This window comes from Pseudomonas sp. S3_B08 (genome assembly GCF_054667725.1).
Map to the genome: position 1 here is coordinate 3,990,346 of NZ_CP162750.1, position 114,296 is coordinate 4,104,641.

Below are 114,296 nucleotides of genomic sequence, written 5' to 3' on the forward strand. Positions count from 1 at the left end.
TTCGACCTGCCGATGTCGGACTTCGCTCGCGGCCCGTCTGATCAGGCACTGCTACAGGCCAAGGGGTACCAGATCGCACCGTTTATCTGCTACGAAGTGGTCTATCCGGAATTCGCCGCCGGCCTGTCGGCACGCAGCGACCTGCTGCTGACGATCAGCAACGACACCTGGTTCGGCACGTCGATCGGCCCGCTGCAGCATTTACAGATGGCGCAGATGCGCGCGCTGGAAGCCGGACGCTGGATGATCCGCGCGACCAACAATGGCGTCACCGGCCTGATCAACCCGTTCGGGCAGATCACCGAACAGATTCCGCAGTTCGAACAAGGCGTGCTGTACGGCGAAGTGGTACCGATGCACGACCTGACACCGTATCTGCAATGGCGCTCGTGGCCGTTGATCGCGTTGTGCCTGCTGCTGTTTGGCTGGGCGCTGATGGCGAGCCGGATGTCGAAGACCCTCTGAGAAATGTGACGAGGGGATTTATCCCCGCTGGAGTGCGCAGCAGTCCCCTCTTCTGAAGGTAAGAGAGGGATCGCTACGCGCCCCGTCGGGGATAAATCCCCTCGCCACAATGATCTTCAGCGGTAAAACAACGAGTACCCCACCTGCCCCACCGCTTCATTGAGCAATTGCCCGCTCTGCCAGATCGACTTGAATTCCGGCAACCAGCCGCCAAACGGCCGGGCGTTATCCGTACCGAGGAAACCCACCGGCGCCGGCACCACCTCGAAACCCGCCTGCTCAAAGCTCCACACTGCACGCGGCATGTGCCACGCCTGCGTCACCACGACGACCCGCTTGATCCCTTGCGGCAAGAGGATATCTGCCGTCATCTTCGCGTTCTCCCATGTGGTGCGACTTTCGCCTTCCTGCCAGCGTACCGTTACGTCGAAATCATCACGCAACGAATCTGCCATCAATTTCGCTTCGGTCGGCGGCGTGCCGTAGTGCAGGCCGCCGCTGGTCAGAATCGGCAGGCCCGAGGCCTTGGCCAGGCGCGCCGCGTAACGCTGCCGCTCGAGCCCGATGCCGGTCGGCTGGTCTTCGCCCCAGGCCAGATCACCGCGCTCGCGCCCCGAGCCCAACACCACAATCGCATCGGCGCGTTGCGCCAGCGTCGTCCACTCTGACCGCGCCAGCGGCGGCTCACGTTCCAGCGCCTTGGCGCTCCACTGCACGACCACCGGCAGGCTCATCAGCAGCAGGCCACCAAAACCGACGGCAAAACACACGCCAGCCAGGCGTGGCCGCGAACGGCGCAGCCACCAGGCGACCAGCAACAGCAGCAAAAGAATGCCGGGCGGCAATAAAAGTTGTTTGATGAAATAGCGAAAGGGCATTGGGCATCTCCAAAGATGCCCGAAGCCTAAAAGTGTTGATTACGCGTTACAACCATTAGGCGGGATCCTGTTGCAAAAGATCCGTTTCCTGACCTGCCATGCGCTTACTTGGCCTGCACAGAACGCACCTTGCCGGTGTCTCTGCGCGGCGCCTTGTCCTTGAGCCAGATGACCTTGGCCGAATGTGCTGCATCGAGTTGCTTCACTGCTTGAGACAGGCATCCCTGCGTTTCACGTTCACTGCGATCCAGATAGGCCTTGACCAGTTTGAACTCGGCGGGGCTCAAGCCACGCAATTCCAGTTCCAGGGGGCGCTCGTCGCGCAGCCGGTCAGCGGTTTTCACGGCGTCCAGCGCCATGCCCAGACGATCGATCAACCTTTCATACAACTCGGGTTTCGTTACGTTCTTTTTCCGTTGCTCCACCATCCCTCACCTCATTGAAGATAAGACTCACTCCCCAATTAGAGCTTAGCTTCGCTGCACGAACCGGCTACACGCCGCGACCAACGGCCCTCGTCGTCCAAAAGGTCGGGCAAACAGCTGTAATCAGGGTTTCCCTCGGCCAAGCGCGGTCATGTATGCTACGGCGCTTCCTGTCATTCCACTTCCAGCGCACCCGGGCCATCCCGGATGCTGCCGTCGAAGAGGATTAGGCCACCCCTATCCAGTACAAAAGTAGCCATGCACGAACAATATCAGCCACGTGAGATCGAAGCCGCCGCCCAGTCGTTCTGGGATGAGCAAAAGTCCTTTGAAGTCAGTGAACAGCCAGGCAAGGAAACCTACTACTGCCTGTCGATGTTCCCTTACCCCAGCGGCAAGCTGCACATGGGCCACGTGCGCAACTACACCATTGGCGATGTGATCTCGCGCTACCAGCGCATGCAGGGCAAGAATGTTCTGCAGCCAATGGGTTGGGATGCGTTCGGCATGCCGGCGGAAAACGCCGCAATGAAAAACAACGTAGCGCCCGCCAAGTGGACCTACGAGAACATCGCCTACATGAAGTCGCAGCTGCGCAGCCTCGGCCTCGCGGTGGACTGGTCCCGTGAAGTGACCACCTGCAAGCCAGACTACTACCGCTGGGAACAATGGCTGTTCACGCGCCTGTTCGAAAAAGGCGTGATCTACCGCAAGAACGGCACCGTGAACTGGGACCCGGTCGACCAGACCGTTCTGGCCAACGAGCAAGTCATCGACGGCCGTGGCTGGCGCTCCGGCGCGCTGATCGAAAAGCGCGAAATCCCGATGTACTACTTCAAGATCACCGCTTACGCCGACGAGCTGCTGGAAAGCCTCGACGAACTGACTGGCTGGCCGGAACAGGTCAAGACCATGCAGCGCAACTGGATCGGCAAGTCCCGTGGCATGGAAGTGCAGTTCCCGTACAACGTCGATTCGATCGGCGAAGCCGGCACCCTGAAAGTCTTCACCACCCGTCCGGACACCCTGATGGGCGCGACCTACGTCGCCGTCGCTGCCGAGCACCCGCTGGCCACCCTGGCCGCGCAGAACAATCCCGAGCTGCAAGCGTTCATCGCTGAATGCAAGGGCGGCAGCGTCGCTGAAGCCGATGTCGCCACCCAGGAAAAGAAAGGCCTGCCGACCGGCCTGTTCGTCGAGCACCCGCTGACCGGCGAAAAGCTGCCGGTGTGGGTCGCCAACTACGTGCTGATGCACTACGGCGACGGCGCGGTCATGGCGGTTCCGGCGCACGACGAGCGCGATTTCGAGTTCGCTCACAAGTACAACCTGCCGGTGAAATCGGTGGTGCGCACCAGCTCCGGTGACACCAACCCGGCGCCGTGGCAGGACGCCTACGGCGAGCACGGCACGCTGATCAACTCCGGCGAGTTTGACGGCCTCGACTTCGCCGGCGCGTTCGACGCCATGGAAGTGGCCCTGATCAAGAAACAACTGGGCGCCTCGCGCACCCAGTTCCGCCTGCGCGACTGGGGCATCAGCCGCCAGCGCTACTGGGGCTGCCCGATCCCGATCATCCATTGCGCCGCGTGCGGCGACGTGCCGGTGCCGGAAGATCAACTGCCTGTCGTTCTGCCGGAAGACGTGGTGCCGGACGGCGCCGGTTCGCCGCTGGCGCGCATGCCCGAGTTCTACGAATGCAGCTGCCCGAAATGCGGCGCGCCGGCCAAGCGTGAAACCGACACGATGGACACCTTCGTCGAGTCGTCGTGGTACTACGCCCGTTACGCCTCGCCGCATTTTGAAGGTGGCCTGGTAGAAAAATCCGCAGCCGATCACTGGCTGCCGGTGGATCAGTACATCGGTGGTATCGAACACGCCATTCTCCACCTGCTTTACGCGCGCTTCTTCCACAAGCTGATGCGTGACGAAGGTCTGGTCAGCTCCAATGAGCCGTTCAAGAACCTGCTGACCCAAGGCATGGTGATCGCCGAGACTTACTATCGTCGCGAAGCCAATGGCGCCTACACCTGGTTCAACCCGGCGGACGTGGAACTGGAGCGTGACAGCAAAGCCAAGGTGATCAGCGCCAAGCTGAAATCCGACGGCCTGCCGGTGGAAATCGGCGGTACCGAGAAGATGGCCAAGTCGAAGAACAACGGCGTCGACCCGCAGTCGATGATCGACCAGTTCGGTGCCGACACCTGCCGTCTGTTCATGATGTTCGCTTCGCCGCCTGACATGAGCGCGGAATGGTCCGATTCCGGCGTTGAAGGTTCGCACCGCTTCCTCAAGCGCGTCTGGCGTCTGGCGCAAGCCCACGTCACCCAGGGTTTGCCGGGCAAACTGGATATCGCCGCGCTGAGCGACGAGCAGAAAACCGTGCGTCGTGCGATTCACCTGGCGATCAAGCAGGCCAGCCATGACGTCGGCCAGAACCACAAATTCAACACCGCCATTGCTCAGGTGATGACGCTGATGAACGTGCTGGAAAAAGCCGCCCAAGGCACCGAACAGGACCGCGCGCTGCTGCACGAAGGCCTGGAAGCGGTGACCCTGCTGCTGGCGCCGATCACTCCGCACATCAGCCATGAACTGTGGAAGCAGTTGGGTCACGCCGATGCGGTGATCGATGCAGGCTGGCCGGCCGTGGACGAAAGTGCCTTGGTGCAGGACAACCTGACCCTGGTCATTCAGGTCAACGGCAAGCTGCGCGGGCAGATCGAAATGCCGGCCAGTGCCACTCGCGAAGAGATCGAAGCCGCCGCGCGCATCAACGAGAACGTGCTGCGTTTCGTCGATGGCCTGACCATTCGCAAAGTGATCGTGGTGCCGGGCAAACTGGTCAACATCGTCGCCAGCTAAATTGGATCGGGTGCCGGGCTCGCCTGGCACCCAGTAAAACCTTTCGGGCCGCAGAGTCGGCTCACCTGGTTTCAAGGGGAGCAACACAATGATCAAACGCAATCTGCTGGTGATGGGCCTCGCCGTTCTGCTGAGCGCCTGCGGTTTCCAGTTGCGTGGTACCGGCACCAACGAACTGTCGATCAAGGAAATCGACCTGAGCGCGCGTAACGCTTATGGCGAAACCGTAAGACAGCTGCGTCAGACGCTGGAGTCCAGCGGCGTCAAGGTTTACAGCGGCGCGCCGTACAAGCTGTATCTGGCTGACGAGCAGGAAAGCCAGCGCATCCTCAGCTATGCCGGTGCCGGGCGCACAGGCGAGTATCAGGTCAACACTGTGCTGAGCTATGACATCCGCGGCGACAAAGACCTGTCCCTGCTTAGCGATAAGCTCGAAGTGCAGAAGGTGTTCATTCACGACGGCAACAACCTCGTCGGCTCCGATCAGGAAGCCAACGACGCCCGTCATGAAATCCGTCGCGAGCTGGTGCAGCGCATGATGCTGCGCCTGTCGCAGCTGACCCCGGGCCAGTTGCAGCAACTGCAGCAAACCGCCAACGACCGCGCCAAGGCTGAAGCCGATGCGCTGGAAGCGGCGCAGAAGGCTGAGGCGGAAACTCCGCGTCAGTCGCCGCTCGAAATCCCGCAGCAGTAAGACGGCCGGGGCGCTCAGGCGCCCCGCTCGCCCTTTCTTATGAAGCTCGCTCCCGCGCAACTCGGCAAACACCTGCAAGGCGCACTTGCGCCGGTCTACATCATCAGCGGCGATGATCCGTTGCTGTGTCAGGAAGCCGCCGACGCCATCCGCACCGCTGCTCGCCAGCAAGGTTTCGACGAACGTCAGGTCTTCGCCGCCGACGCCAATTTCGATTGGGGTACGTTGCTGCAGGCCGGCGCAAGCATGTCGCTGTTCGCCGAAAAACGCCTGTTGGAACTGCGCCTGCCGTCCGGTAAGCCTGGCGATAAAGGCGCCGCCGCGCTGATCGAATATTGCTCACGTCCTGCGGAAGACACGGTTCTGCTGATCAGCTTGCCGAAGCTCGATGGCAGCGCGCAGAAAACCAAGTGGGGCAAGGCGCTGGTCGAAGGCCAACAGACCCAGTTTGTGCAGATCTGGCCGGTGGATGCCAATCAACTGCCGAGCTGGATTCGTCAGCGCCTGTCCCAGGCAGGTCTGTCGGCCAGTCAGGACGCCGTCGAATTGATTGCCGCGCGTGTCGAAGGCAACCTGCTCGCCGCCGCACAGGAAATCGAAAAGCTCAAGTTGATGGCCGAAGGTGGGCAGATCACCGTCGAAACCGTGCAGGCCGCCGTGGCCGACAGTGCCCGGTTTGACGTGTTCGGCCTGACCGACGCGGTGCTCAACGGCGAACCGGCGCACGCGTTGCGCATGCTTGAGGGCCTGCGCGGCGAAGGCGTCGAGCCGCCAGTGATTCTCTGGGCATTGGCGCGGGAGTTGCGCCTGCTGGCCAACATCTCCCTGCAATACAGTCAGGGCACGCCACTGGACAAATGCTTCAGCCAGTCGAAACCGCCCGTCTGGGACAAGCGCAAGCCGCTGATGAGCAAGGCGCTGCAACGTTACTCGGCGCAACGCTGGGCGCAGTTACTACTTGAAGCGCAGCGCATCGATGCGCAGATCAAGGGCCAGGCGGCGGGTTCACCGTGGATGAGCCTGAGTCGGTTGGCGCTGTTGATGGCTGGCCAGCGACTGTCTTTGCCTGCCGAATAAGGCAGTCGACCGCGTAGCGTCCATTCGCGAGCAGGCTCGCTCCCACAGGTGACCGCGTACCAATGTGGGAGCGAGCCTGCTCGCGAAAGCGCCAGAATATTCCTACGCATGAGCTACTGGACAGATGCGCCACATCGGCAGATTATTCCCGGCGCAAAACCACCACACCGAGATAACCCTCATGAGTAAAAAGCCAGCAAAGCATGGCCCCAACAAGGCCAAATCCATCGTCGCCCAGCCCTTGTTCCGCAGCCGCCAGGAACGACCTTCCAAGGGCAAAGGCAGCTACCGCCGCGAAGCCTTCCGGTCTGACAACCGGGAGGCTTTTTACTTTCTGGCTGCCTGAAGCGCACTACCCCTCGCTCATGTTAAGGTCTGCACCTGATTCGTTTCCCCTGGAACTGTGCATGCCCCCAAGTCTTTCCCGTCGTTGGCCCGTGCGCCAATTGATCGCTGCCTCCAGCTTCATTCTGCTTGTCGCCTGCGCGGAAAAACCCACCGCCGCCGATGCACAACCGCTTCAAGCCGCCCCGGTCACCACGGCCCCAGCGATTATTCCGCCGGTAGTGCCGTCCGCCGACCCGCTCGATATTCAACCGACCCAGACCTTTGCCGAATGGCAGGCGGGTTTCCGCAAGGACGCCCTCGCCGCCGGGATTCGCCCCGAGCTGTTCGATCAGGCATTTGCCAATATCAGCTTCGATGCCAGCGTGATTCGCGCCGACCGCAGTCAGCCGGAGTTTTCTCGGCCGGTGTGGGAATACCTCGACGGCGCACTGTCGCCGCTGCGCGTACGCAAAGGCCAGGCGTTGATCAACCAGTACGCCGACATTCTGCAAAGCATCGAGCAGCGCTATGGCGTTGATCGCCAGGCGCTGGTGTCGGTGTGGGGCATGGAAAGCAATTTCGGCCAGTTCCAGGGCAGCAAGTCGGTGATCAATTCGCTGGCCACCCTCGCCTACGAGGGGCGTCGTCCGGGCTTTGCTCACGCGCAACTGATCGCCGCCCTGCAAATTCTGCAACAGGGCGATATCACCCCGGAGAAGATGCTCGGTTCCTGGGCCGGCGCGATGGGCCAGACCCAATTCATTCCGACCACCTACAACACCCACGCCGTGGACTTTGACGGTGACGGCCGCCGCGACATCTGGGGCAGCCCGGCCGATGCGCTGGCCTCGACCGCCCATTACCTGCAAAGCTCGGGCTGGCAGCGTGGCCAGCCGTGGGGTTTCGAAGTGCAATTGCCGAGCGGCTTCAACTACACCCTGGCCGATGGCGCGATTCGCAAAAGCGTCGCCGAATGGCGGCAACTGGGTGTGAACCTGCCCAATGGTGCGCAGGTGCCAGCCGGCTCCGAACATCTGTCCGCTGCCCTGCTGCTGCCGGCCGGTTATCGCGGCCCGGCGTTCCTGATCCTCGACAACTTCCGGGCGATTCTCAAGTACAACAATTCGTCGTCGTATGCGCTGGCGGTGAGCCTGTTGTCCGAGCGCTTTGAAGGCGCGGGCCTGATCAATGGCAGTTGGCCCAAAGATGATCTGCCGCTGAGCCGCACCGAACGCATCGAACTGCAGACGCTATTGAGCGCGCGTAATTACGACGCTGGCACGGCGGACGGGATTATCGGCGCAAATACGCGCAAAGCGATTCGCAGTGCCCAGCAGGCGCTGGGCTGGCCGGCGGATGGTTATCCGACGCACAAGTTGCTTGAGAGCCTGCGCAACCAATAGAGCAAATCAAAAGATCGCAGCCTTCGGCAGCTCCTACAGGACGATCATCAATCCCATGTAGGAGCTGCCGAAGGCTGCGATCTTTTGCCTCCCGAATTATCGGATGACCACATCCTGCTCCAGCAGCAACTCCTGCTTCCCTGCATCCAGGCGCACCAGCGCGCCCAACGGCAGTGTCAGGTTCGGGTCGCAATGGCCACTGCGCCAACCCGACAACACCGGAATTCGCAACGGCTCAAAGGTTTGCTTGAGCAGGCGATTCAGCGCGTCGACCTCCACTCCGGCGATATCACCGACCAGCACACCGCGCAGTCTGGCCAGCTTGCCGGCCAGACGCATCTGGGTCAGCAACCGATCAATCCGATACAGCGGCTCGTTGATGTCTTCGATAAACAGAATCACCCCTTCGACATCAATCTCGTAGGGCGTGCCGAGGGTTGCAGCAATCATCGCCAGATTGCCGCCAAGCAGCCGCCCGTGAGCGATGCCCGGTTCGACGGTTGATAACGGATAAGCCGCCGGATGGCTCAGCACACTCCCTGACTTCATTTGCCCGCGCAGCATGGCGAAGAATGAGGTGACGGTCGGCGGCTCTTTGTCGCCCAGCAGGTCGGCGTTGAGCAGCGGCCCGTGAAAGGTCACAAACCCGGCGTAGCGACTAATGGCCAGGTGCAGCGCGGTGATATCGCTGTAGCCGATAAAGGGTTTGGCGTGCCGGCTGAGCAGGTCGTAATCGATTCGGTCCAGCAGGCGCGGCGTGCCGTAGCCGCCGCGCAGGCAAATGATCGCGTCGACTTCGGGGTCAGCGAATGCCGCGTGCAGATCGCGCAGGCGTACGTCGTCACTGCCCGCCAGATAGCCGTCCTTCTCATAGACACCCGGAAACACCTTCAGCCCATAGCCGCGCGCGCGCATCCATTGCAGCGCTTTTTCAGTGTCGAGGGCGCCGGGGCCGGCAGGCGCGATGACGCCGATCGTCCCTTCGGAGGGCAGCGCCGGTACGGCTCGGTGGGCAACGAGGGTGTGGCTCGGTCGAACGGTCATCCTTGGGCTCCAGCGGTAAAGTCATGCACACACAGTAGACAGCTCAAGAGGCAAACAAAAGCCCCTTGTCTCAGGCAAAAAAATGCCCGCCGAGGAACCGTCCTCGGCGGGCATTTTTACATCAGCAGTGAATCAGGAACCCAGCAGCTCGGCCTTGACCAGCTTCGCCTGCTCGTCGGCGTGGTACGAGGAACGTACCAGCGGGCCAGACGCAACGTTCTTGAAGCCCATCTTGTAACCTTCTTCGGCGAACCAGGCGAAGGTGTCCGGGTGCACGAAACGCTGCACCGGCAAGTGGCTGCGCGACGGTTGCAGGTATTGACCGAGGGTCAGCATGTCGATGTCGTGTTCGCGCATGCGCTTCATGACTTCGATGACTTCCTCGTCGGTCTCGCCCAGACCCAGCATCAGGCCGGACTTGGTCGGAATGTGCGGCATCATCTGCTTGAAGCGTTGCAGCAGGGTCAGCGACCACTGGTAATCCGAGCCCGGACGCGCAGCCTTGTACAGGCGCGGCACGGTTTCCAGGTTGTGGTTGAACACATCCGGCGGCTCGGCGGCGGTGATTTCCAAGGCGATGTCCATGCGCCCACGGTAGTCCGGGACCAGGGTCTCGAGCTGCACGTTCGGCGACAATTTGCGGATTTCGCGGATGCAGTCGGCGAAGTGCTGGGCACCGCCATCACGCAGGTCGTCGCGGTCCACCGAAGTGATCACCACGTACTTGAGCTTGAGGTCGGCGATGGCGATGGCCAGGCTTTCCGGCTCGTTGACGTCCAGTGGCTTCGGACGACCGTGGCCAACGTCGCAGAACGGGCAACGACGGGTGCAGATGTCGCCCATGATCATGAAGGTTGCGGTGCCGCCGGAGAAGCATTCGCCGAGGTTCGGGCAGGACGCTTCTTCGCAGACACTGTGCAGCTTGTGCTTGCGCAGCAGGCTCTTGATGCGGTCGACTTCCGGCGAAACCGGGATGCGCACGCGGATCCAGTCGGGTTTCTTCGGCAGTTCGGTAGTCGGGATGATCTTGACCGGGATGCGTGCAACCTTCTCGGCGCCGCGCAGCTTGACGCCGGCTTCAACCTTGGGACGCGGGGCCGGGCGCTCGGTCACGTCGAGCGTCGGGATCATGGTTTGCACTGCATCAGTAGTCATATCAGTCGATTCCGCCCGTAAGGGTCGTCTGCTCAGCATAGTCGAGGTGTTTGACGAGCTGCGCGCGCAGCCGGGCACTTACCTCGGCAAATTCAATCGATCCTGCGTGATCGCTCAGCTGGGTCATGGCCAGCCCGGCGTAGCCGCAGGGATTAATCCGTCGAAACGGTTCCAGGTTCATATCCACGTTCAGGGCCAGGCCATGAAAGGAACAACCGTGGCGAATGCGCAAACCCAGAGAAGCGATTTTCGCTCCATCGACGTACACGCCGGGAGCATCTGGCTTGGCGGCGGCGCTAACGCCGTAGCTGGCCAGCAGTTCGATGAGGCAGGCTTCCATGCGGCTGACCAGATCACGCACGCCGAAACCCAGCTTGCGCACATCCAGTAACAGATAAGCCACCAGTTGCCCGGGGCCATGATAAGTCACTTGGCCGCCACGATCGACCTGCACCACCGGAATATCACCCGGCAGCAATAGATGCTCGGCCTTGCCGGCCTGGCCCTGAGTGAACACCGGCGGGTGTTCGACGAGCCAGATTTCGTCGGCGGCATCGCTGCCGCGTTCGTTGGTAAAGCGCTGCATGGCATGCCAGACCGGCTCGTAAGGCATCTGGCCCAGTTCGCGAAAGCCCAGCGTGCCGTGCATCACAACACCATGTGCACGATGCCGGAAGCCCGCAGTTCGCTGTTGATGTTGTACAGCTGATCCTGGTCGGTGGCGACGATGTGCAACTGGATGGTGGTGTATTTGCCGTTGCTGCTTTGACGCTCGTCGATGCGCTCATCATTGATGGTCGCGTGTTTCAGGACGATCGCGATGATCTTGTCCTTGTTGCCAACACCCGTATCGCTGATCACCTTGATCGGATAATCAGTCTGGGGAAATTCGATCTTTGGCGCCTTTACTTCGGTATCGGTCATGGCGTAACGGCCTCTATAGCGCAAGCCGTGGTAACGCACATGGCCCCGCACCGGATCGGGGCGGGGCCATGCAGGTCAACACAAAATCAATTGAACAAGCCGTAGAAGAATAGACGGATGCTATCCCACATGCGGCGGAAGATACCACCCTCCTCGACGCCGTCCAGAGCGATCAGGTCAGCGCTGTGCACCACCTTGTCTTCCAGTTTGACTTCGACTTTACCGATCACGTCGCCCTTGGCGATTGGCGCAACCAGTTGCGGGTTCATGGTCATGCTGGCAGCGAGTTTCTTCAGCTGGCCTTTTGGCAGAGTCATGGTCAGGTCTTGCGCCAGACCGGCCTTGACCTGGCTGGTGGTGCCTTTCCATACCGGCGCCTGCGCCAGTTCAGTGCCCTTCTGGTAGAAGGTCTGGGTTTCGAAGAAGCGGAAACCATAGGTCAGCAACTTCTGGGTTTCAGCGGCGCGAGCCACTTCGCTGTTGGTGCCGAACACCACGGCGATCAGGCGCTGGCCGTCACGTACCGCCGAGGACACCATGCAGTAGCCGGCTTCATCGGTGTGGCCGGTTTTCAGACCGTCAACGGTCTTGTCGCGCCACAGCAGCAGGTTGCGGTTAGGCTGCTTGATGCCGTTCCAGAAGAACTCTTTCTGCGAGTAGATCGCATAGTGAGCCGGGTCTTCGTGGATGATCGCACGGGCCAGGATCGCCATGTCGTGCGCCGACGAGTAGTGCTCAGGGTTTGGCAGACCGGTCGGGTTCATGAAGTGGGTATTGGTCATGCCCAGTTCGGTGACGGTCTTGTTCATCAGATCGGCGAACGCGTCTTCGCTGCCGGCGATGTGCTCGGCCAGGGCGACGCTGGCGTCGTTACCGGACTGGATGATGATGCCGTGCAGCAGGTCGCTGACAGTCACCTGCGAACCGACCTTGATGAACATCCGCGAACCGCCGGTGCGCCAGGCGTTTTCGCTGACGGTCACCGGATCGTTTTCACCGATCTGGCCGCGACGGATTTCCAGGGTCGCGATGTACGCGGTCATCAGCTTGGTCAGGCTGGCCGGTGGCAGACGCTGGTCGCCGTTGTTTTCGACCAGCACGTTGCCGCTGCTGGCGTCCATCAGAACGTAGGCCTTGGCGGCCAGTTGTGGTGGCGACGGCATCATCTCGGCCGCGAAGGCGGCTGGCGAGAGGAGCAGCGGGACTAGCAGACACAGGCGTTTGGCAAAGGTGGTGATGTTCATCCGTCTCTCGAAATCGCTAATGGAAACTTGCCCGAAGGCAAAACTTATTCAGACAGCCTTCTAACGGGCCATCGCGTGTTCAGTTGCTCACTCCAGTCACCCTTGCCGGGCTTTTGTTCTTCGACGAGCCAACAACCTGGTTCACCCCCCGAATACCGCAAGTGAACCGTCAATCAAGGTCTACGTGTTACTCGGTGACCACGCTGGGCGAACCCAGATTGGCCAGCCGCACACTGTTCTGCACCTGGGCGATCTCACCCGGCGAGCCGATCGGCCCCAGGCGTACCCGGTGCAGGGTCTGCTGATTGCGCACGATCGAGCTGATGAACACCGGCGCGCTCACCATCCCGCTGAGCTTCGACCTCAGCAGCTCGGCAGCGTCCGGGTTGGCGAACGCGCCCACCTGCAGATACTGGCCAGACGCTGGTGCAGAAGCGTTTTTTTTGCATCGATCTGCACGGGCACCACGGCCGCGGCGTGTTGCTGCGGCGGCGGCGTCCATTGCTCGACGGTACCGGCCGACGCGGTGATGACCGGGGCGCTATTCTGCGCCACTTGCGGCTCATTGAGCATCAGCGGCGCCGGACGGCCCTTGGCCGCCCACCACTGCTGCGGATCGATGCCTTCGACCTTGACCCGTGCGGTGCCGGTTTCGGCATAGCCGAGCTTCTTCGCCGCAGCATAAGACAAGTCAATGATGCGATCGGAATAGAACGGCCCACGGTCGTTGACGCGCAGGATCACGGTCTTGTTGTTGTCCAGGTTGGTCACCCGAACGTAACTTGGCAGCGGCAAGGTCTTGTGCGCGGCACTCATGCCGTACAGGTCATACACTTCGCCGTTGGCGGTGTTCTGGCCATGGAACTTGGTGCCGTACCAGGACGCTGTGCCCGAAGCCACGTAGGTCTTGGATTCCTGCAACGGAAAATACGTCTTGCCCAGCACGGTGTAAGGATTGGCCTTGTATGGGCCGGTGTGCAGGGTCGGTGTCGCATCCGGGATGCGCGAGACATCGACATCCCACCACGGCGCGCCGTCTTTGTGCGCGCGGTTGATGTCCAGGCCCGGTTGGGCGCGGACAGCGGTGGACGGGGTTTTCTGCGTCGGCGTGCGGCTGGTCGTGCAACTGGCGACCAGGACTGCCAACGCAGCGAAAGCCACCAGCTTCAGGGGTTTATTGTTAGGCAATGCCTGCATTACTTGACGCCCCGTGCTTGTACCAGCTGTTCAGACAGTTGATGTACGGCCATGGCGTACATCACGCTGCGGTTATAACGCGTGATCGCGTAGAAATTCTGCAGGCCCATCCAGTATTCAGGGCCGTTGTCGCCTTCGAGGCGAAATGCGGTAACCGGCATATCATCGCGCAGCGCATCATGACTTGACCAGCCCAGCGCCCGCAACTCTGCGACCGTTTTCACCGGTTCGATACCAGTAGTCAGGCCTTCATCAACCTGCTCGCCGCGTACATCGGCACGGCTGACCACCGGTTCGCCGGCGACCCAGCCATGACGCTTGAAGTAGCTGGCGACGCTGCCAATGGCATCGTCCGGGTTGTTCCAGATATTGATGTGGCCGTCACCGTCGAAATCCACCGCGTAGGCGCGAAAGCTGCTCGGCATGAACTGCGGCAGGCCCATGGCCCCGGCGTACGAGCCTTTCAGGGTCAGCGGGTCGACCTGCTCTTCGCGGGCCAGCAGCAGGAACTCACGCAGTTCCTTGCGGAAAAATTCGGCACGGGGAGGATAGTCGAAGCCGAGGGTCGATAATGCGTCGATCACGCGGAAATTACCGGTATTACGTCCGAAAAAGGTCTCGACGCCGATGATCGACACGATCACTTGTGCCGGCACGCCGTATTCCTGCTCGGCACGGGCCAGGGTCGCCTCGTGCTGACGCCAGAAGTCGACACCACGGGCGATACGCGCGTCAGTAATGAACATCGGGCGATATTCATTCCACTGCTTGACCCGTTCGGCGGGTTTGGAGATGGCGTCGAGAATCGACTGCTTGCGTTGCGCCTCGCGGAACACACCCATCAGTTGTTCACCGGCGAAACCGTAGTCGCGGGTCATTTCGCCGACGAATTCGGCCACCTGCGGCGAGCCTTCATAGTCGCCGGCCAGCGCTTCCTGCACGCTCCCCAGCAGGCCCACCAGGCCAACCAGCGGCGCGCATCGAGTCGCCCAGCCACGCATTACTTGCATTGCACTCTTCACCTTATTCAAACCTGTGCGATCCACTTGCGATGGGTATGGATCGACATCAAAACCCCAAACGCTGACAGCAGCGTCACCAGCGAAGTTCCTCCGTAGCTAATGAACGGCAACGGCACCCCCACGACCGGTAACAGGCCACTGACCATACCGATGTTGACGAAAACGTAAACAAAAAAAGTCATGGTCAACGCGCCGGCGAGCAATTTGCCGAACAGCGTTTGCGCCTGAGCGGTGATCACCAGCCCGCGACCGATCAACAACAGATAGATCAGCAGCAGCGCGCAAATCCCCACCAGACCGAACTCTTCGCCAAGCACGGCAATGATGAAGTCGGTGTGGCTTTCCGGGAGAAAGTCCAGGTGTGACTGGGTGCCGAGCAGCCAGCCTTTGCCAAATACGCCACCGGAGCCGATCGCGGCTTTCGACTGGATGATGTTCCAGCCGGTGCCCAGCGGATCGCTTTCCGGGTCGAGGAAAGTCAGGACACGCTGCTTCTGATAGTCGTGCATGACGAAGAACCACATCGCCACCGACACCGGCACTGCAGCCGCCAGCACGCTGAGAATCCAGCGCCAGCGCAGGCCGCCCATGAACAGCACGAAGGCGCCACCGGCAAGAATCAGCAACGAGGTACCGAGATCCGGCTGGCGCACGATCAGAATGAACGGCACGCCGATCAGCATCAGGCTGATGCCGACGTGCTTGAGCTGCGGCGGCAAGGTGCGTTTGGACAGATACCAGGCGATGGTCGCCGGCATCAGGATCTTCATGAACTCCGAGGGCTGGAAGCGGATCACCCCGGGGATGTTGATCCAGCGCGTGGCGCCCATGGCGTTGTGGCCCATGATGTCGACGACGATCAGCAATATCACGCCGATCACGTAACCGAGCGGCACCCAACGCGCCATGAAACGCGGCTCGAACTGGGCGATGACAATCATCGCCACCAGGCCGATGCCGAACGACGTGGCCTGCTTGCCGAGCAGGTCCCAGCTCTTGCCGCTGGCCGAATACAGCACGAACAGGCTGCCGGCGGCGAGGATCAGCAACAGGATCAACAGCGGGCCATCGATATGCAGTCTTTGCAGCAACGTCGCGCGGCGACGCATCACATCCTCGCTGGAGAGCATGCGATCGAAGTTATTCATCACGGGCCGGGGCCTCCGCAGTGATAGGGCTGGCGTACTCGGCTTTCAGGTGGCCGTCCTGGTCGAGCAACCAGGCGTCCATGACCTGGCGCACCACGGGCGCGGCAACGCCGGAACCGGACTCACCGTTCTCGACCATCACCGACACGACGATTTTCGGATCATCGGCCGGGGCGAAGCCGACAAACAACGCGTGGTCGCGGTGGCGTTCCTGGACCTTGGAGCGGTCGTATTTCTCGCCCTGCTTGATCGCCACCACCTGCGCGGTACCGGACTTGCCGGCGATGCGGTATTGCGCGCCGATCGCCGCTTTGCGCGCGGTACCACGGGCACCGTGCATCACCTGCTGCATGCCGTGGTTGACCTTGTTCCAGTCGGACGGGTCGCGCAGGATGATGTTCGGCATCGGGTTTTCATCCACCGGCTTGACCCCGTCGAGGGACTTGGCCAGATGCGGACGGTTCCAGATGCCCTTGTTGGCCACCAGCGCCGTGGCCTGGGCCAGTTGCAGCGGCGTCGACTGCATGTAGCCCTGGCCGATCCCGAGAATCAGGGTTTCGCCGGGGAACCACGCCTGTTTGCGCGTCGCCCGTTTCCATTCGCGGGACGGCATCAGGCCCGGGGACTCTTCGAACATGTCCAGCGAGACCTTCTGGCCGATGCCGAACTTGTTCATATAGGTCGACAGCCGATCGATGCCGAGCTTGTGCGCCAGGTCATAGAAGTAGGTGTCGTTGGAACGCATGATCGCCGTGTCGAGGTCGACGAAGCCGTCACCAGTGCGATTCCAGTTGCGGTACTTGTGGTCGTAGTTGGGCAGCATGTAATAGCCCGGGTCGAACACCCGGCTCGAAGCCGTGACTACGCCAGCGTCGAGACCGGCAATTGCCACCGCCGGTTTGATCGTCGAGCCCGGCGGGTACAGACCGCGCAGCACGCGGTTGAACAACGGCCGGTCGATGGAATCGCGCAACTCGGCGTAGGCCTTGAAGCTGATGCCGGTGACGAACAGGTTGGGGTCGAAACTCGGCTGACTGACCATCGCCAGCACTTCGCCGGTTTTCGGATCGAGCGCCACCACCGCGCCACGTCGCCCGCCCAGCGCGGCCTCGGCGGCTTCCTGCAACTTGATATCGAGGCTCAGGACGATGTCCTTGCCGGGAATCGGATCGGTGCGCTTGAGCACGCGCAATACGCGGCCACGGGCGTTGGTCTCGACTTCCTCGTAACCGACCTGACCGTGCAATTCCGGCTCGTAGAAACGCTCGATGCCGGTCTTGCCGATGTGGTGGGTGCCGCTGTAGTTGACCGGATCCAGCGACTTCAGCTCTTTCTCGTTGATCCGCCCCATGTAGCCCACCGAATGCGCAAAATGCGCGCCCTGCGGGTAATGTCGGACCAGTTGCGCGACCACTTCCACCCCGGGCAGGCGGAACTGGTTCACCGCAATGCGGGCGATCTGCTCTTCGGTCAGCTCGAACAGGATCGGCACCGGCTCGAACGGCCGACGGCCCTGACGCATGCGTTTCTCGAAGATCACCCGGTCCTCGGGCGTCAGCTCCAGCACCTCGACGATGACGTCGAGCACCTGTTGCCAGTCGCCGGAGCGCTCGCGGGTCATGCTCAGGCTGAAGCTCGGCCGGTTGTCGGCCACAACTACGCCGTTGCGGTCGAAAATCAGCCCGCGCGTCGGCGGAATCGGCTGCACATGGACGCGGTTGTTTTCCGACAGGGTCGAGTGGTACTCGTACTGGATCACCTGCAGGTAATACAGACGCGCGATCAACACACAGATCAGCGCCACGATCACGATCGCACCGAACACGACACGGCTGCGCACCAGACGGGCGTCCTTTTCGTGGTCCTTGATGCGGATCGGCTGAGACATGAGGGCAGGCTTACTTGTGGTAAGGGTGGCCGGACAACACGGTCCAGGCACGGTACAACTGTTCGCCGATCAGGATCCGCACCAGCGGGTGCGGCAAGGTCAGCGGCGACAACGACCAGCGCTGGTCAGCGCGGGCACAGACTTCCGGTGCCAGCCCTTCCGGGCCGCCGACCATGAAGTTGACCGTGCGCGAATCCAGGCGCCAGCGATCGAGTTCGACCGCCAGTTGCTCGGTGCTCCACGGCTTGCCGTGAACCTCCAGCGTGACGATCCGCTCGTTGTGCCCGACCTTGGCCAGCATGGCTTCGCCTTCCTGGCGGATGAAACGGGCCACGTCGGCATTCTTGCCACGGGTGTTGAGCGGAATTTCCACCAGTTCCAGCGCCAGCTCGGACGGAAGACGCTTGGCATATTCATGCCAGCCTTCTTCCACCCACTTGGGCATGCGTGAACCGACGGCGATCAGGCGCAGTCGCACAGCAATCCCTTAGAACTGGTCTTTGTTGAGCTTGGTGAAATGCTCGTGGGTGTTTTCCGGGCTGTGGTGCTTGGCATCGGCCGCACGGCTTTGCTCGGCACCGGCCCACAGGCGCTCCAGGTCGTAGAACTGACGCGCCGAGGCAGTCATCATGTGCACGATCACCAGATCGAGGTCGAGCAGTACCCAATCGCTGTCGCCCTTGCCTTCTTCGCCCAGCGGCTTGGCGCCCTGCTTTTTCACTTCCTCACGGACCTTGTCCAGCATCGCGTTGATCTGGCGATTGGAGGTACCGGTGGCGATGATCATGTAGTCCGTGATGCTCTGCTTGTCGCGCACATCGATGATCTGGATGTCCTGGGCCTTGACGTCTTCCAGCGCGGCGACGGCAATCTTGACCAGTTCGTCGCCCTTGAGCGGCTCGTTGGTGTTGACGGCTTCCGGCAGTGGTGCGCTCTTGAACGTGCCTTTGCGCTTTACTTTCGGTAGATCTTTATCAGTCATATGTAACTCGTTTTGCTCATGTATTCGGCGGCTTGGGGATACGGTGATCCGTATCGGTGAAGCGCGCCTTGTTCAGTTCGACGCACGGTACAGACCGTGCGCATCGATGTAGGCCAGGACCGCGTCGGGCACCAGGAAACGTACCGACTTACCGCTGGCCAGCAGTTGACGGATCTGGGTGGCGGAAACCGCGAGCGGTGTCTGCCAGACGAATGCAATCTGTCCGCTCGGCCCTTTCAGGGCCAGCGGGTCGCTCACCGAACGCGCTGCCAGCAGGTTGCGCAAGGCATCCGGCGGTTCGCTGTCGGCGTCCGGGCGCTGTAGCACCAGGATGTGGCAATGCTGGAGCAACTCTTCCCAGCGGTGCCAAGTGGGCAGGCCGCAAAATGCGTCCCAGCCCAAAAGCAGAAAAACCTGGGTCTCGGCGGGCATCTCTGCGCGCAGCGACTCCAGGGTATCGATGGTCCAGGACGGTTTGTCCCGCTGCAATTCGCGGGCGTCCACCACCAGCGGCGGCAATCCGGCCACCGCGCACTCGACCATCGCCAGCCGGTCCTGCGCCGACACCTGCGGCGTACCGCGATGTGGCGGCCGCGCGTTCGGCATCAGGCGCAACTCGTCCAGCGTCAGCGCTTCGACAACTTCCAGCGCGCCACGCAAATGGCCGATATGCACCGGGTCGAACGTACCGCCCAGCACGCCAATGCGTTGCGGGCGCGACTCGCTGCCGGTGTGCGGCGCTGTCAGGTCGAGGTCGGTCAAGTCAGACCGTCGCCTGGCCGCGCAACTGGCCATCGCCGACCACGATGTACTTCTCGCAGGTCAGCCCCTCAAGCCCGACCGGGCCGCGGGCGTGCAGCTTATCAGTAGAAATGCCGATCTCGGCACCCAATCCGTATTCAAATCCATCGGCAAAGCAGGTCGGCGTGTTGATCATCACCGAGGCCGAGTCGACTTCCGCCACGAACCGGCGGGTGTCAGCGAGGTTTTCGCTGACGATCGAGTCGGTGTGATGGGAGCCGTAATGGTTGATGTGTTCGATCGCCTGCTCCAGACCGTCGACCACGCGGATCGACAGAATCGGCGCCAGGTACTCGGTGTGCCAGTCGTCTTCGCTGGCCGCGACCGCTTCGATGATCGCCCGGGTGCGCTCGCAACCACGCAGTTCGACGCCTTTGTCGCGGAACTGCGCGGCCATCGAAGGCAGGAAATCCACGGCAACGGCCTGATCGACCAGCAGGGTTTCCATCGCGCCGCAGATGCCATAACGGTAGGTCTTGGCGTTGAAGGCGATGCTTTGGGCTTTGGCCAGATCGGCATGTTCGCTGACGTAAACGTGGCAGATGCCGTCCAGGTGCTTGATCACCGGCACGCGGGCATCGCGGCTGATGCGTTCGATCAGGCCACGACCGCCACGGGGCACGATGACGTCGACGTATTCCGGCATGCTGATCAGCGCGCCGACGGCGGCACGGTCGGTGGTTTCCACCACTTGCACCACGGCGGCGGGCAGTTCGGCCTCGGCCAGACCGCGCTGAATGCACGCGGCAATCGCGCGATTGGAATGAATTGCCTCGGAGCCACCGCGCAGGATGGTCGCGTTGCCGGACTTCAGGCACAGACTGGCGGCATCGATGGTCACGTTCGGACGGGATTCGTAGATGATCCCGATCACGCCCAGCGGTACGCGCATCTTGCCGACCTGAATACCCGACGGACGGAAGCTCATGTCGCGAATCGCGCCGACCGGATCCGCCAGTGCAGCAACCTGACGCAAGCCGATGATCATGCCGTCGATGCGTGCCGGGGTCAGTTCCAGACGCTCCAGCAGCGCCGGCTCCAGACCGTTGGCGCGACCGGCAGCCAGATCCAGCTCATTGGCGGCGGCCAGCTCGGCGCGCGCAGCGTCCAGAGCATTGGCGGCAGCCTGCAAGGCGCGGTTTTTCTGCGCGGTGCTGGCGCGACCGATGACCCGGGAGGCAGCGCGGGCGGCGCGACCCAATCGGGTCATGTAGTCAAGAACGGACTCAGTCATGGTCTGCTGGGGTCTTGGCAAAGAGGAAAGCGGCAGATTATAGCTGCCGCGTCCCGGGACTAACAGCGGTGACGGGCGGATGGTCGAAATGAGCTGCGTTTGGCCGGCGTTCAGACGTAATTAAGCTCAGCGTTGTTATCATCACGACCTCTTGAGCCTGGATAAACCTTGCCCATCATGACCAACGTGCCCCTTTGCCCCGAGTCCGCGCGCCTGCCCGTGGGCCTGCCGGACAGTTTTTTCGACCGCGACGCCCAGGTGCTGGCGCAGGCGCTACTCGGCAAAGTCATCCGCCATCGCGTCGGCGATCTGTGGCTGAGTGCGCGAATCATCGAAACCGAAGCCTATTACTGCGCGGAAAAAGGCAGCCACGCCTCGCTCGGCTATACAGAAAAGCGTAAGGCTTTGTTTCTGGATGGCGGCCACATCTATATGTACTACGCACGCGGCGGTGATTCGCTGAACTTCAGTGCGCAGGGGCCGGGCAACGCCGTGCTGATCAAATCTGCCTATCCGTGGGTCGATGAAGTGAGCGGTCCGGCGAGTCTGGCGCAGATGCTGCTGAACAATCCCGATGCCCAGGGCCGACCGCGTCCGACACAGAAGCTCTGCGCCGGACAGACCCTGCTGTGCAAGGCGCTGGGTTTGAAAGTGCCGATGTGGGACGCCAAGCGTTTCGATCATGAACTGTTGCTGGTCGAGGACCCGGGACCGCCACCCGCGCAGATCATTCAAACCACTCGGCTGGGCATCCCGCTGGGCCGTGATGAACACTTGATGTATCGCTTCGTTGACGCTGCGTATGCGCAATGGTGCACGCGGAACCCGCTGAGACGGGGTCAGGTCGAAGGCGGGGATTATTTCCTTCTGTAAACGCTTACCCCTGTAGGAGCTGCCGCAGGCTGCGATCTTTTGATTCTGCTTTAAAGAAACAAGATCAAAAGATCGCAGCCTGCGGCAGCTCCTACCGGAATCATCAATAGTCTGGAGTTTTTCTGTATGGGCCCATGGCTCGATAGCATCACCGGATGGCTCGGCGCCAATCCGCAGTGGTTGGCCGCAGCGGTGTTCATCGTCGCGTGCGTGGAATGTCTGGCGATCGCCGGGCTGATCGTGCCGGGCACGGTGCTGTTGTTCGGCGTGGCGGTACTGGCCGGCAGTGGCGCGCTGTCATTGAGCGAAACACTGTTGCTGGGCTTTCTCGGCGGCATCCTCGGCGACTTGATCTCGTACTTCCTGGGGCGGCATTTCCATCAGAACATCCGCCGCCTCCCCGGGCTACGCCATCACCCGGAATGGATGGCCGGCGCCGAGTCGTACTTCCAACGCTATGGCATCGCCAGCCTGCTGGTCGGGCGTTTCATCGGCCCGCTGCGGCCGATGCTGCCGATGGTCGCCGGGATGTGCGACATGCCCTTCCCGCGTTTCTTCGCCGTCAGCCTGCTGGCCGCTGCGGGCTGGAGCCTGGCTTATCTATTGCCGGGCTGGGCCACGGGCGCAGCGTTCCGCCTGCCATTGCCTGAAGGTTTCTGGCTCGAAGCCGGGATTGTCGCGGCCAGCATCGCGGTAATGGTCGGCCTGAGCGTCAACAGCAGCGTGCGCCGCCATCGTCGCGCGACAATCTGGATTGGCAGCATGAGCCTGCTGATCCTGATCGGTCTGTTCATTGGCTATCCATACCTCACCGCGCTCGACAACGGCGTGATGACCCTGGTGCAGGAGCACCGCCAGCCAGCGCTGGACGAAATCGCCGTGACGCTGACCCTGATCGGCGAATTCCGCAACATGCTGCTGTTCAGTGCCCTGCTCGTCATTCTGCTGGTGCTGTGCAAGCAGTGGCGCCAGGCAATGTTCGCGGGCGCCACCATGTTGGTCACCGCAATGGCCAATACCGGAACCAAGTATTTTTTCGCCCGGGTGCGCCCGGAAGTGCTCAGCGATCCATTGACCACCTACAGCATGCCCAGCGGCCACGCTTCTGGCGCATTCGCCCTGTTCCTGACGCTGGGTGTACTCGCCGGGCGCGGTCAGCCGCCGCGCATGCGCCTGACCTGGCTGCTGATTGCCTGCATCCCGGCACTCTCTATCGCCCTGTCGCGGGTCTATCTCGGCGCGCACTGGCCAACCGACATATTGGCCGGGGCGATGCTTGCCAGCTGCGTGTGTGCTGCGATGCTGTGGTTGAGCCAACGGCAGGCGTCCCTTAATGCGATGCCGTTCAAGATCTGGTGGCTGATCCTGCCATCGATGGTTGCTCTGTTCGGCTTCTTCGTACTGCGCCACTTGCCACATACATTGCTGCGTTACGCCTACTAAACCAGACAACTTACAAGTCACATGTTTTATACGTCGCTCTTTCGGAATATTCCGACAAGAGCGGCGTTGATAACCTACGCAAACTTCCCCTCCTGCGGTTAACTTTCCTGGTTATAAAACCGACATTTCCGCATTCCCAACCAACGCCAAACTAGCGTTATATAGTCCAGCCGGAACACGGTCGCGAAGTATTTCGCGCTATGAAAAAACCGTGAGTTCAATCCGCCCGGCTTGAGCACTTGCCAACAATCAATATTTATCCGGACCCGGCATTGAAGTTCTGCCGAGGCATTTATCAATTCATTCTTTGTCGAGTTATTCATGAGTCCAAAGATACCCCGCAAGACGCCTGTTACAACGCCGCATCAAACTGATCCGCACGCACCGACACCACATCGCCCCTTGATCGATGCCAGCGCCGTTGAAATATCGAGAAGGACCGGTGGTCACGACCAGACGCTGCCCACAACAACTTCCGGCAGCCCCCTCGCCGATGCAAACCCGAGACTTCCGGCGATCGAAATCTTCCAGTTACCGGCACACGGCGCTTATCGTTCGGAACATTCCACTTCAATAACCGATTACTGGTTGTCAGAGGCCTTTGTGCGTGGAATGAAGCCCGCCGACACCGATGGATTTCGCTGGGTCGTTGGCAGAAAGTTTGTCGACGTCGAATATCAGGGCGCTTTGCAAACCACTCACGTCGGCGTGGATCAAACCGGCGCATGGCGCAGCAAGTTGCTGACCGAGCGCGTGCCCTCCGGACCGCTTTTGTATAAAAACGCAGACAGTCCCACTTGGCGCCTGACTGAACAACCCGCGCCGAAGCGAGCACGGCTCGCCAACGCGACAACGCCCATCAATCAAAGCCGTTACAGTCCATCGGGGCGTTCGCCGGATGCTCAGGGTTACTACGAAATGCATCCGCTTTTTGCAGCGCGCACAGCCCCCCCCTGTTCGCCTTCAGGGATTCATTTGGCAATTTCATTCCGGTAGATCCTCCGTCGGGGGGATTCGCGGCGTCGCCGACCCACCTCAAACAGTGGACCGATCATGAGATCTGGCAGCTATATGGCTTGCAGGGCCAGGACATCGCGCGCTTTCGTGTCGAAGCTCAGGCCAGCGGCATGCCGCCACAGGGGGCACATCCCACAACCACCGGAAATCCGCTGACCGATCTGCTGCGCGACTCACTGCGCTGGCTGCATCCGCAGATGAGCCGTGCAGAGCGCGAAGCCTTTCTGCAATCGTTCAATCTGCTGCCCAAGCAATTGACCCGCTTGCAGCAGGAGATGAGCGACCATCTGGCGATTCCAGCCTGGGCACTGGCGCACAAGCGCCTGTTGGATGACGCCACCAACCCGCAACGCTTCGAGCAATTGGCCACAGATGCGGTCGAGCAGCTCAACCTCAAGCGCAATGCCCGCCACGACTGGTACGACGCAGAACAAGGCCTGACCCCAGAGGTACGCGAGGCGCTGTTGAAACAGCTCGGTTATCTGCGCAACAAGAACAATTGCCTGTATCGCACGGACATCCCGGCGCTGTTTCGCGGTGACGAGCGCACGCCGTTCGAGCTGGCGAACGACGGCACCATGCTGCCCCGTTATCACCATGAACCCGGCGCCACCACGCACAAGCCGATCAGCGCGACGTTCAGTCTCGAGCAAGGCCAGATGTACGCCAGCGCCCCCGATCCCGCATACCTGCGCTTCAACAGCCAGACCCATAAATACCCGGGACGCGACGCGGGTGACAGCAGCTCAGACAGCGGCGCAAGCGATGCCGATGATTCAAGCAGTTCCTCATCCGACTGGTCTGATCCTGAGAGCCCCGTCGCCTGGGATCACGAGCGGGGTTATCGGTCCACGCGCACGCGGCAGACAGAAATGTTCATGTACGCCCTCGACACGCGCAATCTGGAAGTCGTCCCGCACGAAGAGAACATGGCGTTCAATTCCGCTGCGCGTGAGAACCCGCCGACCTGGTTTCCCTCCGACGATTTCGAGGGGCTGATTTCGGTCACCCGCAGCGGAGTTCCAGCCGAGCGTATCTGGTTGCTGAACACAGACCTGAGCAAAGGCGCCAGGGTCGCAGACATCAAGGAACAGGCCGGCGCGGACGCTGAGCGCATCGAGGCGGCGACCCATGCCGGGCATGCCAACAAATTCCAATACGACCGACTGATCGACAAAGTGGAAGCGGCGGGACTGCCAATCCTCAGGCTGTCGGGCAACAAGAACGAGTTTGCATACGACATCGCCTGGCCCTGAACCGGGCACGCCCATACAACGCCGGAGAGGAGACCGGCACCCTCATGCACACCATTAAAGGATTAATACGTGTCGAAACTCATCGTCCCTGCGACCCATATCGCCCACGTTCGCGCACTTGAAGTTACCCCCATCGACGTCTCGGCGAATCCCCATGCGCCGCCCACCCATATGCGCAATCAGACGCAGGCGCCTGACATTGATCCGTCGCTTCGCAAAACCCTCAAAGCCCTGGACAAGCATCTGGGCCTGCTACGCATCGGTGAGATCATGATCAGTCGGGTCGAATTGCAAGCGCTGGGGGCGACCATTGACGGTCAACCGGTCAGTGCGGCGAACGCCCACATCAAGAGCGTGGATCAGGCATTTCTCGACGGACTCAATTTTCAATCGGCGCAGGTGCAGTCGCGCTTGCAGGCCGTGGATTTCCCAGACAATGACATGGCGGCAATGCTGTTTTACGAAATTGCCTGCAAGCGCTCGGTGGATGCCGGCCCACTGTTCATCAGTGATACGCCGCTGGTTTCCGGCAGCGCCATGGATCGCCTCAACAAGCTGGGCAAGGCTGCGCAAAAGCTGGAAATCCACCGCGCGGACGCGTTTGAAAACGCACCGGGCTGGATCAACAAGAGCAAAAGCTATTTGATGAGCGGCGCGGGAGTCGGCATGCAAGCCTTCGGCATCTACAGCAGCTACATGGCGCTGACCGATGCGATCAAGAAAGGCGAGGCACTGGAAATGCTGTACTACGGCGGATCCATCGCTGCAGAACTCGGCTCGCTGATCATCGAGCAGGGCCTGACCAGAACAGGCCAGGCGATGCTGACTCAGGGCAGCAACGTGCTGAGGGGTTTTGCGCTGACCTCAATCGGCAAATACATGAGCCGTGGTGCGAGACTGTTCGCCAGCGCGATTACCTTGCCGTTCGACATCGTTGACGCGATCAAATCCTTCAACGCCGCCGCCGCAACATCGGGCAAACAAGCTCAGGATCATTATTTCAGCGGTGCCCTGAGTGTAGCGGGCGCGGGTATCAGCCTGGTGCTGGGCGTCGCCGCGCTGGCCGGCTTCGGCAGCGTTGCCGGCCCGCTCGGCCTTGCGGCCGCTGCGCTGCTCATCGGCGGATCGATGATTTATCAGGCCGCCGGGGTCGTCGACGATATCGACGACTACATCGAACTGACGACACTCGAGCGTCTGCGCTCGGGATGGTTCGCCTTCACCGGCAAGGAACTGGACACCGAGGTGATGGATCGCTTCAAACTGTCCAGGCTTTACAGTGACTATGGAAAACAGCTCGAACTGTCGGCGAAAGACATGCTGGCCGGTGCTTACAAGGACTCCATCGCACAGGTAGTCAATGGCGCGTTTCGCGCTGAACTGCGCCCTGTCGAACTGTGGCGTTACCAGTGGGACGAAAGCGCCGGGCAGTTGCCGTTCAGACTCGACAGCCAGGCGGTGATCGTCGGCGGCGACGATGCAGTCGACGCGAGCCTCGGATTACCCGACAACCTCAAGGGCATGGTCAGTGGCAGCCCAGGCGAAGGCAAAGGCAAAGGCGTGTTCTGGCGTCTGGGTGATGGCAACGACCGCGTGGTTGGCGTCAAGGCGCGGCCCAACCTCTTCACCTACCGCGACGGCCATAAGGCACTGACGGGCGGCGACACAAATGATGCGTTCTACCAGGAAGTCTCTGATCAGGAACTGGATCGATCGAGCAAACCGCCGCACATCAATGTGCTGGATGGCGGCTCGGGCAACGACCTGGTTGCGTTCGAAGGCGTCCGCCCGATTACCGACACGCGTTACATCGGTCACGACGTCAACCTGCAAACCGGCAAGGTCTCACTTCGCAGCCCGGACTCTGCGAACGACACCCTCGAAGTCGCCCACCTGACCTCCATTGAAAACGTTGCGACCTTGCGCAAAGGCACGAGCACTATCACGGGCAATGAACAGCCCAACCAGATTTCCGCCAACGGTTACGACCGCATCAGCGCCGGCGACGGCAACGACACGATCGCAATCACTGGTACCGAGTGCACGGTTGAGGGCGGCGGCGGCGAAGATCGCTATTACATCGCCGACACCAATGCACGTACAACGATCATCGAATGTGGCGACCATTCGAGCCTGATCGAACTCGGCTGGCCGATGGCGGTCATTCAACGCTGGCAAATCATCGGCACCTCACTGGTGGTCAACTCCTTGCGCGGCAGGGACGGCAGCGACCCCGACCACGTGCTGACCCTCGAAAACGTTTACCAGACGGTCAACGGTCAGCGCCAATTGAACAATGCTCGGTGGGTGTTCCGCACTCTCGATGGCTATGAACTGCGCGCGCAACTGCCCACTCGACCTGGTGAAGCATTGAGTCAGGACATCGAGGTTGCCGTCACTGTCAGCGGACGGCCAGCACCCGCCCCGGCAATCGTCAACGGTGGCACGGTGGCGCTGGACGGTCAGGGCGTGCAGCGCCACTTCGTCGCACGTACCGAGCACAGGGTCGAATTCGTCGCCACAGGCAACGCTACCGGCGCCCGCACCATTTACCTGGATTACCAGGACAGCGAGATCGTCGACGTGGTGGTCAGCTATGGCGTGGAATTGCGCCAGGGTGTTTCGGGCAATACGCACCTGACCTACAACAACATCAGCCTGTCGATTCTGCTGCCATCCAAGGTGCTGGCCTTCAAAGGCGTGATCCAGACGATTGCCGCCGCGACGGGCTACAGTGGCCAAAACAGCCTGAAGGTCACGACACCGCTTCTGGCCCGGGACATCGTGCTGGTCATGCAGGATGACGTTTCATACCGCGTGCAGGTGCCCGCGTTCGATTACCGGGACGACGCCAGAAACCCCGGCATCCGTGTGCTCAGCTCGCGGAGCTGGTTGAAGCGGCGCAACGGAAAATATCCATTCATCCGTCCGCTGGTCAGCGAGAAACCATCACTGGGCGCCCAGAACAGCAAAGTGGTCATCGAATCGCGGCCGCACACCGGGATTTATCTGCTCGAAGGCAAAAGCGCGACTTACGACGTTTATCTCGCCAGCAACAGCATCCTGCGTCTGGCCACACCGGGCGCTGCGGCAAAAACGGCCAATGCATCGAGATGGAATCTGTTCACCCGTACCCTGACAGAAACCGTCACGCGCGCCGACATTCAGCTCCAGGGCAACCGCCTGCGCATTGCCAGCGTCACGGTAGAGTTGCCGGACATCTTGGATGACACTCCGGTGGAGTGCATCGGTGTGGTGACGTCAGCCGGCAACATTTATGAAGTGTCGCTGTTGTTTGAGGTGTTGCAGCTGTATGTGATCGATGCTCGTGGCTACGCCAGTGTCGAGGCATTGCTGACGGATATCGACAAGCACAAACAGCGCCACGAACTGGCCGCGCGGGTCTACGTCACCCACATCGGCTACAAACCCGAGACAGCGGGCACGCTGGTTTACAACTCGGTGAGCAATCAATGGCGCCTGCTCAATGATCTGCAAGAGCGCGTCGACCGCGAAGGTCTGTTCATCCCGGTCAACATGAGCTGACGGTGCGCTGCCGGTTTCAACATCGTGTCAGGCTGGGCCTGCGCTGATCTTCGTTTGCGCCTTGAGTCATGCGTTTTGCAAGTGAAACTAGGCGAACAGTTCGCCCTGCAACTCGTCGAGTAATGCCTGGATCGCATCCAGCCGTTGCTGAGGGTCGTCGAGTTGCAGCAGATCGATCTTGTCTTCTTCGGCGAACGGCAACAGGTAGGCAAGCTGATTGGCCAGTGACTGTTGACCGGCGGCTTCAGTGCCCATGTCCAACGCTTCGACCATCGGGTGTTCGGCCAGCGCCTTGAGCAGCGCGACCAGATCGGCGTCCTCGTCCTGCAACGGTTGCTCGGGCTCATCGTCCAGCCATTCGACGTCGGCGACGATCAACTGATCGCGCTGCACTTCGGTGCGCAACACCGTGAAACGCCGCCCGCCCTGGACGCGAATGCCGAGCAGGCCGTTGTCCTGTTGCTGGAAATCGGTGATCCGCGCCTCGCAGCCAACCATTGCGAAACCTTCTGGTGCCACACCGACTTCGTTGCCCTCCAGAATGCACACCACACCGAAACCGACGCCCTGCTTCATGCAGCGGCCGATCATGTCGAGGTAGCGCGCCTCGAAGATCTGCAGATCGAGGTTGCAGCCGGGGAACAGCACCGTGTTCAGCGGAAAAAGCGGCAGACTCATAGACATTTCCTTACACCACCATCGACACCGCCAACGGCAGGAACACCGCCGTGGCCACACCCATCAGACTCATTGCCAGCGCGGCGAACGCGCCGCACTCATCGTTTTCCTGCATCGCCACCGCCGTGCCGACCGCATGAGCGGTCATGCCCAGCGCCATGCCGCGCGCTTCGGGGCTGTGCACGCCGAGGCGGGTCAGCAGCGCCGGGCCGAAGATCGCGCCGATGACCCCGGTGATCAATACAAACACCGCTGCCAGCGCCGCCACACCGCCGATCTGCTCGGCAACCAGCATGGCGATCGGCGACGTCACCGATTTAGGCGCCATGGTCATCAGGATCATGTGATCGGCACCGAACCACCAGCCCAGCGCCACGCCCATGCCCGTTGCGACCACCCCGCCTATCACCAGAGTAGTAAAAATCGGCCAGAACAATTGCCGGATGCGGCGCAGATTCAGGTAGAGCGGCACCGCCAGCGCCACCGTGGCCGGCCCCAGCAGAATGCTGAGGATTTCGGTGCTCTTGCGATACTCCGCGTAGGTCAGGCCGCAGCCGACCAGCACACCGATCACCAACAACATGGAGACCAGCACCGGTTGCAGAAAGATCCAGCGGGTTTTCTCGAATGCCGCCAGCACCAGTTGATAAGCGCCTAGCGTGATGCCAATGCCGAACAGCGGATGATGAATCACCGAGGTCCACGCGCCTTGCCAGTCGAACAGCATCAGGATTCCTCCGCCGGCGGCGCATGACGTTTGACCAGCCGTTGCATGAGCACGCCGGCAAAGGCCATCGACATGATCAGCGAGACCACCAGCGCGCCGACGATCGCCCAGAAATCGGCGGCAATCGCCGTGGCATACACCATCACGCCCACCGCTGGCGGCACCAGCAGCAACGGCAGATAACGCAGCAGGCTGCCCGCCGCCTGATTCAGCGGCTCGCCGACTTCACCGCGAATGATCAGGAACACCAGCAACAGCAGCAGCCCGATGATCGGCCCCGGCAATATCGGCAACAGCAAATGATTGAGCGCCGTGCCGAGCAGTTGGAACAGCACCAGCAGGGTCAGGCCACGTAACAACATCTGACATCTCCGTCTTCTATTTCACCCAGCAGGGGCTCGGCATTATAAGCATGCCGGCGCTATGGACCGGCATTCGCCAAAAGCATGGTCGGTTGACCTGAGCAAATCGCCATGATGATCTACAGTGGTTCGCAGGCCGGTCAAATCCGCCCCCTGAAAAACTATAAAACCGATGAACCCAAGGAGAGTCTCAATGCCCTATGTTCCCGTTGCAGAGCTCAAAGATTATGTCGGCAAGGAACTTGGACGTTCCGAATGGCTCACCATCGATCAGGAGCGCATCAACCTGTTCGCCGAAGCCACTGGTGATTTTCAGTTCATTCACGTCGATCCGGTCAAGGCTGCGCAAACGCCGTTTGGCAGCACGATTGCCCATGGTTTCCTGTCGCTGTCGCTGATGCCGAAACTGATGGAAGACATCCTCGTGCTGCCCGAAGGCGTGAAGATGGTCGTCAACTATGGCCTGGACAGCGTGCGTTTCATCCAGCCGGTCAAGGTCAATTCGAAAGTCCGACTGAAGGTCGACATGGTCGAAGTGACCGAGAAAAAACCCGGTCAGTGGCTGCTCAAGGCCACCGCGACACTGGAGATAGAAGGCTCGGACAAACCGGCCTACATCGCCGAGCCGCTGTCACTCTGCTTCGTCTGATCATCCCGGATGCGAAGCAGCGCACGCTGTTTCGCGTCACGTCTGTATATATGCGACGCATAGCTGCGGCATACTCGGTCGCCTAATTGCCCGGATCCCGCTATGCGCTCAATCGCTCGACTTGCACCCCTTGCCCTGACCCTGATGCTCACCGCTTGCGGCGACGGCGAATCGCTGTTGCCGCCGGATGCGCGCCTGCCCGATGGCGGACGCTATCGCGGTGAACTGGTCGACGGCTTGCTGCAAGGTCAGGGCCGCGTCGACTACCCCAACGGCAGCTGGTACGCCGGGGAGTTCGACAAGGGTCAGTGGCACGGGCAAGGCGAATGGCATGGCAGCAACGGCGAGGTCTATCGCGGCCAGTTCCAGCAAGGTCTGTTTGATGGACAGGGCAGCCTGAGCACCAATGCCAGCAGTTATACCGGTGGTTTCAAGCAGGGCCGGCGCGATGGCGAAGGTACGCTGAAAGAAAACGGCATGACCTATCGCGGCGAGTTCAAGGCTGACCAGTATTCCGGCCTCGGCCGTCTGGAAATGGACGACGGCAGCTCCTATCAAGGCCAGTTCGCCCACGGCAAACCCAACGGCGAAGGCCAGCGCGGCGATGCCAGCGGCAATTCGTTCACGGGCCATTTCGTCAACGGTCAACTGGAAGGCAACGGCACTTACAACAGCGCCGACGGCGATATCTACGTCGGCGGCTTCAAGAACAATCAATTGCACGGCAAAGGCCGCTACGAGAACGCCGACGGCGACGTCTGGCTCGGCCAGTTCAAGGAAGGCGCGCTGACCGGCAAGGGCGAACTGATCGGCGCTGATGGCAGCCATTACATCGGTGTGTTCAATGACTGGCGCTTCACCGGCCAGGGCCGTTTGAACCTCGCCGATGGCAGCTTCTACATCGGCGGCTTCGACAACGACAGCTATTCAGGACGCGGTACTCTGGTGCTGACCGATGGCAGCGTGCTCAGCGGCACCTGGATCAACGGCCAACGCGTACGTGACGCCGACGGCAAATTGCTCCCCGACACCCTCGAACTCGGCTTGCTCGCCCAGGGTCGGTTGCTGGACGAGGCACTGGCGGCGATCCCCGCTTCGACTCCGGCAGTCGAGTTGTACACCCTGACCCTCGGTGGCGACGGCAAGCAAAGCGTGTTCCTGCGTGAATCCGACTACGTCGCCAACATGCTCAACACGCGCTTCGGCGCCTTCGGCCAGATCCGTCTGGTCAATCATCGCGATCATCTCGGCGACCGGCCGATGGCCACTCGCGAAAACCTGCGCCGCGCCGCGCAAGCCCTCGCCGAACGCAGCGGGCCGGAAGACCTGCTGTTCATTTATCTGACCAGCCACGGCACCGCCGAACATGAACTGGTGCTCGACCAGCCGCGCATGGAACTCGCCGATCTGCCCGCCGATGAACTCGCCGCCGTGCTCGCGCCGCTGAAGCATCGCGACAAGGTCATCGTGATTTCCTCGTGCTATTCCGGTGGATTTATCCCGGCGCTGAAGGACGAACGCACGCTGATCATGACTGCCTCGCGCGCCGATCGGGTGTCGTTCGGTTGCTCGGAAGAAGCCAACTTCACTTATTTCGGCGACGCGCTGTTTGCCCAGGCACTGAACCAGACCGACGACCTTGAGCAGGCATTCAAACTGGCCAAGGCCACCGTCGCCGAACGTGAGCTGGCCGACGGCTTCGAAGCCTCGGAGCCGCAGATCTGGGCGCCGAAAACCGTGCTGTCGCACTGGCAACTGCTGCGCAAACAGCAAGCACGTAAAGCTTTGCACAGCAGCGCATTGAACGACGCGGCGAAAAAAGGCAACTAAGCTGAACAGTATCAAGGGAGAGACACTATGTACTTGACGCCTCAGCACGTATTGCTTGCCGGAGCCACCGGACTGACCGGTGAACATCTGCTCGACCGTTTGCTCAACGAGCCAACGATTACCCGTGTCCTCGCCCCTTCGCGCCGGCCGCTGGCCGAGCATCCGCATCTGGAAAACCCGGTCGGTGACCCGCAGGCGTTTCTGCCGCAGCTCAGTGGCCGGGTCGATATCGCCTACTGCTGCCTCGGCACCACTATCAAGCAGGCCGGCTCCGAAGAAGCCTTTCGCGCAGTCGATCTGGACATGGTCGTGGCGTTTGCCAAGCGCGCGCGGGAGATGGGCGCGCGGCACCTGATCGTGATCAGTGCGATTGGCGCCGATCCGAATTCCTCGGTGTTCTACAACCGGGTCAAAGGTGAAATGGAACAGGCCCTGCGCGCGCAGAACTGGCCGCAGCTGACCATTTGCCGACCTTCGCTGTTGCTTGGCGAACGCACCGAACCACGTCTGGTCGAGCAACTGGCCGGGCCATTGTCGAAGCTGATTCCGGGGAAATACCACGGCATCGAAGCGTGCCAGTTGGCGCGAGCGATGTGGCGCCTGGCGCTGGAAGAACAGGATGGGGTGCGGGTGATCGAATCGGATGAACTGCGCAAGTTAGGCAAATAACTCCGGGACTTTCAGAACCAAAAGATCGCAGCCTTCGGCAGCTCCTACAGAAGCCCCCATTCCCCTGTAGGAGCTGCCGAAGGCTGCGATCTTTTGACCTTTACAATCCACCAGTCGCCTGAAAGCCCACGCCAATCACGGTGAGCAATGACAACGGCAACAACAGCGTATCGAGCAACGCGCTGGCCGGCAGGTCCACTCCCGGATAGCTCGGCGCCTCGGCACCGAACCGGTCCATCGCACAACACCCGCCGTTCAACGCATACAAATCCAGCCGCGTCCCGGCATACACCACCGGCGCGCCGGGTTTGGCCGCATCCAGCGTGCGCACGGTAGCGCATCCACCCAAATGCAGGGCCAGCACAAGCACCAGCAGCTTATTCATCGCTGCTCAAGTGATGCTCGCCCCAACGCGGCAGCATGTCCTGCGGGATGCCGAGCAGATTGAGGATCCGCGCCACAACGAAGTCGATCAGATCATCGATGGTCTGCGGCTGGTGATAGAAGCCCGGCGAGGCAGGCAGTATCGTCACGCCCAGATTCGACAGCTTGAGCATGTGCTCCAGATGAATGCTCGAGTACGGCGCCTCGCGCGGCACCAGAATCAACTGGCGGCGCTCTTTCAGCGTAACGTCCGCCGCGCGTTCGATCAGGTTGTTGCAGGCGCCGGTGGCAATCGCCGACAGCGTGCCGGTCGAACACGGCACCACCACCATGGCTGCCGGCGAGCCGGAGCCCGAAGCCACCGGCGACATCCAGTCTTCCTTGCCATACACGCGAATCTGCCCGGCAGCGGCGCCGGTGTATTCGGTCAGAAACGCCTGCATCATCTGCGGCTTGTTCGGCAGCGACACATCGGTCTCGGTGGCCATTACCAGTTGCGCGGCCTTGGAGATCAGGAAGTGCACTTCGCGATCTTCGCGCACCAGGCAATCGAGCAGGCGCAAGCCGTACTGCGCGCCCGAGGCGCCGGTCATCGCCAGGGTGATGCGTTCCGGTCCGCCGGCCTGGGAAAAAGTGTTCATTGCAGTGCCTCGGCGAGCTTGCCGTGCAGGCCGCCGAAGCCGCCGTTGCTCATGATCACCACGTGAGTACCGGGCTGCGCCTGGCTCTTCACGCGCTCGATGATGCCTTCCAGGGAATCGCTGACAATCGACGGCACCGTGCACAATGCGGCGGTGGCGCCGAGATCCCAACCGAGATTGGCCGGGGCATACCAGATCACTTGATCGGCATCGACCACACTGTCCGGCAAACCGTCACGGTGGGCGCCGAGCTTCATCGAATTGGAGCGCGGCTCGATGATCGCAATCAGTGGCGCGTCGCCGATGCGTTTGCGCAGGCCATCAAGCGTGGTGGCGATGGCGGTCGGGTGGTGAGCGAAGTCGTCGTAAATGGTGATGCCGCGCACCTCGGCGACTTTCTCCATGCGTCGTTTGACGTTCTTGAACGCGCTCAAACCGGCGATGCCCATCGATGGCACCACGCCAACATGACGCGCCGCAGCCAGCGCGGCCAAGGCATTGGCGACGTTGTGTTGACCGGTCAATTCCCACTCGACGGTGCCCTGGGACACGCCTTCGAACATCACTTCGAACGCCGAGCCGTCCTCGCTCAGTAGTTTTACCTGCCACTGACCGCCGGCGCCGGTGGTTTGCACCGGGGTCCAGCAACCCATCTCGATCACGCGCTGCAAGGCCGGCTCGGTGGTCGGATAGATAACCAGCCCTTCGCTCGGAATGGTGCGCACCAAGTGGTGGAACTGACGCTCGATTGCTGGCAGATCAGGGAAGATGTCGGCGTGATCGAACTCAAGGTTGTTGAGGATCGCAGTGCGCGGACGGTAGTGGACGAATTTCGAGCGTTTGTCGAAGAAGGCGCTGTCGTATTCGTCAGCCTCAATGACAAAGAACGGCGTACCGCCCAGGCGCGCCGACACCGAGAAATTCTGCGGCACGCCGCCGATGAGGAAACCCGGGCTCATCCCGGCATGCTCCAGCACCCAGGCGAGCATGCTGCTCGTGGTGGTTTTGCCATGGGTACCGGCCACGGCCAGCACCCAGCGACCTTGCAGCACGTGGTCAGCCAGCCACTGCGGGCCGGAGACGTACGGCAGGCCTTTGTTCAACACATATTCCACCGCCGGGTTACCACGGGACATGGCATTGCCGATCACCACCAGATCCGGCGCCGGATCGAGCTGCGCCGGGTCATAACCCTGCGTCAGCTGAATGCCCTGGGCCTCGAGCTGCGTGCTCATCGGCGGATAGACGTTGGCGTCGGAGCCGGTGACGTGATGGCCCAGCTCTTTGGCCAACACTGCCATCGAGCCCATGAAAGTCCCGCAGATACCCAGAATATGAATGTGCATAGTCGACCTCGTAAAACATGGCCGCAGGTTAGCGTAGGGAGGGGGAAATGGCACTCTTTAGCTGAAGGATGGAGACGGGTTGGCGGCTACATCTGCGCACGGCTTCAGACCGCAGCCCCTCACCCCAGCCCTCTCCCGAGGGAGAGGGAGCCGATCTCGGTCGCTTTCAAATTTTTAGTTCGGCTCGATATTTCAGGTCGGCGTAAATCGCCAAAACACCTCGGTCAGTCCCCTCTCCCTCTGGGAGAGGGTTAGGGTGAGGGCTTTCAGCTGACACGCCGCTCAATTCCGTGTTTACGCAGTTTTCTATAAAGGGTGTTGCGGCTTACGCCCAGTTGCTGCGCTGTATGGGTCATGTGCCAGCGCGTCTGCTCCAGCGCATTGAGCAATGCAAGACGCTCGGCGTCGTCCAGTGGCTGGGCGGCGATCTGCGCCGCCACAACCGCCGGCCGCGCCTGCCGAATCATCACCGGCAAATCCTCAACGCCGACCCGCCCGCCATCACACAACGCCGCCAGCGTACGCAGGACATTGCGCAACTGCCGCACATTGCCCGGCCAGTTGAATGCGAGCAACGCCTGCCGCGCCGGTTCGTCGATCAGAATCGTTTCGCCTCCGGCCTCCTCGGCCAGGAGAAAGTCCAGCAACTGCGATTTATCACTGCGCTCACGCAATGCCGGCAGCGCCACTTCCAAGCCGTTCAAGCGGTAATACAGGTCTTCACGGAAACTGCCGTCCTCGACCCGCTCGAGCAGATTGCGGTGCGTCGCGCTGATGATGCGCACGTCCACCGCTTGCGGTTCACCGCCAATCGGCACTACTTGCCGATCTTCCAGCACTCGCAGCAAACGCGTTTGCAACGCCAGTGGCATGTCGCCGATTTCGTCGAGGAACAAGGTGCCGCCATCGGCCTGTTGCAGCTTGCCGCGCATGCCGTCCTTGCGCGCGCCGGTGAAGCTGCCGCCGCGATAGCCGAACAGTTCGCTCTCGATCAGGCTTTCCGGAATGGCTGCGCAATTGAGCGCGACGAAGGCGTTACTGGAGCGCTGGCTGGCCTGATGCACTGCCTTGGCGAACGCTTCCTTGCCCGAGCCGGTTTCGCCGTTGATCAACAGCGGCACGTCGCGCTCGAACACGCGCAGGGCTTTGCGAAATTCCGCCTGCAACGCTTCATCGCCGAGGCAGATGCCGGACAGGCGTGGCGCTGGAGCAGTGATTGGCGTTGGAACAATGGCAGTAGGTTTGCGCGATTCACCGCGCAACACCGCGAACAGATGCCGGCCATCACGGGTGCGCAGCGGCCAACTGGCGCTGGCGTTGGCACTCGCGCGACCGAGCAGGTCATCCAGCGAACAATCGAAAAACGCTTCCACCGGTTGCCCGAGCAAACCGCCGCGAATATGCCCGAGCAGGTTCAGCGCACTCTGGTTGACCGCACTGATCCGCCCTTCGCCGTCAAACGCCAGCAGCCCTTCACTGAACAGGCCGACGGACTCGGCCTGCAGATGAAAACGCAGCAACCATTGATTGTCGAAACAGCGCAGGAAGTAGCAGCTCTCAATCATCTTCGCCGACAGATTGACCAGCGCCATGGTGTGGAACTGGCTCTGCCGCGAGACGTCCGGCCGCGCCGAAGACACATCGAGTACCGCCAGCAATTCACCATGGGGATCGAACACCGGGCTCGCCGAACAGGTCAGCCCGGTGTGGCGGCCGCGAAAGTGTTCGTCCTGGTGAATGGTCAGCGCCTGACGCTCGACCAGGCAGGTGCCGATGCCGTTGGTGCCTTCGCAGGCTTCGCTCCAGTCGGCGCCGAGCCAGAGCCCGGCGCGCTCGAAAATCTTCCGTTCGGCCGGCGCGGTGACGCAATTGAGGATCACACCGCGCGCGTCAGTCAGCAGCACCGCATGGCCAGCACCGGAGAGTTGCTGATGCAGGCTGCTCATCTCGGTGCCGGCGATTTGCAGCACTTGTTGCAGACGTTCGCGACTTTCCAGCACTCGGCCATGCTCGAGCACGGTCGGCGCCATGGTCACGGAAGGATCGAGGTGGTAGTCCTCAAGGCAACGCAGCCACGAACGGGCGATCGATGGATCGGCGCCGGGGCCGTGCACGTGCGGTTTGCCCTGGGTGACGGTGAGAACCTGGCGGGCATGGCGACTAAAATGGTTGTCGTGCATTTCTTATTGTTCTCCCCGAGAGGTCGACGCAATCCCGTGTAGGAGCTGCCGCAGGCTGCGATCTTTTGATCTTGAAAAACAAAATCAAAAGATCGCAGCGTTCGGCAGCTCCTACCGAATTGCTGTTGGCTGAGGATCCCTCAGCCACCCGCGCATTGCAATGCTGGCAAGACCGCCCGGTCACGGGCTGTGCCGCAAGCGGTACAAACTGTCACCCGCGCTGTACCGAAACCGTCACAGCGCCACTCCATTCGTCCGAGACAAACCGGCCAAGCCCTTGATTTTCCTGACCTGCACGGCAGTGGCCCGAGCCTTGCTCTACGCTTATAGCAAGCGCACTTGCGCGTTTCTCTAATAAGTACAAAGCCAAGGAGAACATCATCATGCGTTACGCCCATCCCGGTACCGACGGCGCCAAAGTCTCGTTCAAGAGCAAGTACGGTAACTACATCGGCGGCGAATTCGTCGCGCCGGTCAAAGGTCAGTACTTCACCAATACCTCGCCAGTCAATGGCCAGCCAATCGCCGAATTCCCCCGCTCCACCGCCGAAGACATCGACAAGGCGCTGGATGCTGCCCACGCCGCCGCCGATGCATGGGGCGCCACTTCCGTGCAGGCACGCTCGCTGATCCTGCTGAAAATCGCCGACCGCATCGAAGAGAATCTCGAACTGCTGGCGATCACCGAAACCTGGGACAACGGTAAAGCCATCCGCGAAACCCTCAACGCCGACATCCCCCTGGCCGCCGACCATTTCCGTTACTTCGCCGGTTGCCTGCGCGCCCAGGAAGGCAGCGCTGCGGAAATCGACGGCAACACTGTGGCCTATCACATCCATGAACCGCTGGGCGTGGTCGGCCAGATCATCCCGTGGAACTTCCCGCTGCTGATGGCCGCGTGGAAACTTGCGCCAGCGCTGGCCGCCGGTAACTGCGTGGTACTCAAACCTGCCGAGCAAACCCCGCTGGGCATCTGCGTGCTGATGGAACTGATCGGCGACCTGCTGCCGCCGGGCGTGCTCAACGTCGTGCAAGGCTTCGGTAAAGAGGCCGGCGAAGCACTGGCAACCAGCAAGCGCATCGCCAAGATCGCTTTCACCGGCTCGACCCCGGTCGGCTCGCACATCATGAAATGCGCAGCGGAAAACATCATTCCGTCGACCGTGGAACTGGGCGGCAAGTCGCCGAACATCTTCTTCGAAGACATCATGCAGGCTGAGCCGAGCTTCATCGAGAAAGCCGCTGAAGGTCTGGTGCTGGCGTTCTTCAACCAGGGCGAAGTGTGCACCTGCCCTTCCCGCGCGTTGGTGCAGGAATCGATCTACGACGAATTCATGCAGGCAGTGATGAAGAAAGTCAGCCAGATCAAACGTGGCGACCCGCTGGACACCGACACCATGGTCGGCGCCCAGGCATCCGAGCAGCAATTCGACAAGATCCTCTCGTACCTGGAAATCGCCAAGGGCGAAGGCGCGGAACTGCTGACCGGCGGCAAGGTGGAAAAACTCGAGGGCAGCCTGGCCACCGGTTATTACATCCAGCCGACCCTGCTCAAGGGCACCAACAAGATGCGCGTGTTCCAGGAAGAAATCTTCGGCCCGGTGGTGAGCATCACCACCTTCAAGGACGAAGCCGAAGCCCTGGCGATTGCCAACGACACCGAGTTCGGCCTCGGCGCCGGCCTGTGGACCCGCGACATCAACCGCGCCTACCGGATGGGCCGGGCGATCAAGGCCGGTCGCGTGTGGACCAACTGCTACCACCTGTACCCGGCGCATGCCGCGTTCGGCGGTTACAAGAAGTCCGGCGTCGGGCGTGAAACCCACAAAATGATGCTCGACCATTATCAGCAGACCAAGAACCTGCTGGTGAGCTACGACATCAATCCGTTGGGATTCTTCTGATCCTGCGATGCTGATCGTTCCCACGCTCTGCGTGGGAATCCAGCCCGGGACGCTCCGCGTTCCTTCAAAGCCGAACGCGGAGCGTCCGTTGATACATTCCTATGCTGCGCGTGGGAACGATCAGGTTCCTGGCTGTAGCCGGGCCAATAAAACAATAAAAATGGTGAACCCTATGCCAAGCGAATCCCCGGCCGGCGCTCCGGCGACCGGCTCCTCCGTCGACTTCGAAAAAGTCGGCACCGATTATTTCCAACAACGCGAACTGAAAAAAGGCGCCGCCGGCTGGGTCCTGCTGGTGGGCCTCGGCGTCGCTTATGTGATTTCCGGCGATTACGCCGGCTGGAACTTCGGCCTCGCCCAGGGTGGCTGGGGCGGGATGTTTCTCGCCACGCTGCTGATGGCGACCATGTACCTGTGCATGTGTTTTTCCCTGGCCGAATTGTCGTCGATGATTCCCACCGCTGGCGGCGGCTACGGTTTCGCCCGCAGTGCGTTCGGGCCGTGGGGCGGTTTTCTCACCGGCACCGCGATCCTCATCGAATACGCCATCGCCCCCGCCGCCATCGCGGTGTTCATCGGCGCCTACTGCGAGTCGCTGTTCGGTATTGGCGGCTGGATGATCTATCTGGCGTTCTACATCATCTTCATCGCCATCCATATTTTCGGGGTCGGCGAAGCGCTCAAGCTGATGTTCATCATTACCGCCGTCGCCGCGCTGGCGCTGGGGGTGTTTCTGGTGGCGATGGTGCCGCACTTCGACGTTGCCAACCTGCTCGACATCCCGGTGACCACTGCGGTCGGCGCCAGTCCGTTTCTGCCGTTCGGCTATGTCGGCGTATGGGCGGCGATTCCCTATGCGATCTGGTTTTTCCTCGCCGTCGAAGGCGTGCCATTGGCCGCAGAAGAAACCAAAAACCCCAAGCGCGATCTGCCGCGTGGCCTGATCGGGGCGATGCTGGTGCTGCTGATGTTCGCCCTGCTGATTCTGATCGTTGGCCCCGGCGGCGCCGGTGCGAATTCGCTGCTGACCTCCGGTAATCCACTGGTCGAAGCGCTGAGCAAGGCCTACGGTGGCTCGACCTGGATGGGCAGCTTCGTCAACCTCGTCGGTCTGGCCGGGCTGATTGCCAGTTTCTTCTCGATCATCTACGCCTACTCGCGGCAGATCTTCGCGCTGTCGCGGGCCGGTTATCTGCCGCGCAAACTGTCGCAGACCAACAAGAGCAAGGCACCGGTGCTGGCTCTGGTGATTCCCGGCATCATCGGCTTTGGTCTGTCGCTGACCGGCCAGGGCGATTTGCTGATTCTGGTCGCGGTGTTCGGCGCGACCATTTCCTATGTGCTGATGATGGCCGCACACATCACCCTGCGTATCCGGCGCCCCAAAATGGACCGGCCGTATCGCACGCCGGGCGGGATTTTCACCTCGGGTGTGGCGCTGGTGCTGGCCTGCATCGCCGTGGTAGCGGGTTTCCTCGTCGATCCACGGGTGGTGATCGGCGCGGCGATCATCTATGGAGTGTTAATTGCTTACTTTGCTTTCTACAGTCGGCATCACTTGGTAGCAGGCACGCCGGAAGAAGAATTCGCGGCGATTCAAAAAGCTGAACAAGCCTTGCACTGATTGTCGAAAACCACGGCGCAGAGCTGTTCTGCGCCGTCACGGAGAACGCTGAATGGCCAGTTTTGCTCACACGGTCGGCGCGCAGACTTACCGCTTCGACAGCCTCAAAGACGTCATGGCCAAGGCCAGCCCCGCCCGCTCGGGGGACTTTCTCGCCGAGGTCGCCGCGCTCAACGACGGCGAACGGGTGGCCGCGCAAATGGCCCTGGCGGACATCCCGCTCACCCACTTCCTGCAGGAAGCGCTGATCCCCTACGAAGCCGACGAAGTCACCCGGCTGATCATCGACACCCACGACAAACAAGCCTTCGCCGTGGTCAGTCACCTGACCGTTGGCGGCTTTCGCGACTGGCTGCTCAGTGACGCGGCGGACGAAATCAGCCTGCGCGCCCTCGCCCCCGGCCTGACCCCGGAAATGGTCGCCGCCGTGTCGAAGATCATGCGTGTACAGGATCTGGTGCTGGTCGCGCAGAAAATCCGCGTGGTCACCCAATTTCGCGGCACCCTCGGTTTGCGCGGGCGCCTGTCGACCCGCCTGCAACCCAACCACCCGACCGACGAGCCGTCCGGCATTGCCGCGAGCATTCTCGACGGCCTGCTCTACGGCAACGGTGACGCAATGATCGGGGTCAACCCGGCCACCGACAGCATCGCTTCGATCTGCGCGATGCTGGAGATGCTCGACGCAATCATCCAGCGCTACGACATCCCGACTCAAGCCTGCGTGCTGACCCACGTCACCACCTCGATCGAGGCGATCAACCGTGGCGTGCCGCTGGATCTGGTGTTCCAGTCGATTGCCGGCACTGAGGCGGCCAATGCCAGTTTCGGTATCAATCTGAATGTCTTGCAGGAAGGCTACGACGCCGGGCTCAGTCTCAAGCGCGGCAAACTCGGGCAGAACCTGATGTATTTCGAAACCGGTCAGGGCAGCGCGCTGTCGGCCAACGCCCACCACGGCGTCGATCAACAGACTTGCGAGACACGGGCCTACGCCGTGGCGCGACATTTCAAGCCGTTCCTAGTGAACACCGTCGTAGGATTTATCGGCCCGGAGTACCTCTACAACGGCAAGCAGATCATCCGCGCCGGCCTTGAAGATCACTTCTGCGGCAAGCTGCTCGGCGTGCCGATGGGCTGCGACATCTGCTACACCAACCACGCCGAAGCCGACCAGGACGACATGGATACCCTGCTGACGTTGCTCGGCGTCGCCGGGATCAACTTCATCATGGGCATCCCCGGCTCCGACGACATCATGCTCAATTACCAGACCACTTCGTTTCACGACGCCTTGTACGCCCGCCAGACCCTGGGCCTGAAACCGGCGCCGGAGTTCGAACAATGGCTGGCCAACATGGGCATCTTCACCCAGGCGGACGGCAAGGTTCGCTTCGGCAACAACCTGCCGCCGGCCTTCCGCCAGGCCTTGGCGCACTTGGGATGAGTCTTATGGAAAAACCACCGGTCGATCCGCAAAACCCCTGGCTGGAACTGCGCCGCCTGACCCCGGCACGCATTGCCCTGGGCCGCACCGGCACCAGTCTGCCGACGCGGGCGCAGCTGGATTTTCAGTTTGCCCACGCCCAAGCCCGTGATGCCGTGCATCTGGCCTTCGATCACAGCGAAATCAGCGCACAACTGAGCGAGCGCGGGCGGGAAACCCTGGCGCTGCAAAGCGCCGCGCCGGACCGACACACCTATCTGCAACGCCCGGATCTGGGGCGCAAGCTCAGCGATGAATCGGCGCAGACCTTGCGCGACTACGCCAGCGAACACCCGGGCGGCGTCGATCTGGTGATGGTCGTCGCGGATGGCCTGTCGGCACTGGCGGTGCATCGCCACACCCTGCCGTTCCTGACACGCCTGGAAGAACAGATGAGCGGCGACGGCTGGTCCGTGGCGCCGGTGGTGCTGGTGGAACAGGGCCGCGTCGCCATCGGTGACGAGATCGGCCAGCTGCTCGGGGCGAAAATGGTGGTGATGCTGATCGGCGAGCGCCCGGGTTTGAGTTCGCCGGACAGCCTCGGGCTGTATTTCACCTACGCGCCGAAGGTCGGCCTCACCGACGCCTATCGTAATTGCATTTCCAATGTCCGGCTTGAAGGTTTGAGCTACGGCATGGCGGCGCATCGGTTGCTGTATCTGATGCGCGAGGCCTGTAGGCGCCAGCTGTCGGGGGTCAACCTGAAGGATGAAGCTCAGCTGCACACATTGGAGGCGGACGACGCTGTCGACATGAAAGGCAACTTCCTGCTCGATCCACCGCCAGCCTGAACCGTTTCCGCATTGCCTTTCTGCGCTGCTTTCAGGCAGGATCGACGCACGGCCGCCCGGGTTTCCCATCGCCGTCAGAGCAGTTGAAGACAGCCACTTGAAGACGAGACCTATCATGCGGATTATTCAAGCGACCCTCGAACATCTGGATTTGCTGACTCCTTTGTTCGTCAAATATCGCGAGTTCTACGGCTCCCTGCCTTACCCGGATTCCTCCCGCGCGTTCCTCGAAAAGCGCTTGCGCCGCAAAGAGTCGGTAATCTATCTGGCCCTGGCCGACGATGACGACAAGAAACTCATGGGTTTCTGCCAGCTCTATCCGAGCTTCTCTTCGTTGTCGCTCAAACGCGTGTGGATTCTCAACGATATCTACGTTGCTGAAGACGCGCGCCGGCAACTGGTCGCCGACAATCTGATCCGTACCGCGAAGAAAATGGCCAAGGAAACCCAGGCCGTGCGCATGCGCGTCTCGACCAGCGCGAACAACGAAGTGGCGCAGAAAACCTACGAATCGATCGGCTTCAAGGAAGACACCGAGTTCAAGAACTACGTACTGCCGATCAGCGACGAGCTCTGACTCCAACGGCTTCGGTGATGAGGGAGTTCGCTCCCTCGCCACGGCCACCTTTTCCCTGACAATTGCTCACTTCGCGACACTCCCCGCTACAAAACCGACGCGCTTTTCATCGCTCAGACCGTATAATCCCGATCTTTCCGGCTTGTAAGAAAAACTACACCCCGCTGTAGGCTTACACGAAGTCATCCGCACAGGCCTGCCGAGTCGGGCCGTCATACAGGTGCCCCCATGGATTTCAACCCGCTCGACCTTATCCTGCATCTCGATGTGTATCTCGATTTGCTGGTGAACAACTATGGGCCATGGATCTACGCCATCCTGTTTATGGTGATCTTCTGTGAAACCGGGCTCGTGGTGATGCCGTTCCTGCCGGGTGACTCGCTGCTGTTCATCGCTGGCGCAGTGGCGGCCGGCGGCGGCATGGATCCGGTGCTGCTCGGTGGCCTGCTGATGCTGGCGGCGATCATGGGCGACAGTACCAACTACGTGATCGGACGCACGGCCGGGGAGAAGCTGTTCAGCAACCCGAACTCGAAAATCTTCCGTCGCGACTACCTGCAAAAAACCCACGATTTCTACGACAAGCACGGCGGCAAAACCGTGACCATGGCGCGTTTCCTGCCGATCATCCGCACCTTCGCGCCGTTCGTCGCGGGCGTGGCGCGGATGCCGTACCCGCGTTTCTTCGGCTTCAGCGTGCTCGGCACCATCCTCTGGGTCGGCGGTCTGGTCACTCTGGGTTACTTCTTCGGCAACGTGCCGTTCATCAAGAAAAACCTCTCGCTGCTGGTGGTGGCAATCATCCTGCTGTCGCTGGTGCCGATGATCATCGGCGTGGTGCGCAGCCGGTTCGGCGGCACCAAAGTGCAATCGCACTGATCCGATGTGGTCACTGAGCGCCTGGCGACGCCGGCGCCTCTGGCCAGGCACCCGATTGCCGACGACCTGTGGCAACGGGTGCGCCATCAACTCTCCTTCCTCGACGGCATCAGCGCTGCTGAAGACCAGTGGTTGCGCGAAGCCTGTGTGCTGTTTCTCGACGACAAACACCTGACCGCCCTGCCCGGTGTCGAGCTGCATCAGGAGCAACGCCTGCTGCTCGCCGCCCAGGCGCAGTTGCCGTTGCTGCACCTCGGCGATCTGAACTGGTACCAGGGTTTCCACGAGATCGTGCTGTACCCGGACGACTTCCTGAGCCCGCAACGCCATCGCGATGCCAGCGGCGTCGAGCATGAGTGGGACGGCGAACACAGCGGCGAAGCCTGGCAACAGGGGCCGGTGATTCTCGCCTGGCCCGGCGTACAGGCCAGCGGTGGCTGGGAAGGCTACAACCTGGTGATCCACGAACTGGCGCACAAGCTCGATATGCTCAACGGCGACGCCAACGGCCTGCCGCCACTGCACACCGACATGCGCGTCAGCGACTGGGCCAAAGTGATGCAGGCCGCTTACGACGACCTCAACCGCCAACTCGACCACGATCCAGACGCCGAAACAGCCATCGATCCCTACGCCGCCGAGAACCCGGCAGAGTTCTTCGCCGTCACCAGCGAATACTTCTTCAGCGCCCCGGATCTGCTGCACGAGGCTTATCCACAGGTCTACTTGCAACTGCAGCTTTTCTACCGGCAGGATCCGTTGGGCAGACTGCGGCAACTTCAGGCCACAGACCCGGTCTATCAGGCGCACGACTAAGCTCTGCACGACTTCTGGTACGTGGCGTCGGCGTAGGAATATGCCTATAATCGCCGCCACTTTTTGGTCAATCCGGCCAAGTGTTTTTGGTCAACTACGGGGGCAACGCCCAATGAGCTACAGCAAGATTCCGGCTGGCAAAGACCTGCCGAACGACATCTACGTCGCGATCGAGATCCCGGCCAACCACGCGCCGATCAAATACGAAATCGACAAAGACAGCGATTGCCTGTTCGTTGACCGTTTCATGGCCACCCCAATGTTCTACCCGGCCAACTACGGTTACATCCCGAACACCCTGGCTGACGACGGTGATCCCCTCGACGTGCTGGTCGTAACCCCTTACCCGGTTGCTCCAGGCTCGGTAATCCGCGCGCGTCCAGTCGGCATCCTGAACATGACCGACGACGGCGGCGGCGATGCCAAAGTCATCGCAGTGCCACACGACAAGCTGTCGCAGCTGTACGTCGACGTGAAGGAATACACCGACCTGCCACCCCTGCTGATCCAGCAGATCGAGCACTTCTTCGCGAACTACAAGGATCTCGAGAAGGGCAAGTGGGTCAAGATCGAAGGCTGGGCCGGTGCAGACGCCGCCCGCGAAGCGATCACCAAGTCGGTTGCCGCCTACAAGGGCTAAGCAATTGCGCCTTGCGTGACGCTTGAAAAAACCCCGGATTTCCGGGGTTTTTTGTTATTGGCGTCTGCATAATCGACTCGGTTGTTCAGGTCGATGTAACTCGAAATACACCTTGGTCGGCCCCCTCTCCCCTCCGGGAGAGGGTTGGGGTGAGGGGCTCTTGAAAAAGCCCGACTAAACAAACCGTTTAAATTCCTACATGCAGTTTTAATCTGTTTAATTTCCCACAAGTACGTCTTACATCCCGTCGCAAAATACAGGCTTTTTTTGAACGCCCGGTTTATTCAAACCGCTCTAGTCCGGCCGTAGACTCCGTGTTTATGAGAAAGAACACTAGCGGTCCACGATTCAAGGCACTCCTGGAAGCAGCGAACATCAGCACCACGGATTTCGCAAGGTTCTGGGGCACGGAAGCCCAAAACGTTCATAACTGGTACACCCGGGGCGTCCCGGCGTATCGCATGGAAGAAGTCTCACGCCTGTTGTCGGTCAATAGTGAATGGCTGAAAACCGGGGAAGGCGTCAAGGAGGTCGCGCGCCTGCACCCACCCGCCAGCAATGGCGACACGTTCGATGCCCAGGCCATCTGCGGCGTCTACACCGTCATCAACCCCAGCGACATCGACCTGGCATTTTTCAAGGAAACCCCGATCGCCAACGGCGACGGTAAAACCCACGTCATCCTCGACCCCGACCAATCCCTGCGCCTGCCCCGCGCCCACCTCGATCAACTCGACATCCAGCACGCCAACGCCATCTGCGCGCACATGATCGGCAACAGCATGGCCGATCGCATCGAAGACGGCTCCATCGTCGCCATCGACCGCGGCCTGACCCAGGTCGTCGACGGCGAAATCTACGCCGTAGAGCACGACGGCATGCTGCGCATCAAATACCTGCACCGCATGCCCGGCAACGGCCTGCGCATGCGCAGCCACAACAGCGCCGAATACCCCGACGAGGTCTTCCGGCCAGCGCAGATCGAAGAGCAGCGGATTCATATTCTTGGCTGGGTGTTCTGGTGGTCGACACTGGGCAAGCGCCGGCCGGTGGTGCCGTTTCTGTGATTGTTTGCCAGAACCTGTGGGAGCGGGCTTGCCCGCGAAAAGGCCCTGACAACCGGTACAAATCCGGAGTTTGTAGCGCTTCAGTCGCTCTAAACCGCACTTGAGACTGGGAATCCAAAGCAAAACTCAGTATCCTGCGCCCCACATTCGCGCATCGACCCGCCCAGCGGCTCGGATGACGCCCGACGCGGCAGACCAACGTCTGACCAAGTCCCACAGCCGGACGCAGATCCGGATGTACGTTTTGAAGGCTGGCGCGGTTTACCAAAAATAAACCAAGCCAGTCCCCGAGAAGCCGGCCACAAGCCGGCTTTTTAATGCCTGCAAAAAGGCTACGCCTCTCGCTTGGAAGGAATCGAACAAGCTGGGCACTACAGTTCCGAAGCGCTTCACAAGGAAGTTAAAACGTGCGATTCACCCCTCGTTTCACACTGCTTGGACCGGTCATCCTGATCGCTGCGATGAGTTTTTATCTCTCAGGCTGCGTCGGTGCCATCGTGGCTTTGCCTGAGAAAACCACACTCAGAACTGACGAGTACAAAGCTCTAAGCGCTCGTTCGCTGACGCCAGCGATTACCCGAACCGCGCAATCAGCGCCTACCCGAGAATGGTGTGGCATCACGGTTTGGGCGTTGATCATTCCTGTTCCGCTGAAATTGCCCGTGTGTACTTCGTACTCCGAGCAGTCCTTTGGCAGCAACGAATCTGGAAATGAAATCGTTTTGCTCTATTCAAAACAAACGGTGCCGTCGCCGTTCTACGCCTGCGGCCCGTTCATGATGCTGGGGCCGATTGTGCATGGTTATCAGGGCAACGCGCTTTGCGGCGTTTTTCCTGATTAGCCGGATTCACGGATAACTGAACGACTTCACCAACGTCAACTCCCCCGCCGTCCGCATCGGCACTACAAACGTCTCCATCTTTTCGCTCGGCGTGCCTTCTTCAGTAATCACCGTCACCTGCGCTGTGGTCAGCGCCTGCACCGCTTCATCCCCACCTTCGTCATCCGCGCGATACCCGCCGCCGTAATAATTCACATACACCAGATATTGCCCTTTGATCGGCGCGGGCATGGCTGCGATTTCCGGGCCGTAGCCGGTGGTGACGTCGACGTCGAGGGCGGCGCCGTTGGCGGCGCTGCGGTTGCCGTACCAGATGTGGGCGCCGTCGGGGGTGACGAGGTGCAGGTCGAGGTCGGTGCCGTCGCTGTCCCAGGCCAGCAACACGCGCAATTTGGCCGGTGTGACGCCGGCGCGGGCGTTGAGGAATTGCGTGCGGTGGCGTTGCTGGCCGTCGGCGCTGCGCACTTCGACGCTGTTGCTGCCATTGGGGAAGGAGAACGGGCGATCGAAGCCGCCGGTTGGGTCGATTTTCAGTGGCATGCTGACGCCGTTGACGATCAGGCGCCCGGGTTCATTGTTCTTCGGCACGGCTTTGATCTGGCCGCTGATTCTGGCGGTATTGGCCTGGCCAAGCGGTGTGTTGACCGACGAGGCCGGGTAGTTGACGGTCTGGCGAAAGCTCTCGCCCTCGCCTTGCGGTGCGCCGCTGCGCCAGCCGCCCACCGGGGTGTCGAGTTTGACGCCATCGGCGGCGAACGCTTGCGGCAGCACGTTGAGGGCACAGAGCAGCAGCAAGACCTGTGGATAACGGAGTGTCATGGTCTATTCCAGCAAAAGGTGACGGGCGAGCCCTTCGATGTAGGTTTCATCCTGGCCGTTGGGGTGTGCTTCGAAGGCCAGGTGCAGATATTCGTGGGTCAGATCGAGGCGATCCTGCAGGCTCAGCACGCCGCGCACGTATATGCGCTGGCGTTCGCGGTCGACGAAGGGCCGGCCGAAGGCAAGTTTGCATACGGCGAAAGTGCTGACTTCGTTGTAGCCGGTTTCGCTTTCGAGCTTAGGACGCCAGCCGCGTCGCTGCTTTTGCAGCCAGTCTTGCGCGGCGGGTAATGCTTCGCAGGAGGCGACCGGGTTGTCCCAGCGGCTGAGGCTGGCGCGTGGATAGGAGTGCAGCAGAATAGCGTCGTAGCGCTGGCCGGCGTTCGCTTGCTCGACGGCTTGCTGCCAGGCGAGTTTGTCCGGGCCGGGCTGGTCGGAGTGATAGGTGACGGTGCTGCCGGCCAGTACCAGATCCGCCGTCCACGCCGCGATGTTGCGTGACTCGGCAGAGGCTGGACGCGGGGCGACGCGCTGGCGATTGCTGCTGTCGTCGATGCTCAGGCAGTCGCCGTTGCGCGTGGCGTTTTGCAGCAGATAAGTGCGGATCGCTACGGCCAGCGCCTTGGCGGCTTCGGCAGGTTCAGGTTTGGCTTCGCGCTCAAGGACACGGGCGACATATTCTTCGCGATCAAGCCTTGCGACGAGTTTGTCGTTGAGCAGAAACAATTCGCCATCGCTGTGGATGTCCAGCGCGTTGCCGTTGGCGAATTCGACGTGGTAGTCGCCGCGCAATGGCCCGGACGTGGCAACACGATCGCCGGCCAGAACTTTCGAAACCGGGTATTTCGAGAACAGCCCGACTTCCACACAACGCCCTGCGTCCGCTGGCCACGCCGTCGGCAACACGCTGGCCAGCGCCTGACCGTAATGCCGCAGAACCATTTGACTGGTACCGGGTCCACCCGCCCAGATCGGTGTGCCGTCGGCGGTCCAACCGGCGAATCCACCTTGCCGCGATTGTGCATCCTGGTCGCCGAGCCAACTCCAGGTTTTCACCCGCAGGCGCCCGCCCAACTCGCCGACGACATTGCCGTCCGCCGCGTTCAGCACGACATCGAGCAGCACGCGGCGCGTCTGATCCTGCGCTGGCAGCAATGCCAGAACGCTCAATAACTCGGCAACCGAAACCCTTGTTGCCGGTTGCACGGCTGGCAAATCCAGCAACCACGACGGTGCCTGCCGCGCCTGCCAATACGCTCGCCAATCCTTCGCTGCAATGCCCAACCGCGCGGGGTCGAAATACAGACCGCAGGATTTCACCAGTGCCTGATCCCGCTCGACCTTGCCGCCCGCCGAGCAGCAATAAACTTCTTCTTTGGACTGCCCGCGACATTCATAAGCCGGCTCCCGCGCACCGGTATCCACCAGCCAGGCGTAGACGAACAACTTCCACAGACTGCCCAGCGGCGCATCCAGCGACGCTGGCAACGGTTCGCGCTTGATCAGTTGCGTCTGATTCAACGACAACAACTCGCCCTGATAGGCCACGCGCAACGGCTCGTCCTGCGCTGTCGCCAGCGCAGGCATCATCCACATCAGCAGCCACAACAGCGGCCGGCGCATGTCAGTTGACCGTGACCTGACCGAGGGCAGCTTTCGCCTCCTGGGCCTGATGCTGCGGCGCATACACCTGCTTGAAGCGTACCGGCGGCAGGTTGAACTGGCCCTTCTGCGAGAAGCGCACCAGATGGCGCAGGCGCAATTCGCCACTCAGCGCATCAACCGGCACCGCGTAAGCCAACTGACCCGGTTCAAAGCGCGCCTTCTCCAGCGCGGTCGGTTCGGTGCCGTCCTTGCCCTGCAATTTGATGCCCCACGTCGTGCGCTCGACATCCGCGCCCGGTGGCAGCGGCACTTCAAGCATGCCGTAGCGCAGCGGTTTCGGCGCTTTGCTGGTGAGGATCACCTCGTCCAGGTACAGGCTGTCGCTGGACAACGGTTTAGTACCGACCGGCTCGAGTTTGAAGGTAAACGCTTCGTCGCCCGGCACCAGCCGCGACAGACGCCGAGTGACGCTCACGGCCATCGGATCGACCTGCGGCTGTTGAGTCTGAAAGCTCAGCGCTGCACGCAACGGCCGCTCTTGCGTGCCGGACACGCTCAGTACGTTCGGCAAAGGCGTCGCGCCTTGCCATGTCCAGTACATCTCGCCGCTGGCGCCGTAGTTTTTCTTCCAGCCCTCACCCGGCATCAGCGCGATGGTCGGCGAGGCCTGAGCGATGCTGCGTTGCAGCCAGGTCAGCGCCAGTGCACGTTCCAGTGTCGATTGCTGCGGCAACAGACGTTGCAACAACGCCGTCGCGCGAGCCTGATCGAACGGTTGCAGCGACAGGTTCAGTGCTTCAACAAAGGGCTGCGAGCTGACGGCCAGACGTTGTTGCGCTGCACCCAGTTGCCGATTGAACGCCTCCGGCAAAGCAACTTTCGCCTGCGTGGCCAACGATGCAGTGAGTACCCGCGCCGTCGCCAGACCAAGTGCCGAATCCGGGTCGTTCATCACCAGACTCTCCTGGCCGTCGTCGAGCAAGGTTTCGGCACTGCCTTCACCGGCCTTGACCAGATCGTCGATCAGACCGCTGAGCAGGGTGTTCACTGGCAGCTGCATCTGTTTGGCGAACGACAGAATCAGCGCCCGTTGCAGCAATGGCGTATTCGGCGCTTGCTTGGCATAAACCTCCAGCACTCGCTGCCAGTGCTCCGGCGGCAAGGTCAGCTCGAGTACGCGGCTGGCGTTCCAGTCGGCGTAGTAGGCATAGGCGGTGAGAAATGCATCCGGCTCGCCGTCGTAGCCCCACCAGGTGAAGCTCGCCGACGGCCCGGCCATTTGCACCAGACGCAGACGGCTGTTCTGCATGATCAGGCGCAAGCGATCGCGAATCTGCGGGTTCGACGCCAGCGATGGATAAGCGATGCTCAGCGGCAGCAAGCGACTGGCCGTCTGCTCGACGCCGCCGTACGGGTAGCCGAGCAGATCATCGAGGGCGGAACGGAACAGCGCTTGCGGACTGTCATCCAGACGCAGGCGGATATCCGTGGCATCCGCCGGCAAACTCAACGGCGTATCGCCGCTGACAACGTCGAGGCTTTGGGTCTGGGTGACCTGCCAGCCTTCACCGGTGGCACTCAAGCTCACAGCCAGGGCATCGGCGACTTTGCCATCCTGCACAAGCTCCGCCGTCCACTCGCCAGAGGCCAAAGCGAACGCCGGCAGTGGCAGGTAATTGATGCCGCTGTTCAGGGTCACCGGCGAGCGCTGTTCGGCGCCGGCATAGTGCGTGACCAATTCAGCCTTGACCGGTTTCTCCGCCTGACTGAAAGCGAACACGCCCAGTTGCGGCTGATCGCCCTTGCGGAATTTGCTCGGCCCGCTCCACTTCAGGTACAGCGGTTTTTCCGAACGGACGAACTGCTTCTTCTGCCCGACCTGACCGTCATCGGCAATCGCCCGCGCGGTGATGCGCCAGCGGGTCAGCGAGTCCGGCATCTTGAAGGTGAAGCGGGTTTTGCCGTCGGCGCCGGTCAACAACTCCGGCTGCCACGCAGCGGTGTCGACGTCTTCACGGCGCGGACGCTCAAGCACCTTCACGCCCCGTTCGCTGCGATTGGCTTTACCCGGGGCGCCGGGGCTACCCGGCAATGCCACGTCGTAGCTGATGAATGACAGGCTGGCACTGGTGCGCACGTTGTTGCGCCGAGGGTGATAGAAGAACTGGTCGATGCTCGGCGCGACTTCCGGTTGCAGCGCGTAGACCATTTCGTCGACCACGCTGACCGTCAAGTGTGCCGGAACCGCTTTGCCGGCGAACTGCGTGGTCAGGTCGACCGTGACCGTATCGCCCGGCAGGTACACCGCTTTGTCGGTGCTGATCGCCACGTCGATTTGCGGCGCGACCACTTTGATCCCGGCGTTCTGAAAGCTGTACTGACCGCCCTTGGTGTAGAGCACGGAGAAGGTCAGGTTCGGCGCAAAGTTGTCTTTCACCAAGATTCGCGCGCGGTACTGAGTGTCGCTGAGTTTTTCCAGTTTCAGCCAGTCGCCGCCCTTGGCCAGCAGCGCAGTGGCCTCGACCTTGTCGCGCTCCAGCGACAGCAGTGCGTCGCTGACCGGCTCAGGGAAGGTGATCAGCGCCAGCGCTTCTTCGCCCGCCTTGTACTCGGGCTTGTCGAGGACGATTTCCACTGTGCCCGGCACCGCTTTCACACCGTCGCCGGTGACCGAATGGCCGGTGGCGCCGAGGACGCGACCGTGTTGATCCTTCAGCGTCAGGTTGTACGTGCCCGGACGTTCGAAGGTCATGCTGAAGCCTTTGTCATTCGCCGCGAGTTTGCCCTCGCCTGTGCTCTGGTCTTCCAGACGCACCCAACCATACGTGCTTGGGGTCACCGCTTTGCTTTGCTCAGTGCCGCCCTCGTTGGCGTAGCTGAAGGCAACCTTGTCACCGACGGCACTGAAGCGTTGCGGCGCGCTCAAGCGAAAACTCGCCGCGCCACGGTCGATGAGGATTTCCTTGGTGGTCTTGACCCGATACGCCGCGCCATCGCTGGCGAACACGGTGAGCATGTAGCGGCTCGGTTTATCGGCTGCCGGCAAATCGAGGGTCGCGTTTCCTTTGCTGTCGGTGGTCAGTTCGGTGCTGGTTAGTTCCACCGGGAATTGCCCGAGGTATTGCAGCTCGTTGTCGACCATCGACAGTTGCTGGGCGCGCAGGCTCAGGCTCAATTTGGCGTTGGCCACCGGTTTGCCGTCCGGATAGAGCAGCACCAGATTGCCTTTCACCGGCTCACCGGTGCGGTAATCCTGCTTGGCCAGATTCAGCGAGATTTCGAAATGCGGCTTGATGTATTCAGCGACGCGGAAAGCACTGCTGTAGGCCTGATCCTTGTAGTTGAAACGGATCTCGTAACCACCGGCCACGGCGTTATCCGGCAACTGGAAGCGACCCTGGGTACCTGCTTTCGAATCGAGCTTCAGATTGAGGGTTTGCAGTTCGGTCCCCGTGGCATCAAGCACGCTGACACTGACATCCGCCGCGCCCGGCAGCACCGAATCACGGGCATTCTTGAACTCGCGACCGACGATTTTCAGCGACACCCAATCGCCCGGACGATACAGCGGCCGGTCGGTGAAGGCATACAGTTTGGTGTCGTAGATTTCGCTGTCGTAATAGAAGTTTTCCGAGACGAACACGCCGCCCTCTTCGTCCTCGCCAATGACGAACGAACGCTCCGGGCTGACGTGTTTCAGACGTAGCAAACCATCGGCATCGGTAGCACCGCTGCTCATTACGCCAAGGCCATCGGTCCACAGCACGTTGACCTTCGGCACCGAGCTGCCTTCGTGTTTGCGCGCGGCCCAGACCAGCAGTTCATCGCCGGCAATCTTGCTTACCGCGACGGTGTTGGAGACGAACACCATGGTGGTCGCGCGGTACTTGCCGATCAGCGCTTCGACCAGATACAGCCCAGGCTTCAGGTTGCCCAGCGGGATGTACACGTTGCCCGGTGCGACGCTGACAAAGTCGCTGGACGAGCCGGCCAGATTGACCCCGGCCGGCGGCTGAATCGGCTTGGCCTGCCACAGTGGATAACGGAACTGGCTGACCACCGGCAGACCCGGGATCAGCGCGAATTGCGGCTGCGCGTCGTACGGCGTCGGCGCGGCCATGGTCTCGCCCATTTTCAGCTCCGGCACTTCTTCGGTGACCTGCTTGCGCGACTCGTAGGAGAACGCACGCTGCATCACCCGGCGGGATTTGCGATACCAGTTGTCCCACAGATACGCGAGGGTGTTGGACAGACCTTCGCCCTTGAACTGGCCGTCACTGACGACGCGGTGCAGGTTCTTCTGGCGCTTGAGGAAATCCAGCGGCTTGTCGATGCGATACACGCGAATGTCGGCGCCGCCGTACGGTTCCATGCGAAAGCGCCGGTAGTCACGACCCGGGGCTTCGAGGCGGACCATCGCCGGCTCGTCGCTGGCAAAACTGCTGTCGGCGAGCAGGAAGAAACTCTCACCGGCCACCGGCGTGTAATTGCTCGGCTCCACCGAGTCTTCGGCGTTGACGCAGGAAAACGGCAGCAACAACGCCAACAGCAAAGAAATTCGCGAACAGATACGCAACATGCGGGCACCGGTCATTGGGAGAGAAAGTTCAGTCGATAGACGCCGATGAAGTTGGGGTTGGCTGCGTCGGGTATCCATCGGGTGTCCTTCCATGTCATGAGTTGCTGCAGGCTTGCCGAACGCATGCCGTTGTCAGTTGGGGTGGTGGTGCCGGTGTGATAGGCGATGTAGCGGCCCATCCAGATCATCAGGTGCTGATCGTCGCCCTGATCGAAAAACATCAGGTCGCCGGGCCGCGCCTGCGCCACATCGCGGCCGACCAGGTGGCTGTTGAACTGAATCAGTTTGATCGCGTTGACGTACGGCCCGACCTTGCCGCCGCCCTGCTGCCACTGTTGCGCGAGCTTGCGTTGCTCGTTGCTCAGCGTCAGTTCCGGCGGCAGGTAGCGATTGGACAGACCATTGCTGCGCAGCCATTTGTCGTCGTGGACTTTCAGCGCTTCGTTGGCGGCAAAGCGCACCAGGCCGGCGCAGTCCTGCTGATACCAGCGCGGGCTTGGGCCTTGGCTCAATTGCTCTTGAGCAATACGCACAAACCAGGCGCGAAACACCTGGGATTGCGCCGGGTCGAGCGCTGGCGCTTCAACCGCACGGGCGCCTGCGCTCAGCAGCAAAGCAAGCAAGCCGAGGCTGCGGATCAGTGCGCTCACAGCGCCTTCCATTCCAGCGGCAGCCATTGCCAGTGGCCGTCAGGCTCACTGCCTTCGGGCAGGGTCAGGGCATATTTGCCGTAGCCGCCGAGGGTGCGCAGTTTCGGCATCAGGTAGGTTTGCGCGGCGTTGTAGAACACCGGCTCCATGTCCTGCGGCAGGCTGTCGAGGGTTTCGCGCTGCATCAGTTGCGCCATCGCGTCCGGGCCGAAGTAGATCGGCATCAGTACGTCTTTTGGCAAAACGTCGGCCATCGGCGGGAAGCGCTTGTCGAGGGTGCCGAGGGCTTTGTCGACGAGTTTGTCGTCGAGGGAAAACAGCAGCGTCGAGCCGTGACGGGCGAGGCTGACTTTCATGAACGCCTTGCCGGAAATCGCCTCCGGGTTCTCGGCGGTCTTCGCCGCGTACGGCCCGAAACTGGAACTGACCTGACGCTGCCAGACGTGGCTCTGGCCTTCCTGCTTGTCGATCACCGGGAATACGCTTTCGGCGACATTGGCTTCGAACGCGCCGACCATCGAACCGAACAACTTGCCCAGATCACCATCAAGCTTGCTGGTGTCCTCGTCTTTGAGGCTGGCGACCAGCAATGGCGTGTACAGCCGCGAATCGGCGTACCAGCACAGGCCAGCCGCGCCAGCGACGTGTTCGGTGAGGGTCTGCGCCACCGCTTCTTCAGCGCCGAGTTTGATCAATATCGGCTTCTGCGGTTCGGCCGCCACTGGCAGGGTCACGCAAGCGCTCGCCCCCAGCGGCATCGCTTGCCAGACCGGTTTGAAATCGAAGTCCGGCTGGTTTTCCAGCTCATCCATGGCCAGATAGCTGTGCCAGCCCTTGTCGTCCATGTCGAAACGCAGCCCGGCGAAATTCGGGATGAAGCGCTGATAGCCCATCGCGAGCACGCTGGAATTGACCGACAGACGCTGCTTGGTTTCCGGGCTTTTCGCCGGCAAGCCGAACGCTTCGGGGAAAAGTTTTTCACCGTTGAGCAACGCCGCCAGCGCTTGCGCGGAGACGCGACCCGATTCTTCCGAGACGCCGCTTTCCGGGTCGTAGTACTTGGCTGGATTGGACAGCACCACCAGTTTGTCGCCGCGCGACGCAAACAGCAGCGATTTGCTGGCGTTGTAGCTGAGTTGATACAGCGGCACTTCGTCGCTGCCGACTTTGAGAGTGCCGAAGATGCTGAGCTGGGTGTCATCCAGCGCCACTTTCGCCAATGGCTCGAGCAGCTTGGCCAACCCGCCGCGATCCATCACCAGCAGGAAATCCTTCAAACGACCATCGGCGCCACGCCACAGCGCAACATCGGCCGGTTGATCGAAAAGCTGCTCGATCAGGCTGTCCTGCAACTTCAGGTCATGCTCGTAGATGATCCGCCGCAGGCTGCCGATCAGGCCGAGGCGATCGGCGTGGGTTTCGTAATAGAAGACGAAATCCTCGGTAAGCGTGGCCTTGAGGAACGGCACCGTCAGCAGGTCCTTGGGCAACTGGCTCAGTGAACGGGTTTCGAGCAAGGCATCCGGACGGCCGAGGCCGAGCTTGTCACTGGCAAGTGCCGCCGGCGGCGCTTTGGGCTTGAGCAGCAGCCAGCCGAAACCGCCCGCCACACCGGCCACCAGGCACAGGCCGAGGCCGAGCACGACCAGCGGCCAGCGCCGCGAAGGTTTGGCCGCCGGTGTCGCGGCAGCTGGAGTCACAGTGTTATCGCTCATGTTCACAACATCCGAGTTCATCCGTGGCGGGATGCTTAATAGTTGAAAGTCTTGACCAGCAACAGATCTCCGATCGCCCGCAGGGGCACGATGAAGGTTTCGCGTTTTTCGTCGACGGTGTTTTCGTTGAGCACCAGGGTGATCTGCGAGGTGATCACCTCGTTCTGATTACTGGTTTCCTCGAAGTTATAGCCACCATCGCCGTAGTTGCCCCAATAGTTGACGTAGACCAGATACGTGCCGTGCAGCGGCGCGGTCATGGTGAACATTTCCGGGCCGGGGCCGTCGACACCATCCGGGTCGAGGCCGCCGCCATTGCTCAGCGCCGGCCGTGCCCAAAAGGCATGCTGACCGTCGGGGGTGACAATATGCAGATCCAGCTCGGCTTTCGGGTCGTCCCATCCCAAGACAAGACGAATCTTCGCCGGCGTGCGCAGATTATTTGCTTCATAAAATTGCACGCGCTTGAGCGACTGGCCCTCGGCGCTGATCACTTCGACGCTGTTGGAGCCGGCGCCGAAGGCGTAGGGCCGGGCAAAACGCCCCTGATCGTCGGTGTACAGATTCAATGGATTGCCGTTGACGGCGAGGCTGTGCGGCGGACGCATGTGCCCGAGGGCTTTGAGCTGGCCCTGGATCATCGTGCGATTGCGCTGAATGCCGCGATCGATCGGCGGCGTCGGGTAGGCGACCTGCGGATTTTCCGAGCGATCGAGCAAGCCGTGATAACGCCAGCCGCCGACTGGCTCGGACAATTGCGCAGTCGGCGCGGCCCACAGCACAGGCGCGCAGGCGAAGCCGATCAGCAGCAAAAGAAATGAACGCATGTGGCGCCTCCTGCCATGCCTTGAACGAAACCTTGCACCCGATCCTCGGTACTTCACAGCGGTGAACTGCGTTTCGTCTGAATGCCCCGCAACTGTCGGGGCCGTAGAAGCCGCGAAGATTAGCGATTCGGCAGTTTTTTAACAATCGGATACATGTGTGATTGCTGTAGGAATCTCGCTTTCGAGAGGGTGTGAGCCGAATAGCGAAGTTATTCGGCTCATAAAATGAGCCGAATAAGCCTCAGCCCCGAAACTTCACATTAACTTTGTGACGAGGGGGTTTATCCCCGCTCGGCTGCGCAGCAGTCGTAAAACCGGCGACTTCGATTTTCCTGGGAGTATCGGTTGTCTGGTTTTAGGGTTGCTATGCAACCCAGCGGGGATAAATCCCCTCGCCACGGGGTCATGTGCGCGGCTTTGGGTGGGGCGCCTCATTTGCCCATACCCCCCCTATCTGCTAGTGTCGCGCCGGTTTAACGTCTACCGGAAATTGCCGCCATGGCCCGCAAAAAAGCTGCACTGGATTTCGAACAATCCCTCGCCGACCTGCAAACACTGGTCGAGCGTCTGGAGAACGGTGAATTGTCGCTGGAAGACTCGCTGACCGCTTTCGAGCAGGGCATCGGGCTGACCCGTGACTGCCAGGCGGCGCTGGCCCAGGCCGAGCAGAAAGTGCAGGTGCTGCTGGAGCGCGATGGCGAGCTCGCCGAGGAACCCTTCGACGCGGATGAGCCAGAATGATCGCGGCGTATTCGGCGAGCAGTCAGGCCCGGGTCAACGCGGCGCTGGAAACGCTGTTCAACGCGCCGCTGCCGGAACTGGCGCGGCTCTACGAAGCGATGCGCTACAGCGTGATGAACGGCGGCAAGCGCGTGCGCCCGTTGCTGGCTTACGCGGCGTGCGAAGCCCTCGGCGGAAAGGCTGAACAGGCCAGTGGCGCGGCCTGTGCGGTCGAGTTGATCCACGCCTACTCGCTGGTGCATGACGATTTGCCGGCGATGGACGACGACGATCTGCGTCGCGGCCAGCCGACGACCCACAAGAAATTCGACGAAGCCTGCGCGATCCTCGCCGGTGACGGCTTGCAGAGCCTGGCCTTCAGCGCCCTGCTCGACCCGCGCCTGAGCGATTGCAGCAGCGAAATCCGTCTGCAGATGGTCACGGCGCTGGCCCACGCAGCCGGTCCGGCGGGCATGGTCGGTGGCCAGGCCATCGACCTCGGCTCGGTCGGTCTCAAGCTCGATCAAACGGCCCTCGAGCAGATGCACCGACACAAGACCGGCGCGCTGATTGAAGTCAGCGTCAAGCTTGGCGCCCTGGCCAGCGGCCGCGCCCAGCCTGATCAGCTGCAGGCATTGCAGACTTATGCACAGGCCATCGGCCTGGCCTTTCAGGTGCAGGACGACATCCTCGACGTGGAAAGCGACACCGCGACCCTCGGCAAACGTCAGGGCGCCGACATTGCCCGCGACAAACCGACCTACCCGGCCCTGCTCGGCCTCGACGCTGCCAAGGCCTACGCTCTGGAACTGCGCGATCAGGCCCTGCAGGCGCTGCGACCGTTTGACGCGGCTGCCGAGCCGCTGCGCGAGCTGGCGCGGTATATCGTCGAGCGGCGCAACTGACGGCGTATCGGCCAAAAAAGACCAACGCGTGGGCAGGGGCCGATGCATCAGGTAAACTGCCGCATCTTTTATACCTATAACGATTCGCCTGATGCCCACGACGTTTCATGAGATTCCCCGCAAGCGCCCGACCACGCCCCTGCTCGACCGCGCGAACACGCCGGACGGCCTGCGCCGGTTAGGCGAAGCCGAGCTGGAAACCCTGGCCGATGAGTTGCGCCTGGAATTGCTCTACACGGTCGGCCAGACCGGTGGGCATTTCGGTGCCGGCCTGGGCGTGATCGAGCTGACCATCGCGCTGCATTACGTCTTCGACACCCCGGACGACCGTCTGCTGTGGGACGTCGGGCATCAGGCGTATCCGCACAAGATCCTCACCGGTCGCCGCGAACGCATGGCCAGCCTGCGTCAGAAGGACGGCATTGCCGCATTCCCGCGCCGCTCCGAGAGCGAGTACGACACCTTTGGCGTCGGCCACTCCAGCACTTCGATCAGCGCCGCGCTGGGCATGGCCATTGCCGCCCGCCTGCAGGACAGCGATCGCAAGGCCATCGCCGTGATCGGTGACGGCGCGCTGACCGCCGGCATGGCCTTCGAGGCGCTCAACCATGCGCCGGAAGTCAACGCCAACATGCTGGTGATTCTCAACGACAACGATATGTCGATCTCGCGCAACGTCGGCGGATTGTCGAATTATCTGGCGAAGATCCTTTCCAGCCGCACCTACGCGAGCATGCGCGAGGGCAGCAAGAAAGTCCTTTCGCGCCTGCCCGGCGCACTGGGAAATCGCCCGTCGTACCGAAGAATATGCCAAAGGCATGCTGGTCCCCGGCACCCTCTTCGAAGAGCTGGGCTGGAATTACATCGGCCCGATCGACGGCCACGACCTGCCAACCTTGATCGCCACGCTGCGCAACATGCGCGATCTCAAAGGCCCGCAGTTCCTGCACATCGTCACCAAGAAAGGCAAAGGCTTCGCCCCGGCGGAAGTCGACCCGATCGGTTACCACGCCATCACCAAACTCGAACCACTGGACGCCCCCGCTGCTGCGCCGAAAGCCGCCAGCGGGCCGAAGTATTCGGCGGTGTTTGGCGAGTGGCTGTGTGACATGGCGGTGGCTGACGCTCGTCTGGTCGGGATCACCCCGGCGATGAAGGAAGGCTCGGATCTGGTGGCGTTCAGCGAGCGTTTCCCGGAGCGTTATTTCGATGTGGCGATTGCCGAGCAGCACGCGGTAACGTTCGCCGCCGGCATGGCCTGCGAAGGCGCGAAGCCGGTGGTGGCGATCTATTCGACATTCCTGCAACGCGGTTACGACCAGTTGGTACACGACGTCGCGGTGCAGAACCTCGACGTGCTGTTCGCCATCGACCGCGCCGGTCTGGTCGGCGAAGACGGCCCGACCCACGCTGGCAGCTATGACCTTTCGTACCTGCGCTGCATCCCGGGCATGGTGATCATGACCCCGAGCGATGAAAACGAATTGCGCAAGATGCTCACCACCGGCCACCTCTATAACGGCCCGGCGGCAGTGCGTTACCCGCGTGGCAGCGGGCCGAACGCAGTCATTGAAAAAGATCTCGAAGCGATCGAAATCGGCAAGGGCATTGTCCGTCGTCAGGGCAGCACAGTCGCCATGCTGGTGTTCGGCGTGCAACTGAGCGAAGCCTTGAAAGTCGCCGAGAAGCTCGACGCCACCGTGGTCGACATGCGTTTCGTCAAACCGCTGGATGAAGCGCTGGTGCGCGAGATCGCCGGCAACCACGAGTTGCTGGTGACTATCGAAGAGAACGCAATCATGGGCGGCGCCGGTGGCGCGGTCAGCGAATTCCTCGCCCGCGAGAACATCCTCAAGTCGATGCTGCATCTGGGCTTGCCGGATATCTATGTCGAGCATGCGAAACCGGCGCAGATGCTCGCCGAGTGCGGGCTGGATGAGGCCGGGATCGAAGCGTCGATTCGCCAGCGGCTGGATTTGCTCAACTGCTGACGCAATCCCTTGTAGGAGCTGCCGAAGGCTGCGATCTTTTGATCTTGCTCTTCGGCAGCTCCGGAACCTTTAAAAAGCAAAATCAAAAGATCGCAGCCTTCGGCAGCTCCTACATGGTTTTGCAAAGACCATAGATTGCCATGAACCTCTCCCGCCTCGCCCTGCCCTTCCTCCTGCTGCCAACCGCAAGCGCTGTCGCCGACACCTTCGAGCGCGATCAGGCGCTGAAGCTGCCGGACACGCTGATCAGCGCCAATCGTCAGGTCGAGGCGCGCAACGACAGCAGCGCCGCCAACACCGTGTTCACCCGCGAAGACATTGATCGCCTGCAACCAAGCGACGTGCCCGATCTGCTGCGTCGCGTGCCCGGCGTGCAAGTGGCGCAGACTGGCGGGCGCGGCAGTCTGCCGGGGATCTACATTCGCGGCACGCAATCGGCGCAGAGCCTGGTGCTGGTCGATGGCCAGCGCATCGGCAATTCGACTTCCGGCGACAGTAATCTGCAACATCTGAACATCGAGCAGATCGAGCGAGTCGAAGTGCTGCGCGGCTCGCGCTCGGTGATTTATGGCAGCGACGCGATTGGCGGGGTGATCCAGATCTTCACCCGACGCGGCACTGGGCAAGGCTTGCAGCCACGCCTGCATCTGGGCTTCGGCAGTCAGCAGACATGGGAGCGCAGCCTCGGCTTGTCCGGCGGCGACGAGAAGACCCGCTTCAACCTCGGCGCCAGCCTCGACGAAACGGCCGGGATCGACCGTACCCACGAGTCGTATCCAAGCGACAGCGACCATGACGCCTACCGCAACAAATCCCTGAGTCTGAGCCTCAGCCACGCGCTGAACGAGGACATCGAAGTCGGCGCCAATCTGCTGGATAACCGTGGCAGGAGCGAATTCGACAATCCGTTCGGCCGCGTCGACATGGACACGTTTGAGTCGGTGCAACAGCAGCCGTACAGCGACTTCAATATCAGTAGCGTGAGCAGTTACGTCGATGCGCGGGTCAACGAAACCTGGAAAACCCGCGTCGAATTCGGCCACAGCGAAAACCGCGAGAAGACTTTCGACAAGCTCAGTGACGAGCGCACGGTGTTCAACACCTATCGCGACTCAGTGAACTGGCAGAACGACCTGACGCTCGACCCGCGCAACAGCCTGATCCTCGGTGGTGACTGGTACGAAGACCGGATCAACAGCAGCACTGCGTTCGACGAGGACAGCCGCTGGAATCGCGCAGCGTTCATCCAGCATCGCTATCAGGCCGACAGCTTCTCCACCGAGATCGGCGTGCGCCACGACGACAACCAGCAGTTCGGCAGCCAGAACACTTGGAGCGGCACTTTCACCCTGCCGCTCAATCCGGATAACGACGTGCTGCTGAGCTACAGCGAAGGTTTCCGCGCGCCGACCTTCAACGACCTGTACTACCCGGATTTCAGCAATCCCGACCTGAAACCGGAAACCTCAAAAAGCTACGAACTGCAATGGCGCAGCCAATTGAGCGACAGCGCGCGGCTCGAGGCCTCGATTTACCGCACCGATCTGCAAGACGCGATCATCTTCGGTAGCAACTCACGCCCGCAGAACGTTGCGTCAGCGCGCATCAACGGTTTTGAAGCAGCGCTGAAGCAGGAGCTGTTTGGCTGGCAGAGCAATCTCGGCGTGGCAATCATTGACCCGCGAGATCGCGATACCGGGCATACGCTGGCGCGACGGGCGCGGCGCACGGCCAGTTGGGATCTTGACCGGCAGTTCGATCGCTTGGGAGTGGGCGCCAGTTGGCAGTTGGTCAGTGGCAGTTACGATGATTTGAACAACACCCAGTCGCTGGGCGGCTACGGCACGCTCGGGCTGCGCAGCAGTTGGGCGTTGAGCCGTGAGATCAAGCTGGATCTGAAGGTGGATAACTTGCTGGACAAGGGCTACAGCCGGGCGAATTACAGCTATGACGGCGTGCAGTATGGCTATCGTGAGGAAGGTCGGGCGTGGATGTTCGGAGTGACATGGACCCCTGAAGTTCACTGATTCCCTGTAGGAGCTGCCGAAGGCTGCGATCTTTTGACCTTGCTTTTGAAGGTGCCAAGAGCGCTGAAGATCAAGATCAAAAGATCGCAGCCTTCGGCAGCTCCTACATGTCCGGCGCGATCGATTGGCAAAGCTTGGCGGTGGCGCTGATCATCTGCCCGCTCGGTCGCTCAAGGCCTTTGTCAGTGACCAATAGCAGTCTCCCCTGCCTGACCGCCGCCACCTGCGGCCAGGCCTTCCACGCCCCTAGCTGCGCCTGATCACCTGCGACAATCACCTCGGGATCACGCTGCAATACCGCCTCGATACTCACCTGTGGTGCCGGCAGTTTCAGCTCGGCGAAGATATTGCGCGCGCCGCACACCTCAAGCGCATCGCTGATGATCTGCCCTCCCCCGACGGTGTACAGCGGCTTGTCCCAGACCTGATAAAACACCCGCAGCGGCACATCACGACGATAACGCTGGCGCAGATCATTCAGCTGCTCGCGCAATTCGGCGGCTCGTTTCGCCCCACGTTCAGGACGCCCCAGCTGTTTGCTGATCGCTTCAATTTGCGTCGCCAGTTGCGTCAACTTGTGCGGCTCGGCGACGAAGGTCGGAATGTTCAGACGTTTGAGCTGATCACGCTGCCCGGCGCCGACGCTGCCGGGCCAGAGCAGCAGCAAATCCGGTTTCAGGCTGAGCAAGCGCTCCATGTCGAGCTGACCGTAGCGCCCCACAGACGCAACATCGGCAATTGCCGGCGGCCGCTCGCCCGCATCCAGCACGCCGACCAACAGGTCGGCAGAGTCCAGCTCAACGACGATTTCGGAAAGCGACGGAGCGAGGCTGACCACCCGCAATGCGGCCGGAACCTGACTGCTCAGGGCGAGCAGCACAACCGCCAGCCACAGGCGATGCATCAACCGAGTTGACGCGGAATACGGTAGAGGTAGAACAGCACGGCGGTGGACAGCGCCAGCAGCATCAACGGCACGGCTTCGAGGCCGACGAACACCGCCAGTGCGCCAATCCAGGCCGGCAAGGACGCTACCAGCAACGCCGTACGCCGACGCGCCGCAAGAGCAATCCAGGCGGCGGGTTCTTCGGCGGTATCGAGGGCTTTTTGCGTGGCGATCAGGGCGTGTTTGTAGCGGGCGAAATACTTCAGGCTGACAAACATCGAGGCGACGCCGGCGATGAACAAGGGCATTGCCAGCACTGGCAACAGGCCCTGGCCTTCACCGAACAGCGCGTTGAGCACGAACAGCGGCAACAGCGCCAGCGCCAGGTATTGCCACCAGGCCACCGACAACCGCCGCCGCACCTGGCCGCGGGTCACGCGCGGTCGACCTCGCCCTGGTGCTCGTTGCCCATCATGTGGTCGAGCTTGCTGGCCTTGGTCGCCAGGTAGAGTTTGTTGTGCGGATTGTGCCCGGTGTGCAGCGGCACGCGCTCGGCGACGACGATGCCCATGTCGGTCAGCGCTTTGACCTTGCGCGGGTTGTTGGTCATCAGGCGCAGGGATTTCACGCCCAGATGCTCAAGCATCGGCAGGCACATGGCGTAGTCGCGCTGATCGGCGGCAAAGCCCAGACGCTCGTTGGCTTCGACGGTATCGGCGCCGCCGTCCTGCAATTCATAGGCGCGGATCTTGTTCAGCAGCCCGATGCCGCGCCCTTCCTGACGCAGATACAGCAGCACGCCACGGCCTTCGCGGGCGATCGACTGCAAAGCTGCCTCCAATTGCGAGCCGCAGTCGCAACGCTGGCTGAACAAGGCATCGCCGGTCAGGCATTCGGAATGCAGACGACCGAGTACCGGGGCGCCATCGGCAATTTCACCGAGGCTCAGCACGACGTGCTCACGCCCGGTGCTCTCATCGAGAAAGCCGTGCATGGTGAATTGCGCAAAAGGCGTTGGCAGCTTGGAAGCGGCGACGAAGACGACAGGCACCGATGTGCTCCTGATCTAGAAGACTGAAAATTCGCAGGCCGGCATTGTAACAGCAGGTTCCTGTAGACGCTTAGGCTGAATTATCGGGCATAAACATCAAAAAGTTTGATGACAGCTGCCGCCAGCACCGCCGCTCCCTGTAGGAGCTGTCGAGTGCAACGAGGCTGCGATCTTTTGATCTGGCTTGATATCAAGATCAAAAGATCGCAGCGTGCCGCAGCTCCTACAGGGATTTGCGCTGGGCTTCAGTTCGGGTTGAACGGATACGGCTGCTTCCACCTCTCGAAGACCGGCTTCAGCTCTCCGCTCTTGACCAGTTCCGCCATGCGCCGGTCATACAGCGCCATCAACGCGCGAGCCTGTGGGGTATCGGCGAAACCGAGAAACAGCGGCAACTCAGCCAGATGCGAATAGCGATACTGCGCCGGATCCGCGGCATCGCGCACGACCGCTTCAATCTCGGTCAGCGCATCGATGTAGTAATCCGCCCGGCCCTGCTTGAGCATCAGCAGAATGCCGGTGCGCCGTTCGATCTGGTTGAAGCGCTGGATGTTCGGCAAGTAGTTTTCGTAACGGTAGCCGCGCACCCAGGCCAAACGGTATCTGCCCAGGGTCGCCAGGGTCGGCGGCGGGCTGCTGGCCAGGCCCAGCGCGTAGATGTGATCAGAATCGAACTTCGATTGCGGGTACAGCACGTGCTCGGCTTCGTCACGGTAGGAGCCAACCAGTGCGTCGACTTCCTTCAACTGCACCAGCCCGATCGAACGGGTGTACGGCACCGTGCGGATATCCAGCTTGACCCCGGCCGGCTCGAACACTTTGCGCAACACGTCCCAGGCCAGACCGTGACCATCGGCGGCGGTGTAATCCTCCCAGTCTTCGCTGGCCAGGTGGATGACCGCAGGCACAGGCGCGGCGGCCTGCGCGTGGGCGAACGTGCCCAGCAGAGCCAGAAGCAGCAGCGCCAACCCGCGTCGCAGCATTGCGTGGTTCCTCACGTGAGTCGAATCAGGCGAATACCCATACCAGCCCTTGCATCGCCAGCCAGGCGAACACACCGGCCAGCACGTCGTCGAGCATGATGCCGACGCCGCCATGCACATGCTTGTCGATCCAGCGGATCGGCCACGGCTTGAGAATATCGAAGAAGCGGAACACCAGAAAACCCGCGAGCAACCAGTACCAGCCTTCCGGCACCAGCCACAGGGTGATCCACATGCCGACCATTTCGTCCCAGACAATGCCTTCGTGGTCGTGCACGCGCAAATCGTCAGCGACTTTGCCGCACAGCCAGAAGCCGAACAGCATGGTGATGCCAAGCATCAGCCAGTAGCCCCAGTCGGGCAGCATCTGCCACAGCGGAATGAACGGCAGCGCCACCAGCGAGCCCCACGTGCCCGGCGCTTTAGGCAAGGTGCCGGAGCCGAAGCCGAACGCGAGGAAATGCCACGGATTGCGCCAGACCGAGGGAGGCACGAATTCGGCAGGGACCTGTTTCGGGTGATCTGTCACGGTGTCTCCTGAAAATGTTGGTAGCCGCGAATCTGCGGAGTGATGTCGCGTCGGTCGCGGTCCAGCAGCAGCACGCCCTGGCCCGGCAGCACTTGCCCGATCACATGGATCGGCCAGCCGTCGGCCAGCAGTGCCGGCAACTCGGCGGACGGCAAGGTGAAGGCCAGTACGTAATCATCACCACCGCTCAATGCCGCGCGCTCGGCACCGCGCTGGCCGAGAAACGCGACTAAAGCATCCGACAACGGTACACGCTCGCGTTCAATCTCAAGTCGCACCTTCGACGCCAGCGCGATATGCCCGCAATCGGCGAGCAGGCCGTCGGAGATGTCCAGTGCCGCCGTGGCCTTGCCGCGCAGGGCCTGACCGAGCGCCAGTTGCGGCTGTGGCGACCAGTAATGCTCGAGCAGCGGCTGGGCGATATGCGCTTCGGCATCACGTTGAGCCAATACCAGCGGCAAGGCGCCGGCCGCATTGCCCAGTTCGCCGCCGACGCAGAGCAGATCACCGGCCTGCGCACCGCTGCGGGTCAAGGCCTGGCCAGCGGGTACGCGGCCGAACACGGTGACCGTCAGGCTCAACGGCCCGCGCGTGGTATCGCCGCCGACCAGGGCAACGCCGCAGCTTTGCGCCATGCGGTTCAAACCCCGGGCATAGGCTTGCAGCCAATCGGCAGTTACCGTCGGTAAGGTCAGGGCAAGGGTAAAGGCAACGGGCGCGGCGCCCATGGCGGCCAGGTCACTGACCGCGACGGCCAGCGAGCGCTGACCGAGCAGAAACGGATCGCAGGGGTCGGCGAAATGCACACCGGCCACCAGCGTATCGGTGGAAACCGCCAGCTGTTCCCCAGCGGGAACCGCCAGCAAGGCGCAGTCGTCGCCGATCCCCAGAGCAACGCCTTCGCCGCCCTGCGCACAAGGCGCGGCGGCGAAGAAATTGCGGATCAGCTCAAACTCGCCCATGGCCGAGAAAAAGTATTCAAGCGCCGATCAGCGCTTGAACGCCTTCACTTCAGCTTCACGCAGGCGCGGGGCCAGCTTGTCGAGCACACCGTTGACGAACTTGTGGCCGTCGGTCGAACCGAACACCTTGGCCAGTTCGATACCTTCGTTGATCACAACGCGGTACGGCACGTCGACGCGCTTGAGCAGTTCCCAGGTCGACAGGCGCAGAACCGCCAGTTCAACCGGGTCCAGCTCTTCGATCGCCAGATCCAGGCACGGCGTCAGGGCGGTGTCGATTTCGGTCTTGAACTGCGGAACCCCGTGAAGGATTTCACGGAAGTAGGCACCGTCAACATCGGTGAAATCGTTATCAACGCGAAACTGCGCTTCGATCTCGTTCAGCGATTGCCGGGCCATATGCCACTGGTACAGCGCTTGAGTGGCGAGCTGACGGGCTTCGCGACGCTTGGCGCTTTTCGACGGCTTGCCGGCGTCCGCAGGTTTCGGATCGCGCGGGTTGAAACGATCGCTTTCGTCGCTAATCACTTGGCCTCCAACTGCGCCAGCAGGCTGACCATTTCCAGAGCGGACAGGGCAGCTTCGGCACCTTTGTTACCGGCCTTGGTGCCGGAACGTTCGATGGCTTGCTCGATGGAATCGACGGTCAGCACGCCGAACGCGACCGGTACGCCGAACTCCATGGAGACCTGGGCCAGGCCTTTGGTGCACTCGCCAGCGACGTATTCGAAGTGCGGAGTACCGCCACGAATGACCGCGCCGAGGGCGATGATCGCTGCGAACTCGCCTTTCTGGGCGACTTTCTGCGCAACCAGCGGGATTTCGAAGGCGCCCGGTGCGCGGATGATGGTGATGTCGCTTTCGCTCACGCCGTGGCGAACCAGGGCATCAACGGCACCGCTGACCAGGCTTTCAACCACGAAGCTGTTGAAGCGGCCCACTACCAGAGCGTAGCGGCCTTTGGGGGCGATGAAGGTACCTTCGATGGTCTTCAGGGTCATTCGTCAGTTCTCTTAAAGAGCCGGGACGCGTCTGCTACGCGCCCCTCAGTGATTATTTGCCGCGAATCGGAGTCCGGAAACAGCCGGTCATTATTCGGAGGGCACGTATTCTACAACTTCCAGATCGAAACCGGATATCGCATTGAACTTCATTGGTGCCGACATCAAGCGCATTTTGCGCACGCCGAGGTCACGCAGGATCTGCGAACCGGCACCGACAATGCTGTAAGTGGTCGGTTTTTTCGGCGCTGCCTGCTCACCGGTTTCACGGATATGCGCCAGCAGCACGTCGCCATCGAGCGGGTGACCGAGCAGCAGCACCACACCGCTGCCGGCCTCGGCGACCGCAGCCATGGCGGCGCGGAGGCTCCAGCGGCCCGGTTGCTTGACCATCAGCAGGTCGCGCAGCGGGTCCATGTTGTGCACGCGAACCAGCGTCGGCTCCTCAGCGCAGACAGTGCCCAGCGTCAGGGCCATGTGCACGTCGCCTTCCACCGAATCACGATAGGTCACCAGGTTGAATTGGCCCAGTTCGCTGTCCAGCGGCTGCTCGGCAATCCGCTGAACGGTACGTTCGTGGATCATCCGGTAGTGAATCAGGTCGGCGATGGTGCCGATCTTGATGTTGTGTTCGGCGGCGAATGCTTCGAGTTCAGCGCGACGGGACATGGTGCCGTCGTCGTTCATCACTTCGCAGATCACCCCGCTCGGCTCGAAACCGGCCATGCGCGCCAGGTCGCAAGCGGCTTCGGTGTGGCCGGCGCGAGCGAGGGTGCCGCCGGCCTGGGCCATCAGCGGGAAAATGTGACCCGGGCTGACGATGTCTTCAGCCTTGGCGTCTTTGGCGGCTGCCGCTTGCACGGTGCGCGCGCGATCGGCGGCGGAGATGCCGGTGGTCACGCCTTCGGCGGCTTCGATCGAAACGGTGAACTTGGTGCCGAAACCGGAACCGTTGCGCGGCGCCATCAGCGGCAGCTTCAACAGTTCGCAGCGCTCGCGGCTCATCGGCATGCAGATCAGGCCACGGGCGTGCTTGGCCATGAAGTTGATGTGTTCGGCCTGGCAGCATTCGGCGGCCATGATCAGGTCGCCTTCGTTCTCGCGGTCTTCGTCATCCATGAGGATGACCATCTTGCCTTGGCGGATGTCTTCAACCAGTTCTTCGATGCTATTGAGCGCCACAAGGCACCCCCTTCTTTTGAATTATTTGAGGTAGCCGTTTTGGGCCAGAAAGCTTTCGGTGATGGTGCTGCCGGCGGTCTTTTCTGCAGCCTTGTCACCCAGCAGCAGACGCTCCAGATAACGCGCCAGCAGGTCGACTTCCAGATTCACCCGGCGGCCCGGCTTGTAAGAAGCCATGATGGTTTCGCTGAGGGTGTGCGGAATGATCGTCAGCATGAATTCGGCGCCATCGACTTCGTTCACGGTCAGGCTGGTGCCGTCGACGGTGATCGAGCCTTTATGGGCGATGTACTTGGCCAGTTCTTTCGGCGCGCGGATGCGAAATTCCACGGCGCGGGCGTTGTCGCTGCGCGAGACCACTTCGCCGACACCATCGACGTGACCGCTGACCAGATGCCCGCCAAGGCGAGTGGTCGGGGTCAGGGCTTTTTCCAGATTGACCGGGCTGCCGCTTTTCAGATCATTCATGGCGGTGCAATCAAGGGTTTCGCGGCTGACGTCGGCGGCAAAGCCGTCGCCCGGCAACTCGACGGCGGTCAGGCAAACGCCGTTGACCGCGATGCTGTCGCCGAGTTTGACGTCACTCAGATCGAGCTTGCCGGTTGCGACGTGCACCCGCACATCACCGCCCTTTGGGGTCAGTGCGCGGATACTGCCGATGGATTCGATGATGCCGGTGAACATGGGGTTCTCCTTGAGAACGAGGCCAGCGCTAACGCAATGGCCGGGAATTATACGCGGGCTGAAGGCACAGGGATCGCAGTGACTCGCCAGTCATCGCCCACCGCACGGATTTCAGTGATTTTCAGCTCTGGCGCGTCTTTCATCTGCGCCAGCGGCCAGTCGAGCAGCGGACGCGCCGTGGAGCCGAGGAATTTGCCGGCAATGAAGATCACGAATTCGTCGACCAGACCCAATTGCGCAAAGGCACCGGCCAGACGCGGCCCGGCCTCGACCAGCACCTCGTTGGTGCCTCGATTGGCCAGTTCGATGAGCAATTGATGCAGATCGACCTGGCCGTCGGCACCCGGCACTATCAGGCATTCCGGGCCATTGGCGTATTGCTCTTCCACTGCGACACAGGTGGCGACCAGCGCCGGCCCGGCCTTGAAGAACGGCGCATCCAGCGGCACTCGCAGGCGGCCATCGATCAATACGCGCAATGGCGGGCGGCTCATGGCCAGCGCGGTTTGCTCACTGTCCAGACCGAGTTCGTCAGCGCGTACGGTCAAGCGTGCGCCATCGGCCAGCACCGTGTCGGCGCCGGTCAGCACTACCGCCGCCTCAGCGCGCAAACGCTGCACCGCCGAACGCGCCGCCGGGCCGGTGATCCATTGGCTCTCGCCGCTTTCCATCGCCGTGCGCCCGTCGAGGCTCATGGCCAACTTGACCCGCACGAACGGCAAGCCATGTTCCATGCGTTTCAGAAAACCTTGATTGAGCTTGCGTGCTTCCGCTTCCAGCACCCCACTTTCAGTGGCGATACCGGCCTCGGCCAGGCGCTGCAAACCGCGCCCGGCGACTTGTGGATTGGGATCACGCATCGCCGCCACGACACGGGCAACGCCAGCAGTCACCAAGGCATCAGCACACGGCGGCGTGCGGCCATGGTGGCTGCAAGGTTCGAGGGTGACGTACGCCGTGGCGCCCCGGGCCTGCTCGCCAGCGGCGCGCAGGGCGTGGACTTCCGCATGGGGTTCGCCGGCGCGCTCATGCCAGCCTTCGCCGACAATCTGGCCGTCACGCACCACCACGCAACCGACCCGCGGATTGGGGTGGGTGGTGTAGTGGCCCTTGCGCGCCAGTTCCAGTGCGCGGGCCATGAAATGGGCGTCGAGGATCGCCTGCTCGGCGGCGGTGGTCATTCTTTCACCGGTTCGCGGGCGAGGCGGTCGATCTCTTCGCGGAATTCATTGAGGTCCTGGAAGCGCTTGTACACCGAGGCAAAACGGATATAGGCGACTTCATCGAGTTTTTGCAGCTCGGCCATCACCAGCTCGCCGACCACGAGGGATTTGACCTCGCGTTCGCCGGTGGCGCGCAGCTTGTGCTTGATGTGGACCAGAGAGGATTCGAGGCGCTCGACGCTGACCGGACGTTTCTCCAGCGCGCGTTGCATGCCGGCGCGGAGTTTTTCTTCGTCGAACGGTTGGCGGCTGCCGTCGGTTTTGATCAGGCGCGGCAACACCAGTTCGGCCGTCTCGAACGTCGTGAAACGTTCGCCGCAGGCCAGGCATTCACGCCGGCGGCGCACCTGTTCGCCCTCGGCGACCAGACGCGAGTCGATGACCTTGGTGTCGTTGGCTCCGCAGAAGGGACAGTGCATGGTGGCTGGCAACAAAAAATGGGAGGGCCATGGTAGCGCATCCCCGTGGCAAGACAAGCCATAGGCTTTGCGGTATACAGAACGGCATGATCGTCTGATCCATGGAATTCATTCTGCCGGAGCCTCCAATGCCGTTACGTCCGCTCGTTCTGCTCAGTCTTTTCAGCCTGCTGGTGGCCTGTGGCAGCGACGCACCCAAGCCGCAACCGCCGACCCCGGGCCCCGCGCCGCAGCAGGCGCAGAAAAAAGCCAAAGAGGCTGCCGAACTCGGCCCGCTGCCGGCGCATCAGCGCGAATTGAGCGGCAGCCTGCAAGGGGTGCCGGCCGGCGCCGAAGTCGAACTGGCGCTGCTGGTGATCGATGAAAAGGACCGCCCACAGCAACTGCTCGCCAGTTCCAGCCTGATCGGCAACAACCAGATCCTGCCGTTTCACCTGCGCTTCAACCCCGAGGCATTTCCGGCCGGCGCGCGGGTTGAGCTGCGCGGTCGCGCCAGCCAGTCCGGGCAACTGATCCTGCACCTGCCGTCGCAGACCATCACCCAACCGACCACTCAGGCGTTGGGCCAGCTGCAATTCGTCAAAGCGCCATGACAGCACCGCTCGACCTGCAACAGGCCTTGGGGGAATTGCTCGGCGACGCCACACTGAAAGCCTGCGCGTTACCGGGAACTGATTTGCAGCTGTGGTTGATCGACGGCGACAACATGGCCCGCGAATTCAGCCAGGAAGAAACCCGGCGCATCCTGCATGAACCGCCGTATTGGAGCTTTTGCTGGGCCAGCGGCCTGGCCGTGGCGCGTTATCTGGCACAGTTTCCAGAGTGGGTGCGCGGCAAGCGCGTGCTGGATTTCGGCGCTGGTTCCGGGATTGCCGGGATCGCGGCGGTGAAGGCCGGGGCGCTGGAAGTGGTGGCGTGCGATCTCGATCCGTTGGCGATCGCCGCTTGCCGGGCAAATGCCGAGCTCAATGCTGTGCAGATGAGCTACTCGACGGATTTCTTTGCCGAGGCCGATCGCTTCGATCTGATCCTGGTCGCCGACGTGCTGTACGACCGGGCGAACTTGCCGCTGCTCGACGCGTTTCTCACTCGCGGACGCGAGGCGCTGGTGGCGGATTCACGGGTGCGGGATTTTCGGCATCCGTTGTATGAGCGAATTGAAGTGCTCGAGGCGATGACCTTGCCGGATCTGGCCGAGCCTGAGGAATTCAGACATGTCAGCCTCTACCATGCTCGGCGTGATTGACGCCGCCAAAAGATCGCAGCCTTCGGCAGCTCCTACTCTCGATCGCGTACCCCTGTAGGAGCTGCCGAAGGCTGCGATCTTTTGCGCCACCCCTTATAGTGCGGTCATTGACGCTTAGAGAGATCCCCCATGAGTGAGCAAACGCCGTACATCTTCGACGCCACGACTGCCGATTTCGACCAGTCGGTGATCGAAGCCTCCTTCAACAAACCGGTGCTGGTGGATTTCTGGGCCGAATGGTGTGCGCCGTGCAAGGCGTTGATGCCGATGTTGCAGGGCATTGCCGAGAGCTATCAGGGCGAGTTACTGCTGGCCAAGGTCAACTGCGACATCGAGCAGGACATCGTCGCCCGCTTCGGCATTCGCAGCCTGCCGACTGTGGTGCTGTTCAAGGACGGTCAGCCGGTCGATGGCTTTGCCGGCGCACAACCGGAATCCGCCGTGCGCGCGCTGCTGGAACCGCATGTGCAGATGCCGCCACCGGCCGCTGCCGACCCGTTCGAACAGGCCCAGGCGATGTTCGACGAAGGTCACTTCGCCGAGGCGGAAGCGGTGCTGGTGACCATTCTCAATGAAGACAATACCAACGCCAAAGCGCTGATCCTTTACGCACGCTGCCTGACCGAACGCGGCGAACTGGGCGAAGCGCAAACCGTGCTCGACGCGGTCAAGAGCGATGAGCACAAAGCCGCACTGGCCGGCGCCAAAGCGCAGATCCAGTTCCTCGGCCTCGCCCGCGATCTGCCGGACGCCGCCGACCTGAAGAGCCGCCTGGCGCAAAATCCGCAGGATGATGAAGCGGTGTACCAACTGGCGATCCAGCAACTGGCGCGCCAGCAATACGAAGCGGCGCTGGACGCCTTGCTCAAACTGTTCATCCGCAACCGCAGCTACGGCGAAGGCTTGCCGCACAAGACCTTGCTGCAGGTGTTCGAACTGCTGGGCAATGATCATCCGTTGGTGACGGCTTACCGTCGCAAAGTGTTTGCGGCGCTGTATTAAGGCCTTACCCGATCCAGCTATAGAGCGGCGTATCCCCGCCGCTCGCCACTTTCACATCGGAACTGTGGCGCAAGCGCACGAGCAAACGCTTGCCCGCTGCCGCACTGCCGGTGAGCGCTTCCAGTTGATCGAGCAGATCCGGTCCACTGAGTTGCCCGGCCTTACGCAGCAAGTCTTTGGCCACCTGCCACAGCGCATCGTCCTGATTCACCGGCTTCGCCGCCGGAGCGGGCGCAACCGCCTCAGACTGCGCAATCGGCGCCTGCCCGCTCAGCGCCGAACCCAGCCTGGCCCAATCGCTGTCATCCAGCTCCACCGTCAAATCCACCGGCAACTCGCCGACCGTTCCGCGTATCCGCAACATCAAGTTCGCTCCTGCACTTTTCTGACCTGCATGCTCCCATGGGACTTGTGCAACGCCAAGTAAAGGGCGCCAAACACATCTGGTAATTCCCGGTTAATCGGCTAAATTAATCTCTTTTTGCGGGAAGGATTCCCAATGTCTTCAGGACGAAAACTGGCCTCTTAAGGAGGCCCGACCTCTACAGGTGGCGTGATACTTGAAGGAAATGAGAACCTCAATATCGAAGGAAGAATAATCGCTTCCATTGGACAACTCGCCAGTTGTCCGGTCTGTGGGCCTGGCAAAGGCCCCATCGTAGCAGTGGGTGAAAGAACGCTGATTTTACCTGCCGGACCAGCTGCGCTAGAGGGTGACTACGTCGCCTGCGGTTGTCCGCCCATGACCAATAAGCTGCTCACTCAGCAACACAGTGGTTTCGCAGGAATTGGCCGGCCCGCTCCAATTGACATGGGGCCACCGATTGCTGCCCTGACCTCTTATCGCTACTTGCAGGTCATCATCGAACGCCTTGATGACACGGAAAAGCCAGGTTTGGCTTACAAACTCAAGGACAAGGCGAAGGTTGCCGTTTTACAAGACAGCACTTGCAACCTCACAGGCGAAGGCTGCGAACACCCGGTAAAAAACGCTTCGGATTACGACACCCTGTTGGTAGGGGAAGATTCCGAATGGACTTTCTATGCCTATGAAGAGCCCCTGACACAGGATTTGTCATGAAATCGGAAATCAAACTCATCTTTAAAGACTTTCTGATGCAGCCACCGCCAGGCGTAAAGTTTCAGCTGCTTATCGACGGTCAGGTCGTAGATGACAACATCGTTCAAAACGATGACAGGCCTCGCATTTATTCATTGATATCCAAAAACGGCCAGATCGCTATAACGCTCGCGGGCAAGGAACTACCGTCGATCAAAACCCGAGACACCCACGAAGTGACGGTTCAGATTGTGGGGAACTCCGGTACAAAAAAAGGTATGCACACTGCTACGTTGAATCCAGGGAAGTCTCTTTCGATCGTAGCGATATCACCGTGGGTAAAAGTCCCGCTAACGACCAGCGGCGCTGTCTCGAACGACGCATTCTACGAAGTCGAATATGGTGTGAAACGTACAAATGAAACCCGAACGGTGAAAGTCGTCATTCAGGACATGCCGCGCAGGATACTGATGGAGGCGCTGTCACACCGGGGATCAACACAGTGGGCAGGGAATAAAAGCAAAAAGTCGCTGCCACACCCTACTCTCAGCCAGAGCGTGGAATTTCCACCAAACACAAATAAATGCAATCTGTTCGTCTACGACGTGCTGACCGCAATTGGGGTCAACGTGGCGTTGATTGAACATGGCAAATCGAAATACCTGCCATATTTCTCCAAGGTTAGTCCTCCGCTCGCGGGTGAATGGGCGAATGGACAACGATTGCTCAACAGCTGGAAAGTCGAGCGCACGCCGTTGCCCGGGGACGTCGGCGCTTACGCAATGAATTATTCCGACGCCAGCGGCCATGTCGGCTTCGTTCTAACGAAGGGCGTATGCATTTCTGCAGGGTGGGAAAAAGTTGAAGTTAACGACGCAGGTTTTCGCCATGCGACCGGTAATGCAAATCCCAGCGACCATGACTTCACTATTTTCCGACGCTACAAACACAGCACGCCACAATGAAACGCCCTTATTCGCTCCTCCTCATAATTCCGTTTTTGCTTATCGTGGCATGGCGCATCTGGTTGCCTGCCGATCTTTCGGCTTGTCCCGCTGACGGGGAAACTGCAGGTCCACTGACCCTTGTTATTCGTGATTACTTTGAGCGCAATAGCCGAACCGACTGGCGAGACATGGATGATCGTTTCGACATACTTTCAACCCCCGAAGGCCAGAGCATAGCGAGTCAACCGAATTCACACACTTGCGAAGCATTGCGGGTACTGCAGAGTCCGGCGTTCAGTCAGAGTGAAAAAATCTTCACCATGGCACTTATGTTCAGACTGCCAATCGACCAGTACATGGCCCTGATGGATCGCAGTCATCAACTCTACACGCAGGGCAAAATGGATAAGGAGGTGCTGACTCTGGTGGTATTTCCGCGCGGAACAGCCATCAACTACTGGTGGCTTCCGGCTTGGCGACAGCGTTTCAGTCGCGATGCCCCGAGCGTGCTCGACGCAAATCTGATCAACGATGTCCTTTCGGGACACTATTGGTTCGACTATCCCGGCGCAGGCTTCTGATTCTGCAAGCATGACATTCAATCCCAGCACCGCCCGCGACCTCATCCCGGGCGGTGCTTAGCCATGTCTTGCGCAATCTCAAGCGCACGGGCACACTCTGCGCACTTTCGTTATAAGATTACATAACAAACTTTTCATTTTTCTCGGAGTCCGTCATGCGTCGTTTGCTGCTCGCTTTGCCGTTTGCCCTGTTGCCGCTGGCCGCTGCTCATGCGGTGGATGAGCACGATCACGATCATGAGCACGGCAGCCTCGGCGCCCATGAGCATGGTGTGGGTCGCCTGAATGCCGCGCTCGATGGTCAGACCCTGGAGCTGGAGCTGGAAAGCCCGGCGATGAATCTGGTGGGTTTTGAACACGCCGCGACGTCGGATGCCGACAAGGCCAAAGTCGCTGCCGCTCGTGCGCAGCTGGAAAAACCATTGGCCCTGTTCAGCCTGCCCGCTGCGGCCGGCTGCAAGGTGGTCAGCCAGGAACTGGAAAGCCCGCTGTTCGGCGACAAGCCGGACGCCGACGATCACGACGAAGATGAAGCGGACAAGGACGGTCACGAGCATCACCACGACCACAGCGAAATCCACGCGCATTACCAATTCAGCTGCGCCACACCGGGCGCGCTGAACACGCTGAATCTGGCCAACATCTTCAAAACCTTCCCGGCAACGCAGAAGATTCAGGTACAACTAATCAGCGCGACCGGCCAGCAAGGTACCGAAGTGACGGCGAAATCGGCTGCGCTGAAATTCTAGGATCCACCGAAATCCCCTGTGGGAGCGAGCCTGCTCGCGAAGGCGGCGTGTCAGTTGACAGGTGGGTGTCTGACCCAGCGCTTTCGCGAGCAGGCTCGCTCCCACAGGGTTATGTGTTCACTTCATGAAAATCGGTGCCATGACCCAAGCACTCATCGAACTTTCCGACCTTGGCTTCAACTGGCCCGGTCACCCGCCGCTGCTGGACATCTCGGCGTTTCGTCTGGAAGCCGGCGAAACCCTGTTTCTCAAAGGCCCCAGCGGCAGCGGCAAGACCACCCTGCTCGGCCTGCTTGGCGGGGTGCAGAAGCCCAATCGCGGCAGCATTCGCCTGCTCGGCCAGGAGCTGACCGAGCTTTCTGCCGGCAAGCGCGATACGTTTCGTGTCGATCACACTGGCTACATTTTCCAGCAATTCAACCTGCTGCCGTTTCTCTCGGTGCGCGAGAACGTTGAGTTGCCGTGTCATTTTTCAAAACTGCGTGCGCAACGGGCGAAACAGCGCCACGGCAGCGTCGATCAAGCCGCCGCCACGTTGCTCGCCCACCTGGGTCTGAAAGACGAAAGCATCCTCAGCCGCCGCGCCGACTCGCTGTCCATCGGCCAGCAACAACGGGTCGCCGCCGCACGCGCATTGATCGGCCAACCGGAGCTGGTGATCGCCGACGAACCGACCTCGGCGCTGGATTACGACGCACGCGAAAACTTCATTCGCTTGCTGTTTGCCGAGTGCCGCGAGGCCGGATCGAGTCTGTTGTTCGTCAGCCACGACCAGAGCCTGGCGCCGCTGTTCGACCGTCATCTGTCCCTGGCCGATCTCAATCGCGCCGCTACGTCCGCCGAGGTCTGAGATGTATCTGTTTCGTCTGGCCATGGCCAGCCTGGCCAACCGCCGTTTCACCGCATTGCTCACCGCTTTCGCCATCGCCCTGTCGGTGTGCCTGCTGCTCGCCGTCGAGCGCGTGCGCACCGAAGCCAAGGCCAGTTTCGCCAGCACCATCAGCGGCACTGACCTGATCGTCGGTGCCCGCTCCGGCTCGGTAAACCTGCTGCTGTATTCGGTGTTCCGCATCGGCAACGCTACCAACAACATCCGCTGGGACAGCTTTGAACACTTCGCCAACAACCCGAAAGTGAAGTGGGCAATCCCCATGTCCCTGGGCGATTCCCATCGCGGCTATCGCGTGATGGGCACCACCGAAGCCTATTTCGAGCACTACCAGTACGGGCGCCAGCAACACCTGGCGCTGGCCGACGGTCGCGCGTTTGCCACCGATCTTTTCGAAGTGGTGCTCGGTGCCGAAGTCGCCGAAGCGCTGCACTACAAGCTCGGCGACAAACTGGTACTGGCCCATGGCGTGGCGGCGATCAGCCTGGTCAAGCACGACGACAAACCGTTCACCGTGGTCGGCATCCTCCAGAGCACCGGCACCCCGGTGGACCGAACGTTGCACATCAGCCTCGGCGGCATGGAGGCGATCCACATCGACTGGCACAACGGCGTGCCGGCGCGCGGCAACGGCAGGATCAGCGCTGATCAGGCGCGCAATATGGACCTGACGCCACAAGCGATCACCGCGTTCATGCTCGGCCTCAACAGCAAGATTTCCACCTTCGCCTTGCAGCGCGAGATCAACGAATACCGTGGCGAACCGATGCTGGCGATCCTGCCGGGCGTGGCCTTGCAGGAATTGTGGAGCCTGATGAGTACGGCCGAGAAAGCCTTGTTCGTGGTCTCGCTGTTCGTTGTGCTGACCGGGTTGATCGGCATGCTCACGGCGATTCTCACCAGCCTCAACGAACGTCGCCGCGAGATGGCGATTCTGCGTTCGGTGGGGGCGCGGCCGTGGCACATCGCAAGCCTGCTGGTGCTGGAAGCCTTTGCGTTGGCGCTGACTGGAGTCATCGCCGGACTGGCATTGCTGTACATCGGCATCGCCGCTGCGCAAGGTTACGTGCAGGCCAATTACGGTTTGTATCTGCCGCTGGCATGGCCGAGCGAGTATGAATGGACGCTGCTCGGTGGCATTCTGGCGGCCGCGCTGCTGATGGGCAGCGTGCCGGCCTGGCGCGCGTATCGCCAATCATTGGCCGATGGCCTGTCGATCCGTTTATGAGGATGTTCACCATGCCCCGCGCCCTGCTTGCGCTGCTGATGCTGGTCGCCCTGCCCGTGTGGGCGGCGGCGCCGAAAGACCTGACCTGGTCGGAAATGATCCCGCCGGACGCCGCGCCGGAAGTGCCGAACATGACCCCGCTGCACGACCTGTCGAAGATGGGCGACGCCCTCTCTGCCGAGTCCGCGCCGGCGGCCAAGCAGGACATGCCCAATGCACCGGTAGTGAAGAGCCTCGACGGGCAGAACATTCGCCTGCCCGGTTACATCGTGCCGCTGGAAGTCAGCGAAGAGGGGCGCACCACGGACTTCTTGCTGGTGCCGTATTTCGGCGCCTGCATCCACGTACCGCCACCGCCGTCAAACCAGATCGTCCACGTGAAAAGCGAACTGGGCGTGAAGCTTGATGAGCTGTATCAGCCGTACTGGGTCGAAGGACCGTTGCAGGTGAAAGCCTCAAGCAGTGAGCTGGCCGATGCCGGGTATCAGATGGAGGCGGAGAAGATTTATGCGTATGAACTGCCGGAGTAATTCCCGGTAATTTTGTATTGGCTGGTCTATCGTCTTCGCGAGCAGGCTCGCTCCCACAGGTGATCACATTCCAAGGTGGGAGCGAGCCTGCTCGCGAATAGGCCCTCAAAGGTTCCACAAAACCCCGCCCCTTCACTGTTTCATTGAGCTGAGTCAAAACACCGTATCAGACGGCTTCGTACCCTAGGACATCGAATTTTTATGTCCTTTCGGAGCCCCCATGAACAAGTCCTTGCTCAGCGCCTCGCTGTTTGCCCTCGCGCTCGCAGCCCCGCTCGCCCACGCCCACGAAGCCGGTGACATTCTCGTGCGCGCCGGCGCGATCACCGTCAACCCGAAGGCCGACAGCTCCAGCGTCAAGGTCGATCAGGGTCCGCTGAGCGGCACTGATCTGGGCGGCAAGGCGACCATGAGCAGCGACACCCAACTGGGTCTGAACTTCGCTTACATGCTCACCAACAACATCGGTATCGAGCTGCTGGCAGCCACGCCGTTCGAGCATGACGTCAAGCTCAAGGGCACCGCCCTGCCCGCCGCCAACGGCAAGCTCGGCACCCTGAAACACCTGCCGCCGACCCTCAGCGTCGTCTACTACCCGCTTGATTCGAAATCGCCTTTCCAGCCGTATGTCGGCGGTGGCATCAACTACACCTGGATTTACGACGAACACGTCGGCAGCGAAGCCAGCGCCAACGGCTTCAGCAACTTCAAGGCGAAAAACTCCTGGGGTCTGGCCTGGCAGGTCGGCGCCGACTACATGATCACCGACAACATCATGCTCAACGCCCAAGTGCGCTACATCGATATCGATACACGCGCGACCGTCGAGAACAACGCCGTCGCACCCGGCACCCGCGCACGGGTGAATGTGGATGTCGATCCGTTCATCTACATGGTCGGTTTGGGCTATAAGTTCTAAGCTGACTTTGACCGAACGTTCACGTGGTGGTGAATGAGGCTTGGTGGCGGGCAGGCACAGACCTGACGACGACCGTACGCAGTCGATCGGGGAATAACATTCCCTCGCCACAGGAATAGCGATATTCCGGCCGTGAAAAAGGCGCCTGTTGCAGGGCGCCTTTTTCATTTGGTGCTGAGTCATGTGGGGCGTTGGAGGCCCGGGCCCCTCACCCCAGCCCTCTCCCGGGGGAGAGGGAGCCGATTTGTGTGTTGTTCAAAACCTGAGTTCGACTGGGTATCGCAAGTCGGCGTACTTCTCACAAACACCTCAGTCAGTTCCCCTCTCCCCCTGGGAGAGGGCTAGGGTGAGGGGCTTCTCAGGAGCGCCCGAGCAAGCGCGCCAAGCCCACACTCATCGGCGTCTGCGGCGGCATTTCGAAGCGCTGCAGCAAGCGTCGGTTATCCGCTCGCGAATGGCGGATATCACCCGAACGCGCCGGCCCGTAACTCACGGGCGGCAGTTCACCGACCACTGATTTCAACGCTTCGAGCATCTGCTTCAGGCTCATCGCCTGATTCCAGCCAACATTGACCGCGCCCTCCTGCACTTCAGGCTTTTCCAGCGCCTGCACCAGCAAATCGACCAGATCACCGACATAAAGAAAATCGCGGGTCTGCTCGCCATCGCCAAATACGGTGATCGGCAAACCTTTCGACGCACGTTCGCTGAAGATGCTGATCACCCCGGAATACGGCGAGGACGGATCCTGGCGGGGGCCGAAGATGTTGAAGAAGCGGAAAATCGCCGGCTCCAGGCCATGCTGGCGACGGTAGAAATCGAAGTATTGCTCACCGGCCAGTTTGTCCGAGGCGTAGGGTGTCAGCGGCGCTTTTGGCGTGTCTTCATCAATCGACTCGCCCTCGCCATTGTTGCCGTACACCGCCGCGCTGGAGGCGTACACCACACGCTTGACCCCGGCCAGGCGCATGGCTTCGCAGACATTCAGGGTGCCGATGAAATTGCTCTGGTGGGTTTTCACCGGATCGTCCACCGAGGCCTGCACCGAGGCCACGGCCGCGAGATGCGTGACGGCGTTGCAACCTTGTATGGCGCGGGCGACCAGGGCGGCATCGGCGACATCGCCGACCACCAGTTCAACCTTGGGATTGTCCAGCGGCAGGTTGCTGCGCTTGCCGGTCGACAGGTCGTCGAGCACGCGTACCGCATAGCCCTTGGCGAGCAAGGCATCGGTCAGGTGCGAGCCGATGAAGCCGGCTCCGCCAGTGATTAAAACCGTTGCTTCAGCCATGTCGGTAGAACCTGTCCAGTAGACCCGGGAGTGCGGCACGCCAGGCGCGCGGTTTGATCCCGAAAGTGTGGAGAATTTTCTTGCAGGCCAGCACTGCGTGTTGCGGCTCTTCGGCGGCGTCCGGGCGCGCGGCGTGGGCCTGCGCAGTCGGTGCTTCGATCGCCAGCGGATGCAGGCTGCGTGCTTCGGTGAGAATCGCCTGGCCCAGCGCCAGCGGGGTGGTCGCTTCGTGGCCGGCGTAATGGTAAGTGCCCCACAGCGGCGCGGCGCAGTCGAGTTGCTTGAGCACGGAGATGATCACTCGCGCGGCGTCATCGACCGGAGTCGGATTGCCGCGCCGATCATCGGCCAGCAGCAACTCTTCGGGTTTTTCCGCGCGGGCGAGGAAGCGTCCGAGGGTGCCGTCCGGGCTGTCGTCGAGCAGCCAGCCGAAACGCAGCAGTACATGTTGCGGGCAGGTCGCGCGCACACTTTGCTCGATGCGCCACAAGGCCTGACCGCGCAGGCCCAGCGGCACCGGTTCGTCTTTTTCGCTGTAGGCCGTGGCCCGCGAGCCGTCGAACACGCGATAGCTCGACGGCTGCACGAGGACAATGTTGTGGTGCTGGCACAGTTCGGCCAGACGCTCGATGGCGCGTTCCTGGCCGGTCATGCGGCTTTCGCTGACGCTCTCGGCCTGGAACCAGTCGAAATAGTAGGCGAGGTTGATCAACGCATCGGGACGGGTGTCGTCGAGCAGTTGGGTGAGGCTCGCGGCATCCCAGCCGTTTTCGGGCGGGCGGGGGGCGAGGAAACCGATGTCTTCTTCCGCACCGAGGCGAATCAGCGCCTGCCCAAGGGCATTTCCGCCGCCCAGTAACATAAGGCGCATTCGCATAGAGTCAGCAGGCCCAGTCTGATTGGAACGATGGCTTTAGCGACGGTTCTTGTGGAACCGTCGTCGATAATTGCCGGAATCGTTGCATTTTGCGGGTTTAGTGCGCAACCGTCATCCGTAAAGTGTAGATCCGCGAATTTGCGCCGTCCTGGCCGGCCCCTTCGCGAGCAGGCTCGCTCCCACAGGGGACCGCATTCCAGGGTGGGAGCGAGCCTGCTCGCGAAGGGCTCCGAACGGTACTTGCATCTTCCCGCCCCCGCCCGCATAACTCCAGTCATGAATCTGCCCCTCCCCGCCAACAGCGCGCTGGCCGGTTTTCACCCCGCCGTCAGCGCCTGGTTCAACAAGACTTTCCCGGCGGTCACCGCCGCTCAGGCCCGTGCGTGGCCGTTGATTCGCCAGCGCCGGTCGACGCTGATCGCCGCGCCCACTGGCTCGGGGAAAACCCTGACCGCGTTCCTCGCCGTGCTCGATGAGCTCGTCCACCGAGGGCTGGAGCATCCTGACGGTCTGCCCGCCGAAACCCTGGTGGTCTATGTCTCGCCGTTGAAGGCACTGTCCAACGACATCCAGATCAACCTGCAGAATCCGCTCGCCGGCATTACCGCGCAATTGCACGAGATGGGCCTGCCGGAGCTGACCATCACTACCGCCGTACGCACTGGCGACACGCCGCAAAAAGACCGCGCCGCCATGCGCAAGAGCGCGCCGCATATTCTGGTCACCACCCCGGAATCGCTGTACGTGCTGCTTGGCTCGGAATCCGGGCGCAAGATGCTCGGCACCACGCGCACGGTGATCATTGACGAAATCCACGCCATGGCCGCGGGCAAGCGCGGCAGTCATCTGTCCTTGAGCCTTGAACGGCTGCAAGCGTTGTGCGCCGAACCGCTGACCCGCATCGGCCTGTCCGCCACGCAGAAGCCGGTAGAAGCCGTGGCGCGGTTTCTGGTCGGTCACGATTGCCCCTGCGAAATCGTCGACATTGGCCACGCCCGCCCACGAGACCTGGGTATCGAAGTGCCGCCGGTGCCGTTGTCTGCAGTGATGGCCAACGATGTCTGGGAACTGGTGTACGAGCGCCTCGCCGAACTCGCCCGCGAGCATCGCACCACGCTGATTTTCGTCAACACCCGACGCCTTGCCGAACGCCTTAGCCGGCATCTGAGCGAGCGCCTCGGCAAGCAGGCCGTGGCGGCGCACCACGGCAGCCTGGCCAAAGAGTTTCGCCTCGATGCGGAACAGCGCCTCAAACGCGGCGAGCTGCAAGTGCTGATCGCCACTGCATCACTGGAGCTGGGCATCGATATCGGTGAAGTCGACCTGGTCTGCCAGATCAGTTCACCGCGTTCGATTGCTGCGTTTCTGCAACGAGTCGGTCGCTCCGGACACCAGGTCGGCGGCACGCCCAAGGGCCGTTTGTTCGCCACCACCCGCGACGACCTGATCGAGTGCGCCGCCCTGCTCGACTGCGTGCGCCGGGGCGAGCTCGATACGCTGCACATTCCGGAAAAACCGCTGGATGTGCTGGCGCAGCAGATCATTGCCGAGGTCAGTTGCCAGGAATGGTCGGAGGACGCGTTGCTTGCGATGTTCCGCCGAGCCTGGCCCTATCGCGATCTCGACGAAAAACACTATCAGGCCCTGCTGAGCATGCTCGCCGAGGGCTACAACGGTCGCCAGGGCATCCGCAGCGCCTACCTGCACCGCGACGCCGTCAGTCGCACCTTGCGTGGCCGGCGGGGCGCGCAACTGACCGCCGTGACCAGTGGCGGCACCATCCCGGACAACGCCGACTACAGCGTATTGCTAGAACCCCAGGGCTTGAACATCGGCAGCGTCAACGAAGATTTCGCCGTGGAAAGTATCGCCGGCGACGTGTTCCAGCTCGGCAATACCTCGTACCGCATCCTGCGGGTAGAAAGCGGCAAGGTGCGGGTCGAGGATGCGCAGGGCATGCCGCCGACCATTCCGTTCTGGCTCGGCGAAGCGCCGGGGCGCAGTGATGAACTGTCGGCGGCCGTCGCGCGCCTGCAAGCGCAGTTGGACGAATTGCTCAGCGCCAGCCCCGGGATTCTGCAACCGGCGCTCGATTGGCTGACCGCCACACTCGGCCTCAACCTCGCCAGCGCCGAGCAACTGGTCGAATATCTGGCGCGCGCACGGCAAACCCTCGGCGCCCTGCCCTCGCAGGACACGCTGTTGATGGAACGGTTTTTCGACGAGTCCGGCGGCACCCAACTGATCATTCACACGCCGTTCGGCAGCCGCATCAACCGCGCCTGGGGCCTGGCCCTGCGCAAGCGTTTCTGCCGCACCTTCAACTTCGAGTTGCAGGCCGCCGCCAGCGAAGACGCGATCGTGCTGTCGCTGTCCACCAGTCACAGCTTCGAGCTCGACGAAGTCTGGCGTTACCTGCACAGCAACAGCGCCGAACACACCCTTATTCAAGCCGTGCTCGATGCGCCCTTGTTTGGCGTGCGCTGGCGCTGGAATGCCGGGGTGGCGCTGGCGTTGCCGCGCTTCACCGGCGGGCGCAAAGTCGCTCCGCAACTGCAACGGATGAAAAGCGAAGACCTGATCGCCAGTGTGTTTCCCGACCAGATCGCCTGCCTGGAAAACCTCGCCGGCGAGCGTGAAGTCCCCGAACATCCGCTGGTGGAACAGACCCTCGACGATTGCCTGCACGAAGCGATGGACAGCGAAGGCTGGCTGACCCTGCTGCGGCGCATGGAGCGTGGCGAGGTGCGCCTGATCGCCCGGGATTTACCTGCGCCGTCGCCGCTGGCGGCAGAAATTCTCAGCGCCCGACCCTACACGTTTCTCGACGACGCGCCGCTGGAGGAACGCCGCACGCAAGCGGTGATTAATCGACGCTGGAGCGATCCGCAATCGACCGATGATCTCGGCGCGCTCGATGCCGATGCGATCACCGCAGTGCGCGAAGAAGCCTGGCCGTCGCCCAATTCCATGGATGAAATGCACGAAGCGCTGATGAGCCTTGCCTGCATCAGTGACGCCGAAGCGCGCGCCAACGCGGGTTGGCCGGACTGGCTGCAAACGCTGATGGCCAGCGGCCGCGCCTGCCGGTTGCAGATCGACGCCGAGCATCAGTTGTGGCTGGCTCGCGAACGCTTGAGTTGCCTGCAGGCACTTTATCCACAAGCCACGCTGCTGACTGAAGCAGTCGCGCTGCCCGGGTTCGACGAAGCATGGACATTCGATGAGGCGCTGGTCGAAGTGATCCGCGCCCGCCTCGGTGCCTTTGGGCCGATCCCGTTGCCGGCCATCGCCGAGCCGCTGGCCCTGCCCGCCGCGCAAGTGAGTCAGGCCCTCGCCCGACTGGAGCGTGAAGGCTACGTCTTGCGCGGCCAGTTCACGCCGAACAGCGCGATTGAAGAATGGTGCGAACGCCATCTGCTGGCGCGCATCCATCGCTACACGGTCAAGCGCCTGCGCCGGGAAATCGAACCGGTGGCATTGCAGGACTTCATGCGTTTTCTGTTCGACTGGCAGCATCTGACGCCGGCCACCCAAGGTCAGGGCAGTGCGGTGCTGCCGGCGATTGTCGGCCAGTTCGAAGGCTACCCGGCGGCAGCTTCGGCGTGGGACAGCGACATCCTGCCGGCACGCCTCAAGGACTATTCGCCGAGCTGGCTGGATGAACTGTGCCGCAACGGCAAACTGGTGTGGACGCGCATCAGCGCGCGGCAGAAAGTCAGCGGCTCGGCATTGCGCAGTACACCGATTGTGCTGCTGCCGCGAAGCCAGGTGGGTTTGTGGAGTGCGTTGGCTGAGCAGACGCCAGTGAGCGAGTTATCGCCGAAAACACAGAAAGTCTTTGAGGCGCTGAGTCAGCATGGCGCGCTGTTTTTCGATGAGTTGATTCATGAAGCGCGCCTGCTGCGCAGCGAACTGGAAATCGCCTTGCAGGAACTGGTCGCCGCAGGTTTGGTGAACGCCGACAGCTTCGCCGGCCTGCGCGCGCTGATCACGCCGGCAAGCAAGCGCCAGCAGCGCAGTAGCCGACGCGGGCGCGGCGCGTTTATCGGCGGCATGGACGATGCCGGGCGCTGGGCATTGCTGCGCCGGGGTTCGTCAGCCGATGCCGCCGAGACACTCGAACACGTCGCCATGACCCTGCTGCGCCGCTACGGCGTGGTGTTCTGGCGCTTGCTCGAACGCGAAGCGGACTGGCTGCCGAGCTGGCGGGAATTGCTGCGCACCTTTCATCGTCTGGAGGCGCGGGGCGAGATTCGTGGCGGGCGGTTTGTCAGTGGTCTGGCTGGCGAGCAGTTTGCCTTGCCCGAAGCCATTCCCTTGCTGCGCGAAGTACGCCGCCGCCCGCAGGACGGCAGCCTGGTGGCGGTGTGCGGAGTTGATCCATTGAATCTGGCCGGAACCTTGTTGCCGGGGGCGAAGGTGCCGGCGCTGGTGAGCAATCGGCTGGTTTATCGCGATGGAGTGTCCGTGGCCGCGGTGATTGCCGGCAAGCAGCAGGTTTGGGTAGAGCTGGATCCGATAGCCATGGGACAACTGCATGCCAAGCTGATCCGGCATTGAGAGTGTTCGCACCGGCGTCTTCGCGAGCAGGCTCGCTCCCACAGTCCAATCCCATTGCCCCTGTGGGAGCGAGCCTGCTCGCGAAAGCGCCGGCCCTGTCTCTACACAAACAGGCGTCAGGTCCGCGACTCCTGCGGTACCTCATCCGCAACCACCGCCCCCTCCTCCTGCCGCTTCGGCAACAGCACCTGCTGTGGATAAGTCTGCGCAAAATGCACATTCGGCGTGTTATCCACAAGCTTCTTCAAACGTTGGTTGAACGCCCGGCTCACCGCATATTGGCCACCTGACACCGTGCGGAATTGCGCCGTCAGCACCACGCCGTTGAGGTCCATCTTGTCCACGCCAAACACATCCAGCGGCCCTTGCAGGTTGTACTTGAGGAACGGGTCTTCGCGGATCGAATCGCCGGCCTCGCGGATCAGCTCGATGGCCTTGTCGACGTCGGTGTCGTAGGTGAACTGCACCGAGAAAAATGCGAAGGCGAACTGGCGGGATTGGTTGGTCACAGCCTTGATCTGGCCGAACGGCACCGAGTGCACAAAACCCTTGCCGTCGCGCAGGCGCAAGGTGCGAATGGTCAAACCTTCCACCGTGCCAGCGTGGCCGGAATCGAGCACCACCCAGTCGCCGATCGACAGGGTGTCTTCGATGATGATGAACAGCCCGGTGATGACGTCCTGCACCAATTGCTGCGAACCGAAACCGATCGCCAGGCCGACCACGCCGGCACCGGCCAATAGCGGCGCGACATTGATGCCGAGGTTGGCCATGGTGGTAATCGCGCAGATCACCACGAGGATGATTTTGATCGCGTTGCGCAGCAGCGGCAGGATGGTTTTCACCCGCGTGCTCGGCTGGCGTGCCGCGCGTTTGCTCAGCGGCGGTTTCAGCGCTTCCTGAATCGCCGTGTCGAGCACCACCCACAGCAGCCACGTCACCAGGAAGATCAGGCCGATGCTGCTCAAGGCGTTGCTGATCGCTCGACCGACGGTGCTGCTCTGGGCGAAATCGAGCAACGACACGCCCCAGATCCGCCCGAGAATATCGATGAACACAATCGCCATGACGATGCGCAGCAACGCATGCAACAGGCTGAGAAAACGTTCCTTGTAGGCACTGCTGCGCTGGATCGCCTCAGCCTTGCGTGATTTGAACAAATGCTGCAACACGGTGCTGAGAAACACTGTGGCGATCAGCAGCACGGTGGTGAACAAGGCACAGCGCAGGGCTTTCTGATTGTCCTCGCCGATGCCGATCAGGCTCACTGCCGAGACCAGCACCATCAGCACGATCGGCCAATACCACAGCCCGGAAAATATCCGCAGCGACTCCTGCAGCGACGGTTGTTTCAAACGCTGACTGAGCGGGCGATTGCGGATCAGATGCGCCACGGGCCGGCGCAGGCGAATCACCAGCAAACCGAAAATCACCGAGGCGATCAGCCCGGTGAACACGGCGATGCTGCTGGTGATATTGCCGCCCAATTGTCGGGCGATCTGCGGGCTGGTCAGGGCATCGCTGAGAGCGGCGAGAAAGCCGATCAGGAACAGCGGTCGCGGGCAGTATTCACGGATGATTCGCGCGGCGGCGCGCTTGTGGCCGACATTGAACATCACCACCACGCACAACAACATCGACGTGGAGAAAATGCCACTGCTGGTGGCGTAGGCCAGACACAGCGCCAGCGCACGGCCCACCGAAGCTTGCAGAAAATGGCTGACATACAGCGTCAGCGGCAGGCAGATCAGCGCCGGCACGGTGAAAGGCAGCACGTAGCCGAGCAGATCCTGACTGCGCTGGCGGGTGCGCAACCAGCGGCCCTCACGCAGACGCTTTGCCAGCAGACTGCCGAGCACGGTGAGCAGGGCGAAACTGCCCAGCCACACTCCCGACAACGTGAGGAAATCCCCGGCGACGCTCCAGCCCGAGCGATTCGACGGTTGCTTGACCAGCCGATCGACCTCATCCGCCGCGCGGTCAGCACGCAGCCGCCAGGCATCGACCAGGTGTTCGTTGAGATCGAGTTTTTCCTGCACATCGTCGATGCTCGTACTGATCGCCCCGAGCAGACCGCCCTGCACCAACGGTTCCGGTTCGGCGGGTTTCTCTGCCGTGTCGGCGGCAGCCGGAACGCCCGGTAGCGCGACGGCTTGCGATGTGTTGACGCCCAAGCACAGCAGCGTTCCCAGCAGAATGGCGATCCTGAAATTGCGCAAAGCTCCGATCTCCCGTGGCTGACCCTGGTAAGGAACTGATCGGTAATTGCGCGGCAAGTTCAAGAGCCCCTCACCCCAGCCCTCTCCCCCAGGAGAGGGAGCCGACCGAGTTGCATGACCAAAATCACCAACTGCACGTCTTGAGTCGAACTCAAGTCCTGAAGACCATGAAGATCTGCTCCCTTCACAGTCGTACGCGATTTCAGGAGACATGAAGATCTGCTCCCTTCCCCCTCGCCCCCTTGGGGGAGAGGGTTGGGGTGAGGGGGTAAGCTCTTGATCTTCGCTTCACCCGCGACCGTCCGTAACGCCACCGAAACTTTCCCGCCCCCGCCGCAGTCATCACAGAACATCGGCAACACGAGGACTTTCTACGGGAGGATGGGATGGCGACGATTCACATCGGTATTTCAGGCTGGCGCTACGCCCCGTGGCGCGGGGATTTCTACCCGAAGGGACTGGCGCAGAAGCGCGAATTGCAGTTCGCCTCCCGCGCGGTCAACAGCATCGAAATCAATGGATCGTTCTACGCCCTGCAACGCCCCGAACGTTACGCCCAGTGGTACGCCGAAACTCCTGATGACTTCGTGTTCAGCGTCAAGGCACCGCGCTTCATCACCCACGTGCGCCGCTTGCGCGAAATCGAAAAACCGCTGGCGAATTTCTTTGCCTCGGGCGTGCTGGAGCTGAAGGAAAAACTCGGGCCGATCCTCTGGCAGTTTCCGCCGAATTTCAAATTCGACGCCGAGCGCTTCGATCACTTTCTCGCGCAACTGCCCCACGATACCCAAGCCGCAGCCGCCCTCGCCCGCCAGCACGACTCGCATCTTCCCGGCCACGCCAGCGTCAAAGCCTGGCGCAAGAAACCGCTGCGCCATGCGGTGGAAATCCGTCATGAAAGTTTCATCGATCCGGAATTCGTGCGCCTGCTCAAACGCCACAACACCGCGCTGGTCATTGCCGACACCGCCGGCAAATGGCCGTACCGCGAAGACCTCACCAGCGACTTCGTCTATCTGCGCCTGCACGGCGCCGAAGAGCTCTACGCCAGCGGTTATTCCGAACAAGCGCTCAAGCGCTGGGCCGAGCGCATCGACGCCTGGCATCACGGTAAACAGCCAGAGGACGCCCACCTGATAGCCCCACGCCTGAAACCCCGCGCGCGCAAATCCCGCGAAGTGTTCTGCTACTTCGACAACGACATCAAAGTCCGCGCGCCCTACGACGCACGCAACTTGTTGCAGCGCTTGGACCTCGACAAAGACCTCGCCACAACTCCCGGGCAAGTCGCCGCAGAAGGAGTTCTGTCATGAGCATTCCCGAACCGGTCGGTTTCACCGACGAAGGCTCCGTGGTTGCGCCCTCGGTGCGCACCTTCACCATACTGACGGTCAACACCCACAAGGGCTTCACCGCGCTGAACCGGCGTTTCATCCTGCCGGAGCTGCGTGAAGCGGTGCGCAGCGTCGCCGCCGACGTGGTGTTTCTGCAGGAAGTGCACGGCACGCACGAGCAGCATCCGAAACGCTACGACAACTGGCCGACGATGCCGCAATACGAATTTCTCGCCGACAGCCTCTGGCCGCAATTCGCCTACGGGCGCAATGCCGTGTACCCGGCGGGCGACCACGGCAATGCGCTGCTGTCGAAATTCCAGATCATCCGCCACGACAACCTCGACGTGTCGATCAGCGGCCATGAAAACCGTGGCCTGCTGCATTGCGTGCTGCGCCTGCCTGGCGACGGCACCGAAGTGCATGCGATCTGCGTGCATCTGGGCCTGCGCGAGAGCCACCGCAACGCGCAACTGGATCTGCTGATGCAACGTCTCGCCGAATTGCCCGCTGATGCCCCGGTGATCGTCGCTGGCGATTTCAACGACTGGCGCCAGCGTGCCGATGCGCAGCTCAAGCCCTGTGGCCTGCGCGAAGTGTTCGCCGAGCAGTACGGCAAGCCGGCGCGCAGCTTTCCCGCGCGGCTGCCAGCGCTACGACTCGACCGCATCTACGTACGCAACCTCAAGGCCAGCCGCCCGAAAGTTTTGACCAACCGGCCCTGGTCCCACCTTTCCGACCACGCACCGTTATCGGTGGAGATTGAACTATGAACAGTGCGCCACTGGAAAAATCCGCCGTCGACCCGGTCCCGCTGAACCCGCCGGTGCGCGAGCCCGGCCACGTGGACGTCGAGTATCAATGGCACAGCAATAACCGCGTAGAGCTGCTGGAGAACGGCGAGGAATATTTCCCCCGGGTATTCGAAGCGATGCGCGCAGCCAAGAGCGAGATCCTGCTGGAGACCTTCATCGTCTTCGAAGACAAGGTCGGCGCCGAGTTGCAGCAAATCCTCATCGAAGCCGCCCAGCGCGGCGTGCGCACCACGGTCAGCCTCGACGGCTTCGGCTGTGGCGAGCTGAGCACCGGCTATCTGTCGGCCTTGAGCGATGCCGGCGTGCATCTGCAAATCTTCGATCCGGCGCCGAAGCATTTGGGCATCCGCACCAACTGGTTCCGCCGCTTGCACCGCAAGATCGTGGTGGTCGACGGCTTGATCGCGTTCATTGGCGGGATCAATTTTTCCGGCGATCACCTGGCCGATTTCGGCCCTGAAGCCAAGCAGGATTATTCGGTGGAGATCCAGGGCCCGGTGGTCGCCGATATCCATCACTTCGCCCTGCTTCAAAGCGGTCGTCCCGGACGCGCGCGGTTCTGGTGGCAGCGCCGGCGCCAGCGCCTGGAGGAAATGGCCTTCACCGACCACGACGGCCAGGTACGCCTGGTGTTCCGCGATAACGATCAACACAACACCGATATCGAAGACGTGTATTTGCAGGTGCTGCGCAAGGCCAAGCGCCGGGTAATCATCGCCAACGCCTACTTCTTTCCCGGCTACCGTTTGCTGCGCGAAATCCGCAACGCCGCCCGCCGTGGCGTCGAGGTGCGGCTGATCCTGCAAGGCCAGCCCGACATGCTCGTAGCCAAACTGGCGGCGCGCATGACCTACGATTATCTGCTGCGTGCCGGCGTGCAGATTCACGAATACTGCCAGCGCCCGCTGCACGGCAAGGTCGCGCTGGTCGACGATGACTGGAGCACCGTGGGCTCGAGCAATCTCGACCCGCTGAGCCTGTCGCTGAATCTGGAAGCCAACGTGCTGATCCGCGACCGCGCGTTCAATCAGCACCTGTACGAACGCCTCGAAGATCTCAGCCAGAACCACTGCAAAGCCATGGACGCCAAGCTGTTGCCGCGCGGGCGTATCTGGCACATGACCGTGGGTTTTCTGGTGTTCCACTTCCTGCGGCACTTCCCGGCCATGGCCGGTTGGCTGCCGGCGCATAAACCGCGTCTGAAGCCTTTCCGAGGTGCGCGTCCATGAGTCATTCCGAAGTCCATTCCGATAGCCATTCGACACAAGCGGCGCCGTCGAAATGGAGCCGCTGGAAACGTCCGCTGACCATCCTGTTTTTCCTCGCGCTGATCGTCCTGTTGACGATGTTCGCTACGCGCATCGAATGGGCCGAGGTGCTGGAGACCCTCGCCGATTTCAAGGTGCGCACACTGATCATCGCCGCCAGCCTGACCCTGCTGAGTTTTCTGGTGTACGCCAGTTTCGACCTGATCGGCCGCACTTACATTCGGCAAGACCTGACTTGGAAGCAGATCCTGCCGGTGGGCATCATCAGCTACGCCTTCAATCTCAACCTTAGCGCCTGGGTCGGCGGCATCGCCATGCGCTATCGCCTGTATTCGCGGCTGGGCGTGAGCAAAGGCAACATCGCCAAAATTCTCGGCCTGAGCCTGGCAACCAACTGGTTCGGCTACATGACCATCGCTGGCGTAGTGTTCAGCAGCGGTCTGGTGACGATGCCGCCGGGCTGGAAACTCAGCAGTTCGGCCTTGCAACTGGTTGGTGTGTTACTGCTGCTGGTCAGCGCCGGCTATCTGGCGGCGTGTCAGTTTTCCAAGCGCCGCGAGTGGTCGATTCGCGGCGTGGAAATCAACCTGCCGTCGCTGCGCATGGCGGTGCTGCAATTGCTGCTGGGGGCGTTGAACTGGTCGCTGATGGCGGCGGTGATCTTCACTCTGCTGCCGAGCAAACTGGATTATCCGCTGGTGCTTGGCGTGCTGTTGATCAGCGCGATTGCCGGGGTCATCACGCATATTCCGGCGGGACTGGGTGTGCTTGAGGCGGTGTTCGTGGCGCTGCTGCAGCACGAGGCGTCGCGCGGCAGTCTGGTCGCGGGATTGCTGGCATATCGGGCGATTTATTTTCTGCTGCCGCTGTTGATCACGGTGGTGATGTATCTGGTGGTCGAGGCCAAGGCCAAGGCGCTGCGGATCGAGAAGAAACCCACACATTAGAATCAACATCAAAAGATCGCAGCCTTCGGCAGCTCCTACATTTGAAATGCGTTCAACCTGTGGGAGCGAGCCTGCTCGCGAAGGGGCCGGTACATGCGACAGATCATCTGGATTGGATAATGCTCAACCGCTCCCCCACCACCATCTCGGTAATCCAGTCCACCAGGATCGAGGTGTAGGCCTGCTGCGAAACTGGATCACTCAATGCGTGATCGGCGCCATCAATAATCCGATGAGTCAATGAGTGAGTCTGCTGACATGCGGCGCGGTAACTCATGATCGTCGCGTGGGGCACGAAGTCGTCGGTTTCCGATTCCACCAACAGCACGTCGCCCGTGAATTGCGAACAGGCATGCAGGGCGCGATTGCTGTCGGCGCGCACCAGCGTATTGCGATAATCGCGCAGGTCGGCCTTGTCCAGATCGCGCTTGGGCGTGTGCCACTGCTCGTCGCGGTACAGCGCCGGCACGCGCAGCGCCAGCCAGCGCACCGGGCGCAGTGACGTCAGGATCGAGGCCAGATAACCGCCATAACTGGTGCCGACCACGGCGATCGCCGAAGTGTCGAGGGCCGGGTGCGCCAGCAGGCGATCGTAGGCCGCCAGCAAGTCACGCAGATTGTCTTCACGGGTCACCCGGGTCAGCGGAATTCCTGTGCCGCCGGTGTGCCCGCGCAGGTCGAAGGTCAGGCATACGCAACCCAGGCCGGCGATGCCTTTGGCCCGCTCCAGATCACGTTCCTGACTGCCGCCCCAACCGTGAACAAACAACACCCCCGGGACTTTCGATTTGGGACTGAGAAAAGTCCCGCTCATCTGTTCGTCATCAATGTCGATTTGAATGCTTTCGCTTCTAGCCGTCATAGGATTGGACCGTCACATATTTGAGAAGAAACGCGCTGTTTTCCGCCGGGCCGCGATAGACCTCGATGGCGTCCGCCGGCAGCGCCTGATCGGTATAGGTTTCCACCGACGACACGCGAATCGCGCGCATCTGTGGATCGTTGACGAAGCTCTGCAACGCGGCCACTTCAGCGCTGCTGGCACCGCCCATGCGCCAGGATTGTTCGAGCACGCCGCTGCGCGGGTTGCCGCTGGCGTCGAGGCCTTGGGCGATATCGTAATTGCGCCGCGAGGCGAAGAAGCGCGGGTAAGCTTCGTTGGCGGCACTGTCGAAGACCTGCGCCTGCTCGATGGCCAGACGCACATCATCAGGCAGATCCAGCGCGAGCAATTGGTCATAGCCGCCCTGCACCACCAGCAGATTCGAGCCGCCGTAGACCTCTTCGCCCAGGCCGTCCTCGGTCAAGTATTGATCACCGCAGTAGCTCAACACTTTGCCGCCGATGAACGACTGGCCGACGCTGTGGGTGACGACGTTGCGCAAGTCCTGCTCCAGCACTACGCCGTCTGTGAACAAACTCTCCACTTCGGGACGAGCGAGGATCTCATCGAACGCGTCGAGGCTTTTGATCACTTCCTGACCGCGCCCGGCGCAAGCGTGAACCGGCTTCAAGCGAATCGGCCCGGCGTACAGCAGATGTTCGGCGGCGGGCCGTGCATCTTCCAGCGCAAATACGCTGAGACCGTCGAGCACAACGTTGCGCACCCGCTCCGAGAACAGCGGCGACCAGCCCTGCGGCGCGTGCGCCAGATGACTGCGCAAACCGTGGCTGATGGCTTTGGTGCAGATGAAATCGTATTCGACGTAACCGCCCCACAAGTCATAGGGGCCTTTAATGCCCAGCGCTTGCGCGTGGGCGGCGCCAACGATGGTTTGTGTCGGCAGCAGATACAGCTCGCGGCCCTGATGTTTGGCCGGATCGAAACTGCCGCCGAATTTGCAGCCGAGAATCTGCGCCAACCAGCGCGCCAGAGCCTTGTTGGTCTCGACTTCATGTTGCGGCGCCTCGGCACGCACCGAATGGGCAACGACGATTTTGTTGCTGGGTGTCGGGGTCATGCGTTCCCCTTTTATCAGTCGATGGGTTCTCAAAGGAAATTGCAGAGATCAGGCCAATCAACCATCCCCACGAACCGCCCGATAATCGGGAGCTTGCCGTGACTGTGCTGGCATCACGCCTGTTTCAAACTGCACGACAGCGCGCAAAACTCCGGCAAATTGCACGATCTCTCATCCTCGCCGCGATCATTGTGGGAGCGAGCCTGCTCGCGAAAGCGTAGTGTCAGCCGACTACAATTCTGTAGATCCAGCGCCTTCGCGAGCAGGCTCGCTCCCACATTAGTTCATCGTCGTTCTGGGAGCGGGGTTCACACCAAACCGCCCACGGTAATCACTCGGCCCAAGCCCGGTGATCTTCTTGAAGATCGCACGAAACGCGCCCGGATCCTGATAGCCCACCGTCCAGGCAATGTGATCGATCGTGCCATTGGTGAACTCGAGCATTTCCCGCGCCTTGCCGACCCGCAGGTGCTGGCAGTACTCGGTCGGTTTCAAGCCTGTCGCGGCGCGGAATCGGCGCAGGAAAGTACGCTCTTCAAGTCCCGCGCGCTCGGCCATCGCGTTCAGCGAAACATCCGTCGCCCCGGTGCTTTGCAGCCAGTGCTGGACCTTGAGAATCGCCGCGTCGCCATGGCTGAGGATCGGTGCGAAATTGCTTCCGCATTCACTGGCGCTGTCGCTGTGTTCCATCACCAGAAAACGCGCGGTCGCGGTGGCGATGCTTGGGCCGAGCAAGCGATCGACCAGGCGCAACCCCAACTCCGACCAGGCCATCAGCCCGGCCGTGGTGATCAGGTCGCCGTCGTCGACAATCGGCGTGTCGGCCTTCAGTTTGATCTTCGGGTAACGCTCGGCAAAAGCCTGGGCCGAGGTCCAGTGCGTGGTGGCGCTGCGACCGTCGAGCAAGCCGCTTTCAGCGAGCATCAACGAGCCCACACAGACACCACCAAGGGTTGCGCCGCGCGCATGCTGATCGCGCAGCCATTGCGCAAGACTCGCGGTCATCTGCGCCGCATCGAACCCGCCGAGGGACGGCGGAATCAGCACGGCGAGCAAGGCGTCTTCGGCGCCGGGATGACTGTCATAGACCCGGGTCGGCAACTGCTCGCCCTCGACCTGCCAGTGACTGACCCGCAGCAAGGGCAATTGCACAGCCTGATACTCGGCAGCGATGCGATTGGCCACGGCGAACAGATCTGTCAGACCGTGCACCGCCGCCAGTTGCGCGCCGGGGTAAATCAGCACGCCCAGTTCAGCGGTGGCGGCTCTTTGTGCAGCCATTGTCAGTTTTCCCCCGTCTATTGTCGGTGCGGCCAATCCTCGAATCCTCGGCCAGCGTCAATACTGAGGCCACACCCAATCACCGTCTCGAGGACAATCCCATGGCCAAGCAAGCGCTCATCGTAGTCGATATCCAGAACGACTACTTCCCCCAAGGCAAGTGGCCGCTGGTCGGCGCCGACGCCGCTGCCGATAACGCCGCACGGCTGATCGCAGCCTTCCGCGAAACGGGCGATCCGGTGGTGCACATTCGCCATGAATTCACCTTCGAAGACGCGCCGTTTTTCACTCCCGGCTCCGAAGGCGCGAAACTGCATCCGAAAGTGCTCAACCGCGCCGACGAGCCGGTGGTGCTCAAGCACTTCGTCAACTCGTTCCGCGAAACCGAACTGAAAGCGGTGCTCGACGAACACGGCATCACCGACCTGGTGGTGGTCGGCAGCATGAGCCATATGTGCGTCGATGGCATCACCCGCGCGGCGGCGGACATGGGGTATGCGGTCACGGTGATTCACGATGCCTGCGCCAGCCGTGATCTGGAATTCAATGGCCTTACGGTGCCGGCCGCTCATGTGCACGCAGCCTTCATGGCGGCGCTGGGTTTCGCCTATGCCAGCGTGGTATCCACTGACGAGTTCCTGAGCAGCAACGCCTAGCAACAACTGCGCAATCTACTGGCCCGCCACGTTGCGGGCCTTTTTGCGTCTGTCATGAAAATCTCACGCGTGAGTCATTGATGGCACTTTGCATTGGTTGTAGTGTGGCCCACGCGTGAGACGCTCATAACCGGATTCCAGCCATGACAAGCCGCACTCCGACGCCTGCCGCAGCCAGCCCCAAGGGCGAGCGTGGCAAGGCGTCGGCAAAAAAACCGTCGAGCTTCTACATGAAGCAGATGCGCGCAGGCCTGGCCGCCGCCGGTTATGTGAAACACGAAACTTGGGTGCTTCCGGAAAACCGAAGCTTGCTCAAGCAAATGGAGCAACAGCTACGCCAACCGATTCTGGCTGGCTCTTTCATGTCGGAGAAATACATGAGCGCAGGCAACAACTGGACCATCGACAGCCTCTTCAATGCCCTCAAGGCGCTGGACGAGGTGGCTTCCCAAGAGATTTCGCTGTCCCTGATCCAGAGCTCCGAGCCGAGCATCAAGCTGGAAATGAACGAATTCGGCGGCCTGCCGATTCACATCGCCCTGGCCGGCCAGCAGATCATCGTCGACACCGTGCTGGTGGACATCGATTCGATCAGCAACGTCCAGGCGTTCAACGATGCCGTGCTGCGCAGCCGCGAGATGTTCCCGCTGTCGTCGATCGGAATCGAATCGATGCCGAACGGGCAGACCGTCTACAACATGTTCGGCGCGCTCAGTGCTGATTCGAGCCTGACCAACGTCGTCACCGAGGTGAAAACCCTGGTCGACAACGTGCAGCGCGCCAGCGAAGCCTTCGAACACTTCTTCAAGTAATCAACAGGGAATATCCAATGACTCAGTCCATCTGGAGCAAGTTGTTCACCGCACTGCGCGGCGGCGCCAATGAAGTTGGCGAAGCCATCGCCGACCAGCAGGCCCTGCGCATCCTCGATCAGGAAATCCGCGACGCGGACACCGCGCTGTCCAATGCCCGCCGCGAACTGGTAACGATCATGGCCAAGCACAAACTGGCCGCCGACCGCGTCAGCGAATACGACGCCAAGATCAAGGACCTCGAAGCCAAGGCTGTGGCCGCGTTGAATGCCGGCCGCGAAGACCTGGCGCTGGAAGTGGCCGAAGCGATTTCGACCCTGACCAACGACCTCGCTGCCGAGAAGAAACTCAGCGATGAATTCGGCGCCTACGCCGACAACATGCGCAAAGACATCAGCAAAGCCGAATCGCGGATCAAGAGCCTGCGCCAGCAAGTGGACATGGCCAAGGCCCGCGATAGCGTGCAGAAAGCCCAGGTCAGCGCCTCGATTGCCAGCGGCGGCGCCAACGGCAAACTGGAAACCGCGGTCGGCACCCTGAACCGCCTGCAAGCCAAGCAGCAGCAACGCGCTGCCGAGCTGAGCGCAGCGGACGAACTGGCCGACGCCTCTACCGGCAACGACCTGGAACGCAAACTGCGCGACGCCGGCATCACGCCGAACGAAGGCAGCGCCAATGCGATCCTTGAGCGCCTGAAGCAGAAGTCCGCGCAGTAATGACTGATCGGTAACCTGTGGGAGCGAGCCTGCTCGCGAAAGCGTCGTGACAGTCAAAGAATCGAGTGACTGACACAACCCATTCGCGAGCAGGCTCGCTCCCACATGGTTTTGCGGCGTAATTGCCTCTGCTCGTTCACCGCTTCGCCCGGTACACTACCGCCACTTTTTCACCCCCGAACACCTCCACCCGCTTCAAGGAACGTACCCATGGGATGGTTTAAAGACTTGCTCGGCACCAGCAATTGGCAGACCGCTGCGCCAACGACCACCGGCGCCAGCGGCCCACTGGGCATGGCTCAAGGCAAAGGCGTGCGCTTCGACACGACCCTGGCGTTGCTGCTGGAAGGCTCGACTTCGGTGCGGGTGCCATTCGATCAAGCGGTGTGGAGCGCCGGCTGGGTCGATCTCGGCCAGTCCAACAAACTGCACCGCTATTACATGAACGACGAGGATTTCTGGGTGCAGATCCACGTCACCGGCGATGATCAGGTCGAGTCGGTCACCCTGTTCAATTACCTCAGCTACGTGACGGTCAACAGTGACGCCGAACTGCAGCGTCTGGCCGGCCCCAACAGCCTGATCGGTCTGCCGACCTACAACCACGACGGTGTTGAATACGCCCGCGAATGGGGCACCGAACTGCAGCAGACTGAACTGGTGCCAATGACCGAACACGTGGTCAATCCGGACGAGTCCTACACCATCAAGCACCACGCCATGCTGTATGCCCGCGACACCGGTCTGACCGATCGCCGCGAACTGCTGCTGTTCTCAGTCGAACAGGACGAAGAAGGCACCGTCAGCCTGAGCACCTCGCTGGGCATCTCGCTGTACACGACTGATTTGAGCGCCATTTAAAAAAGGAAGTTTTTCATGCTGGAAGTCTTGGCCGTTTCTCTGAACAAAACCGCGCTGGTCGGTTTTGTCGTCTACCTGATCGGCGCCGTGTTGCTGTTCATGCTGTTTCAATTCGTCTACACGCGCATCACCGCGCACAAGGAATTCGAGCTGATCCGCGCCGGCAACACTGCCGCCGCCATTGCCCTGTCCGGGGCAATCATCGGTTTCGCGATTCCGGCGAGCAACGTGATCGCCTACTCGGTCAACGTGCTCGACTTCGTCCTCTGGGCGGTCATCGCCGCCGTCGTGCAATTGCTGGCGTTTGTCGCTACCGGGCTGGTGCTCAAGGGCACTTCCCAGCGCATCGCCAACGGCGAAGTGGCGGCCGGCATCTATGTGGCTGCCGTGGCGATCAGCGTCGGCATGCTCAATGCCGCGTGCATGACCCCGTCCCACTGACCGGCAGGAAGCCTCTCGATGAAACGCAGCAAATACGTGCAATTGTCCCTCGCCGCATCGGTGGCGATGGCGATTTCCGGTGAAGCAGCGGCGCTGGATCAGCCGCGCAACTTCCAGAGCGTTGAACAGTGTGTCGACGCCGAATTGGCCGCCGATCTCTGCTCCAGCGCCTACGTCGCCGCCCTGAACGAACACCGGCGCATCGCCCCGGCCTACAACGACAAGGCCAAGTGCGACGCAGACTTTGCCGCTGGCTGGTGTCAGAAAAATTCCGATGGCCGTTTCGTGCCGAAACTCGGCGGCTTCAAAGTGCCGGGCAATGCCGAGACGCCGCAGGATCTCGATGCCATCGCCAATTCGCAAATGCCGGCGGGAGACACCACGAGCAGCAGCGCCAGCCACGGCGGCTCGCACTATTCCGGTGGCTCAGGTGGCGGCGGCAATGGCTGGCTGACCGGATGGCTGATCGGCAACGCTATGAGCAACAACGCCGAACGCACCGTTTACCGTGATCGCGAAACGCGCCAGCCGTACAACACCTCAACGCAGTACCGCCGAGCTGACACAACCTCGCGCAGCCAGTCGGATTACGAGAGCAGCAAGAGCAAACCGGTGAACGTTGCGTCGTCGACTTCGCGCGGCGGTTTCGGCAGCCAGTCCAGCGCCCGCAGCGGTTGGGGTGGCTGGGGCAGCAGTTCCGGACGCTCGAGCAGCTGACATGAAAAAGATCCACTGCGCCGAGCGCCCCGACTGGAAACACACCGCCGAAAGCCTCGGTTTCCTGTTCCACACCATCGACGACGAACCGTACTGGGACGAAAGCGCCTACTACCAGTTCAGCCTCGCGCAGATCGAAAACGATCTGGAAGACCCGACCACCGAACTGCACGAGATGTGCATGGATCTGGTTGATCGCGTCGTCAACAGCGAGGAGTTGCTTGATCGCCTCAGCATCCCGGCGGCGTACTACGACATGATCCGCACCTCCTGGCGCGAGGGTCATCCGCATCTGTACGGTCGCATGGACTTTTCCTACAGCGGCAACGGGCCGGCGAAACTGTTGGAGCTCAACTACGACACGCCGACCAGCCTCTATGAAGCGGCGGCATTTCAGTGGGGCTGGCTGGAACAGTGCATCGAGCGTGGCACGCTGCCGCCACATGCTGACCAGTTCAACAGCATCGACACCAAGCTGCATCAGGCCTTCGCCGAGTTGCAGTTGAAGCGGCCGTTCTACTTTGCGTCGATGAAGGATTCGGTCGAGGACAAAGGCACCACCGATTACCTGCGGCTGATCGCGGAAAAGGTCGGCATCGAATCACGCCACATCGATATCGAAGACATTGGCCTGACGGCTGAAGGTCGTTTCGTCGATCTGCAGGATCGCTGGATCCCGCACCTGTTCAAGCTGCACGCCTGGGAATTCATCTTCCACGAGCCGTTCGGCGCAGCGATCGCCGAATGCGATACGCAGTTTTTCGAACCGGCGTGGAAGGCGATTCTGTCGAACAAGGGTGCGCTGCCGCTGCTGTGGGAATTGCACAAGGGACATCCGAATCTGCTCGCTGCGCACCTTGATCCGAATCCGCAGAGTGCGGTGCCGAAGGGCTGGGTGCGCAAGCCGTACTTTTCCCGCGAAGGTGCCAACATCGAACTGCAAACAGTGGAAGGTCTGATCGTCAAAGAGGACGGGCCTTACACCGATGCGCCATTCATCCTGCAGGAGTTCGCACCGCTGCCGAAGTTTGGCGATAGCTACACGCTGATTGGCTCGTGGGTGATTGGCGATGAGGCAGCGGGGATTGGTGTGCGTGAAGACAATAGTCTTATCACCAAGGATTCAAGTCGATTTTTGCCGCACCTGATCCTCGACTGAAACAATTCCTCATGTAGGAGCTGACGAGTGCAACGAGGCTGCGATCTTTTGATCTTCAGAAGCAACGTCAAAAGATCGCAGCCTCGTTGCACTCGTCAGCTCCTACGGGTGATAGGGGTCGCGCTGAAATTGCCTCACAAAAAAGGCCCGTCGTTTAAGCGACGGGCCTTTTTCATTCAAGACGGTTACAGCGGCAAATCAGAACGGAATATCGTCATCGAAGCTGTCGAAATCCGGAGCCGGTTGCGGTGCGGCCTGCTGCGGTGCTTGCGGAGCCGAACGCTGCTGTGGAGCCGACTGCTGCGGGCGCGGTGCCTGCTGACGTGGCGCCTGCTGCTGGTAGTTGTTGCCGCCGCCTTGCTGGTCGCCCTGTTGTGGACGGCCGCCGAGCAGTTGCATGGTGCCTTGCATGTCGACCACGATTTCAGTGGTGTAACGCTTGATGCCGTCCTTTTCCCACTCGCGGGTCTGCAGTTTGCCTTCGATGTAGACCTGCGAACCCTTGCGCAGGTATTCACCGGCGATCTCGGCAACCTTGCCGAACATCGACACACGGTGCCACTCGGTCTTCTCGACCTTCTGACCGGTCTGCTTGTCGGTCCATTGTTCGCTGGTGGCCAGACTCAGGTTGGTCACGGCATTACCGTTAGGCAGGTAGCGAACTTCGGGATCCTGGCCGCAAGTGCCGACCAATATGACTTTGTTAACCCCACGGGCCATAACGTTCTCCTAAGCGTCGCACGCAGCCCCGGCCGGGTTGTTGACCAGGCGTTCGAGGGTGGTGCGATCCACTAATTCTTTGTCCAGTTTGATGTAAACAGCCGCCTCTTCGGCGACTATCACTGCATCTGTTACCCCTACCAGGGCCTTGAGGCGCTCGACCAGACCCGCTTCGCGGATCGCTTCGGGCGACAACGGCAAGCGCAGGCTCGTCACGTAGGGAGGTTCGCGCATGGTAACAGCAAAGGCCAGCCAAAGTGCAGCCAGCGCGGCGCATCCGAGGAACACAACCGACAGACCGCCATGCTGGAACAACCAGCCGCCGAGTATCCCGCCGAGTGCCGAACCGAGGAACTGGCTGGTGGAGTACACGCCCATGGCCGTGCCCTTGCCGCCTGCCGGTGAAACCTTGCTGATCAGCGACGGCAACGATGCCTCGAGCAGATTGAACGCGGTGAAAAACACCACCGTACCGATCACCAGAGCACGCAGGCTGTCGCCGAACTGCCAGAAGAATAGTTCAGTCAGCATCAATGTCATGACGGCGCCGAGCAAAACTCGTTTCATTTTGCGTTTCTTCTCGCCGTAGATAATGAACGGGATCATGGCGAAGAACGAAATCAGCAGCGCGGTGAGGTAGACCCACCAGTGCTGTTCCTTGGGCAAACCGGCTTTTTCCACCAGTGCCAGCGGCAAGGCGACGAAGCTCGACATCAACATGGCATGTAACACAAAGATGCCCAGATCCAGGCGCAGCAGGTCCGGGTGCTTGAGCGTCGGCATCAGTGCCTGCCGGGCGACGCCGGACTCACGGTGCTGCAACGGCCCGGTGGATTGCGGCACCATGAACATGATGATCAGGATGCCGACCAGCGCCATGGCGCCAGTGGCGAGGAACAGCCCGGACAGCCCGAACGCACTGGTCAGTAACGGCCCGACCACCATGGCCACGGCGAACGACAGGCCGATGGTCATGCCGATCATCGCCATGGCTTTGGTCCGATGCTGCTCGCGGGTCAGGTCGGAAAGCAGCGCCATCACCGCTGCGGAAATCGCCCCGGCGCCCTGCAGGATTCGCCCGGCGATCACGCCCCAGATCGAATCGGCCTGGGAAGCCAGAACACTGCCGAGAGCGAAGACGATCAGGCCGAGGTAGATCACCGGCCGGCGACCGATGCGGTCGGAAATGATCCCGAACGGAATCTGGAAAATTGCCTGGGTCAGACCGTAAGCGCCAATCGCCAGCCCGATCAGGGCCGGGGTCGCTCCCGCCAGATCCATGCCATAGGTCGCCAGCACCGGCAACACCATGAACATGCCAAGCATACGGAAGGCGAACACCAGGGCCAGACCGCTCGCCGCGCGGGTCTCGCTGCCACTCATGCGTTCGCTGTGGGGATCGTGCATGGAAAAACCTCGTGTGAACCGGCGGCGATTCTACCAGTCCCATCGGAAGACGGGGTATATCGCGACGCTATGACGCGTATAGATGAAACTCTCTTCATGAACGGCAAAACGCCCTTCGTTTGATAGTGTGCATCCATCCAGTATTTGCCCGTATACTCCTACGTTTTCGACGCCCGCCAAGCGAGGCCACTTTGGACAAGATCCTGATACGTGGGGCCCGTACCCACAACCTGAAGAACATCGACCTGACCCTGCCACGGGACAAACTGATCGTCATCACCGGCCTGTCCGGATCCGGCAAGTCGTCCCTGGCGTTCGACACGCTGTATGCCGAAGGTCAGCGCCGCTATGTCGAATCGCTGTCGGCCTACGCCCGGCAGTTCCTGTCGATGATGGAAAAACCCGACGTCGACACCATCGAAGGCCTGTCGCCGGCGATATCCATCGAACAGAAGTCGACCTCGCACAACCCGCGTTCGACGGTTGGCACCATCACCGAAATCTACGACTACTTGCGCTTGCTCTATGCCCGCGTGGGTACGCCGCGTTGCCCGGATCACGACATTCCACTGGAAGCGCAGACCGTCAGCCAGATGGTCGATCTGGTGCTGGCGCAGCCGGAAGGCAGCAAACTGATGTTGCTGGCACCGGTGATCCGCGAACGCAAAGGCGAACACCTGTCGGTCTTCGAAGAATTGCGTGCGCAGGGTTTCGTCCGCGCCCGGGTCAACGGACGCATTTGCGAGCTCGACGAGCTGCCGAAGCTGGATAAACAGAAGAAGCATTCGATCGATGTGATCGTTGACCGCTTCAAGGTCCGCGCCGATCTGCAGCAACGTCTGGCCGAGTCTTTCGAGACTGCGCTGAAACTCGCCGACGGCATTGCCCTGGTCGCACCGATGGACGACGAGCCCGGCGAAGAAATGATCTTCTCCGCACGCTTCGCCTGCCCGATCTGCGGCCATGCGATCAGCGAGCTGGAACCCAAGCTGTTTTCCTTCAACAACCCGGCCGGCGCCTGCCCGACCTGTGATGGCCTGGGTGTGAAGCAGTTCTTCGACATCAAGCGTCTGGTCAATGGCGAGCTGACCCTGGCCGAGGGCGCGATCCGTGGCTGGGACCGGCGCAACGTCTATTACTTCCAGATGCTTGGCTCACTCGCCTCGCACTACAAATTCAGTCTGGACAAGCCCTTCAACGACCTGAGCGCCGAGCAGCAGAAGTTCATCCTGCACGGCAGCGGCTCGCAGAACGTCGACTTCAAATACCTGAACGACCGTGGCGACATCGTCAAACGCTCGCACCCTTTCGAGGGCATCGTGCCGAATCTTGAGCGTCGCTATCGCGAAACCGAATCGGCGAGCGTGCGTGAAGAGCTGGCCAAGTTCCTCAGCCATCAGGCCTGCCCGGATTGCCGTGGCACGCGTCTGCGCCGCGAAGCCCGGCACGTCTGGGTCGGCGAGAAAACCCTGCCGGCAGTGACCAATCTGCCGATCGGCGATGCCTGTGAATACTTCGGTGCGCTGAAGATGACCGGTCGCCGCGGCGAGATCGCCGACAAAATCCTCAAGGAAATCCGCGAGCGTCTGCAATTCCTGGTCAACGTCGGCCTCGACTATCTGTCGCTGGATCGCAGTGCCGACACATTGTCCGGTGGCGAGGCGCAACGGATTCGTCTGGCAAGCCAGATTGGCGCCGGCCTGGTCGGCGTTCTGTATATCCTCGATGAACCATCCATTGGCTTGCATCAGCGCGACAACGACCGGCTGCTCGGTACGCTCAAGCATTTGCGCGATATCGGCAACACGGTGATCGTGGTCGAGCATGATGAAGACGCGATTCGTCTGGCTGACTATGTCGTCGATATCGGCCCGGGCGCCGGTGTGCACGGCGGGCAGATCGTTGCCGAGGGCACGCCGGACGAAGTCATGGCACACCCTGATTCGCTGACCGGCAAATACCTGTCCGGCCGAGTGAAGATCGAAGTGCCGGCCAAACGCACCCCACGCAACAAGAAGCTCAACCTGTCGCTCAAGGGTGCGCGCGGCAACAATCTGCGCAATGTCGATCTGGACATCCCGATCGGCCTGCTGACTTGCGTGACAGGCGTATCCGGTTCGGGTAAATCGACACTGATCAACAACACGCTGTTCCCGCTAAGCGCCACGGCGCTCAATGGCGCGACCACGCTGGAAGCGGCTGCACATGACAGCATCAAAGGTCTGGAACATCTCGACAAAGTCGTCGACATCGACCAGAGCCCGATCGGTCGTACGCCGCGCTCCAACCCGGCGACCTATACCGGGCTGTTCACGCCGATCCGCGAACTGTTTGCCGGCGTGCCCGAGTCGCGCTCCCGGGGTTACGGCCCGGGGCGTTTCTCGTTCAACGTCAAGGGCGGTCGCTGCGAAGCGTGCCAGGGCGACGGCCTGATCAAGGTGGAAATGCACTTTCTGCCGGACATCTACGTGCCCTGCGATGTGTGCAAGAGCAAGCGCTACAACCGCGAAACCCTTGAAATCAAGTACAAGGGCAAGAGCATCCACGAGACCCTCGAAATGACCATCGAGGAAGCTCGGGAGTTCTTCGATGCAGTGCCGGCACTGGCGCGCAAGCTGCAAACGCTGATGGATGTCGGCCTGTCCTACATCAAGCTCGGGCAGTCGGCGACGACCCTGTCCGGCGGTGAAGCACAGCGGGTCAAGTTGTCGCGCGAGCTGTCCAAACGCGATACCGGCAAGACCCTGTACATCCTCGACGAGCCGACCACCGGCCTGCACTTCGCCGATATCCAGCAGTTACTCGATGTTCTGCATCGTCTGCGCGATCACGGCAACACCGTGGTGGTGATCGAGCACAACCTCGATGTGATCAAGACCGCTGACTGGCTGGTGGACCTCGGTCCTGAAGGCGGTTCCAAAGGCGGGCAGATCATTGCCACGGGTACGCCGGAGGAAGTTGCCGAGATGAAGCAATCTCACACCGGCCACTACCTCAAGCCTTTGCTGATCCGTGATCGGGCGTAACTGCCAGGCATGAAAAAGCCCCTGTCACCTTTGAGGTGCCAGGGGCTTTTTTGTAGCTGGTGCAATCAGGACGCGTGGGATTGCAGGTAGTTCTCGAGACCGATCAGCTTGATCAGGCCCAGCTGCTTTTCCAGCCAGTAGGTGTGATCTTCTTCGGTGTCATTGAGCTGAACCCGCAGAATTTCGCGACTGACGTAGTCCTTGTGTTGCTCGCAAAGTTCGATGCCTTTGCACAGCGCAGCGCGGACTTTGTACTCGAGGCGCAGATCAGCTTCGAGCATCGTAGGCACCGTGGTGCCGACGTCCAGATCATCCGGACGCATGCGCGGCGTGCCTTCGAGCATCAGAATCCGCCGCATCAATGCATCGGCGTGGCCGGCTTCTTCTTCCATCTCGTGGTTGATTCGCTCGTAGAGCTTGGTGAACCCCCAGTCCTCATACATCCGCGAATGAACGAAATATTGGTCACGCGCGGCCAGTTCGCCGGTCAGCAACGTATTGAGGTAATCGATTACATCTGGGTGGCCTTGCATCGCCCTACATCTCCCTTCCTGAAAGTCTGTAGTTTGAACCAACCTGACTGGAAGGTCACTCACCGCACGCAATAAAAGCGAAGATATTCTGAGAAAAGCAGGCCAAATAACGCAAAAACCGCCCAAATGAGGGCGGTTCTGCTTCTCGTTTAGACTTCGTTAAGCTGTAGGCTGAGCAGCTTTGCGATTGCTTCTCCATACGCTGGATCGGCTTTGTAGAAATGCTGCAACTGACGATCGACGACGTCGCTGGAAACGCCCGCCATTGCGCCGGCAATGTTGCTGACCAGCAGCGCTTTTTGCTCTTCGCTCATCAAGCGGAACAAGGCACCGGCATGGCTGTAGTAGTCGGTGTCTTCGCGGTGATCATAGCGATCAGCGGCACCGCTCAAGGCCAGCGCTGGCTCAGCGTAATGTGGCGCTTGTTTCGGCGACTCAACGTAGCTGTTCGGTTCATAGTTCGGCGCCGCGCCGCCATTGCTGCCGAACGCCATGGAGCCGTCACGCTGATAAGTATTCACCGGGCTGCGCGGAGCGTTCACCGGCAATTGCTGGTGGTTGGTGCCCACACGGTAGCGGTGCGCGTCAGCGTAGGCGAATACGCGACCCTGCAGCATACGGTCTGGCGACAGACCCACGCCTGGCACCATGTTGCTCGGGCCAAACGCAGCCTGCTCGACTTCAGCGAAGTAGTTAAGCGGGTTGCGGTTCAATTCCAGCTCACCAACTTCGATCAACGGAAACTCTTTCTGCGACCAGGTCTTGGTCACATCAAACGGATTCTCATAATGAGCCGCCGCCTGGGCTTCGGTCATAATCTGAATGCACACGCGCCATTTCGGGAATTCACCACGCTCGATGGCCTCGAACAGGTCACGCTGCGCATAGTCCGGGTCGGTACCGGCCAAACGGGCGGCCTCGGCTGGTGCCAGGTTCTTGATGCCTTGCTGAGTCTTGTAGTGCCACTTCACCCAGTGACGCTCGCCTTTGGCGTTGATCAGGCTGTAAGTGTGACTGCCGAAGCCGTGCATATGGCGATAGCCGTCAGGGATGCCACGATCAGAAAACAGGATGGTGACCTGATGCAACGCTTCAGGCGAATGCGACCAGAAATCCCACATCATCTGCGCGCTTTTCAAGTTGCTTTGCGGCAGACGCTTTTGCGTGTGGATAAAGTCCGGAAACTTCAGCGGATCACGGATGAAGAACACTGGCGTGTTGTTGCCAACGATGTCCCAGTTGCCTTCCTCGGTGTAGAACTTCAAGGCGAAGCCGCGCGGATCGCGCTCAGTGTCGGCCGAACCACGCTCGCCACCTACGGTAGAAAAGCGCAGAAAGGTTGGCGTTTGTTTGCCTACCGATTCAAACAGCTTGGCACTGGTGTATTCCGTGATGTCACGGGTGACGGTGAACGTACCATAAGCGCCCGAACCTTTAGCGTGGACACGGCGCTCGGGAATGTTTTCACGGTTGAAGTGCGCGAGTTTTTCGATGAGATGGAAATCGTCGAGAAGCAGCGGACCGCGTGGGCCGGCGGACCGGGAATTCTGGTTATCAGCGACTGGCGCGCCACTGGCGGTTGTAAGCGTCTTGGTCTGGCTCATGCGGTCTTCTTCCTCTGTCAGTCTTGAACTGCCGGCTAATGGGCTTGGCGGGAAGTATTGATCATCGACGTTACAGCTACAAATTCATTAACCTGCAAGCATCGATAGATAATTACTAATTATGTTTTCCCGGCACATAGTGGCAGTTCAACCACGTCAGAAACTTGTACGGACGGCGCATTTCTTACAGACACAAAAAACCGGGCACTAGGCCCGGTTCTTCGTTTCAGACTGACGTCTTACTCGGCGGATACAGCTTCGCCGGCAGTAGCACGATCAACCAACTCGACGTACGCCATAGGCGCGTTGTCGCCAGCGCGGAAACCGCACTTGAGGATGCGCAGGTAGCCACCCTCACGGGTAGCGTAACGCTTGCCCAGGTCGTTGAAGAGCTTACCAACGATAGCTTTCGAACGAGTACGGTCGAAAGCCAGACGGCGGTTAGCCAGGCTGTCTGTCTTGGCCAGAGTGATCAGCGGCTCGGCAACGCGGCGCAGTTCTTTGGCTTTTGGCAGAGTAGTTTTGATCAGCTCGTGCTCGAACAGCGACACCGCCATGTTTTGGAACATGGCCTTGCGGTGCGAGCTGGTGCGGCTCAGGTGACGACCACTTTTACGATGACGCATGGTTCATTCCTTACCAAACACTACGTTCGGTGATTACGACGATCAGGCAGTCGCCTTGTCGTCCTTCTTAAGACTTGCAGGCGGCCAGTTGTCGAGGCGCATGCCGAGGGACAGACCGCGGGAGGCCAGAACGTCCTTGATTTCAGTCAAGGATTTCTTGCCCAGGTTCGGAGTCTTCAACAGCTCTACTTCGGTACGCTGAATCAGGTCGCCGATGTAGTAGATGTTTTCCGCCTTAAGGCAGTTAGCCGAACGTACAGTCAGTTCCAGATCGTCAACCGGGCGAAGCAGGATCGGATCGATCTCGTCTTCCTGCTCGACAACCAGCGGCTCACTTTCACCTTTGAGGTCGACGAACGCAGCCAGCTGCTGTTGCAGGATGGTTGCAGCGCGACGGATAGCCTCTTCAGGATCCAGGGTACCGTTGGTTTCCAGATCAATAACCAGCTTGTCCAGGTTGGTACGCTGTTCGACACGGGCGTTTTCCACCACGTAAGCGATACGGCGAACCGGGCTGAACGAAGAGTCGAGCTGCAAGCGACCGATGCTGCGGCTTTCGTCTTCATCGCTCTGACGCGAGTCGGCTGGTTCATAACCACGACCACGAGCTACGGTGAGCTTCATGTTCAGGGCGCCGTTAGACGCCAGGTTAGCGATTACGTGATCGGGATTAACGATCTCGACATCATGATCCAGCTGAATATCGGCAGCGGTAACCACCCCCGAACCCTTCTTCGACAAGGTCAGCGTAACTTCGTCACGACCGTGCAGCTTGATGGCCAGACCTTTAAGGTTCAACAGGATTTCAATTACGTCTTCCTGTACACCTTCGATGGCGCTGTACTCGTGGAGCACACCGTCAATCTCGGCCTCGACTACTGCGCAGCCGGGCATTGAGGACAACAGGATGCGGCGCAGCGCGTTGCCCAGGGTGTGGCCAAAACCACGCTCGAGAGGCTCGAGAGTGATCTTGGCGCGGGTTGGACTGACAACCTGCACATCAATGTGGCGGGGTGTCAGGAACTCATTTACCGAAATCTGCATGGATGCACCTATTTTCTAGCCCTTACTTGGAGTAGAGCTCGACAATCAGGCTTTCGTTGATGTCGGCGGACAGATCACTGCGAGCAGGAACGTTCTTGAAAACGCCCGACTTCTTCTCAGTGTCTACTTCTACCCATTCTACGCGGCCACGTTGGGCACACAGATCGAGAGCTTGGACAATGCGAAGCTGGTTTTTTGCTTTCTCGCGAACTGCAACCACGTCACCAGCACGAACCTGATACGACGGAACGTTTACGGTCTGACCGTTAACGCTGATCGACTTGTGCGATACCAGTTGACGGGATTCGGCACGAGTCGAACCAAAGCCCATACGGTATACAACGTTGTCCAGACGGCATTCGAGCAGTTGCAGCAGGTTTTCACCGGTTGCACCTTTCTTGCCAGCAGCTTCTTTGTAGTAGCCGCTGAACTGACGCTCGAGAACGCCGTAGATACGACGGACCTTCTGCTTTTCACGCAGTTGGGTGCCGTAGTCGGACTGGCGACCG

At 61.1% G+C, this 114,296-nt stretch carries 103 protein-coding genes and 4 pseudogenes (2 of these 107 only partly in view); 53 read left to right on the forward strand and 54 right to left on the reverse strand.

What is annotated here, in order from left to right; genetic code table 11:
• Positions 1-465, forward strand: the 3' portion of a protein-coding gene (gene lnt, locus AB4N73_RS18050; RefSeq protein WP_460142384.1) for an apolipoprotein N-acyltransferase. The gene continues 1,059 nt to the left of window position 1, outside the view; only the last 465 of its 1,524 coding nucleotides appear in the window; its start codon lies off the left edge, out of view; it ends in the stop codon at positions 463-465.
• Between the two features lie 116 nt (positions 466-581).
• Here the strand turns inward: lnt and AB4N73_RS18055 are convergent, their stop codons facing one another.
• Both AB4N73_RS18055 and AB4N73_RS18060 read right to left on the reverse strand, forming a co-directional pair.
• Positions 582-1,343: a YdcF family protein gene (locus AB4N73_RS18055; protein WP_236168734.1), complete on the reverse strand. Its 762-nt coding sequence runs from the start codon at positions 1,341-1,343 to the stop codon at positions 582-584.
• A 104-nt stretch (positions 1,344-1,447) separates the two neighbouring features.
• Complete coding sequence (locus AB4N73_RS18060) at positions 1,448-1,771, reverse strand: hypothetical protein (RefSeq protein WP_024014441.1); 324 nt, start codon at positions 1,769-1,771, stop codon at positions 1,448-1,450.
• A gap of 255 nt (positions 1,772-2,026) precedes the next feature.
• Here AB4N73_RS18060 and leuS point away from each other — a divergent pair, with 255 nt between their 5' ends.
• The 5 genes from leuS to AB4N73_RS18085 all read left to right on the forward strand — a co-directional run bounded on the left by leuS (position 2,027) and on the right by AB4N73_RS18085 (position 8,134).
• Positions 2,027-4,633, forward strand: a complete 2,607-nt coding sequence (gene leuS, locus AB4N73_RS18065) for a leucine--tRNA ligase (RefSeq protein ID WP_041477728.1) — start codon at positions 2,027-2,029, stop codon at positions 4,631-4,633.
• A gap of 88 nt (positions 4,634-4,721) precedes the next feature.
• On the forward strand, positions 4,722-5,327 hold the full coding sequence (locus AB4N73_RS18070; RefSeq protein WP_073475660.1) for an LPS-assembly lipoprotein LptE: 606 nt from the start codon (positions 4,722-4,724) through the stop codon (positions 5,325-5,327).
• Positions 5,328-5,366: 39 nt separating this feature from the next.
• Positions 5,367-6,404, forward strand: a complete 1,038-nt coding sequence (gene holA / locus AB4N73_RS18075; RefSeq protein WP_041477726.1) for a DNA polymerase III subunit delta — start codon at positions 5,367-5,369, stop codon at positions 6,402-6,404.
• Positions 6,405-6,585: 181 nt separating this feature from the next.
• Entirely contained in the window at positions 6,586-6,750 is a 165-nt protein-coding gene (gene arfA, locus AB4N73_RS18080; RefSeq protein WP_095181898.1) for an alternative ribosome rescue factor ArfA, read from the forward strand.
• Positions 6,751-6,811: 61 nt separating this feature from the next.
• The gene (locus AB4N73_RS18085) at positions 6,812-8,134 is read left to right on the forward strand and encodes a lytic murein transglycosylase (protein ID WP_353187941.1); all 1,323 of its coding nucleotides are present in this window, start codon (positions 6,812-6,814) and stop codon (positions 8,132-8,134) included.
• Positions 8,135-8,230: 96 nt separating this feature from the next.
• Here AB4N73_RS18085 and AB4N73_RS18090 read toward each other — a convergent pair whose 3' ends face one another.
• The 13 genes and pseudogenes from AB4N73_RS18090 to AB4N73_RS18150 all read right to left on the reverse strand — a co-directional run bounded on the left by AB4N73_RS18090 (position 8,231) and on the right by AB4N73_RS18150 (position 20,773).
• On the reverse strand, positions 8,231-9,178 hold the full coding sequence (locus tag AB4N73_RS18090) for a S66 peptidase family protein (protein WP_460142385.1): 948 nt from the start codon (positions 9,176-9,178) through the stop codon (positions 8,231-8,233).
• 132 nt (positions 9,179-9,310) lie between these two features.
• On the reverse strand, positions 9,311-10,309 hold the full coding sequence (gene lipA / locus AB4N73_RS18095; protein WP_160768663.1) for a lipoyl synthase: 999 nt from the start codon (positions 10,307-10,309) through the stop codon (positions 9,311-9,313).
• 25 nt (positions 10,310-10,334) lie between these two features.
• Positions 10,335-10,982: a lipoyl(octanoyl) transferase LipB gene (gene lipB / locus AB4N73_RS18100; RefSeq protein ID WP_095181901.1), complete on the reverse strand. Its 648-nt coding sequence runs from the start codon at positions 10,980-10,982 to the stop codon at positions 10,335-10,337.
• Complete coding sequence (locus AB4N73_RS18105) at positions 10,982-11,257, reverse strand: DUF493 domain-containing protein (protein WP_024014446.1); 276 nt, start codon at positions 11,255-11,257, stop codon at positions 10,982-10,984. The genes lipB and AB4N73_RS18105 overlap by 1 nt, the downstream gene beginning before the upstream one ends.
• Positions 11,258-11,343: 86 nt before the next feature.
• Positions 11,344-12,501 carry a D-alanyl-D-alanine carboxypeptidase family protein gene (locus tag AB4N73_RS18110; RefSeq protein WP_016773028.1) on the reverse strand — a complete coding sequence of 386 codons (1,158 nt, stop codon included), beginning with the start codon at positions 12,499-12,501 and terminating at the stop codon, positions 11,344-11,346.
• A gap of 187 nt (positions 12,502-12,688) precedes the next feature.
• Positions 12,689-13,698, reverse strand: a pseudogene (locus tag AB4N73_RS18115) (septal ring lytic transglycosylase RlpA family protein).
• Positions 13,698-14,708: a lytic murein transglycosylase B gene (gene mltB, locus AB4N73_RS18120; protein WP_150638407.1), complete on the reverse strand. Its 1,011-nt coding sequence runs from the start codon at positions 14,706-14,708 to the stop codon at positions 13,698-13,700. Before mltB ends, AB4N73_RS18115 begins: the two are co-directional and overlap by 1 nt.
• A gap of 17 nt (positions 14,709-14,725) precedes the next feature.
• Positions 14,726-15,829 (reverse strand): rod shape-determining protein RodA, encoded by a 1,104-nt coding sequence (gene rodA, locus AB4N73_RS18125; protein WP_050977864.1) that lies wholly within the window; start codon positions 15,827-15,829, stop codon positions 14,726-14,728.
• A gap of 31 nt (positions 15,830-15,860) precedes the next feature.
• Complete coding sequence (gene mrdA, locus AB4N73_RS18130; RefSeq protein ID WP_041477721.1) at positions 15,861-17,756, reverse strand: penicillin-binding protein 2; 1,896 nt, start codon at positions 17,754-17,756, stop codon at positions 15,861-15,863.
• A 10-nt stretch (positions 17,757-17,766) separates the two neighbouring features.
• Positions 17,767-18,234: a 23S rRNA (pseudouridine(1915)-N(3))-methyltransferase RlmH gene (rlmH, locus tag AB4N73_RS18135; RefSeq protein ID WP_011063671.1), complete on the reverse strand. Its 468-nt coding sequence runs from the start codon at positions 18,232-18,234 to the stop codon at positions 17,767-17,769.
• Between the two features lie 9 nt (positions 18,235-18,243).
• Complete coding sequence (gene rsfS / locus AB4N73_RS18140; RefSeq protein ID WP_016773024.1) at positions 18,244-18,738, reverse strand: ribosome silencing factor; 495 nt, start codon at positions 18,736-18,738, stop codon at positions 18,244-18,246.
• Between the two features lie 72 nt (positions 18,739-18,810).
• Positions 18,811-19,533: a nicotinate-nucleotide adenylyltransferase gene (gene nadD, locus AB4N73_RS18145; RefSeq protein ID WP_095181904.1), complete on the reverse strand. Its 723-nt coding sequence runs from the start codon at positions 19,531-19,533 to the stop codon at positions 18,811-18,813.
• Positions 19,502-20,773: a glutamate-5-semialdehyde dehydrogenase gene (locus tag AB4N73_RS18150; protein ID WP_460142386.1), complete on the reverse strand. Its 1,272-nt coding sequence runs from the start codon at positions 20,771-20,773 to the stop codon at positions 19,502-19,504. Before AB4N73_RS18150 ends, nadD begins: the two co-directional genes overlap by 32 nt.
• A gap of 177 nt (positions 20,774-20,950) precedes the next feature.
• On the opposite strand from AB4N73_RS18150, the gene AB4N73_RS18155 reads away from it, so the two are divergent.
• The 5 genes from AB4N73_RS18155 to AB4N73_RS18175 all read left to right on the forward strand — a co-directional run bounded on the left by AB4N73_RS18155 (position 20,951) and on the right by AB4N73_RS18175 (position 28,908).
• A complete protein-coding gene (locus AB4N73_RS18155) occupies positions 20,951-21,646 on the forward strand; it encodes a DNA-3-methyladenine glycosylase (protein WP_460142387.1) in 696 nt (231 codons plus the stop codon).
• A 126-nt stretch (positions 21,647-21,772) separates the two neighbouring features.
• Positions 21,773-23,089 carry a bifunctional DedA family/phosphatase PAP2 family protein gene (locus AB4N73_RS18160; RefSeq protein WP_252876959.1) on the forward strand — a complete coding sequence of 439 codons (1,317 nt, stop codon included), beginning with the start codon at positions 21,773-21,775 and terminating at the stop codon, positions 23,087-23,089.
• 321 nt (positions 23,090-23,410) lie between these two features.
• A complete protein-coding gene (locus AB4N73_RS18165; protein ID WP_460142388.1) occupies positions 23,411-24,085 on the forward strand; it encodes a hypothetical protein in 675 nt (224 codons plus the stop codon).
• A 131-nt stretch (positions 24,086-24,216) separates the two neighbouring features.
• The gene (locus AB4N73_RS18170; RefSeq protein WP_460142389.1) at positions 24,217-25,362 is read left to right on the forward strand and encodes a hypothetical protein; all 1,146 of its coding nucleotides are present in this window, start codon (positions 24,217-24,219) and stop codon (positions 25,360-25,362) included.
• Positions 25,363-25,431: 69 nt separating this feature from the next.
• Positions 25,432-28,908, forward strand: a complete 3,477-nt coding sequence (locus tag AB4N73_RS18175; protein ID WP_460142390.1) for a calcium-binding protein — start codon at positions 25,432-25,434, stop codon at positions 28,906-28,908.
• An 87-nt stretch (positions 28,909-28,995) separates the two neighbouring features.
• Here the strand turns inward: AB4N73_RS18175 and AB4N73_RS18180 are convergent, their stop codons facing one another.
• From AB4N73_RS18180 to AB4N73_RS18190, 3 genes are read right to left on the reverse strand one after another with little or no spacing between them, the layout of a single operon-like run.
• Complete coding sequence (locus tag AB4N73_RS18180; RefSeq protein ID WP_041477716.1) at positions 28,996-29,586, reverse strand: LON peptidase substrate-binding domain-containing protein; 591 nt, start codon at positions 29,584-29,586, stop codon at positions 28,996-28,998.
• Positions 29,587-29,596: 10 nt separating this feature from the next.
• Entirely contained in the window at positions 29,597-30,313 is a 717-nt protein-coding gene (locus tag AB4N73_RS18185; protein ID WP_236168742.1) for an LrgB family protein, read from the reverse strand.
• Positions 30,313-30,675 carry a CidA/LrgA family protein gene (locus tag AB4N73_RS18190; protein WP_252886852.1) on the reverse strand — a complete coding sequence of 121 codons (363 nt, stop codon included), beginning with the start codon at positions 30,673-30,675 and terminating at the stop codon, positions 30,313-30,315. Before AB4N73_RS18190 ends, AB4N73_RS18185 begins: the two co-directional genes overlap by 1 nt.
• A 193-nt stretch (positions 30,676-30,868) precedes the next feature.
• Between AB4N73_RS18190 and AB4N73_RS18195 the strand changes: the two genes are divergently transcribed.
• From AB4N73_RS18195 to AB4N73_RS18205, 3 genes are all read left to right on the forward strand, one after another.
• Positions 30,869-31,324, forward strand: coding sequence for a MaoC family dehydratase (locus AB4N73_RS18195; protein ID WP_016773011.1), 456 nt, complete (start codon positions 30,869-30,871; stop codon positions 31,322-31,324).
• 102 nt (positions 31,325-31,426) lie between these two features.
• Positions 31,427-33,154 carry a C13 family peptidase gene (locus AB4N73_RS18200; RefSeq protein WP_460142391.1) on the forward strand — a complete coding sequence of 576 codons (1,728 nt, stop codon included), beginning with the start codon at positions 31,427-31,429 and terminating at the stop codon, positions 33,152-33,154.
• Between the two features lie 27 nt (positions 33,155-33,181).
• Positions 33,182-33,823 (forward strand): oxidoreductase, encoded by a 642-nt coding sequence (locus AB4N73_RS18205; RefSeq protein ID WP_016773010.1) that lies wholly within the window; start codon positions 33,182-33,184, stop codon positions 33,821-33,823.
• Between the two features lie 100 nt (positions 33,824-33,923).
• Here AB4N73_RS18205 and AB4N73_RS18210 read toward each other — a convergent pair whose 3' ends face one another.
• From AB4N73_RS18210 to AB4N73_RS18225, 4 genes are all read right to left on the reverse strand, one after another.
• On the reverse strand, positions 33,924-34,208 hold the full coding sequence (locus tag AB4N73_RS18210; protein ID WP_150742317.1) for a YceK/YidQ family lipoprotein: 285 nt from the start codon (positions 34,206-34,208) through the stop codon (positions 33,924-33,926).
• Positions 34,201-34,848, reverse strand: a complete 648-nt coding sequence (gene ubiX, locus AB4N73_RS18215) for a flavin prenyltransferase UbiX (protein WP_041477713.1) — start codon at positions 34,846-34,848, stop codon at positions 34,201-34,203. The genes AB4N73_RS18210 and ubiX overlap by 8 nt, the downstream gene beginning before the upstream one ends.
• Entirely contained in the window at positions 34,845-36,194 is a 1,350-nt protein-coding gene (gene mpl, locus AB4N73_RS18220; RefSeq protein ID WP_056790674.1) for a UDP-N-acetylmuramate:L-alanyl-gamma-D-glutamyl-meso-diaminopimelate ligase, read from the reverse strand. The genes ubiX and mpl overlap by 4 nt, the downstream gene beginning before the upstream one ends.
• Before the next feature lie 266 nt (positions 36,195-36,460).
• Positions 36,461-38,374 carry a sigma-54-dependent Fis family transcriptional regulator gene (locus AB4N73_RS18225; RefSeq protein ID WP_460142392.1) on the reverse strand — a complete coding sequence of 638 codons (1,914 nt, stop codon included), beginning with the start codon at positions 38,372-38,374 and terminating at the stop codon, positions 36,461-36,463.
• A 383-nt stretch (positions 38,375-38,757) separates the two neighbouring features.
• Between AB4N73_RS18225 and exaC the strand changes: the two genes are divergently transcribed.
• The 10 genes and pseudogenes from exaC to AB4N73_RS18275 all read left to right on the forward strand — a co-directional run bounded on the left by exaC (position 38,758) and on the right by AB4N73_RS18275 (position 49,000).
• Positions 38,758-40,278 (forward strand): acetaldehyde dehydrogenase ExaC, encoded by a 1,521-nt coding sequence (gene exaC, locus AB4N73_RS18230; RefSeq protein ID WP_024014465.1) that lies wholly within the window; start codon positions 38,758-38,760, stop codon positions 40,276-40,278.
• Positions 40,279-40,450: 172 nt separating this feature from the next.
• Positions 40,451-41,902 (forward strand): ethanolamine permease, encoded by a 1,452-nt coding sequence (gene eat / locus AB4N73_RS18235; protein WP_024014466.1) that lies wholly within the window; start codon positions 40,451-40,453, stop codon positions 41,900-41,902.
• 52 nt (positions 41,903-41,954) lie between these two features.
• The gene (locus AB4N73_RS18240) at positions 41,955-43,349 is read left to right on the forward strand and encodes an ethanolamine ammonia-lyase subunit EutB (RefSeq protein WP_460142393.1); all 1,395 of its coding nucleotides are present in this window, start codon (positions 41,955-41,957) and stop codon (positions 43,347-43,349) included.
• 5 nt (positions 43,350-43,354) lie between these two features.
• Positions 43,355-44,179, forward strand: a complete 825-nt coding sequence (gene eutC / locus AB4N73_RS18245) for an ethanolamine ammonia-lyase subunit EutC (RefSeq protein ID WP_056790683.1) — start codon at positions 43,355-43,357, stop codon at positions 44,177-44,179.
• A gap of 115 nt (positions 44,180-44,294) precedes the next feature.
• Positions 44,295-44,756 carry a GNAT family N-acetyltransferase gene (locus AB4N73_RS18250; protein ID WP_016773002.1) on the forward strand — a complete coding sequence of 154 codons (462 nt, stop codon included), beginning with the start codon at positions 44,295-44,297 and terminating at the stop codon, positions 44,754-44,756.
• Positions 44,757-44,984: 228 nt separating this feature from the next.
• Complete coding sequence (locus AB4N73_RS18255) at positions 44,985-45,635, forward strand: DedA family protein (protein WP_095181915.1); 651 nt, start codon at positions 44,985-44,987, stop codon at positions 45,633-45,635.
• 4 nt (positions 45,636-45,639) lie between these two features.
• A pseudogene (locus AB4N73_RS18260) lies at positions 45,640-46,451 on the forward strand (M90 family metallopeptidase).
• 112 nt (positions 46,452-46,563) lie between these two features.
• The gene (gene ppa / locus AB4N73_RS18265) at positions 46,564-47,091 is read left to right on the forward strand and encodes an inorganic diphosphatase (RefSeq protein ID WP_003205933.1); all 528 of its coding nucleotides are present in this window, start codon (positions 46,564-46,566) and stop codon (positions 47,089-47,091) included.
• 320 nt (positions 47,092-47,411) lie between these two features.
• Positions 47,412-48,158, forward strand: coding sequence for a S24 family peptidase (locus AB4N73_RS18270; RefSeq protein WP_041477707.1), 747 nt, complete (start codon positions 47,412-47,414; stop codon positions 48,156-48,158).
• A 407-nt stretch (positions 48,159-48,565) separates the two neighbouring features.
• Positions 48,566-49,000 carry a hypothetical protein gene (locus AB4N73_RS18275; protein WP_224789911.1) on the forward strand — a complete coding sequence of 145 codons (435 nt, stop codon included), beginning with the start codon at positions 48,566-48,568 and terminating at the stop codon, positions 48,998-49,000.
• Between the two features lie 6 nt (positions 49,001-49,006).
• On the opposite strand, the gene AB4N73_RS18280 is transcribed toward AB4N73_RS18275, so the two are convergent.
• The 6 genes from AB4N73_RS18280 to AB4N73_RS18305 are packed head-to-tail and all read right to left on the reverse strand — an operon-like array spanning position 49,007 to position 59,195.
• Positions 49,007-49,819, reverse strand: a complete 813-nt coding sequence (locus AB4N73_RS18280; protein WP_460142394.1) for a YfaP family protein — start codon at positions 49,817-49,819, stop codon at positions 49,007-49,009.
• Positions 49,820-49,822: 3 nt separating this feature from the next.
• A complete protein-coding gene (locus AB4N73_RS18285) occupies positions 49,823-51,442 on the reverse strand; it encodes a DUF2300 domain-containing protein (RefSeq protein WP_460142395.1) in 1,620 nt (539 codons plus the stop codon).
• Position 51,443: 1 nt separating this feature from the next.
• On the reverse strand, positions 51,444-56,018 hold the full coding sequence (locus AB4N73_RS18290; RefSeq protein WP_460142396.1) for an alpha-2-macroglobulin family protein: 4,575 nt from the start codon (positions 56,016-56,018) through the stop codon (positions 51,444-51,446).
• On the reverse strand, positions 56,015-56,665 hold the full coding sequence (locus tag AB4N73_RS18295; protein ID WP_041477701.1) for a DUF1175 domain-containing protein: 651 nt from the start codon (positions 56,663-56,665) through the stop codon (positions 56,015-56,017). The genes AB4N73_RS18290 and AB4N73_RS18295 overlap by 4 nt, the downstream gene beginning before the upstream one ends.
• Complete coding sequence (locus AB4N73_RS18300; RefSeq protein ID WP_315435954.1) at positions 56,650-58,368, reverse strand: DUF2138 domain-containing protein; 1,719 nt, start codon at positions 58,366-58,368, stop codon at positions 56,650-56,652. The genes AB4N73_RS18295 and AB4N73_RS18300 overlap by 16 nt, the downstream gene beginning before the upstream one ends.
• Positions 58,369-58,403: 35 nt before the next feature.
• Positions 58,404-59,195, reverse strand: a complete 792-nt coding sequence (locus tag AB4N73_RS18305; protein WP_095181922.1) for a YfaP family protein — start codon at positions 59,193-59,195, stop codon at positions 58,404-58,406.
• A gap of 498 nt (positions 59,196-59,693) precedes the next feature.
• On the opposite strand from AB4N73_RS18305, the gene AB4N73_RS18310 reads away from it, so the two are divergent.
• From AB4N73_RS18310 to AB4N73_RS18325, 4 genes and pseudogenes are all read left to right on the forward strand, one after another.
• Positions 59,694-59,936 (forward strand): exodeoxyribonuclease VII small subunit, encoded by a 243-nt coding sequence (locus AB4N73_RS18310; RefSeq protein ID WP_016772991.1) that lies wholly within the window; start codon positions 59,694-59,696, stop codon positions 59,934-59,936.
• Positions 59,933-60,820, forward strand: a complete 888-nt coding sequence (ispA, locus tag AB4N73_RS18315; protein WP_041477698.1) for a (2E,6E)-farnesyl diphosphate synthase — start codon at positions 59,933-59,935, stop codon at positions 60,818-60,820. Before AB4N73_RS18310 ends, ispA begins: the two co-directional genes overlap by 4 nt.
• A 91-nt stretch (positions 60,821-60,911) precedes the next feature.
• Positions 60,912-62,811 (forward strand): annotated as a pseudogene (gene dxs / locus AB4N73_RS18320) (1-deoxy-D-xylulose-5-phosphate synthase).
• 140 nt (positions 62,812-62,951) lie between these two features.
• Positions 62,952-64,838 carry a TonB-dependent receptor domain-containing protein gene (locus AB4N73_RS18325; RefSeq protein ID WP_460142397.1) on the forward strand — a complete coding sequence of 629 codons (1,887 nt, stop codon included), beginning with the start codon at positions 62,952-62,954 and terminating at the stop codon, positions 64,836-64,838.
• 103 nt (positions 64,839-64,941) lie between these two features.
• Here AB4N73_RS18325 and AB4N73_RS18330 read toward each other — a convergent pair whose 3' ends face one another.
• The 12 genes from AB4N73_RS18330 to nrdR form a co-directional block, all read right to left on the reverse strand.
• Positions 64,942-65,742: a cobalamin-binding protein gene (locus AB4N73_RS18330; RefSeq protein WP_460142398.1), complete on the reverse strand. Its 801-nt coding sequence runs from the start codon at positions 65,740-65,742 to the stop codon at positions 64,942-64,944.
• A complete protein-coding gene (locus tag AB4N73_RS18335; protein WP_073475718.1) occupies positions 65,742-66,161 on the reverse strand; it encodes an MFS transporter in 420 nt (139 codons plus the stop codon). The genes AB4N73_RS18330 and AB4N73_RS18335 overlap by 1 nt, the downstream gene beginning before the upstream one ends.
• On the reverse strand, positions 66,158-66,775 hold the full coding sequence (ribA, locus tag AB4N73_RS18340; protein WP_460142399.1) for a GTP cyclohydrolase II: 618 nt from the start codon (positions 66,773-66,775) through the stop codon (positions 66,158-66,160). Before ribA ends, AB4N73_RS18335 begins: the two co-directional genes overlap by 4 nt.
• 245 nt (positions 66,776-67,020) lie before the next feature.
• Positions 67,021-67,758: a substrate-binding periplasmic protein gene (locus AB4N73_RS18345; RefSeq protein WP_150638367.1), complete on the reverse strand. Its 738-nt coding sequence runs from the start codon at positions 67,756-67,758 to the stop codon at positions 67,021-67,023.
• Between the two features lie 25 nt (positions 67,759-67,783).
• A complete protein-coding gene (locus AB4N73_RS18350; RefSeq protein ID WP_039761886.1) occupies positions 67,784-68,287 on the reverse strand; it encodes a phosphatidylglycerophosphatase A family protein in 504 nt (167 codons plus the stop codon).
• Positions 68,284-69,249, reverse strand: a complete 966-nt coding sequence (gene thiL / locus AB4N73_RS18355; protein ID WP_460142400.1) for a thiamine-phosphate kinase — start codon at positions 69,247-69,249, stop codon at positions 68,284-68,286. Before thiL ends, AB4N73_RS18350 begins: the two co-directional genes overlap by 4 nt.
• A 27-nt stretch (positions 69,250-69,276) precedes the next feature.
• Positions 69,277-69,777, reverse strand: a complete 501-nt coding sequence (nusB, locus tag AB4N73_RS18360) for a transcription antitermination factor NusB (RefSeq protein ID WP_024014489.1) — start codon at positions 69,775-69,777, stop codon at positions 69,277-69,279.
• Positions 69,774-70,250, reverse strand: a complete 477-nt coding sequence (ribH, locus tag AB4N73_RS18365; protein WP_003228649.1) for a 6,7-dimethyl-8-ribityllumazine synthase — start codon at positions 70,248-70,250, stop codon at positions 69,774-69,776. Before ribH ends, nusB begins: the two co-directional genes overlap by 4 nt.
• A 90-nt stretch (positions 70,251-70,340) precedes the next feature.
• A complete protein-coding gene (gene ribBA, locus AB4N73_RS18370; RefSeq protein ID WP_039761895.1) occupies positions 70,341-71,432 on the reverse strand; it encodes a bifunctional 3,4-dihydroxy-2-butanone-4-phosphate synthase/GTP cyclohydrolase II in 1,092 nt (363 codons plus the stop codon).
• Positions 71,433-71,453: 21 nt separating this feature from the next.
• Positions 71,454-72,116 carry a riboflavin synthase gene (locus AB4N73_RS18375; protein WP_016772981.1) on the reverse strand — a complete coding sequence of 221 codons (663 nt, stop codon included), beginning with the start codon at positions 72,114-72,116 and terminating at the stop codon, positions 71,454-71,456.
• 47 nt (positions 72,117-72,163) lie between these two features.
• Positions 72,164-73,297 carry a bifunctional diaminohydroxyphosphoribosylaminopyrimidine deaminase/5-amino-6-(5-phosphoribosylamino)uracil reductase RibD gene (gene ribD / locus AB4N73_RS18380; RefSeq protein ID WP_150638362.1) on the reverse strand — a complete coding sequence of 378 codons (1,134 nt, stop codon included), beginning with the start codon at positions 73,295-73,297 and terminating at the stop codon, positions 72,164-72,166.
• A complete protein-coding gene (gene nrdR / locus AB4N73_RS18385) occupies positions 73,294-73,758 on the reverse strand; it encodes a transcriptional regulator NrdR (RefSeq protein ID WP_007910946.1) in 465 nt (154 codons plus the stop codon). Before nrdR ends, ribD begins: the two co-directional genes overlap by 4 nt.
• Before the next feature lie 128 nt (positions 73,759-73,886).
• Between nrdR and AB4N73_RS18390 the strand changes: the two genes are divergently transcribed.
• From AB4N73_RS18390 to trxA, 3 genes are all read left to right on the forward strand, one after another.
• On the forward strand, positions 73,887-74,351 hold the full coding sequence (locus tag AB4N73_RS18390; RefSeq protein ID WP_024014493.1) for a YbaY family lipoprotein: 465 nt from the start codon (positions 73,887-73,889) through the stop codon (positions 74,349-74,351).
• Positions 74,348-75,004, forward strand: coding sequence for a class I SAM-dependent methyltransferase (locus tag AB4N73_RS18395; protein ID WP_460142401.1), 657 nt, complete (start codon positions 74,348-74,350; stop codon positions 75,002-75,004). Before AB4N73_RS18390 ends, AB4N73_RS18395 begins: the two co-directional genes overlap by 4 nt.
• A gap of 129 nt (positions 75,005-75,133) precedes the next feature.
• Positions 75,134-76,006 (forward strand): thioredoxin, encoded by an 873-nt coding sequence (gene trxA, locus AB4N73_RS18400; protein ID WP_095181931.1) that lies wholly within the window; start codon positions 75,134-75,136, stop codon positions 76,004-76,006.
• Between the two features lie 4 nt (positions 76,007-76,010).
• On the opposite strand, the gene AB4N73_RS18405 is transcribed toward trxA, so the two are convergent.
• Positions 76,011-76,370: a hypothetical protein gene (locus tag AB4N73_RS18405; RefSeq protein WP_095181932.1), complete on the reverse strand. Its 360-nt coding sequence runs from the start codon at positions 76,368-76,370 to the stop codon at positions 76,011-76,013.
• A gap of 177 nt (positions 76,371-76,547) precedes the next feature.
• Between AB4N73_RS18405 and AB4N73_RS18410 the strand changes: the two are divergent.
• The 9 genes and pseudogenes from AB4N73_RS18410 to AB4N73_RS18450 form a co-directional block, all read left to right on the forward strand.
• Positions 76,548-76,733: pseudogene (locus tag AB4N73_RS18410) on the forward strand (PAAR domain-containing protein); the annotation flags it as partial.
• A 15-nt stretch (positions 76,734-76,748) separates the two neighbouring features.
• Positions 76,749-77,087: a hypothetical protein gene (locus AB4N73_RS18415; protein ID WP_223259113.1), complete on the forward strand. Its 339-nt coding sequence runs from the start codon at positions 76,749-76,751 to the stop codon at positions 77,085-77,087.
• A complete protein-coding gene (locus AB4N73_RS18420; protein WP_095181933.1) occupies positions 77,084-78,031 on the forward strand; it encodes a CHAP domain-containing protein in 948 nt (315 codons plus the stop codon). The genes AB4N73_RS18415 and AB4N73_RS18420 overlap by 4 nt, the downstream gene beginning before the upstream one ends.
• Positions 78,028-78,594, forward strand: a complete 567-nt coding sequence (locus AB4N73_RS18425; protein WP_024014498.1) for a hypothetical protein — start codon at positions 78,028-78,030, stop codon at positions 78,592-78,594. Before AB4N73_RS18420 ends, AB4N73_RS18425 begins: the two co-directional genes overlap by 4 nt.
• Before the next feature lie 155 nt (positions 78,595-78,749).
• Positions 78,750-79,343, forward strand: a complete 594-nt coding sequence (locus tag AB4N73_RS18430; RefSeq protein WP_041477685.1) for a DUF2796 domain-containing protein — start codon at positions 78,750-78,752, stop codon at positions 79,341-79,343.
• A gap of 139 nt (positions 79,344-79,482) precedes the next feature.
• Positions 79,483-80,193: an ABC transporter ATP-binding protein gene (locus tag AB4N73_RS18435; protein WP_236168763.1), complete on the forward strand. Its 711-nt coding sequence runs from the start codon at positions 79,483-79,485 to the stop codon at positions 80,191-80,193.
• A gap of 1 nt (position 80,194) precedes the next feature.
• A complete protein-coding gene (locus AB4N73_RS18440) occupies positions 80,195-81,460 on the forward strand; it encodes an ABC transporter permease (protein ID WP_460142402.1) in 1,266 nt (421 codons plus the stop codon).
• An 11-nt stretch (positions 81,461-81,471) separates the two neighbouring features.
• A complete protein-coding gene (locus tag AB4N73_RS18445) occupies positions 81,472-81,990 on the forward strand; it encodes a DUF3299 domain-containing protein (RefSeq protein WP_024014502.1) in 519 nt (172 codons plus the stop codon).
• A 220-nt stretch (positions 81,991-82,210) separates the two neighbouring features.
• The gene (locus AB4N73_RS18450; protein ID WP_095181936.1) at positions 82,211-82,909 is read left to right on the forward strand and encodes an OmpW/AlkL family protein; all 699 of its coding nucleotides are present in this window, start codon (positions 82,211-82,213) and stop codon (positions 82,907-82,909) included.
• Positions 82,910-83,267: 358 nt separating this feature from the next.
• On the opposite strand, the gene AB4N73_RS18455 is transcribed toward AB4N73_RS18450, so the two are convergent.
• Positions 83,268-84,200 carry an NAD-dependent epimerase/dehydratase family protein gene (locus AB4N73_RS18455; protein ID WP_460142403.1) on the reverse strand — a complete coding sequence of 311 codons (933 nt, stop codon included), beginning with the start codon at positions 84,198-84,200 and terminating at the stop codon, positions 83,268-83,270.
• Positions 84,193-85,077 (reverse strand): sugar nucleotide-binding protein, encoded by an 885-nt coding sequence (locus AB4N73_RS18460; protein ID WP_041477681.1) that lies wholly within the window; start codon positions 85,075-85,077, stop codon positions 84,193-84,195. Before AB4N73_RS18460 ends, AB4N73_RS18455 begins: the two co-directional genes overlap by 8 nt.
• A gap of 276 nt (positions 85,078-85,353) precedes the next feature.
• On the opposite strand from AB4N73_RS18460, the gene AB4N73_RS18465 reads away from it, so the two are divergent.
• Positions 85,354-89,640: a DEAD/DEAH box helicase gene (locus AB4N73_RS18465; protein ID WP_460142404.1), complete on the forward strand. Its 4,287-nt coding sequence runs from the start codon at positions 85,354-85,356 to the stop codon at positions 89,638-89,640.
• Positions 89,641-89,756: 116 nt separating this feature from the next.
• Here the strand turns inward: AB4N73_RS18465 and AB4N73_RS18470 are convergent, their stop codons facing one another.
• Complete coding sequence (locus AB4N73_RS18470; protein WP_460142405.1) at positions 89,757-91,859, reverse strand: mechanosensitive ion channel domain-containing protein; 2,103 nt, start codon at positions 91,857-91,859, stop codon at positions 89,757-89,759.
• A 386-nt stretch (positions 91,860-92,245) separates the two neighbouring features.
• On the opposite strand from AB4N73_RS18470, the gene AB4N73_RS18475 reads away from it, so the two are divergent.
• Genes AB4N73_RS18475 through AB4N73_RS18490 form a run of 4 tightly spaced genes read left to right on the forward strand, consistent with a single transcriptional unit; the run spans position 92,246 to position 96,223 of the window.
• Positions 92,246-93,172 carry a DUF72 domain-containing protein gene (locus tag AB4N73_RS18475; protein ID WP_056790764.1) on the forward strand — a complete coding sequence of 309 codons (927 nt, stop codon included), beginning with the start codon at positions 92,246-92,248 and terminating at the stop codon, positions 93,170-93,172.
• The gene (locus AB4N73_RS18480; RefSeq protein WP_041477677.1) at positions 93,169-93,966 is read left to right on the forward strand and encodes an endonuclease/exonuclease/phosphatase family protein; all 798 of its coding nucleotides are present in this window, start codon (positions 93,169-93,171) and stop codon (positions 93,964-93,966) included. Before AB4N73_RS18475 ends, AB4N73_RS18480 begins: the two co-directional genes overlap by 4 nt.
• On the forward strand, positions 93,963-95,237 hold the full coding sequence (gene clsB / locus AB4N73_RS18485; RefSeq protein WP_016772961.1) for a cardiolipin synthase ClsB: 1,275 nt from the start codon (positions 93,963-93,965) through the stop codon (positions 95,235-95,237). Before AB4N73_RS18480 ends, clsB begins: the two co-directional genes overlap by 4 nt.
• The gene (locus AB4N73_RS18490) at positions 95,234-96,223 is read left to right on the forward strand and encodes a lysylphosphatidylglycerol synthase domain-containing protein (RefSeq protein WP_041477676.1); all 990 of its coding nucleotides are present in this window, start codon (positions 95,234-95,236) and stop codon (positions 96,221-96,223) included. The genes clsB and AB4N73_RS18490 overlap by 4 nt, the downstream gene beginning before the upstream one ends.
• A 103-nt stretch (positions 96,224-96,326) precedes the next feature.
• Here the strand turns inward: AB4N73_RS18490 and AB4N73_RS18495 are convergent, their stop codons facing one another.
• From AB4N73_RS18495 to AB4N73_RS18505, 3 genes are all read right to left on the reverse strand, one after another.
• Positions 96,327-97,085: an alpha/beta hydrolase family protein gene (locus tag AB4N73_RS18495; RefSeq protein ID WP_042610641.1), complete on the reverse strand. Its 759-nt coding sequence runs from the start codon at positions 97,083-97,085 to the stop codon at positions 96,327-96,329.
• Positions 97,075-98,184: a DUF3182 family protein gene (locus AB4N73_RS18500; protein WP_460142406.1), complete on the reverse strand. Its 1,110-nt coding sequence runs from the start codon at positions 98,182-98,184 to the stop codon at positions 97,075-97,077. The genes AB4N73_RS18495 and AB4N73_RS18500 overlap by 11 nt, the downstream gene beginning before the upstream one ends.
• 279 nt (positions 98,185-98,463) lie before the next feature.
• Complete coding sequence (locus AB4N73_RS18505) at positions 98,464-99,465, reverse strand: GlxA family transcriptional regulator (RefSeq protein ID WP_460142407.1); 1,002 nt, start codon at positions 99,463-99,465, stop codon at positions 98,464-98,466.
• Between the two features lie 101 nt (positions 99,466-99,566).
• Between AB4N73_RS18505 and AB4N73_RS18510 the strand changes: the two genes are divergently transcribed.
• The 7 genes from AB4N73_RS18510 (at position 99,567) to AB4N73_RS18540 (ending at position 104,827) form a co-directional block, all read left to right on the forward strand.
• On the forward strand, positions 99,567-100,121 hold the full coding sequence (locus tag AB4N73_RS18510; protein ID WP_460142408.1) for a cysteine hydrolase family protein: 555 nt from the start codon (positions 99,567-99,569) through the stop codon (positions 100,119-100,121).
• 230 nt (positions 100,122-100,351) lie between these two features.
• Positions 100,352-100,933 (forward strand): YjfI family protein, encoded by a 582-nt coding sequence (locus AB4N73_RS18515; protein ID WP_225914461.1) that lies wholly within the window; start codon positions 100,352-100,354, stop codon positions 100,931-100,933.
• Positions 100,934-100,950: 17 nt separating this feature from the next.
• A complete protein-coding gene (locus tag AB4N73_RS18520) occupies positions 100,951-101,649 on the forward strand; it encodes a PspA/IM30 family protein (RefSeq protein ID WP_041477670.1) in 699 nt (232 codons plus the stop codon).
• A gap of 210 nt (positions 101,650-101,859) precedes the next feature.
• Entirely contained in the window at positions 101,860-102,510 is a 651-nt protein-coding gene (locus AB4N73_RS18525) for a DUF2491 family protein (protein ID WP_252886877.1), read from the forward strand.
• Positions 102,511-102,525: 15 nt separating this feature from the next.
• Positions 102,526-102,951 carry a DUF350 domain-containing protein gene (locus tag AB4N73_RS18530; RefSeq protein WP_016772952.1) on the forward strand — a complete coding sequence of 142 codons (426 nt, stop codon included), beginning with the start codon at positions 102,526-102,528 and terminating at the stop codon, positions 102,949-102,951.
• A gap of 18 nt (positions 102,952-102,969) precedes the next feature.
• A complete protein-coding gene (locus AB4N73_RS18535) occupies positions 102,970-103,668 on the forward strand; it encodes a DUF1190 domain-containing protein (RefSeq protein ID WP_056790788.1) in 699 nt (232 codons plus the stop codon).
• Between the two features lies 1 nt (position 103,669).
• Positions 103,670-104,827 carry a glutathionylspermidine synthase family protein gene (locus tag AB4N73_RS18540; protein ID WP_236169660.1) on the forward strand — a complete coding sequence of 386 codons (1,158 nt, stop codon included), beginning with the start codon at positions 103,670-103,672 and terminating at the stop codon, positions 104,825-104,827.
• A gap of 198 nt (positions 104,828-105,025) precedes the next feature.
• On the opposite strand, the gene AB4N73_RS18545 is transcribed toward AB4N73_RS18540, so the two are convergent.
• The gene (locus AB4N73_RS18545; RefSeq protein ID WP_041477666.1) at positions 105,026-105,547 is read right to left on the reverse strand and encodes a single-stranded DNA-binding protein; all 522 of its coding nucleotides are present in this window, start codon (positions 105,545-105,547) and stop codon (positions 105,026-105,028) included.
• 9 nt (positions 105,548-105,556) lie between these two features.
• Positions 105,557-106,954, reverse strand: coding sequence for an MFS transporter (locus AB4N73_RS18550; protein ID WP_041477665.1), 1,398 nt, complete (start codon positions 106,952-106,954; stop codon positions 105,557-105,559).
• A gap of 191 nt (positions 106,955-107,145) precedes the next feature.
• On the opposite strand from AB4N73_RS18550, the gene uvrA reads away from it, so the two are divergent.
• The gene (gene uvrA, locus AB4N73_RS18555) at positions 107,146-109,980 is read left to right on the forward strand and encodes an excinuclease ABC subunit UvrA (protein WP_039761937.1); all 2,835 of its coding nucleotides are present in this window, start codon (positions 107,146-107,148) and stop codon (positions 109,978-109,980) included.
• 65 nt (positions 109,981-110,045) lie between these two features.
• On the opposite strand, the gene bfr is transcribed toward uvrA, so the two are convergent.
• From bfr to rpsD, 5 genes are all read right to left on the reverse strand, one after another.
• A complete protein-coding gene (gene bfr, locus AB4N73_RS18560; protein WP_016772947.1) occupies positions 110,046-110,513 on the reverse strand; it encodes a bacterioferritin in 468 nt (155 codons plus the stop codon).
• Between the two features lie 149 nt (positions 110,514-110,662).
• The gene (locus AB4N73_RS18565) at positions 110,663-112,117 is read right to left on the reverse strand and encodes a catalase (protein WP_095181967.1); all 1,455 of its coding nucleotides are present in this window, start codon (positions 112,115-112,117) and stop codon (positions 110,663-110,665) included.
• Between the two features lie 239 nt (positions 112,118-112,356).
• Entirely contained in the window at positions 112,357-112,743 is a 387-nt protein-coding gene (rplQ, locus tag AB4N73_RS18570; RefSeq protein WP_003176402.1) for a 50S ribosomal protein L17, read from the reverse strand.
• Between the two features lie 42 nt (positions 112,744-112,785).
• Positions 112,786-113,787 carry a DNA-directed RNA polymerase subunit alpha gene (locus tag AB4N73_RS18575; RefSeq protein ID WP_016772946.1) on the reverse strand — a complete coding sequence of 334 codons (1,002 nt, stop codon included), beginning with the start codon at positions 113,785-113,787 and terminating at the stop codon, positions 112,786-112,788.
• A gap of 22 nt (positions 113,788-113,809) precedes the next feature.
• Positions 113,810-114,296, reverse strand: partial view of a 30S ribosomal protein S4 gene (gene rpsD / locus AB4N73_RS18580; protein WP_003176404.1) — the 3' portion only. 134 nt of this gene lie beyond the right edge of the window; the window shows 487 of its 621 coding nt (coding positions 135-621); its start codon lies off the right edge, out of view; the stop codon is at positions 113,810-113,812.

What these genes read in the sequence shown, in the direction of transcription:
- AB4N73_RS18170 (WP_460142389.1), top strand. Translation starts at nt 24,217, where the DNA reads ATGCCGCCACAGGGGGCACATCCCACAACCACCGGAAATCCGCTGACC.
- leuS (WP_041477728.1), top strand. Translation starts at nt 2,027, where the DNA reads ATGCACGAACAATATCAGCCACGTGAGATCGAAGCCGCCGCCCAGTCG.
- AB4N73_RS18155 (WP_460142387.1), top strand. Translation starts at nt 20,951, where the DNA reads ATGACCAACGTGCCCCTTTGCCCCGAGTCCGCGCGCCTGCCCGTGGGC.
- lipA (WP_160768663.1), bottom strand. Translation starts at nt 10,309, where the DNA reads ATGATCCCGACGCTCGACGTGACCGAGCGCCCGGCCCCGCGTCCCAAG.
- AB4N73_RS18280 (WP_460142394.1), bottom strand. Translation starts at nt 49,819, where the DNA reads ATGACACTCCGTTATCCACAGGTCTTGCTGCTGCTCTGTGCCCTCAAC.
- AB4N73_RS18225 (WP_460142392.1), bottom strand. Translation starts at nt 38,374, where the DNA reads ATGCACGACAACCATTTTAGTCGCCATGCCCGCCAGGTTCTCACCGTC.
- AB4N73_RS18300 (WP_315435954.1), bottom strand. Translation starts at nt 58,368, where the DNA reads ATGAGCGATAACACTGTGACTCCAGCTGCCGCGACACCGGCGGCCAAA.
- AB4N73_RS18490 (WP_041477676.1), top strand. Translation starts at nt 95,234, where the DNA reads ATGAGTCATTCCGAAGTCCATTCCGATAGCCATTCGACACAAGCGGCG.
- AB4N73_RS18150 (WP_460142386.1), bottom strand. Translation starts at nt 20,773, where the DNA reads ATGACTGAGTCCGTTCTTGACTACATGACCCGATTGGGTCGCGCCGCC.
- AB4N73_RS18240 (WP_460142393.1), top strand. Translation starts at nt 41,955, where the DNA reads ATGGCCAGTTTTGCTCACACGGTCGGCGCGCAGACTTACCGCTTCGAC.
- AB4N73_RS18530 (WP_016772952.1), top strand. Translation starts at nt 102,526, where the DNA reads ATGCTGGAAGTCTTGGCCGTTTCTCTGAACAAAACCGCGCTGGTCGGT.
- rplQ (WP_003176402.1), bottom strand. Translation starts at nt 112,743, where the DNA reads ATGCGTCATCGTAAAAGTGGTCGTCACCTGAGCCGCACCAGCTCGCAC.
- AB4N73_RS18455 (WP_460142403.1), bottom strand. Translation starts at nt 84,200, where the DNA reads ATGGCTGAAGCAACGGTTTTAATCACTGGCGGAGCCGGCTTCATCGGC.
- AB4N73_RS18285 (WP_460142395.1), bottom strand. Translation starts at nt 51,442, where the DNA reads ATGCGCCGGCCGCTGTTGTGGCTGCTGATGTGGATGATGCCTGCGCTG.
- AB4N73_RS18575 (WP_016772946.1), bottom strand. Translation starts at nt 113,787, where the DNA reads ATGCAGATTTCGGTAAATGAGTTCCTGACACCCCGCCACATTGATGTG.
- AB4N73_RS18475 (WP_056790764.1), top strand. Translation starts at nt 92,246, where the DNA reads ATGGCGACGATTCACATCGGTATTTCAGGCTGGCGCTACGCCCCGTGG.
- AB4N73_RS18375 (WP_016772981.1), bottom strand. Translation starts at nt 72,116, where the DNA reads ATGTTCACCGGCATCATCGAATCCATCGGCAGTATCCGCGCACTGACC.
- AB4N73_RS18330 (WP_460142398.1), bottom strand. Translation starts at nt 65,742, where the DNA reads ATGCATCGCCTGTGGCTGGCGGTTGTGCTGCTCGCCCTGAGCAGTCAG.
- arfA (WP_095181898.1), top strand. Translation starts at nt 6,586, where the DNA reads ATGAGTAAAAAGCCAGCAAAGCATGGCCCCAACAAGGCCAAATCCATC.
- AB4N73_RS18565 (WP_095181967.1), bottom strand. Translation starts at nt 112,117, where the DNA reads ATGAGCCAGACCAAGACGCTTACAACCGCCAGTGGCGCGCCAGTCGCT.
- mltB (WP_150638407.1), bottom strand. Translation starts at nt 14,708, where the DNA reads ATGCAAGTAATGCGTGGCTGGGCGACTCGATGCGCGCCGCTGGTTGGC.
- trxA (WP_095181931.1), top strand. Translation starts at nt 75,134, where the DNA reads ATGAGTGAGCAAACGCCGTACATCTTCGACGCCACGACTGCCGATTTC.
- AB4N73_RS18480 (WP_041477677.1), top strand. Translation starts at nt 93,169, where the DNA reads ATGAGCATTCCCGAACCGGTCGGTTTCACCGACGAAGGCTCCGTGGTT.
- AB4N73_RS18160 (WP_252876959.1), top strand. Translation starts at nt 21,773, where the DNA reads ATGGGCCCATGGCTCGATAGCATCACCGGATGGCTCGGCGCCAATCCG.
- AB4N73_RS18535 (WP_056790788.1), top strand. Translation starts at nt 102,970, where the DNA reads ATGAAACGCAGCAAATACGTGCAATTGTCCCTCGCCGCATCGGTGGCG.
- eutC (WP_056790683.1), top strand. Translation starts at nt 43,355, where the DNA reads ATGGAAAAACCACCGGTCGATCCGCAAAACCCCTGGCTGGAACTGCGC.
- AB4N73_RS18445 (WP_024014502.1), top strand. Translation starts at nt 81,472, where the DNA reads ATGCCCCGCGCCCTGCTTGCGCTGCTGATGCTGGTCGCCCTGCCCGTG.
- nrdR (WP_007910946.1), bottom strand. Translation starts at nt 73,758, where the DNA reads ATGCACTGTCCCTTCTGCGGAGCCAACGACACCAAGGTCATCGACTCG.
- AB4N73_RS18295 (WP_041477701.1), bottom strand. Translation starts at nt 56,665, where the DNA reads ATGGAAGGCGCTGTGAGCGCACTGATCCGCAGCCTCGGCTTGCTTGCT.
- AB4N73_RS18060 (WP_024014441.1), bottom strand. Translation starts at nt 1,771, where the DNA reads ATGGTGGAGCAACGGAAAAAGAACGTAACGAAACCCGAGTTGTATGAA.
- AB4N73_RS18405 (WP_095181932.1), bottom strand. Translation starts at nt 76,370, where the DNA reads ATGTTGCGGATACGCGGAACGGTCGGCGAGTTGCCGGTGGATTTGACG.
- AB4N73_RS18440 (WP_460142402.1), top strand. Translation starts at nt 80,195, where the DNA reads ATGTATCTGTTTCGTCTGGCCATGGCCAGCCTGGCCAACCGCCGTTTC.
- AB4N73_RS18070 (WP_073475660.1), top strand. Translation starts at nt 4,722, where the DNA reads ATGATCAAACGCAATCTGCTGGTGATGGGCCTCGCCGTTCTGCTGAGC.
- AB4N73_RS18110 (WP_016773028.1), bottom strand. Translation starts at nt 12,501, where the DNA reads ATGAACATCACCACCTTTGCCAAACGCCTGTGTCTGCTAGTCCCGCTG.
- AB4N73_RS18435 (WP_236168763.1), top strand. Translation starts at nt 79,483, where the DNA reads ATGACCCAAGCACTCATCGAACTTTCCGACCTTGGCTTCAACTGGCCC.
- thiL (WP_460142400.1), bottom strand. Translation starts at nt 69,249, where the DNA reads ATGGGCGAGTTTGAGCTGATCCGCAATTTCTTCGCCGCCGCGCCTTGT.
- AB4N73_RS18255 (WP_095181915.1), top strand. Translation starts at nt 44,985, where the DNA reads ATGGATTTCAACCCGCTCGACCTTATCCTGCATCTCGATGTGTATCTC.
- AB4N73_RS18520 (WP_041477670.1), top strand. Translation starts at nt 100,951, where the DNA reads ATGACTCAGTCCATCTGGAGCAAGTTGTTCACCGCACTGCGCGGCGGC.
- eat (WP_024014466.1), top strand. Translation starts at nt 40,451, where the DNA reads ATGCCAAGCGAATCCCCGGCCGGCGCTCCGGCGACCGGCTCCTCCGTC.
- clsB (WP_016772961.1), top strand. Translation starts at nt 93,963, where the DNA reads ATGAACAGTGCGCCACTGGAAAAATCCGCCGTCGACCCGGTCCCGCTG.
- bfr (WP_016772947.1), bottom strand. Translation starts at nt 110,513, where the DNA reads ATGCAAGGCCACCCAGATGTAATCGATTACCTCAATACGTTGCTGACC.
- AB4N73_RS18210 (WP_150742317.1), bottom strand. Translation starts at nt 34,208, where the DNA reads ATGAATAAGCTGCTGGTGCTTGTGCTGGCCCTGCATTTGGGTGGATGC.
- exaC (WP_024014465.1), top strand. Translation starts at nt 38,758, where the DNA reads ATGCGTTACGCCCATCCCGGTACCGACGGCGCCAAAGTCTCGTTCAAG.
- AB4N73_RS18495 (WP_042610641.1), bottom strand. Translation starts at nt 97,085, where the DNA reads ATGACGGCTAGAAGCGAAAGCATTCAAATCGACATTGATGACGAACAG.
- AB4N73_RS18510 (WP_460142408.1), top strand. Translation starts at nt 99,567, where the DNA reads ATGGCCAAGCAAGCGCTCATCGTAGTCGATATCCAGAACGACTACTTC.
- AB4N73_RS18460 (WP_041477681.1), bottom strand. Translation starts at nt 85,077, where the DNA reads ATGCGAATGCGCCTTATGTTACTGGGCGGCGGAAATGCCCTTGGGCAG.
- AB4N73_RS18390 (WP_024014493.1), top strand. Translation starts at nt 73,887, where the DNA reads ATGCCGTTACGTCCGCTCGTTCTGCTCAGTCTTTTCAGCCTGCTGGTG.
- nadD (WP_095181904.1), bottom strand. Translation starts at nt 19,533, where the DNA reads ATGGCCAGTTGCGCGGCCAGGCGACGGTCTGACTTGACCGACCTCGAC.
- rsfS (WP_016773024.1), bottom strand. Translation starts at nt 18,738, where the DNA reads ATGACTGATAAAGATCTACCGAAAGTAAAGCGCAAAGGCACGTTCAAG.
- AB4N73_RS18500 (WP_460142406.1), bottom strand. Translation starts at nt 98,184, where the DNA reads ATGACCCCGACACCCAGCAACAAAATCGTCGTTGCCCATTCGGTGCGT.
- AB4N73_RS18525 (WP_252886877.1), top strand. Translation starts at nt 101,860, where the DNA reads ATGGGATGGTTTAAAGACTTGCTCGGCACCAGCAATTGGCAGACCGCT.
- AB4N73_RS18550 (WP_041477665.1), bottom strand. Translation starts at nt 106,954, where the DNA reads ATGCACGATCCCCACAGCGAACGCATGAGTGGCAGCGAGACCCGCGCG.
- AB4N73_RS18420 (WP_095181933.1), top strand. Translation starts at nt 77,084, where the DNA reads ATGAAATCGGAAATCAAACTCATCTTTAAAGACTTTCTGATGCAGCCA.
- holA (WP_041477726.1), top strand. Translation starts at nt 5,367, where the DNA reads ATGAAGCTCGCTCCCGCGCAACTCGGCAAACACCTGCAAGGCGCACTT.
- AB4N73_RS18305 (WP_095181922.1), bottom strand. Translation starts at nt 59,195, where the DNA reads ATGCGTTCATTTCTTTTGCTGCTGATCGGCTTCGCCTGCGCGCCTGTG.
- AB4N73_RS18085 (WP_353187941.1), top strand. Translation starts at nt 6,812, where the DNA reads ATGCCCCCAAGTCTTTCCCGTCGTTGGCCCGTGCGCCAATTGATCGCT.
- AB4N73_RS18270 (WP_041477707.1), top strand. Translation starts at nt 47,412, where the DNA reads ATGAGAAAGAACACTAGCGGTCCACGATTCAAGGCACTCCTGGAAGCA.
- AB4N73_RS18545 (WP_041477666.1), bottom strand. Translation starts at nt 105,547, where the DNA reads ATGGCCCGTGGGGTTAACAAAGTCATATTGGTCGGCACTTGCGGCCAG.
- mrdA (WP_041477721.1), bottom strand. Translation starts at nt 17,756, where the DNA reads ATGTCTCAGCCGATCCGCATCAAGGACCACGAAAAGGACGCCCGTCTG.
- ispA (WP_041477698.1), top strand. Translation starts at nt 59,933, where the DNA reads ATGATCGCGGCGTATTCGGCGAGCAGTCAGGCCCGGGTCAACGCGGCG.
- AB4N73_RS18195 (WP_016773011.1), top strand. Translation starts at nt 30,869, where the DNA reads ATGCCCTATGTTCCCGTTGCAGAGCTCAAAGATTATGTCGGCAAGGAA.
- rodA (WP_050977864.1), bottom strand. Translation starts at nt 15,829, where the DNA reads ATGCGTCGCCGCGCGACGTTGCTGCAAAGACTGCATATCGATGGCCCG.
- ppa (WP_003205933.1), top strand. Translation starts at nt 46,564, where the DNA reads ATGAGCTACAGCAAGATTCCGGCTGGCAAAGACCTGCCGAACGACATC.
- AB4N73_RS18415 (WP_223259113.1), top strand. Translation starts at nt 76,749, where the DNA reads ATGACCAATAAGCTGCTCACTCAGCAACACAGTGGTTTCGCAGGAATT.
- AB4N73_RS18105 (WP_024014446.1), bottom strand. Translation starts at nt 11,257, where the DNA reads ATGACCGATACCGAAGTAAAGGCGCCAAAGATCGAATTTCCCCAGACT.
- AB4N73_RS18515 (WP_225914461.1), top strand. Translation starts at nt 100,352, where the DNA reads ATGAAGCAGATGCGCGCAGGCCTGGCCGCCGCCGGTTATGTGAAACAC.
- AB4N73_RS18250 (WP_016773002.1), top strand. Translation starts at nt 44,295, where the DNA reads ATGCGGATTATTCAAGCGACCCTCGAACATCTGGATTTGCTGACTCCT.
- AB4N73_RS18465 (WP_460142404.1), top strand. Translation starts at nt 85,354, where the DNA reads ATGAATCTGCCCCTCCCCGCCAACAGCGCGCTGGCCGGTTTTCACCCC.
- AB4N73_RS18185 (WP_236168742.1), bottom strand. Translation starts at nt 30,313, where the DNA reads ATGCTGTTCGACTGGCAAGGCGCGTGGACCTCGGTGATTCATCATCCG.
- ubiX (WP_041477713.1), bottom strand. Translation starts at nt 34,848, where the DNA reads ATGAACACTTTTTCCCAGGCCGGCGGACCGGAACGCATCACCCTGGCG.
- AB4N73_RS18505 (WP_460142407.1), bottom strand. Translation starts at nt 99,465, where the DNA reads ATGGCTGCACAAAGAGCCGCCACCGCTGAACTGGGCGTGCTGATTTAC.
- AB4N73_RS18290 (WP_460142396.1), bottom strand. Translation starts at nt 56,018, where the DNA reads ATGACCGGTGCCCGCATGTTGCGTATCTGTTCGCGAATTTCTTTGCTG.
- AB4N73_RS18450 (WP_095181936.1), top strand. Translation starts at nt 82,211, where the DNA reads ATGAACAAGTCCTTGCTCAGCGCCTCGCTGTTTGCCCTCGCGCTCGCA.
- AB4N73_RS18180 (WP_041477716.1), bottom strand. Translation starts at nt 29,586, where the DNA reads ATGAGTCTGCCGCTTTTTCCGCTGAACACGGTGCTGTTCCCCGGCTGC.
- AB4N73_RS18430 (WP_041477685.1), top strand. Translation starts at nt 78,750, where the DNA reads ATGCGTCGTTTGCTGCTCGCTTTGCCGTTTGCCCTGTTGCCGCTGGCC.
- AB4N73_RS18190 (WP_252886852.1), bottom strand. Translation starts at nt 30,675, where the DNA reads ATGTTGTTACGTGGCCTGACCCTGCTGGTGCTGTTCCAACTGCTCGGC.
- AB4N73_RS18205 (WP_016773010.1), top strand. Translation starts at nt 33,182, where the DNA reads ATGTACTTGACGCCTCAGCACGTATTGCTTGCCGGAGCCACCGGACTG.
- AB4N73_RS18310 (WP_016772991.1), top strand. Translation starts at nt 59,694, where the DNA reads ATGGCCCGCAAAAAAGCTGCACTGGATTTCGAACAATCCCTCGCCGAC.
- lipB (WP_095181901.1), bottom strand. Translation starts at nt 10,982, where the DNA reads ATGCACGGCACGCTGGGCTTTCGCGAACTGGGCCAGATGCCTTACGAG.
- mpl (WP_056790674.1), bottom strand. Translation starts at nt 36,194, where the DNA reads ATGCACATTCATATTCTGGGTATCTGCGGGACTTTCATGGGCTCGATG.
- AB4N73_RS18395 (WP_460142401.1), top strand. Translation starts at nt 74,348, where the DNA reads ATGACAGCACCGCTCGACCTGCAACAGGCCTTGGGGGAATTGCTCGGC.
- AB4N73_RS18090 (WP_460142385.1), bottom strand. Translation starts at nt 9,178, where the DNA reads ATGACCGTTCGACCGAGCCACACCCTCGTTGCCCACCGAGCCGTACCG.
- AB4N73_RS18055 (WP_236168734.1), bottom strand. Translation starts at nt 1,343, where the DNA reads ATGCCCTTTCGCTATTTCATCAAACAACTTTTATTGCCGCCCGGCATT.
- AB4N73_RS18325 (WP_460142397.1), top strand. Translation starts at nt 62,952, where the DNA reads ATGAACCTCTCCCGCCTCGCCCTGCCCTTCCTCCTGCTGCCAACCGCA.
- AB4N73_RS18345 (WP_150638367.1), bottom strand. Translation starts at nt 67,758, where the DNA reads ATGCTGCGACGCGGGTTGGCGCTGCTGCTTCTGGCTCTGCTGGGCACG.
- AB4N73_RS18425 (WP_024014498.1), top strand. Translation starts at nt 78,028, where the DNA reads ATGAAACGCCCTTATTCGCTCCTCCTCATAATTCCGTTTTTGCTTATC.
- ribD (WP_150638362.1), bottom strand. Translation starts at nt 73,297, where the DNA reads ATGACCACCGCCGCCGAGCAGGCGATCCTCGACGCCCATTTCATGGCC.
- AB4N73_RS18165 (WP_460142388.1), top strand. Translation starts at nt 23,411, where the DNA reads ATGAGTCCAAAGATACCCCGCAAGACGCCTGTTACAACGCCGCATCAA.
- AB4N73_RS18200 (WP_460142391.1), top strand. Translation starts at nt 31,427, where the DNA reads ATGCGCTCAATCGCTCGACTTGCACCCCTTGCCCTGACCCTGATGCTC.
- AB4N73_RS18540 (WP_236169660.1), top strand. Translation starts at nt 103,670, where the DNA reads ATGAAAAAGATCCACTGCGCCGAGCGCCCCGACTGGAAACACACCGCC.
- ribH (WP_003228649.1), bottom strand. Translation starts at nt 70,250, where the DNA reads ATGACCCTGAAGACCATCGAAGGTACCTTCATCGCCCCCAAAGGCCGC.